This window comes from Ruegeria sp. BG9 (genome assembly GCF_056538305.1).
Map to the genome: position 1 here is coordinate 170,802 of NZ_JBQFSY010000010.1, position 81,587 is coordinate 252,388.

Genomic DNA, 81,587 nt, shown 5'->3' on the forward strand with positions numbered 1-81,587 from the left:
GCAACATGCCCGTTGGCGTGCGTGCGGGTATCGCATCCATGTCGCAACTGGACAGGTCGCTTGATGAATCGTCGCTGACGCTGGGTGCAAACTCGTGGCAGACGTTCCGACGCGTGATTCTGCCCCTGCTCAAGCCCGCCATCCTAGCGGCACTCGTCTACAGTTTTGTCCGCGCGATGACCGCGATCTCTGCAGTCATTTTTCTGGTATCGGCCGAATACGACATGGCGACCAGCTACATCATCGGGCGCGTCGAGAACAATGATTACGGCCTTGCCATCGCCTATTCCACCACGCTGATCTTCGTGATGCTGGCATCTGTAGGGCTTTTGCAATTCCTCGTGGGCCGCGTGCAGATCGGACGGCGCACCCAGATCGGAGCGGAAAGAACGACATGACGGATACCAACATTGCTAGTAAAGCCGCGCCGGTTCGGTTCGAAGAAGTGTCAAAAGTATTTGGCAAAGATGTCGTGGCCGTCGACAACATCGACCTGCATGTGGAAGCAGGTAAACTGGTGACGCTCCTGGGACCATCGGGCTGCGGCAAAACAACGACGCTGCGCATGATTGCCGGTCTGGAGATGGCCAGCTCGGGCAGGATCGTGATTGGCGATCGCGACGTGACCAAGCTGCCCGCGACCGATCGCGATGTGTCTATGGTGTTTCAGTCTTACGCCCTGTTCCCACATATGAGCGTGATGGAAAACGTGATGTACGGTTTGACATTTTCCGGCTTTGATAAGAGCGAGGCCAGATCGCGCGCGCTCAAAGGGTTGGAACTGGTGGGCCTCAAAGGCTTCGACAACCGTTTGCCTAGCGAGCTGTCAGGAGGCCAGCAACAACGTGTCGCAGTCGCCCGCGCGCTGGTGCTGGAACCGCAGGTGCTGCTCTTTGACGAACCCCTGTCGAACCTCGATGCCAAACTGCGCCGACAGGTGCGCGAAGACATTCGCTCCATTCAGCGGGACCTCGGACTGACGGTTGTCTATGTAACCCACGATCAGGAAGAAGCGCTTGCCGTGTCCGACGAAATCGTCGTCATGCGTAACGCCGCCATCGCCCAGATCGGCACACCACGGCAACTCTATGACGCACCAATGGACCGCTTCGTGGCTGACTTCATCGGTGAAGCGAACCTGATCGAGTGCAAAATCGTCGAAGTCGATGGCGATCAGGCGACAATCGACATCGAAGGACACCGCCACAGCTTGCCCTCTCGCGATTTGCCCGTGGGGCCGGCAACGCTGGCGGTGCGTCCGTCCCGCATCCTAATCGGATACGAAACCGGCATCCCGGCACAAGTCTCCAAGGCTACCTATGTCGGCGTGCGCATGGAATACACGCTGACCGGCGCATTCGGACAGGTGTTTGCCGTGCAGGACGACGTGGATGACCCGTTGCAACCGGGCACTGACATCAAAATGGCTTTTGCAGACCGGGGACCGGTTTTGCTGCCAAAGGGCTGACATTGCCGAAACTCGTTATCATTTCGCACCCGGAAGTGGTCGTGAACCCAGAGATCGCAATCACCAACTGGGAACTGAGTGAGGTGGGCCGCACCCGGGCCGAAGCATTTGCAAATGCGCCGATCATGGCCTCGGTCAGCGCCATCTGGTCCAGCACCGAACGCAAGGCAGAACAGACAGCTGCGATCCTGGCCAAACCGCACGGCCTTGAGGTGAAGGTAAACCCGGCGCTGGGCGAAAACGACCGCAGTGCCACCGGTTTCCTGCCACCGCACCAGTTCGAAGCCGCCGCCGATGCATTCTTCGCTGCACCCGACGTGAGCTTTCGCGGCTGGGAAACCGCGACAGATGCTCAGGCCCGGATTGTCGGGGCAGTCACGTCAATCATGGACGCGCACGATGGTGGTGATCTTGCCATCGTAACCCATGGCGCGGTTGGGACGCTGCTTTGGTGTCATCTCTCCGGAGTGCGGATTGATCGCCAGCACGACCAGCCTGGGCAGGGGCATTTCTGGAGCGCTGACTTGGACACGCTGCGCTGTGACACCGGCTGGCGGGCTATCGCCTGAAGCAAATCAGACGTGCCATGCCTTCTCGCAAATTGCTTTGAGATCATCAAAGATCTTTGGCGTACCGGCAATGACGCGGCCACCATTGCGGATCATTTCATTGGCGTCCTGTTCTTCGACGACACCACCGGCCTCTGCGATCAACAGTTGACCGGCAAGACAGTCCCACGCGTTCATATGCTCTTCGACGTACCCCAACAGCCGGCCTGCCGCGACATAGGCAAGCGACAGCGCGCCGCTTGCATTGCGATGATACATGGCCCCGCGTTCGATGATGGCTGAAATGATTGGGATCACCTTTGCCGCTTCGATGCGGTTCGAATATCCGACCGAGACGGTCCCGCTTGACATATCGACGCCTGATGCGACCTGCATTGGCTGCCCGTTGAGCGTTGCTCCCGCCCCCCGCATGGCGACATAGGTCTCAGCCACGTTCGGCTCGTGAATGACACCGATTTGTGTTTGTCCCTCTGCAACAACCGCCAGGACGATCGTCCACGCCGGAATGCCGTTTACGAAGTTCGTGGTGCCGTCAATTGGGTCGATCACCCAGTCAAACCCGCTGGACCCTGATTTCGCATCATGCTCCTCTCCGAAGATTCCGTCATCGGGATAGGCCTCGGTTATTTTTTCTCGAACATACGTCTCGACATTCCGGTCGGCTTCGCTGACCCAATCCTGAGCACCCTTTGCGTCCACCACCAGAGTGTCTCTATTTCCAAAATATCTAATAGCCAACGCGCCTGCTTCTTCAGCCACTTTGGTGGCGAACATACTTCGATCAGAGATGCTATGCACTCGACCCTCCTGCCGTTAAATTCTGTTTCTGATTATGAACAATAGGCGCTGCCGGGGGTCAGCACTACCAAGCAACATCGAAACCCTTTCGTCGATTTCTTCGGATACATATTACGACAACGAAATGAAGCCCCAAACTAATAGTGGACAACGGACCTATGCAATTGATGTCTCTTACGTGAAGGCCCGCTTTGAGCCCAGAAATACCGAATGCTACGCAATGCACGAATGGCTGCTTTTTCTCATCTGCCGCTAACCATACCAGCAATCATTGCGCCTAGCGCGACAAGGTGGACAAGCATGAGCGCCTTGTCATGCCACAGTGCGCCAACGGCGAACCAACCAACTACACCGACAAGAAACATGTATAGGTTCCAAGGTGCCCAACCAAACCCCGTTGCAGTATATCCCATGATCTGAACGGCGGATGCGCCCCACTTGACAGCGAAGACAAGGCGCTCGCGAGGCGATCCAAGGACCAAAGCATCAGACTGCACGGGTCAAGCCTCCGTCGATACGCAGGTTTTGTCCCGTCATATAGCCACCATCTTCCGAGGCGAGCCACGAAATAAGAGAAGACACCTCCGACGCCAACCCGTAACGCCCCATGGGAATACGCGCTTTGCGGTCTTCGGTTTCGGGCAGGCTGTCGATAAAGCCTGGAAGGACGTTGTTCATACGAATGTTGCCTGACGCATATTTGTCCGAGTAAAGCTTCGTGAATGCGGCAAGCCCGGCCCGGAATACCCCCGACGTTGGAAAAAGAGGGTCGGGTTCGAATGCCGCAAAGGTTGAGATGTTGATGATTGCTCCGCCGCCCTGCGCCTGCATAGTGGGTGTGACAAGCCTTGTCGGGCGGATCACGTTCATCAGGTAGACTTCCATCCCTTTATGCCAGTCGTCGTCGCTGATTTCGAGAACCGGACCTTTCGGACCGTGGCCAGCAGAGTTCACCATGACATCGATACGGCCCCAACGATCCTTAGCACCATTGACCAAAGCGTTCAGTGCCTCATCGTCAAGGTTAGAGCCCGTCACGCCAAAGCCGCCAAGTTCCAGCCCAAGCGCCTCACCTTTACCGGACGAGGACAGGATACCAACCTTGAACCCATCTTCCGCCAATTTGCGGGCTGCATCCGCTCCCATGCCGCTGCCGCCCGCTGTGACCAGAGCTACTTTTTCTACTGACATAGCGAGTGTCCTTTCATGATTGGACTATATATGGCTCTCTCAATGAGAAAGTACGATTGAGAATTGATGTTACATGACAGTAGAAATACTATTGAAAAATGACTGACCTTCCCCCGCTCAATAGTTTGCGTGCTTTCGATGCAGCCGGCCGCCGCCTTAGTTTCCGAGCCGCCGCAGATGAATTAGGCGTCACGCAAGGGGCCGTGGCGCAACAAGTGCGTCAGCTCGAAGCGCATCTTGATGTGGCCTTGTTTGAACGGGTGCCGAAGGGCCTGCGGTTTACATCGGTCGGGCGCAGCTTTCACAACCGGATCGCTGACGTGTTCGCAGACCTTCGATCCGCAACGGCCGAGTTGAAGCCAGAGCCGAACAAAGTCCTTATCAGCGTCACCCCGACTTTCGCTGCAAAATGGTTGATCCCCAACCTACCGGATTTTTCGGCAGCATACCCGAATATAGATTTGCGGATCATGGCCACTGAGAAAGTCTCGAGCTTTCATAGCGACGGGATAGACCTTGCAGTGCGCCAAGGGTCGCCACACTTCGGCGCTTCACTGGACGTAACGCTTTTGTTCAAGCAATCGCTCATCGCGGTAGCCGCGCCAGAATTCGCGGCCAAGGACGGAAGTCTCCTTGAGCCAGAAACCCTCACTAAACTGCCGAAGATCCATGACACCCATGATCTATGGCCCAGCTACCTTGCGCAATTGGGCGTCGAGGACCAGTCTCCCCGTGACCTCCGCTTGAGCCAAACGTCGCTTGCGGTCGACGCAGCCATCGCTGGACAAGGCGTGGCCTTGGTAAGCCGGTTTCTAGTAGCTCATGACATTGAAGCCGGATGCTTGGTCGAGGTTGGTGCAGCCTGGGAAGTGGGCAGAAATGACTTCTATGTCCTCATGTCGCGAGCTACTAAAAACCATGATTCGGTGGCCAGCGTTGTGGCATGGCTCAAGTTGCGCTCCGCCGAAGATACCTAATTGCCTTGAATGGAAAGCCGTCATTCGCATCATTCGGGCGAATGGTAGCTTTGTCCGCACAGCAGACATAGTCGTTTTACGACACAAAGTCTGGTTCCGTTCTTTAGCGGACATCCAGGAAAACTGCTCAAGACAGAGAGTATCTGGTCCCCATCGAGCCACCCCGCTGAAACATGGTCAGCTTTTGTTCTTCAAAACTTTCAATTTCTTATCATCTTTCTGTGACCGGATAGCTTACCCTGAACTGGTCGCGGAGCATGCGAAAGATGAACTTGGCCTTGTGACTTATAGTCAAAGGTTCATTCGAAATTCTAAGACTGTTCCACTTGCTGGAGCAAGTTGATCGCCAGGTGTTCAGCGTAGCTGCGCCAACACATCTTCCGCGGCCCTTAATCCTTCTAGGTGGGCTCCGCTGACCGAGCATTGTTGGTTAGGATGTGTAGCTTCACCGGCGAAGTGCACCCGCTCAGCATGAGACTGGCGTAAGACAGCGCGTTTGTTGTGGCCTCCCGGCTTGGCTCCAGCGTAAGAACCACGCACATAGGGTTCATTTCGCCAAGCGGTAGCGTGGCCTTTGATGAAGGCTTTTCTGACTGTTGTGCCGAAAAAGCCAACCAATGTTTCGAGCGCGTGCTCTATGGCGCTTTCAGGCCCCGCGTCCTGCAAAAGTCTGGAAAAGCTTCCAGAACTTTCAAAGCTGGTAAGGCCGGTGTTTGCGATGTTGCAAAGAAAACCGCCTCCGCGGGCTACCCCGTTGGCGTCGGGTTCTAAGTGGTACGTCAACCAAGTATCGGGTTGCACTGGCAAAGCTCCGGAGCGGAAAAGGAGGCCAGCGTGATTGTAGTCTCCCATAGTGATGAGCTCGAGCGCTGAGCGTCGGTCGGATTCTAGCGGGGGATCAAAGTGGATGATGTCTTCGGCTAGGACGCCGACGGAAACTGTAACAATTACGGTTCGAGCTTTGATCTTGCCAGTGGCCGTAGTTATCTGCACCCCTTCAGTGAGAGATTTTATTTCTGTGACCGGAGTGGCCAATTTAATTGGCAGCCCCTTTGCAGTGCATGCAATTAGGTGTCCGAAGCCTTCGCGACAAAACCAATCGTCTCCGCCCTCCCAGGCACTGATGTCTCGCAGAGATGTATCCGGCAAATCTCTGGCAATCGACAAGGCAAATGTCATCGCTGCCGTGAACGACCAATGCCCTTTGTTCTGCCAAATGTCTGCCAAGGACCGGTCTGTTGGAATTCCGGTACTTGCTTCAATTTCTGCATCGATGCGCGCCGCTTCAGTGATCGCGCTATGAAGCTCGTCGACTTCGTCCCACAGAACAGCGTCATCCTCCAAGCCATATGTCACCGCGTTGTCTGGGGCTGCATAGAGATCAAGGCCGAGTGCGAGACCTGGAGCTTTCAGAGCGTTTGCATGTTCGGTATGCATCCAGTGCGCACCCATGTCGAACGGGACGCCAAAGATTTCCGTGTCCGTGTGTGTGCGCCCCCCGACGCGGTTGGATGCCTCGATGCAGACTACTGAGAGTCCCGCGGATTTGAGAGCGTGAGTAGCTGCAATTCCTGCTGCTCCGGCGCCAACGACAACGACGTCAAAGTCGTGAACTTTCAATGCTTTCGCTCCAGAAATGAGATTGGCATGAGAGATGGTTTTCGGAGTGGGTTTGCGCTTTCCTTACATTTTGAGAATTTACAAGGATTTGAGTTATCCAAGGATTTTGTCGTTTGCGCGGAAGCAGTCATTGATTGGTTCTTGAGTTTAGATTGCAAACGAATTCTGGAATTGAAACGCCCTCGTATCTAGCCAGATCGAGCGGATCTTCCGTGTCAAGCTTGCTGCATCTTCGGTAGATTTCCAGCATCTCGGCAGAAAGCTCGCCGCTCTTAAAAAAATACATCGCGGCAGCATATCTTGTGGCGCCAGAGCCAGGTTTTCCGATGGCTGTTACCAGGAACTGCGTTTGAGCTTCTGCTTCCTCCACTTTGAATATACCTTTAGTCACGATTTCGGCTCAGCGGACATCGCATCATTCAACGCGGCAACTTCATCTTCTCCAGGCGCTGATTCAGAGTTGTAGATTGGCAGAATGTTCCTGAGATGGTCATGATGAGAGCGCACGCCGTACTCGAGATCAGAAAGATAGAAGCCTTCAAACGCCTCCGAAGCCATGGCTTCGTTGGACCATATCGTGAGCTGAATATCTTCTTCCACTGTCTCTCGATCAATCCGGGCGGCAAGGTAGCGTGCCGCTCTTTGTTGGCGGTCTTCGTTCGGGTTTCGGTATGTCGCGCTCCGTAGAATGGATTTATCCGTCGTGATCGGAAACTCTTGATAAAAGAGGGTCGTCTCAGGTGTGACGGCTATGACCGCATTTGGAAAAATGCCGTAGTAAAGCCAAGTTTTGTGCAAGTGTTCTGGCAGGTGAGGCTGTGGTTTAGTGAATTTCTTGTAGTTGCGAACGGCCCACCTCCGGCCCTTTGTCGGAGTGAATTTTCCGTCAGAACGTGAGATACCATCGACATATGGTTCGTCTGAATAGGTCGAGCCATACAGATCCTGAAGGGCAGGGTGCGCGAGCGGGACATGATACCCTTCGTTGTCGACATCTCTGATCGATTTCCAGTTTACAGGAGTCTCCTCGGTCCAGATTCCGTCCGTCGGGACATGTTCGGCCATTTTGTAGGCAGAGACTTCCTGTTCAATCGGGGCTAGCAGTTCGGCTACTGATGGCTGGGGTCCAGGTTTGAATCGGACGAAGACAAAACCCTGCCAGATTTCCATTTCAATCTCTTTCAGGCCAAACTCGTGCTTGTCTAGATCGGGGAACGACTCTGGACGGGCGGCGCCGCGTAGCGTTCCATCAAGATTGTAAACCCAGCCGTGAAATGGGCAGACTAGAGCGTTTGCACATTTTCCTTGCTCTTTCGAGACCAGCCGAGAACCGCGGTGACGACAAACGTTTAGAAACGCGCGGATGTCCGAGTTGCTGTCCTTCAAGATCAGGGCGCGCTCACCGCACATGTCAAAACATAGAAAATTACCGGGTTCCGGAACATCCGAAACATGGCACGCGATTTGCCAATGCGTTTTGAAAAGTTCGCTCTTCTCAAGTTCAAGAAGGGCATTGCTGTGATAGCACCAACCGGGCAACCCGCGACGGTCCCAATTGGTAGGAATTTCTGTGTTTCTTACTTCGTCGCGCATCGGAACAACCCGCATAGTTTTGGTTTGGTCAGTTTGGGTCTCAGATGGGGACAGTATCCAGGAGTGAAAATTTGGCCTTGCTGGATCCGCCACTCTTCGACTGAGTGTAGGTGTCGCTTAAATTGACTTGCTCGTCAACTTTTTCTGACTGAATGATCATTCAGAAATGTGCTGCTAGTCACGCCTGTGAGGTTTCATTGGTCGATGGTTTTCGATTTACCTGCTCAAATCAGGTGCAAAACCAGTGATACGTAGAGATATGATCAAAATTCATTCAACCAAGCTTGACAGTGCAGATTTCAGCGGACTACCGTTTTGAATGACCAGTCAGATAAAAACATAGCGACTTGGGGGAATGGGGTGCTTGGTGATCGCGCCGGCAACGCAGGCGCGATCATTCGAGAAGACAGACTAGCAAACAAGGCAAGACAAATTCAGCCACCACTCAGGGAGAGGAAGCGAAGTTATGAACTCAATCAGGAAAATCGCCGGAATTACAGTTATAGCAGCAACTACTACTGCAGTTTCGGGATCGGCTTACGCGCAAGAGCGTGTGTTGAAGGTTACGAATTGGGGAGAATACATCGCTGAAGACACAATCGAGAACTTCGAAAAAGAATACGGTATCAAGGTGATCTATGATCCGTATGACTCTGCCGAAGCAATTGATGCCAAGCTACTCGCGGGAAACAGCGGATATGATGTGGTTAGTCATGCCGGCAGTGATACGGCTCGTCTGATTAAGGCGGGAATTGTTGCACCGTTGGATATGTCGAAGCTGGACAATATCAAGCACATCGACCCGGCAATCATGGAGCAGTTGTCAAGTGAATGGGATCCAGGCAACCAACACTTCATTCCTTATATGTGGGGAACGCACGGCGTCACATACAACGAAGAATTGGTGAAAGAGACGTATCCAGATGCCCCCATAGGCTCGATGGATATGGTTTTCGACCCTGTTCACATGAAAGAGCTGTCCAAGTGTGGAGTTTCATTCCTGGATTCCCCGGGCGACATCATTCCGATGGCTTTAGCGCATATGGGCCTGGATGCGAACTCCACAAACAAGGAAGACTATGAGAAGGTTGGGGAGATGTTGGCGGAAATCAGGCCATACATCAAAACCTTCGATAACTATGCTTATCAACGGATGCCTCAGAAAGAGTTCTGTGTCTCAACCACATGGGGCCCTGACGGTCTCCTTGCCATGTCTGGCGCAGCGGAAGCCGACACTGGTGTAGTGCTAGACTTCTTCCTGCCCGAAGGTGATCGTACAGCGCAGCTGTGGATTGATGGTTGGCTAATCCCGAAAGACGCCGCGAACAAAGAAGACGCTCATCTTTTCCTGAACTATATGATGCGCCCCGAGGTTGCGGCCAATGATAGTAACTTCACCTGGTATGCGACCGCCAACCTGACGGCCAAGCCCATGGTTGATGAGGCTGTAACCTCCAGCCCAGCCGCGTTCCCAACATCGGATCAGGTTGCCAAGATGTACACGACTGCCGTTCTTCCTCCCAAGGTCGAGCGCTTGCAGACACGTACCTGGACTGACTTTAAGGCCGGAAACTAAATCCACTCACACCGGCAAATGAAGTAGCGGACCAGACCGGTTCGCTACTGCATCCCCAGATCCCGACTGGCAGACTAAGAGGCCCAAATTGACTGTTTCCACGGCTGTCAGCCCAGAACCATGGCTCGATCAAAAAGAACAGGAACCTCTGGTCAAAATCAGAGGCGTAACCAAAAAATACGGTGCAGTGACTGCTGTCGATAACGTTGATCTGGATATCTACAAAGGAGAGTTATTCTGCCTTTTAGGCGGATCTGGATGTGGAAAGTCGACACTACTTCGAATGCTTGCTGGGTTTGAGGATTTGAACAGTGGTACAATCACTATCGACGGAGTCGATATGGCCGATGTGCCAGCTTACGAACGTCCGACCAATATGATGTTCCAAAGCTATGCGCTGTTTCCGCATATGACCGTCGAAAAAAACGTGGCTTTCGGGTTGGAGCAAGACCATGTCCCCAAGCTAGACATTGCGGACAGAGTTCACGACATCCTCAAGCTTGTTGAGTTGGAAGATTTCAAAAAGAGAAAACCTAAACAATTGTCCGGTGGGCAACGCCAGCGTGTTGCATTGGCGCGGGCCTTGGTCAAACGTCCCAAGTTGCTGCTCCTGGATGAACCTTTGGCTGCTCTGGACAAAAAACTGCGTAAGCAAACGCAGTTTGAGCTTGCCAACATTCAGGACAAGGTCGGCGTCACGTTCATCGTCGTGACTCACGATCAGGAAGAAGCAATGACCCTGTCTTCGCGAATGGCCGTTATGGACGCGGGTCGCTTCAAACAGATTGGAACTCCGACAGAGATCTACGAGTTTCCAGAATCCCGCTTTGTGGCTGACTTTATCGGATCAGCAAATATTTTTGAGGGCAGGGTGACCGAGGATGGGGTCGACCATGTTCGGGTCGAAACCGAGTTCTGCGAAGTTTATATTGATCACGGTCATTCTGTTAAGGCTGGCAGCAAGATTTGGGTTGCGCTGAGGCCCGAGAAAATTCGACTTGAGAAATCTGATACAATTGCTGAGGGCGCGAACCAGACAGCGGCCGTTATCGACGATGTTGGGTATTTGGGAGAGACATCGATCTACAAGGTAAGGCTTCCCAATGGCGAAATCTTCGACGTCACTCAGCCCAACCAGTCACGTCCGACGCATGCTGCGCAGCGATTAACCTGGGAAGACAAGGTAAATATCAGCTGGGATCCGTCTAGCGCCATGTTGCTCCACTCATGACGGATTTCACCGAGGATATGTTCGAACCGCCGCAGGTTGAACGACAACCCATGATCCGTTTAGTGATGCGGCGTATCCATAGCAGATGGCGTCAGATCGTCACCGTCATACCGTTCTTCTGGTTGCTTGTATTCTTTCTGGCACCGTTCTTCATTGTCGCCAAGATAAGCTTAGCTGAACTGGCGATTGCGAGCCCGCCATTCACAAGTTTAATTGAGTGGACAGGTGACGGGATCATGACAATCCGCCTGGTCTTCGACAATTTTGTCTACATCTGGGAAGACAGCCTGTACTTTGACACTTACGTAAATTCACTCAAGATTTCAGTAACGTGTACGTTCTTGTGCCTCTTGTTTGGCTACCCTATTGCCTATGCAATTGTACGATCGGGGCCGGTTGCGAAGCCGCTCTTGTTGTTTGCAATCATTCTTCCGTTTTGGACGTCTTTCTTGTTGCGGGTCTATTCGTGGATGGGCCTGCTTGCGGATCAAGGCACGATCAACAACCTTCTGATAGCGCTGGGGGTGATCGATGAGCCGATCCGCATGCTTTACACGGAATTCGCCGTCTATATCGGGATCGTCTACACCTATATGCCGTTCATGATCCTGCCGCTGTACGCGAATATGGAGAAGCTGGACAACAGCCTGAACGAGGCGGCCGCCGACCTTGGTTCCAAACCAACGAACACTTTCTTCAAAATCACATTGCCTCTGACGATGCCTGGAATTGTCGCTGGTTCACTGCTGGTCTTTATCCCTGCGACCGGCGAGTACGTTATCCCCGATCTGTTAGGTGGCGGCAACGTGCAGATGATTGGGCGGGTTCTCTACAATGAGTTCTCTAGAAACAGCGATTGGCCAGTGGCCGCCGCAGTTGCGATTGTTCTGCTGTTCATACTGGTGCTGCCAATCATGGTTTTCCAGCACTACCAAGGCAAAGCAGCGGAGGAGCAATAGATGTACGCCAAACGCTCCCGTTTCTTAACCATCATGCTGACCTTGGGACTGGCATTCTTTTACATCCCAATGATCCTGTTGGTTATTTACTCATTCAACTACTCCAAGCTGGTACCGGTTTGGGGTGGATGGTCGTTGCGCTGGTACAAAGAGCTTTTTCAATCTGCGGAAGTCTGGAGCGCTGTTTCACTCAGTCTTCAGATTGCCGTTGTCAACGCTACTTTTGCCACGGCGCTTGGCACCTTGGCAGGTCTGGCTATGGTGCGCTTTGGACGGTTCAAGGGGCGGACCTTGTTCGGTGGCATGTTGGTCGCGCCCTTGGTGATGCCCGAGGTGATAACCGGATTGTCCTTGCTGGTTTTCTTCATCTCGCTGAACCAGCTGATCGGATGGCCTGCTGAGCGCGGTTTTGCGACGATTACGATCGCGCATATTACCTTTTCCATGGCCTATGTGGCGGTAACAATTCAGGCACGCTTAACCGGTGTGGGGCAAACACTGGAAGAAGCCGCCGCCGATCTTGGCGCAAAACCGTTCAAAGTTCTGACGGCCATAACGATCCCACAGCTGACGCCGGCACTAATTTCGGGATGGTTGCTGGCCTTCACGCTGTCTCTCGATGACTTGGTCATAGCAAGTTTTGTTACCGGCCCAGGCGCAAATACCTTGCCAATTTTGATCTTTTCGCGCATTCGACTGGGCCTCAGGCCGGACATCAACGCGCTAGCAACCATCATGATTCTTGTGATCGCTATCTGTGTCGCTATCGCAGCAATAATTATGTTCCGGCAACAGAGAGCGGATTTGTTGGACAGGCAAATGGCTGAACGAGAGGAGAGTTAAATTGGAGACGCATGAGCTTCAGAAAAAACGACGCACCGAACCTCCCGAAGTTCGTCGCTTACAGTTGATCATGGCCGCCATAGACTCGATCTCGAAACGCGGGTTTTCTGACACGACGCTTAAACACGTGACAGAAACAGCCAATCTGTCCCATGGCGTGGTGAATTATCACTTCGACAGTAAGGAAGCTTTGTATGACGCCGCGCTGGGTTTCCTTGCACAAGAACACTATGAAAATTGGCTCAAATACTATGAGGCTGCGGAACCTACAGCCGCACATCGGCTGGCTGCGATTATTCGAGCGGACTTTGACAAGAGCATTTGTACCCACAAGCGGTTGGCCGTCTGGTTTGCCTTCTGGGGGCAAGCGAAGTATCGGCCTAATTACCTGAAGATTCATAATAAATATGACAACGAAAGATATGATAGAATTTTGCACCTATGTGGTGAATTGATTGCCGACGGTGGCTACGACGATCTTGATCCAGAAAAAACAGCTCGGGCCGTAGAGGCGATGTCAGACGGGGCCTGGCTAAGTTTGATGTTGTATCCAAAAGTGGCTGATCGTCGGGAATTCAGGGATGTTTGCATGCTTTCGCTGTCGCGGTTCTTCCCAAAACACTTTCCAGTCTGAGCGAAAGCATCGAACAATATGGCTTCAGCGCTTTATTTTGTGCATGCCGGGGTCATAGAGCGGCTTTAACGAGGCTGCCGCGTCGTATTTCTCGTCTGCGATTTCGATCTGCCAATGCCCAGTTGCGACTATGTCCGCGGTCAACGGTTCGTCAATCTCGGCGAAACCAATGCCGACGGCAGCGCCGAGCGTGTGCCCATATCCGCCAACTTGAATATATCCGACTTCATTGCCGTTTAGATAAATCATCTCATTGCCGTACATGAGAGGCTCTGGGTCTTTTAGCAGGAACTGCAACATCCGGTTGTTGGGCGTGCCTTTCGCCTTGATCGTGGCGAGTGCTTCCCTGCCGATGAAGCCACCGGGTTTGTCCAATTTGATGGCAAAACCAAGCCCGGCCTCAATTGGGTTGTCCGTGTTGTCCACGTCAATTCCGAAATCACGATAAGCCTTCTCTAGCCGTAGGGAGTTGAGAGTTTGCATTCCAGCATTGCGAACACCCAGATCTCGACCTGCTTCCATAATCAGATCGTAGGTCTGAATGGCCTGAGTGGCCGGTACGTGAAGTTCCCAGCCGAGTTCGCCAACAAACGTCACGCGATAGGCCATAACTACGGCGTACCCGATGTCGATTTCACGCGCCGTCATGAAGGGAAAACCTTCGTCCGACAAATCAGCTCCGGATATTCTGCTCAATAGTTCACGCGACTTTGGGCCGTGAACGTTGATTTGGCAGCGCCCTGCGGTGATGTCTGTTATAACAACGTTCTCGTTGTCCAGGACGTGCCGTCGCATGCGCATCTCGGTATGACCCGCCGAGTTTTCTCCCACGATGACCCAGTATTTCCGATCGGATAGCCGGGTAACCGTAAGGTCTGCCTCAAACCCACCCCGTTCATTTACCCAGGCCGTGTAGACGACGCGACCGGGTTCAACATCAACGTCATTGCAGGAAAGGCGAGAGAGGAGGGCGCAGGCATCCGGTCCTTCGACGCTGAAACACGCCATTGATGTCATGTCCATTACGATGACATCCTCGCGTGCTGCCCGGTGTTCTTCAGCGTGCCATTCAAACCAATTTTGGCGATGCCAACTGTATTTCTCGACTTTGGCCTCTTCGGGCGTCGGAGCAAACCAATCAGGTTGTTCCCAACCATTTCCTTCGCCGAAAAAGGCTCCGGCCGCTTTGAGACGGTCATAGAGCATTGAACGCTTAACGTTCCTGGCCGTTTTGTAGTTCTCATTGTGGTAGTGCTGACCAAAGAGCTTTCCCAGCAACTCAGGTGTTCTGTCGCGTCGAAAGGCCGGTGTCGCCATTTCACGGGAAAAGCGATTGACGTTGATGCCGGTAACATCGATGGGCGGCAAGCCGTCCACCATCCAATGGGCCAAAACCATTCCCGTACCCGCGCCATTCAGGATGCCAAGTGAGTTCATCCCACATGCAACCCAGAGATTGCGCAGTTCAGGCGTCGAGCCAACAAGCGGCGCAAGATCAGGCGTAAAGCTCTCAGGGCCGCAGAATAGTTTTTTGACACCGTAGTTCATGGTGTCAGGCACGCGCGAATAGGCTTTCTCCAGGTCGGGCCCAACACGTTCCCAATCTGGTTCAATCTCTCCGAATTGCCATTCATCCGGGATACCATCGAGCTTCCAAGCCGCAGCGCCGGGCTCAAAAAGCCCTAACATCATCCCGCCGACTTCTTCACGGTAATAAGTGTAGGTGGAAGGGTCTTCGAGAACGGGTAGATCGCGAGGTAGGCCCGGGATACTTTCCGTTATCAGGTAGTAGTGTTCAGCCGCCTGGAGCGGTAGATTTACACCGTGTTTTGCACCAAGTTGGCGAGACCACATGCCTCCGCAGATCACAACGTTTTCGGCTGTTATAGTATGACCGTTCGCAGTGCGGACCCCGGTCGCAGTGCCGTTCCTGGCTAAAATCTCTTCAACCCGCACGCCTTCAAAGAAACGTGCGCCTCTGTTTTTGGCTCCCTTGGTCAGAGACATTGTCACGTCCACCGGGTTGGCCCGACCGTCCTCCGGAATGAGGAACGCTCCAACGATGTCTGAGAGGTCCCCTATAGGGAACATATCCTGCGCTTCTTTTACTGAGACTTCGTGGTTGTTTATCCCAAAACGCCGCATGAAGGCTGCGACGCGACGCATCTCATGCAGGCGTTCTTCATTGGTTGCAATCTGCAGATATCCAACGTCGCGGAAACCTGTGGATATACCGGTTTCCTTCTCTAGTTTCGCATAAAGGTCTCGACCGTGCGTGTAGATAGCGCACTCAGCTTCGGATTTGAGAAGGCCGGCTACTATCAGGCCGGCGGCATGCCAAGTGGTCCCTGATGTCAGTTGTCCCTGTTCCAGAACGACAACATCGGTATGGCCAAGCTTAGTCAAGTGATAGGCCGTGTTCGCGCCGATCGACCCCCCACCAATAATCACGGTTTGGGCATGCGTCGGTAGGGTGTCAGCCATTGCGAGAAAATCCTTTTAGGCGTTCTTTTCTCCGAATACCAGCCAAATCACTTGCTGTCTACTGACTGAATGATCATTCAATTATAGCTGAATCTATGACCTGCGATTTCGCGATAAAGCTTGTCTGAGATGAGATAAAAGGTTTCACTGCAGTGACTGACTGACAATCAGATGCGGGGGAATCCTATGTCAGACGAGATCCTATATGACCAACAGGCAATCAGCTTTCTGGAAGAGCTCTGGGGAGAGGGGTTTCTTTCACCGGGAGGCCCTGAAGAAGTTGCGCGTGTTGTTAAAGGGATTGATCTGAAAGATAAGCATATCCTTGATATCGGATGCGGATCTGGGGCCATTGCAGTGTTGATGGCACGGGAGTTCGGCGCCGCTAGAGTTACGGGGATTGATGTAGAGGCCCCAGTTTGCGCGGCTGCGAGAGAGCGAGCTAAGCAGGCAGGCTTGGAGGAGAAGGTCGAAATCATACGGGTCACTCCAGGTCCAATGCCATTCGAAGATGGTGCTTTTGACGTAGTGTTTTCGAAAGACTCGATAATCCATATCCCCGACAAAGTAACGATGGCTGCGGAAGCTTTTCGTGTGCTCAAACCAGGCGGTCATTTCGCTGCTTCTGACTGGCTGACCAATCATGATGGTGAGATGTCACCAGAAATGGCGCACTACGTAAAGATGGAAGCCTTAGAGTTTCAGATGGCGTCGCCCTCTAAGTACCGCGCTGCGATGGAGCTGGCTGGCTTTGAGGACGTAGAGTTAGTCAACCGCAACCCTTGGTATGCTCAGGTATCAGCTGCTGAGCTTGAGGAATTGACCGGGCCAAACCGAGCCGACTGGGAAGCTCGGCATGGTGCGGAGTTTATCGAACATCAGATCGAGATCTGGGACGCTATGCAGCCAGTGTTGAAAACCGGAGAGCATTGCCCGCATCACATCCGTGGTCGGAAACCTGCCTGATCTGACTGGAACTTTGAATGGGCGCGATGACCGTTATGCGTCGTAGTCCTTGCTGACCTGCGCCATACCAGCTTCCATGATGTCGAACATTTCATCTATCTGCGACGGAGTTATGATCAGAGGGGGCGAGAACACGGCCATGTTTCCAAATGGTCGCAACAGGAGTCCCATCTCCTCGCACGCATCGTCCAGTTTCTGTCCAAACTTCACATGCGCTTCATAACTCTCGACGTTCAATTCAGGGCGACATTCTATGCACCCGAGGAGCCCGTCACCGCGCACATCCCCAACTATCGGAAACTTTTCCTTTATTTGATTTAGGCGGTCCTGGAAATGCGGTGTGACGCGTTGAACGTGTCCTAGGATGTCCTCGCGCTCCATGATTTCAATATTTTTAATGGCAGCCGCGCAGCTCACAGGGTGCCCGGAGTATGTGTAGCCGTTGTAGAAAACATCCTCTCCCGGTGCGTCTGAAATGCGTTTCACTACTGCGTCCGAGATTACGCAGGCACCTAGCGGCAGATAGCCCGAGGTTAAACCTTTTGCGCAGGTGATAATGTCAGGGACGATGCCAAAGACCTCTTCTGAGGCGAACCAATGGCCCAGCCTGCCAAAGCCGGTTACGACTTCATCCGAAATGTACAGAATGTCGTTTGCCCGGCAAATTTCGAGCGTGCGCTTGTGATAACCCGGAGGTGGAACGATCACGCCACCGGAACATAGGATCGGTTCCGCGATAAAGGCGGCAATACGGTTGGCGCCGACGTCAGCAATCAGGTTCTCAAGGTCCGCAACTTTGGCGTCGCACCAGGCATCAACACTCATGCCCTCTGGCCGGTGGTAGGGATTCACGTCGGGCAGAAAACGCACCAGATCCTGAGCTTTCTCAAAGCTCGTTTCGAAACGTTCTTTTCCAGTGACAGTCGCGGCGAGAAAGGTTGAGCCGTGGTAGCCTTTTTCCCGGCCGATCACGATCCTCTTCTCCGGTCGGCCAAGCCGTTTGTTCATGAAAAGTGCGGTCCGCAGTGCGGTGTCAACGGCCGTAGACCCACCGGTCGTGAAGTGCACCGTGTTCAGATCGCCTGGTGTACGTTCGGCGATCATTCGCGCCAAAACTGCCGCGGGTTCGGTCGTAAACGACCACGGCGACGCGTAGGGCATCTTCACAACCTGTTGGGAAATGGTATCAGCCATCTCTTGACGCCCATATCCGATCTGTGTGCACCACATTCCGCCAGGGCCATCGATATATCGCTTCCCGGCAGCATCCCAAAGGTAGATACCATCCGCTGTATTTACCCGCATGTACTCGTCAGACCCTAAGCCGTTGGTTCCGGCCCAAGGATGTAGGTGATGGTCGCGATCCCAAGCGACAAGGTCGCCGTCGGTTGGTGTATTACCCAGGGTGTTCACGTCTGCTTCTCCTTTAGGTGCGGGCCGGTGGCGTAGCTCGTGCGCGGGGCGGTGCGAAAAAGGCTTTGGTGACAGGAGTGAGGCGCGCCATCCTGGTGCGCCATTTGCCTTCTTGCAGAGTGTAAATCTCGGCCTTTAAGCCAGATGACCGGCCAGCATCCGGCATACGGACATGGGCCAACGCAATGCTGCGCTTGGCGGTCGGCGACCATATCCCGGATGTTATGTGCCCAACTTCTTTTTTGCGTCGATTGTAGATCAACGACCCTTCCGAGGGTTTGAATCCTTCGACATCGAAACGTAGGAGGAGGCTTCTTGGATTCTCTCGCTTGGACAGCAGCTCTCGCCGGCCATTGAAATGTCCTTTGTTGAAATCGACTAGCCGACCCAGACCAAGTTCGAAGGGTGTTTGGCCTCGGTGCAACCGTTCGGTCGCATGAACCGGTTGAAAATCCACACCTGCGGTCAGAAAACCGGCTTCGATGCGGGCCAAGTTTACAGCTTCGTATCCAATGGCGCGCAGTCCCTGATGTGTGCCGCCTTTCCAAATTCTGTCCCAAAGCGCTTCTGCCTTGTCCCAGTCGCACCAGAGCTCGTAACCTAAGTCACCAGTAAAACCCGTCCGCGAGATCATGAGACTGTGTTCAATTTGAGCGAGATCGAATGGCTTCAGCTTGCTGACATCTAAACCAGCGGCTTCCAAAACTGCATAAGAGGTCGGCCCTTGCAGCGAAAGTCCAGCAACACTGTGAGTTTCGTCGACGACTGAAACGTCAAAACCCCATGCAGCGTCGAGTAGCCATGTCAGCATTTGTTCCTGACAACAAAGGCGCCAATCGTTGTCGCCAAGATGGAAAAGAGTCCCGTCATCGATGATCATACCCTCTTCATCACACCAGACCGCGTACCCCACGCGACCAACGCTGATTTTTCGGACGTCCCGTGTCACGAGGCGATTGAGCATCGCGGTCGTGTCCGGCCCGGTCAATCGGTACTTGTGCATTGGTGAGATATCAAACAAAGAGGCCTGATTTCGCAGCGCGAAGTACTCGAACTCGACACTGTCCAGCACACCCGGGCCAGCATAACCGGCCCAATCGTACCAATTTTGTGCGCGATTTTGCTCTTCGAGTTTTTTGTGAAATGGCCCGGGTATCAAACCGAGTTTTGGATCGGTAAAGATGCTCATGGCAGAGCCTCCAGCGCCGCCAGGGCCGCATTGCGACCAGCGAGGCCCATGACGTCGCCACCGGGATGCGTTGCTGCACCGCATTGGAACAGCCCTTTCGGCCCCATGGAGTATCTGGACATCCCGTTCGTGGGCCGAAGTGTCAGGAGCTGGTCCAAAGACATTTCTGCATGGTGCCAGTGCCCGCCGGGCGCTCCGGTTGCGCTTTCGATTTTATCCGGTGTTATGACCTGCTTACCTGCAATTTGATCACCCAAGCCGGGCAGGGCGCGGCTAAGAGTTTCGACTGCAATTTCCGCAAGCTGTTCCTTTGCAGTCTCAGTCCAGCCGCCTTCAAGGTCAGATGGCGCATATTGCACTATGGTTGACAGCCAGCTTGCCCCGTCGGCTGTCTGCATTTTGAAAGCTTCAATCACAGGTGCTTTGGACATTTGACCATACTTAGCCGGATTGAACGCAGCTTCGACGTATTCCACAGAAGGAGCATAGATCAGACGTTCGTGTGCCAATTCGTCACTCAGGCTGGGCAGGGCGGAGCTATCCTTGAGCCGTAGATTGACCTTAGCCGTTGTTCCACGCGCCCGTATATTTCGCACTCGCCGCATCGTTTCGATGTCAAAGGCAGAGGGACCGGTCATTCGGCTTGTTAGTTTCGGGGCAAGGCTGCTGAGCACATTAGGCGCGGCAATGGTTCGTCCATCGGTGGTTTCCACTCCGGAGACTGCATCGTTGTCCAACAGAATGCGGGATACTTCAGTGTCCGGCATCAGCAGGCAACCTGCCTTTTGCGCAGCTTCCACCATCAAATCGGTTAACGCGCACATCCCGCCTGCTGGTTGAGTGATGGTCCCTCCGTGACCCAAACGATAGATCAGATTGAACACAGTGCCCGGAGATCTTGGACCAGTGGCTGTCCCCCAGATTGCATCAGCAGCAAGCATTCCAGCCACCGGTCCTTCCGACAGGTCATCTAGGATAATGTCGTGGACATTAGATAAGACGACCTGCAGGAAACGCCGCATTTCAGATTTGCCCAGCTTTTTCAGGTCTATGCCCAGTTTCGCCAGGCGCAAGAACTCGTTGAGCGCACCCCGGGAAAGGATGGCCTTTTGCCCCCCGGGAGGTGGAGCCTCGGCGAGTTGGCGCAAAAGGTCTCCATATGTAATCAGCTGGCGTGTCAGATCAGACCAGGCATCTGATTCCCGGTGTTTTGTCCCGTCGCTCCAATACACGCCGTCGTTCTTGAAGACGATGTGCCGCCCATCCTCAGACAGAGAGACCGTGGAGACGGGTTTGCTGGACAGGACAGGGTGTTGAATACCTATGCCGATGTCACCCAATGCCCGCGGGCTCAGGTTGTATAGCGAATGTGCAAGGGTCGGACCGCCGTCCACAGAATAAGACGCCATGCCGCCGAACCTGTCGGATTTCTCAATGATACAGACATTCTTGCCGCGTCGACCAAGGAGTGTTCCGGCAATCAGGCCGTTTACACCGCCGCCAACGACAATCGCATCAAATTGGCTCATGCGGCATACCCCTTCATTCGGCCATGCCGTGTTTCTTTTCTGAGAATAGCGCGGGCAGCGTTTGCACCTGGGGCCCCCATAACCCCTCCGCCGGGATGGGCGGACGACCCGCACAAATAAAGCCCCTTGATAGGTAAATTGTACTGCGACCAACCCGGGACGGGCCGATTGAAGAAAAGCTGATCAAAAGTCAGTTCGCCTTGGAAAATGTTGCCCTCTGTCAGACCGACCTCGCGCTCAATTTCCAATGGTGAGCGAACTTCCATATGAACAACGCGCTCGCGAATGTCGGGACACGCCACAGACATCTGGTCGAGTACACTTTCTGCCATCGCGTTGCGCTGCTTTTCGTCCCAATTCTCGGCCGATTTAACGCCGTCGACTTCTAGGTCATAAGGCGCATATTGGACGAAAACCGTCATCATGTGGGCACCTGTCGGCGCCATAGTCGGATCAATCTGGCTAGGGATGAGCATGTCAATATAAGGCTTTTCCGACCAGCGCCCGACTTTCCAATCATCGTAAGCCTTTTCAAGTTCAAGGAGGCTCTGCGACACATGCAAATCACCCCTGAGGAAGCTGGTGTGCTCGGGTGCTGCAGGGAAATTTGGAAAGCGATCAAGTGCGATGTTGAGTTTCGCCGAAGATCCGCGAATTTTGAAGTTCCGCACCGCCTTGGTGAAGTCATCCGGCAACTCGGCCGCGTCAATATGGTGCAGAACAGTGCGTTTGATATCCATATTGGAGGCAACGACAGGGGCATAAAAAACCTTGCCGTCCTCGAGAGCTACACCTTCAACGCGTCCATCTTTGCTGAGGATTTTCTCAACCCCTGAACCTGTGTGAATCGTACCCCCGTGCTCTTTGAATGAGGCAGCAATCGCATTCGAAATCGCGCCCATCCCACCGCGCGCGAAACCCCAGGCACCGATGCCGCCATCAATGTCACCCATGTAGTGGTGCAGCAGAACGTAGGCTGTTCCGGGCGAATACACCCCGAGGCCGGTTCCGATAATACCTGAGCCTGCCAAATGGGCCTTAATCAGGTCGTTTTCGAAATGTTCATCCAAGAAGTCACCAATGGACATTGTCCAGAACTTCAGCGTTTCACCAAGCTCCCGACTGCCCAGACCATGTGCTTTTTTTACGAGGTATGCCAGTTCGCCGAGATCGCGCGGATGGAGAGAAGCGGGGTCCGGTGCGTCCCGAAGTAGAAAGGGACGGATAAAACGGCATTGCCGCATAATGGCTTGCGAATAGCGGCGATAGGCGTCGGCATCTTTTTCAGAATGACGTGCCATCTCACGCTTCAGTGCGTTGTGATCGGAATAGTAGGCGAAGTAATCCCCATCGCGTGTGAAGCTCGCGCCGCCTTCATACGGAATAACCTGAAGTCCGTATTTCGGAAGCTCGAGGTCCCTGGCAATCTCGCGCCGCAGAAGAGAGCAAACGTACGAGCAGTTGGAGTATGTCCAACCCTCGTGTAGCGACCGGCTGACTGCCGCGCCACCAATCCAGTCGTTCTTTTCGACCACCAAAACACGCATGCCAGCGCGCGCCAAATAGGCTGCGGCGGTTAATCCGTTGTGACCAGCGCCAGCCACAATCACATCGTATCTGTTATCAACTGTCAAATTGCTCCATCCCTTTCTCTTCCGTTTACAGATCGGGTGCGCGTTCGTAAAGTTTATTTGAGCGCTCAAATAAACTTCAAGCTATTGACGCATCTTTTTTGCGCGCTGTAGATGGCTGCATTCGTAGGAGGAGCGGCAATTGGTCGAAGTTGAGCGGAAACGTCCTCGCAAAGAGCGGAAGGAGAACGCAGATCGTCGTCGCCGGCAGCTGCTGGACGCGGCTTGCCGCTCTATATTGACGCACGGGTTGGCAAAAACGACGCTTGCAACGGTGGCGTCTGAGGCTGAGCTTTCTCAGGGTGTCGCGGCGTTTTACTTCAAGTCAAAACTAGGTCTTCTGACAGAAACATTGCGCGACCTTTACCAGCGTTACGAAAAGCACTGGACAGCTTCTTTAGAGCGAGCAGGGGACAAGCCCGCCGAAAAGATAAGGGCTTTGATAAAAGCTGACTTCCACCCGGATGCCTGTGGTCCCGATGTCTTGCCCCTTTGGTATGCATTTTGGGGCGAGCTTCGATTTCAGCTGCAGTATGACGAAGTTGCCGAGCATTTTGAGACACGTCGAAGAGAGACTTTGAGATTGATCTGGAATGAACTGCTCTCAGCAGACGACGCTATATCAGCAGATCAAATGGCTGAATGGATGGAGACATTAACGGATGGCTATTGGCAACGATTGCATCTAGCTCCGGAAGGCCTGAGCCGAAAGCAGGCGGAGCAAGCTGCCTGGGGATGCCTTGTTCGTTTGGTTCCAGAATTACTTGGAGATACGGCTTAGTCAATTTCGACTGAAAGGCCCCACAATATGACGCGAGTTCGGATATCGCAGCGGCCTCGGCCATCCTGGGGCGCCATCTTAAAAGAGGCGCGTTACCTTGCGCGGCTTGCCTTTCCGATAGTCATTTCTCTTGCTGCTGCTGCTTTGATTGGCGTCGTTGACACAGTGATGGTGGCCCCGTTGGGCACACTTCCTCTGGCGGCGGTCTCAATTACGGCCTCGGTGCTGATCATTTTCTATTCAGCGCTCTACGGCTTTGTGTCCGCAATTGGTGTGCGTATGGCCGAAGCTTTTGGGAAAACAAGTGACCAAGGGTTGGCAGCAGCAACAAACGCCGGGGTTTTTGTTTCCCTAGTCGTGGGGTCAGTTGGCGCTGTTGCAATGATCTGCCTTAAGCCTGCTCTTTCTTGGATTGGGCAGCCGCCTGAAGTGGTCAGTCTAATTGGCGGGTATTGGATTGCGATGAGCCTTCTTTTGGTGCCCTTCACGGTTTTCTACACGCTTAAGGCTCTCTTTGACGCCATGAACCGTCCGTGGATTGGGGTTGGTCTTGCGTTTCTTGCGGTCGGTTTCAACATCCCTTCAAACTATGTTTTGATCCACGGAGTTGGTGGCTGGCCAGGTCTGGGTCTTGTTGGCGCCGGGATTGCAAGTCTGTTGTCTCAGATAGTGCCGTTGATCATGGCGCTCGTGATCATACGAGTATGGAAAAGAAAGAGAGGCCTTCTGAGGGCCGCGAGTTTCGACAGATCCGAGGTCAAAGCGCAGCTCAAAGAAGGATTCATTATCTCCGTTGGTTATCTGGGGGAGGGGGCCGCTTACGCAGTTGCCGGCCTTATGCTTGGTTGGTTCAGCGCCGCTGCGCTCGCCGCGCATCAAATCGTTTCTGCGGTCAGCGACGTAGTTTACATGGTGCCCTTGGGCGTTTCGATTGCAATTTCGATACGTGTAGCTCAGGCCATTGGCGCCAATGAAAAAGAAAGGCTGAAGCCGATAGTATTGGCATCGCTGTTGGTCATCGTTAGTTGGATGGCCGTTGTCGTTACTGGTATTTTGATTGGCCGCGCTCCTTTGGCCAATAGCCTCTCAGATGATCCAAAAGTTGTTTCTCTCGCGATATCGATGTTCCTTGTGATTGCTGCAATGCAGATCGCAGATGGCGTGCAGGGGACAATGCTGGGCGCTTTTCGGGGCATGATGGACAATCACGTTCCTGTTGCGATTACCCTGATTGCATATTGGCTCTTTGCATTGCCGCTTGGATATGCGCTGGGCTTTTGGCTTGGGTTCGGTCCCAACGGAGTTTGGATCGGATACGGCTCAGGTCTCTCTTTGGCGGCTATCGCGTTGACCTATCGCTTCTTCTCCCAAAACCGCTAAGCGGCGCTGTTTGCTGGCCTTCTAAAGGCCCAACTTGTCTAAGAGTTTCAGGCGCAGGATTTCCGCTTCGACCAGAGTCTCTTTCGCAAAGGAGAAAGGCAGTGGTCTGAGGGGGGTGACCGGAAATTCCAACTCGTCTGATTTGGTTCCACTCGCCCATTTAGCGAGGACGCGCCCCATTGTAGTAGCTATAGCAACGCCGCGCCCATTATATCCCAAACCTGTCATAATCCCCGGTGTGAGCTCATGCAGATGTGGATAGTGATCTCTCGTCAATGCAACAAAGCCGCCCCACTCGTATTCCCACTGAACTCCAGATAACTGGGGGAAAAGTTCAACAGAAATGCGTTTCAACCGCTCAATTTGTTCGAGAGTGGAATTGTCGTTGTATGTGCCGCGTCCTCCCATCAGAAAGCGACCTTCCGCGTCTTGCCTGAAGTACAGAAGCAGGCGTCGTGCGTCCGACAAAGCGTTGCCTTCTGGCAGAATTGACTGGCGGACATTGTCGGACAGGGGCGCCGTAGCGACTTGGACCGAGCGAACGGGCAAAACGGATTTAGCCAAGCGCGGATGCAGATCTCCAGAATAGGCGTTCGTACAGATCAGCACTTTTTCTGAGATAACCGCTCCTTTGGGAGTTTCAATCCGAAAGCGACCGGCCTCTGACAAAATCTGCTTGGCAGGCGTTCCACCGAAAATTTGCACGCCATTGCGGCGACCTGCTTCGGCCAGCCCAAGTGCATAGTTTAACGGGTGCAAAACACCGCCGCGGCGATCCAGAACGCCGCCAAGGTAAGCTTCGGTCCCGGTCAGTCGCTGCATTTCGCTTTGATCAAGCGATACCATACCCCCGCCGTGGTTGTCCCAATCCTCGGCTAGTTTGTGTAGTTCACTGAGTGTTTTTTTACTATGCGCCGCGCGCAGCCAGCCAGGACGATTTGCGTCGCACTCAATCCCGTGCCGAGTTATTAAGTCAAACACAAGATCGGCGGCGTCACCGGCCATTCGGATCATTCTGGTTCCCCAGATGTCACCAAATTTGGTTTTGATGCCCGTCGGCCCGTCCTTTAGGCCTACATTGATTTGACCGCCATTACGTCCAGAAGCTCCCCAGCCCGGATGATGCGCATCGATGACAACAGCTTTGACGCCTTTCTCGGCCAGGTGAAGTGCTGCCGAAAGCCCGGTAAACCCGGCGCCAATCACGGTCACGTCAGAGTGCTGTTCGCCAACCAATTGTGGACATTCTGACGAATAGCCTGCTGTTGCTGACCACAGGCTATTTGCAATGACTGGGTTTTCGTTTCGGATCATCTAGTGGCCTCGCGCTTGCCTTGTGGGGGGAACTACGTAGGTTTGGCTCGTGATACTTGCCGGATAGTATGTGACGAATGCCCAGACTTTTGAACCAATTCGAATTGAAACCAACCGTCGAGCTCGATGCATTCGAGCAGGCGTGGAACGCGTTTGTCGAACACTTGATCAAGACGGACCTTGCCGCCGAGGGTGCGCCTTTGTGCAGGCGCATCCCCGCAAGTGGTTACGATACCGACGAGCTGCGCAACCATACGCTTATGGCTGTTGTAGAGTTCAGGGATCAATCGCAGGCAGACGCGGCTTGGGCCGCCATTGAAGGCCGCGTTGAGCCTTTGGGGGCTTTGCATCGTAGAGTTATTTCTTTGGTGCACGATCCGGTTTTCACTTTTTGGTCGGAACTCTAGATCTGCGATTGCGTACGTCCGGATGTTTTCACATCATTTTCTCTTTTCCATTGAATGATCGTTCAATCAATGGCATCTATCGCTTAGATGTCAATAGTCCACACGCTGAGTGAGAACGGCTGTTGGGGGCAGGCAAGACAAAAGAAGTGCTTAGTAGATGGGATGCATTTTGGTGAGACAATCGCCAATCGAAAAAACAAACCCTGAGGGACGGCGTCGTACCGAGTCCAAGGAGGTAAGGAGACAACAACTCATCGATGCGACAATCGACTCGATTGCCGAAAACGGGATTGGTGGAACGACCATGTCCACAGTGACCGAGATTGCAGGTTTGTCATTGGGCATCGTCAACTTCCACTTCAAAAGTAAGCAGAACTTGCTGGAAGAAACGTTGCTGTTTCTAGCAAAGGAACACCACGAACAGTGGTTGGAAGCCTTTGACAATGCAGGATTGTCAGCGCCTGAAAAATTGTTGGCGATCGTCGATGCGCACTTTTACCCTCAGATTTGCACGCCAAAAAAGCTAGCTGTTTGGTTTGCGTTTTTTGGAGAGGCAGGACGGCGCGAAGTCTATCGCAGTCTGATCAATGACATCGATCAGGAGCGGTACGACGTAGCACTGAGACTGTGTTCAGAGATTGCTGAAGACGGTGGATACAAGGACATACCGCCAAGGCAAGTCGTTAATATTCTGGAATCTCTGTACGACGGAATCTGGTTGGAGCTTTTGACCTATCCCGAGAACTTTCAACGTTCGGTTGCCCGGGATCACATTGCCGCCTTTCTTGCCAAGGTCTACCCAGATCACTTTCGAATGCCCGCGTTCAAAAACGGTGGTTGAAACAGAGCGGCTTTCAAACCGGACACTCCAGACAAGATCAGCCAGCGCATGGCGCAGCCAACCAAGGATCAAAAAATGGATAGGGACCCTCGCTACGATATCCTTTTCGAACCGGTTCAAATCGGGCCAGTTACTGCGCCAAATCGGTTCTATCAGGTGCCGCACTGTACAGGTATGGGTTGGCAATATCCGCGTACTCTTGCTGCAATGCGAAAAGTGAAGGCGCAAGGGGGGTGGGGCGTCATATGCACAGAGTATAACTCGATCCACCCGTCGTCTGATGACCTACCGCATCCTTATGCTTCGCTTTGGGATGAAAGTGATGTTCGGGCGCACACCCTTATGACCGATGCCGTACACGAATACGGTAGCCTGGCAGGTGCTGAGCTTTGGTACGGAGGCGCCAACTCGAACAACTTGTTTTCCCGGTTGCCGAGCATGGACGTCGACAGCCGTCCCAATACGAAAGGGCACCCTTTTCAGACCCGTGCAATGGACAAGCAGGACATCCGGGATCTACGCCGCTGGCATCGAAAGGCCGCATTGAGGGCACGGGACGCTGGATTTGACGTTGTCTATGTCTATGCAACGCACGGATACCTGATCTCGAATTTTTTGCATCCGCGCGTGAATACGCGCGGTGACGAATATGGTGGCAACTTAGAAAATAGGGTGCGTCTCACCCGAGAATTGATTCAGGAAACCAAGGACGCCGTTGGCGACCGGTGCGCCGTGGCCGTTCGGTTCTCGGCTGACGAAGAGATCGGCGAGGATGGCCAGCCAATCTATGGTGAGCGACGAGAGATGTTTGAGATGCTCTCCGATCTTCCGGATTTGTGGGATATCAACATCGCAGATTACTCGGTTGAGATGGGTGTCTCCCGTTTTACTAAAGAAGCTGCTCTTGAACCCTATATGCATTGGGTCAAGTCCGTGACGGATAAGCCCGTCGTGACCGTTGGTCGCTTCACGTCACCTGATACCATGGTCTCGCAAGTCAGGCGGGGGATTACGGATTTCATTGGGGCTGCACGCCCCTCAATCGCTGATCCTTACCTTCCAAAGAAGATCGAAGAAGGACGCTTGTCCGCGATCCGCGAGTGTATCGGATGCAATGTTTGTTACGCCAGTGACTCGATAGGGGTACCTATTCGATGCACTCAGAACCCAACAATGGGAGAGGAGTGGCGCAAAGGCTGGCACCCTGAAATCATTCGTAAGAAATCCTCAGATGCGCGCGTCTTGATTGTCGGGGCAGGCGCTGCCGGACTGGAAGCGGCACGGGCACTTGGCGTGCGTGGGTATGATGTCCAATTGGCGGAAGCTACTCGTGAGTTGGGTGGCAGGGTCTCGCGCGAAGCGGCTCTGCCTGGAATGAGCGAGTACATTCGCGTCAAAGATTATCGCGAGCAGCAATTGATGGAGATGCCCAACGTTGAAATCTACCGTGAAAGCCCGCTGACAGTTGACGATATCTTGGCCGTCGATGCTGACCACGTTGCGATCGCAACCGGCGCGACTTGGCGAAAAGAGCATTTTGACGAAGAACGTTTCGCCCCGGTCGCAAAAGGGTCAGCCTTAGGTCGGGTCTTTACTCCCGATGACATCATGGATGGGAATCTTCCCATTGGACCAACGCTCGTTTTTGATGGTGATGGCTACTACATGGCCAGTGTTGTTGCTGAAAAAATCAGAACGCAGGGACATGCCGTCACGCTGGTCACACCGTTTGACAGTGTTTCTGACTGGGCAAGAAATACGTCCGAACGTTGGCGCATCAGAAGGCATTTGCTTCGCTTAGGGGTCGAGGTCCTGCCGTCAAAGTCGCTTAAGCAATTTGATGGCGAAATCGCAGAGTTGGAGTGCGCCTATGGCGGTCCAAATGTGAATGTTCCGGTTGCCAACATAGTGATGGTTACTGCTCGGAAGCCAAATGATGGTCTCTACAGGGGATTACTGGGGCGGGCGAGTTCCGAGGATTTGCCGTTCAGCCTTCGTCGCATAGGAGATTGCGACGCTCCGGCGATAATTGCGGCGGCGGTTTATTCAGGCCATCGATACGCGCAGGAATTGGACGAAGCAGTGGATGAGGACATTCCACTTAGACATGATCGTCTGGATGTCCGGCAGCAGCCGATTTGACTGCGCTGGACGATCTCGGTTGTACGCACTCAAGGGAACGCAGGAGAAATCACCCATGCCGGAAGGCTTAATCATCCGTCCGCTTGAATTGAAAGACAACGAAGAGTGGCGGCGCTTATGGACGGCATACTTGGATTTCTACGAGACCTCTGTCTCAGAAGAAGTCTACGAGGTTTCGTTCAACAGATTGTTGTCAACAGATGCAGGTGAATACAATTGCCTCATCGCTGAGTTAGAAGGGAAACCGGTTGGACTAGCGCACTACCTTTACCATAGGTTCATGTGGTCGGTGGAGGATACCTGTTATTTGATGGATCTCTTCGCTGATCAGCAGGTTAGAGGAAAAGGTGTTGGTCGAGCTCTAATCGAAACTGTCTTCCAGATCGCCAAGCAGGACGGTGTTCCGACCACCTACTGGACAACTCAAGAATTTAATTATCCCGGTCGAGTTCTGTACGACAAAGTCGCTAAGAGAACGCCATTTATAGTTTATGAAAAAGATGAATAATTGGTAGCGACTTGCCAGAAAAACTCGTCTTAGCGCTGGTCTTGTCAGAAGAACTTGTCTTGAGGCAGGCAGGACGGTTGCGTAGCTTTTGCCCATGACCAAACCTGCCTCTTTCAAGTACTTCAAAACCAGTCCCGAGGTCATCCGCCTTGCGGTGATGCTGTACATCCGTTTCCCGCTCTCGCTTCGAAATGTCGAAGATCTGTTGCACGAGCGAGGCATCGACGTGAGCCACGAAACCGTCCGATATTGGTGGAACAGGTTTGGTCCAATGTTTGCAGCTGAGATCAGACGGAAGCGTGTTCAGCAGTTGCGCGCGTTCTCCAAATGGAAGTGGCACGTGGACGAGGTTTTCGTGAAGGTGAATGGCAAGAGACACTACCTCTGGCGGGCCGTCGATCACGAAGGCGAGGTACTGGAAGCCGTCGTCACTAAACACCGAAACAAAGCTGCAGCACTGAAATTTCTCAAGAAATTGATGAAACGGCACGGTTGCGCCAAGGAGGTCGTCACAGATCGCTTCGCTTCCTACAAGGCTGCGCTCAGAGAAATAGGCGCGTTCGAAAAACAACAGACGGGCAGGTGGCTCAACAACCGCGCCGAGAATTCACACCTGCCGTTTCGACGACGCGAACGCGCGATGCAGCGTTTCAGGCGCATGCGAAGTCTACAGAAATTCGCCTCCGTCCATTCCTCCGTCTACAATCACTTCAACCAGGAAAGATCGCTAGCCAGTCGAGACACCTTCAAGCTGACCCGCGCCGCCGCTCTTAGCGAGTGGCGTCAGCTTTGTTCCGGATAGGTTCGCGGTTTCCGCGGCAAACTGAGACTGGTTCGAATTCGTCTGACAGCACCCGTGATAGGTTGTCTTCATCCCCGGTAAGCATGCTGATGTTCTCCAACTTCCCGGCGCTCGGCGAGCGCTTGGCGCACGATCTGGAAAGCAGAAGAAAGAAACAGCGTTGCCATGATCGCTGCGACAATCAGATCTGGCCAACCGCTTGCCGTTCCCCAGACGCCCAAGGCCGCAAACATAACGGCCACATTGCCGATGGCATCGTTCCGCGAACAGAGCCAGACAGAGCGGACATTGGCATCGCCGTCTTTGTAGCTGACAAGCAACAACACACTGGCAAGGTTTGTAGCCAGTGCAAGAGCTCCGATTATGCCCATGATCTCAGCTTCAGGGACGCCGACATAGAAGACGCGGTATACGGTCGATCCGAATACCCAAAGGCCCATCAAAAGCAAGCTCACCCCTTTGGCCAAAGCTGCATTGGTGCGGGCGCGAACTGAGGCACCGATCACAGCGAGCGAGATACCATAGGTCAGTGCGTCGCCGAGGAAGTCGAGAGCATCAGCCTGAAGCGCCTGTGACTTTGCGTAGTGACCAGCGGTCATCTCGACTACGAACATCGTCGCGTTCAACGCAATGACGATCCATAGCCGCCTTTTGTAATCATCTGACACGCCATCGAACTTGGCGTCATGCCCACAACATCCTGACATTGGAAAGCCTTTTTGAATCTGTCTTGATCATAGTGTAGTGCCTCTAGTGACTAGAGGTTCAAGAGGTATTTTCATGTTTTCCATCGGAGAGCTTTCAAAGCGCACGAAAGTCAAAGTTCCGACCATCCGCTACTACGAAGAAATGGGGCTGCTGGCAGAGCCGGAACGTACAGCTGGCAACCAGAGGCGTTACACAAATGAGGGTCTGGAACGCCTGAGCTTCATCCGTCATGCGCGTGATCTTGGCTTCTCCATAGAAGCGATTTCTTCGCTGATCGAGTTGCAAAATCATCCGGACCGGTCATGCGAAGCCGCCACCAAGATTGCCGAAGGTCAGTTGTCCGAAGTGCGAGCGAAGATCAAAAGGCTAAAGGCGCTGGAGAATGAACTGAAGCGTATTGCTCAAGGATGCGACGGTCGTGGCGTAGTAGAAGACTGTTATGTCTTGGCTTCGCTTGCAGACCACGACCTGTGTGATCAAGATCACTGATCCCAAAAGCGGACATCAATTAAGTGATCATAATCGGCAGCTTCGTCCGCAGAGCGGTCATTCAGACGGAACGCAGCGAACGACCGCTCTGAGCGCGTTGTAGCCCAAAGCCGATTAATTTCCGACGGTACAGCTTAAGCCCAAAAAACCCTTGACCGACCATAAATGTAGCGACTGCTTTGTCCGCAGTGGGTAAGTTCGAGCAGGTCAGTTAACTCGCGGGCGCAGCGAATGTCTGGAAAGCGGGCTGCGACCACAGCATCGCGACACTGTACTGAACGTCAGGATTGGGCCGTTCACGAGGGTCTGAGATCGTGCTGCGCTTGCGAAGTGCGGTGCTCGACCAACGACCGCAATGCGCAGATAGCGGCCGTATAGGGGCGCAAGGCGAACGGCGGGAAAGTCCGCAATGCAGTCATTGAGCGTAGGTGAGCGAACGTCTGCCTCGAGCCCCTACCGGTCATTGCCCACCAGATGATCTGCTGCAGGCGCATCCGGCAGGTTGCAGCCCGAAGCGGACCTTCGCAACCAAGCTTTGCTAACTCCGAAATACACAACGAAACGGCCAGTTGCAGAGGTTGTATCGGCGGTGGCAACCAACCATTCATGTCGTCGACTAACCTGTTCAACGTCGCACTACAACTTCTCCGAACTGATCCCACGAGGACCTAATCTTCGAAGCGTTCATTTGGCTCGACCACATTTACTTGCTTCGGAACTTGGTCGGTGTCATTCCGGTCTGACCTCGGAAAAAGCGAGTGAAATGGGACTTGTCAGAATAGCCGAGCATCAGTCCGATCTCTGCAATTGTCATCTGGTTTTGTTTGAGGTGCTCCTTGGCGACATCGATACGCAGCCGTTTGATTTCGCGCGGTAGCGTTGTGCCTTGTTTTTGAAGCGCTTTCAGAAACCGTTCCGGTTGTATTCCCAGCATTCCAGCCACCATCTCTGGTCCCAAATCGGTTTCATCCAGTTTGTCGCGTAAGACAGATCGCAAAGCTGCCACCACGGTTACTTCTTCATCTTGTCGAAGTGATGCTATGGGCTTGGCAGAACCCTCAGAGACGTGGTGCAAAAACAACCATTCCACAGGAAAACTAATTTGCATTCCGGGATCAGTCCCAAGGCCAACCTCGATCCCTTTGTAGTCGATAGGCAGCCCATTGATGTATCTGCTTTCCCATCGCACACGGGAAGAGTCCCAGGAATCTCCGACGACGGTCTGCAATAGGCGTACATAGATTGCGGCACCAAAACCGGTCACCTGAATGGGTGGGACGGTTGGTTCCTGTTGCCTCTCGATACGATAAGTCGCTTTGTCTGCTTCAATGACAAGGCTGTGCCGCACAGAATTGGACTCCTGCGGCACGAGCTCAACAAAGCGGGTAAAAAACTCGAACAGCGTTTTTGTAGATTGCAAGGCTTGAGCGAAGGGCGGCCATCCTTGTAGGTCAAACGCTTCCCCTACATTCAGTCCTAGGTATCGATCCCCTGATACTTCTGAGAAAGCATTTACCAAGCCGTAAACCAACTCGGAGTGAACGTACACGGATAGGTTAGTCATCAGTTCAGCTTTCAAGCCGACCTGATCCAATGCTGGTTGCGGATTGATCTTACGTTCGGTGAGATATTGCAGAAAGGGAGCGGCTAAAGAGAGGCGAACAAAGCCCTCGCTATGCTCTCGGGAGGTGGAGTTGAAAGGCAAGCTCATAACCCTTGTTGGATTAGCTTTAAGAAGTGGCCATTTTTGCAGTCACATTCGTACATCCTAATTCAAAAGGGGCAACCGAGCCAATGAATTCCAGACTATAGTTGGCAAAACATGAATATGAAGGGAGTACTTATGTCCGGCTTACGAATGTCTCTTTGCTCGACGGCAATTGTCGCGGCAGTTCTTTCTTTTTCGGCGACCGCGCAGGCTCAGGATCAAGAAGAACCCCAAACGCTGTTTACCAACGTGCATGTCTTCGACGGTGTGAATGAGCAACGCATTGAAAATGCCAGTGTTCTGGTCGAGGGCAATCTGATCAAGTCCGTCTCAACCGATGCCATTGATGCGCCGAGCGCGACGGTTATCGACGGCGGTGGGCGCACTCTGACACCGGGCTTTATAGAGAATCACGCGCACCTGATGCTCATGGGGCCATCGATTGCCGAGATGGAAACCAACTCGACCTGGGAGGATTTCGCCATCCACGGGACCCGGATGGCCGAAATGTACCTGATGCAGGGCTTCACGACCGTTCGCGATGCCGGGGGCGCTGGCGGCGGGCTGCGGCGCGCAATTGACGCCGGCCAGATCGTCGGCCCCCGCTTTTATCCTTCCGGGGCATTTCTCGGAACACGTGGTGGTCACGCCGATTTCGCATCCTTCACATCTCCGCCGGGTGGGGTGACCAACTTTGGGACTCTGAATATGGCCCAACAGGTCAACGGTGTTGACGAAATTTACATGTATGGCCGCAACAACCTGCGCATGGGTGCCACGCAATTGAAGTTCATGCAATCAGGTGGGGTGATTTCGGCATTCGATCCATGGCAGTTGCTCGCCGGTTCGAAAGAAGAGATCGAGGCCGCTGTTCAGGTTGCCAACGAGTACGGCACCTATGTCATGGCACATTCCTACCGCAAAGAAGCGATCATCAATGCCCTGAATGCAGGGGTCAGAACCATTGAACACGGATTTCACTTTGACTGCGAGATTTCTGCTTTGATGAAAGAAAAAGGAGCGTACATCACGACGAACATCACAGCATTTGATCCAGGCCTACTTGATGTTCCTTCCGTGAAAAACAACCCCAACAGTTTGAGGAAGGCCAAATCGGCCTCGGCGACCTTCGAAGCCTACATTCCAAGTATGAAGGAATGCCCGGCGCCGCGCGGTTTCCAAACCGATTGCGTCGGCTCGGTCGAAGCGTGCAACATCCAGATCGCCTACGAGAAACATCTGAATAACCATTTCTTCGGCCCCTATGCGTCGATGGTAACCCTAACTTCGGTAGGTGGCGAGATCGCGGCACTTAGCGGTGATTTCATGAACCCCTATCCGGAAGGCAAACTGGGTGTGATCGAAGAAGGCGCCTATGCCGACATCCTGCTGATAGACGGCAACCCCCTCGAAGACTTCTCTGTCGTTGGAACAGGCGATCAGTGGTTCGGTGCGGACCCGAGGCCGGACAGCCCGGAAACAATCCGCCTGATCATGAAGGACGGTGTGATCTACAAAAACACACTGGATTGACCAGATAAAGCAGCCGGAGAGCATTCATGCGAAATTGGTTTTGCTCCGCAGTATTCGCAGGGTTGGTTTTGTGCGGTTATGATGCTGCGGCGACGCCTGGAACCGCGTTGGACTGGGCAGATCTGCCAGATCCGTCTGCGCAGGTCTTTGATGACCCCTATCGTGAACTCAGCCCCGAACAGTTCGACGATGTTCTTTTCGTTGTGCGTATACGCGGCAGGTTGCAGCAGGAGGTTGGCAGCGCCGAAGAACGGCAGAAATGGCAATTGCTTTTAGCAGAGACCGAAGACGCCTTGGTGTCAGACGGAATTGACGTCGACTGGTTACTCGATCAGCGCGAGGTTGTGACTGAACGTCGAAGAAAGGCTGGAACGAGCGGAAACCCGCAATTCGACGGCAGAACAATCACACTCGCGGGCTTTGCCATTCCTGCTCCAAGCGATCCGGACGGCCGGCCTGTGGCGTATTTGGTGCCAGAAAGAGGGATGTGCAGCCACATGCCTCCACCTCCGCCTAACCAGATGATCCGTGTGCGGTTGAACGGGGACTGGGCGCCTAGCTATTTCCACGAACCCGTTCGGCTGACAGGCACGCTGACTATCGATCCTTCCGTTCATAATATGATGGTTGTGGATGGCCTCATGCCTATGAATGCGACTTTCCAGCTAGAGGCGGAACGTGTCGAAACTCTGGAAACCGAGGCAGACAGGTTGGAATGGAAGCAGCGTGCTGCTGATCTCATCCGCGCGGCAGGAAATCGCAAGACCGGTGGGGCACAGGCGTCAAAATGATAAGACTTCTGGTTGCCGCATTGAGCATTGCATTTGCTGGCGCAGCGTCGGCTCAGGGACTATCCGGGCCATCTTCAGTCGAAGCCGATCTTGCGCCCGGAGACGGGCTCACCGATCCGCAATATCGTTCCGATTTTCCACGCAACATCGCACCGGGTTGGTTTCAGTGGAAAGACCGACTGGCTGAGGGTGGTTTTCGGTTCAACATTGACTACCTGGCATTGGGCCAAACCACGGATGCTGATCTGGGAACCGGCGAAGCAGCCAGCGGAATTGCGCGGTTCTACGGCAGTTGGCAGGCAACTGAACGGGGGTCTCTGACATTCAAGATCGAAGACAGGCACAGTTATACTGACGTTGCTCCGCAATTTCTCGGGCTGGATGGCGGAGCCCTTTCAATCACGGGAACAGCCTTCAATGACAACGGTTTGCTTCTGACCAATTTGTTCTGGACCCAAAGGGCTGAGAATGGGTCGTGGGCGCTGCAAGTCGGCCAGATTGATGTAACGGACTTTGTGGATATCTACGGGTTGGTAAGCCCCTACAGTGGTTTTCAAAACCTGTCTTTCAATACCAACCCGACAATCAACACGCCCAACCAAGGCCTTGGTATTGCCGGTGGGGTAAAGCTGAGCGAGAACCTCTACGCCGTTGCCAGCGTATCAGACGCAAACGCCGACCCGTCCGATCCAAACTTTGATGTGTTTAGCGACGGCAATCTCTTCAAGTCGCTCGAACTTGGGTACACGTCCGGCTTTGATCGCATCTACTTCGACAATATCCATCTGACCCTCTGGCATGCGGATGCGGCTGACGATGGCAGTCGAGCAGAAGATTACGGCGCAGCGTTTTCCGCCGCATGGTTTGTTGACAATAAATGGATGCCGTTCTTCCGTGCAGGGGCCTCGAAGGGAACCGCAGCGCTTTATGAACGGTCGATTTCTGCCGGTCTCGGTTACTATGGTCGCAACACCGATTTGGCCGGTCTGGGCCTAAACTGGGCCGAAGCAAGAGGCATAGATGGCGATCAGTTCACGCTTGAAGCTTTCTACCGCTTTTCAATCTCACCCGGACTGCAGATCACGCCATCGGTACAATTCATTTCCGACCCGCTTCTAAATCCCGATCAGGACCGGATTACCCTGTTCGGTCTAAGAACCCGGATCGTTTTCTAATGCGGGGTGAAGGCAGTCACTAAGGGGTGTGCCAAAGGGCAACTAAGAGAGATCAAGCGCGTGCCGGAATTTTCAACGCCGGTCGAATGAAGTTGGGAAGCAAAGGAACAATCTATGAAGATTGCATACGGAATTCTTGCAGCCTTAGCAGTTGTGTTTTTCATCCTTGGAGGCAGCGATGCCCATGCCAAAGACAACAAGGGTAAAAAGCCGAACAAGGGGGGCAAGAACGGTGATGTCAGCATTCAGATAGAAGACAAACCCGGCAAAGGCCCAAAAGCTGTACCACCTGGACAGATCAAGCGCTACACGCGCGGTGCCAAGCTCCCATCTGACCTGGAGTTCGAGGATATTGGGGACCTTTCCAAATGGAAGCTGGGGGAGCCCGGCAAAGGAAACCGCTACATTCAGGTCGATGGCGAAGTCCTCGAAGTTACGAATGATCTGTCTACTGTTGTCGATGCCGTCGGCATCGTCGGTGATCTTCTCAACTAGACGAAAGTACGATGTTTCAGGGCAAGAACTACCTCGTTTGCCCTGACGCTGGCCGGGGCGATCATTTGTGAACCCCGGCCCAAGTTCAAAACCCGGATCCGAGGTGCTACGATGATAAAGGCCCTTCTTGTTCTTTTTGCGCTTGCTACCTTTTCGTCAGCACGCGCCCTACTCGCTCAGGAAAACGGTGCAACTGAAGTCCCGCAAACAATACGCTTTGAGGGCTATGTATAGCCCAGTCGCGAAGCAGAACTGTCGCCTTTGGTGGACAATGTGGTCAACCGGACTTTGCAAAGTCTGCTTTCTGCGCCTTCCCGAAATTCGGATCTGACCAGGTTGCAGGTGCGGCGAAGGGCAGTTTCGTCCGCAGAGCGGTCATTCAGACGGAACGCAGCGAACGACCGCTCTGAGCCCAAATCAGACATTTCAAAATTCGAATTTGTTTGTCATGGATCAAGGCGCCGAAATTAAGTGCACCGTAGTCTTCTCGGTCTTGTCAGAAGAACTTTGCTTGAGCGGGGCAGGGTGGTTGCGTAGCTTTTTTCCATGATCAGACCTGCCTCATTCAAATACTTTAAAACCAGTCCCGAGATCATCCGCTTGGCGGTGATGCTGTACATTCGTTTCCCGCTCTCGCTTCGGAATGTCGAAGATCTGCTGCATGAGCGAGGCATCGACGTGAGCCACGAAACTGTCCGATATTGGTGGAACAGGTTTGGCCCGATGTTTGCTGCTGAGATCAGGCGGAAGCGTGTTCAGAAACTGCGCGCATTTTCGAAATGGAAGTGGCACGTGGACGAGGTTTTCGTGAAGGTGAATGGCAAGCGGCATTATCTTTGGCGGGCCGTTGATCACGAAGGTGAGGTGCTGGAAGCCGTAGTCACCAAACGCCGAAACAAGCGGGCGGCATTGAAATTCCTCAAGAAATTGATGAGCCGGCACGGTTGCGCCGATGAGATCGTCACAGATCGCTTCGCTTCCTACAAGGCTGCGCTCAGAGAAATGGGCGCGCTCGAAAAACAGCAGACGGGCAGGTGGCTCAACAACCGCGTTGAGAATTCGCACCTGCCGTTCCGAAGACGCGAACGCGCGATGCAGCGTTTCAGGCGCATGCGAAGTTTACAGAAATTCGCCTCCGTCCATTCCTCCGTCTACAACCACTTCAACCAGGAAAGATCTCTCACCAGTCGAGACACCTTCAAGCTGACCCGCACCGCCGCTCTTAGCGAGTGGCGTCAACTTTGTTCCGGATAGGTTCGCGGTTTCCACGGCAAACTGAGACTGGTTCGAATTCGTCTGACAGCACCGCACCGATGTCGAAGTCAGAGAAGCAGGCAGTGTCAGACGCCCAGTCTAATTCACAGGCTTGTTTCTAAAAGCAGCCGCCTCCGCGCGCCGGGGTTGTCCGGAAGTACCAACGCCGAATTTGCTGCGAAACGGCCCGTATAGGGACCACTGAACAAAACCCGCTGGTCTTGAAACGGCGCAAGGTTCAGGTTTCTTGCAAAACTGTGCCCCAATCCGGCGATCCGAAAACCGGGAGCCGCACTGGTTGGTTCCAACCAGCCTTCGACGGATAGTGATTTGAGCGGCCCCGCAGCGCCGGTAAAGCGGTCAAATTCAATTTTCTGCGCGTCCATCGTGCCCTTCGCCGGATTAAAGTGCCCGAGAACCGTCGCAAATCGCCCGCTTTGCCCCAAGGTCGTTGCTCCGCTGGAAAGCTGCACACCCGAGACATAGCCGCGACCAACCGTTCCTGCCACCAAATCCAAAAGGCCCGGAGCCTTGGAAATGCGACTGGCAACAACTGTATCCCCGCGCCACAAACCAGAAACAGCCACTCGGTCTCCAATGCCAAACCCCGTGATCCGCGTTTCTACGAAAACAGCGACACCATTGACTGCTAGCGTGCCCTCGCTGGGGTCAAACGCGGTCACCGCCCCGACAAGCGGGTAAGTCAGCTCGACTCGCCGCGCGATCACCTTGCCCGAGGCAAAACGCTCGGCCTCAACTGTCAGGCTGTCCCCCGCACGTAACTGATCAACGGGCAAAGGTCCAAATCGCGTCTCGACGCGGGTCTGTTCGTCTGTTTGAACGGTCTGACCGGCTAGGATCAAACTGCCAAAATCTACCAGAACACCAACAATCCCAGTGCCCCCAAGACCACCTTCGACATCGCGTTTTGTCGACTGCGCCCACCCCGCGCCCGGCAATAGAGTTGCGCACAACCCGGAAGACATGAATGTTCTGCGATTGGGGCGACAACTGGTCATCGTAGTAAACTCACTCTTCTTCGTCTTCTCGATAAAAATAGATACCAAATCGAAAACGGTGTGTGGCCGACTTTCTTTCGTGGTCGACCTGTTGATATGAGGCGGCCTCTTGCGCCACTTTGCGCAGCGCCTCTGCACCGGTCTTGCGGGCCTCAGCCTCGAGCGCGTCCAATGATGTTTCTGCAAGGCAGTTGAAGAATGCGGCCCTTTCGAAATGAGGCGGGGTCTCAGCCAAAAGGTTATCGACCGCGGCCTCCATATGATCACCAAGGTTACGGGCAAAAAAATCGAGCTTCTGATCCAGATCTTCGGGGCCGAAAACGGCCTTGGGATTAAGCGTAAGGAAAGCGTCGTCATCGGTTACAAGACCCTGACGCTGAAGTTCGTCTAGGATAGTTCTGGGGCGAATGTCGCGGTTGGTTTGGGCGGCCAGCTGATCAAACTCGGCCCGAGTCATCGGCCTTGGAAGGCCCGATTCATCCGTGAGTTTCGGATCAGTCATCCAGCGTCCAACAACAGTCGCCAGTGTAGAAACGCGCCGCTGAACCGGTTTGATGTCGGACGTATCATGGGCCCGCATCGCCTTGACGTCGCGACGATGAACACCTGTCATCACGCTGACCCGACTGTCCGTTGCCTCAAGGCCCAGCTCTTCTAAGGCAGTGTCCACATAGCTTTGTTTTACAAAGCGGTAGAGCTGTGGCGCGGTCATCCCCTGCGCAATCAGCGCACGCGTCAAAGGGCGCAATAGCGCCTTGATCGCATGTTCGAACAGAACCGACTTGGTAAGAGAATGCTTGCCGCTCATGATGAAACACTATGGCTTCGTGTGAAAAAATTCCACGCCTCCCCTTGTCATTTTTCAGCATCGCGACATTTCGTCCGTCAACTGTGTGAAAATTACACACGCAATTTGGACACACCCGGAGGAACACGTGATGGCGACTTACAAATTTACCGCTTTTGAGAATGCAGACCTTTTTGGGTCAGGACGCATCGAACTGAACGCGGAATTCACGTTGCCACTCAGCCCGACGGTGGAAGTTTCGGTCTCGGACAATGACGAGAACCTTTCAGGCGATGCGAGGTTCAATGAATTCGGGGATGACTTGTCTGGGCAAACCGCAACGCTGACCAGGGCCGATAGCGACGAGACCGTCGGCTACAACGGCCGGATCTACGCCGAGAACGTGTGGGAGCTTTCGGGCGACGATGGTCAGATTTACAAGCTGGTGGAAGTCGAACAACCCGGTTTTTTGCCTGACAATTTCACCTTTCTTGGCAACGTTCCTCCTGCAGGCACGTCTTTGACAGTTGTCAGCGCGTCGAACGTCAAAGGGGCCGGTTTGGCGTATGACGATCTTGGCGCAGGCGATATTCCGCCCAACATTGTTGACATCGCGGCCGGGTCGGATGACTTCAACATCCTGGTGATGGCGCTGCAGACGGCCGGTCTGGATGGCCTCGTGCGGGATGCCGACGACATCACCGTCTTTGCTCCGACCGATGCGGCCTTCACGCAGCTGGCGGTCGATCTGGGCTTTGACGGAGACACAGCCGACGAAGGCGCTGTCTTCGGCTTCATCGCCGGCGCGCTGACCGATCTTGCCCCAGACGGAGACCCGATCCCGCTGTTGCAGAACATCCTGTCCTACCACGTCTCTCCCGGTGCCAAAACGGCGGCCGAGGTCGATGCTGCGGATCAGGTCACGACCCTGCTGGATGGTGCGACTTTCGGCTCGGAGGGCACTGAGCTGGTCGATAACGAGCCCGATATCGACAACCCCAACATCGTTGGACCGGACATCTCCGCCTCCAACGGCACGATTCAGGTCATCGACCGCGTCCTGCTGCCCATCGACATCCCGGGCAATGAGCCCAACATCGTGGACATTGCGGCCGGGTCGGATGACTTCAACATCCTTGTGATGGCCCTGCAAACGGCCGGTTTGGACGACCTCGTGCGGGACGCCGACGACATCACCGTCTTTGCTCCGACCGATGCGGCCTTCACGCAGCTGGCGGTCGATCTGGGCTTTGACGGAGACGCAACCGACGAAGGCGCTGTCTTCGGCTTCATCGCCGGCGCGCTGACCGATCTTGCCCCGGACGGAGACCCGATCCCGCTGTTGCAGAACATCCTGTCCTACCACGTCTCTCCCGGTGCTAAAACGGCGGCCGAGGTCGATGCGGCGGATCAGGTCACGACCCTGCTGGACGGTGCGACCTTCGGCTCGGAGGGCACTGAGCTGGTCGATAACGAGCCCGATATCGACAACCCCAACATCGTTGGACCGGACATCGCGGCCTCCAACGGCACCATTCAGGTCATCGACCGCGTCCTGCTGCCCATCGACATCCCGGGCAATGAGCCCAACATCGTGGACATCGCGGCCGGTTCGGATGACTTCAACATTCTTGTGATGGCGCTGCAGACGGCCGGTCTGGACGGCCTCGTGCGGGATGCCGACGACATCACCGTCTTTGCTCCGACCGATGCGGCCTTCACGCAGCTGGCGGTCGATCTGGGCTTTGACGGAGACACAGCCGACGAAGGCGCTGTCTTCGGCTTCATCGCCGGCGCGCTGACCGATCTTGCCCCGGACGGAGACCCGATCCCGCTGTTGCAGAACATCCTGTCCTACCACGTCTCTCCCGGTGCCAAAACGGCGGCCGAGGTCGATGCTGCGGATCAGGTCACGACCCTGCTGGATGGTGCGACTTTCGGCTCGGAGGGCACTGAGCTGGTCGACAATGAACCCGATATCGACAACCCCAACATCGTTGCACCGGACATCGCGGCCTCCAACGGCACGATTCAGGTCATCGACCACGTCCTGCTGCCCATCGACATTCCCGGCAATGAGCCTGTCGAGCCCACCGATCCGACCCTTGCGGGAATCGTCGCGGCAAGCGGGGGGGTCTTCGACGACGATGCGACAGATTTTGACATCCTGTTCAATGCGGTTCAGGCTGCAGGCCTGGTCGAAGCCCTTGACGATCCTGATGCCAGCCTCACCGTTTTCGCTCCGAACGATGCCGCCTTCGTCGCGCTAAGTCAGGCCTTGGGCTTTGAGGGAGGGGATGAAGCAGGCGCGTTCGACTACCTGGTAGAAGCTCTTGCACTTCTGAATGGAGGCGATCCAATCGGACTCTTGCAGAGTGTTCTGCAATACCACGTAGCCCCCGGCGAATTGGGCTCAGATGAGGTGCTGAACGCAACCTCGATCCAGACCTTGCTGGATGGCGCCACGCTTGGCGTCGATGGCACGACGCTGGTGGATGCGGATCCCGACATCGCGGATCCGAATCTGATCGCAACGGACGTACCGGCCAGCAATGGCGTTGCACATGTGCTGGACGGCGTTCTTCTACCGGCAGATTTGCTGCAATCCGACGGTTCAAATGACGTTGATTTCGTGATCAAAGGCGATCAGTCAGACTTCGTTCGGACCGGACGTGACAATGATTTCGTCGACGGAAATGGCGGAAATGACAAGATCCTGCTGGGCCGCGGTGACGATGTCGGTTTTGGGGGTCTTGGGAAAGACAAGGTATTTGGTGGGCGCGGCGATGACAGCCTCTACGGCGACGAAGGGGCCGACTACCTAAGCGGTGGCAGGGGCGATGACATGATCACCGGCGGGGCCGACGATGACCTGTTGGCTGGCGGTCTTGGTGCAGACACGTTCATCTTCAACGCAGGCGATGGGCATGACAAAATTCTAAGGTTCCAGCAAGGACAGGACACAATCGATCTGTCCGGTGCCGGGATCTCGGGCTTCGACGAGCTATCCGATATGATCGAAACATCCCTGTTCGGTGCTACAATTCACCTTGGAGAAGAACAGAGCATCTACGTGCAGGCCTTCAACCTGGATCTGGATGAAACCGACTTCATTTTCGCCCCAAGCGCGTACGACACAATCGCATAAGGGCCCAAACGAACTGAAAATGTGCCCGTTTGGATCCAACGGGCATTTTTTCTGATCAATAACTTTCGGGTGGCGTGTGGACCACGCGTGCCAGCCAAAAGGTAAGGGCGCGGGTGGTTTTCTAGCCGCTTTGCGTGCCGTCATCATCGTACTGCGGCATGTTCGTTTCTAGGATGTCGTCTAGCGGATCAGGCTGGGGCTGATCATCAGGCAGAGTATGCGGATCGTCAGGCCGCGGACTTTCGAGAATATCCGGCGCAACATAAGGAAGCGCGACCAAATCAAGGCTTACGACACACATCCCGACCGGGTCCAAATACAGGTTGATCTCGTGAGCTCTAGATGAGATGGTATCTCGGCCTCGTCACTTAACCCGATGGAGGCAATTTAGGGGTTTACCAGCGCGCCTGCCGCATCTTCTGGGGTCTTGTCAGAAGGACTTGCCTTGCGGCGGTTAGGGGTTTTGCGTAGCTTTTGCCCAAGACTAATCATGCCTCCTTCAAGTACTTCAAAACCAGTCCCGAGGTCATCCGCCTTGCGGTAATGCTGTACATCAGATTTCCACTTTCGTTGTGGAATGTCGAAGATCTTCTGCATGAGCGCGGGATCGATGTCAGCCATGAAACCGTCCGCTATTGGTGGAAAATGTTTGGTCCGTTTTTTGCTGCTGAGATCAGTCGGAAGCGAGTTCAGCAATTGAGAGCATATTGCAAATGGAAGTGGCACGTGGACGAGGTTTTCGTGAAGGCGAATGGCTAGAGACACAACCTCTGGCGAGCCGTTGATCACGAAGGCGAGGTGCTGGAAGCCGTTGTCACCAAACGCCGAAACAAAGCTGCAGCACTGAAATTCCTCAAGAAATTAATGAAGCGGCACGGTAAGGCGGAAGCCGTCGTCACGGATCGCTTCGCATCGTATCGGGCCGCTCTCAGAGAGCTTGGCGCTACCGAAAAACAAAGGACGCGTAGGTGGCTCGACAACCGCGTCGAGAACTCGCACCTACCTTTCCGACGACGCGAACGCGCGATGCAGCGTTTCAGGCGCATGCGAAGTTTGTAGATATTCACCGCCGTCCACTAGTCCGTCTACAACCACTTCAACCAGGAAAGATCGCTAGCCAGTCGAGACACCTTCAAGCTGACCTGCGCCGCTTCTCTTGGCGAGTGGCTCAACTTTGTTCCGGATAGGTTCGCGGTTTCCGCGGCAAACAAAGACTGGCTCGAATTCGTCTGACAGCACCATCCAAAACCTATGAGCTGTTGGTGGCATGGGCCTCTGCTTTGAATGTCTGCTCCGTCCGCAGAGTGCTTGTTCGGATCTACTGCAACGAAGGTCCGCTTCGAGCATAGAATGGGCACTTGGTTTGGTCGGCGACTTTTCCCACCGCGAAGGCTGTGCCTTGGCCGGCAATCGAATGTCCCTCATCAACGGAAATTAGCTGGTTTGGCCCATTTGTGGTATTCTTCTGGTATCATAAAGGGGGGGGAAGACATGACTGCTAAATCACCAAGTGAGCTTCGCGATCTTGTTCATGGCGCCGTCTTCACGCCGGAAGACGATGGCTATGAAGACGCCCGCAGCGTTCATAATGGCATGATCGACAAGCGTCCTGCAGTGATTGTTCGTGTGGCGAATGCTGGCGACGTTATGATGGCGGTAAGATATGCGAGCGACAACGATCTAAAGCTAGCCATCAGAGGTGGCGGGCATAGCGGGCCGGGTTTCGGTACCGTAGATGATGGTGTGGTCATCGATTTCTCTGGGATGCGTGGAGTAAGGGTGGACCCTGTGAAACGCACGGCACGGGCTGAGGCGGGCGTGACCTGGGGCGACATCAATGCCGCTACACACGCGTTCGGACTTGCCACTCCCGGTGGGATTATCTCGACAACGGGTATAGCCGGTCTGACCCTTGGTGGCGGTGTGGGCTATCTAACCCGCGGCTTCGGTCTTTCGGCCGACAATCTGATTTCGGTGGATGTCGTGACGGCCGATGGCAAATTGGTGATCGCGAGCGACGAAGAAAATGCCGATCTGTTCTGGGCGATCCGAGGCGGCGGCGGGAATTTCGGCGTATGCACCTCGTTTGAATATCGGCTGCACCCGGTCGACACGGTCTATTGGGGGCCAATGTTCTATGAAGTGTCCGAGACCGAAAACATCCTGAAGTTCTTCCGCGAGTACATCAAAGACGCGCCGGAACAGATGGGTGGATTTCCGGCGTTCCAAGTTGCTCCCCCGCTCCCGTTTATTCCTGAGGACCGACACGGAGATATGTTTGTCGCACTTGTAGCTTGTTGGGCGGGTGACCCTGCAGAGGGTGAAAAGATGTTCAAGCCCTTCCACGACGTTGCAGAAGTCAAGGCAGAACATGTTGGCCCGGTACCGTTCCCGGCAATTAATGCGGCATTTGACGGTCTCTTCCCAAAAGGGATCCGCCAATATTGGAAGGGCAACTACGTCAAAGAATTGACCGACGCGGCTATTGCTGAGCATGTAAGACACGGACCGAACGCCCCGGGTGTCAGCGCCTCGATGCACCTTTATCCGATTGATGGCGCGTGCAAGCGAGTCGCACCCGATGCGACCGCTTTCGGGCATCGCGATGCAAACTTCTCGATGGTGATGTTGGCTGCTTCGAATGATCCTGCGGATGACGAAAAGAACATCAAATGGGTACGTGATTATTCTGATGCCTTGGCGCCGCATTCCGAACAGGGAGGCTACATCAACTTCATGGACGATGATGACGGAGATCGGGTGAAGGCTAACTATGGTACGAACTACGACCGGCTTCTCTCGATCAAGCGGCAATATGATCCTGGCAACCTGTTTAGCGTGAACCAGAACATCGTGCCGTAGCTGGCATTTAGCAGGATTCGACGCACCTAAAACGCCAAGTGGAGTCTCGTCAGATTAACTGTGCTTAAGCAGGGCAGCGCGGTTGCGCAACGTTTGGGAATGACCAGACCTGCCTCTTTCAAGTACTTAAAAACCAGCCCTGAGATAATCCGCCTTGCGGTGATGCTGTACATCCGATTTCCGCTCTCGCTTGGGAATGTCGAGGATCAGGTGCATGCGCGAGGCATCGACGTGAGCCACGAAACTGTTCGATATTGGTGGAACAGGTTTGGCCCTATGTTTGCTGCTGAGATCAGACCAAAGCGTGTTCAGCAACTGCGCGCGTTCTCCAAATGGGAGTGGCATGTGGACGAGGTTTTCGTGAAGGTGAATGGCGATCGGTATTATCTTTGGTGGGCTGTCGATCAAGAAGGCAATGTGCTTGAAACCGTTGTCGCCAAAGGCCGAAACGAGGCTACAGCAGTGAAATTCCTTGGGAAATTGATGAAGCGGCACGCTAACCTGGAAACCTTCGTTACGGATCGCTTCGCCTCACACAGAGCCGTGCTCAGAGAAATGGGTGCACTGGAAAAACAACAGACGGGCAAGTGGCTCAACAACCCTGCTGAGAACTCTCACCTGCCGTTCCGAGGAAGAGAACGAGCCATGCAACGTTTCTGGAGTATGCGAAGTCTACAGAAATTCGCCTCCGTCCATTCCTTCGTCTACAATCACTTCAACCAGGGAAGATCGCTAGCCAGTCGAGACACCTTCAAGCTGACCCGCGCCGCCGCTCTCGCCGAGTGGCATGAACTTGCTGCGTTAAAAAAGGCAGCTATACTGGCCTAGCTGAGACTGCTTCGAGTTTGTTTGATAGCAACTCCCGACACGACCGAGATCAACAGCCTTCTGGTGATGGAGTTTGCGCTGGTCTACGCCAACGACTGGTTCATGTTGCCTCTGGCTATGCTTGCGGGATCTGTTGCAAAGCTGCTTGGACTAAACGTGACAAACGTCTTTGGCGAACGGCTCTGGATCGAGGCAGCAGGCAAGGGCGGTGATCAGGATTGGCAGCGCTGGTCGATGTACGACCTTGCCACACGCGGCCCCAACGACATTCCCGCCGATAACAGCCTCCTTTTGATCCCCTCGGCCCCGAAAATCCACGAAGGGCGCCCGCTGGAGGCGGCAGAGCTGATCCGCGATGAGATGACAACATGGTTTGGGGGATCGAGACCTGTGTGCCGTTTCCTGAGCCAACCGATCCTTTGGAAAACGACGCCGCTTGGCGCTACCACGTCATGACTCGCGTGCCCGAGAACTGGATCCCGTTTATCCCGGTGCATGTGCCGGGCAGCATCCGCGAAATCCAGCTGCGCCGCGCTGCGATACCCCGCCTGATCGACGATGACCCGATCCCGCCGGAGCCCATCAGGTCGCGCAGCGACCTGCTGCGTCACAATCTTGGCAGTGGCGATCCCTACGATATCCACGAAGAGGAAGTCCCGCGCGCTGGGATCGAGGTCAGTCAAAGCTTCTAGCGGACCCGCTTGTATGGTGGTGCGGTTTTCACAAGGTTTGGTGTGCGCAAGCAAACAGGGCGCGGCGAAAAATCAAGTGGCCTTCGCTTTGATCAACTTCGCCGCAAGCGCCGATCGACCTGACCGCCGCTTGCCCGCTCGTGTCAGCCCTTTGGCTTGTCGATCCTTAGGAGCGTTGCTGCTGATCCACTGACCGAACCATCCTCCTGACGCTGGATCATGACAATCTCATATTCGCCAGGCTCTGCTTCTCCGGTCTGAATGCCCCCGATGATCATCGGCACCAGTCGCCCCGGGCCCGCGCAGATCGGTACCCTGATGCGATGCAGCGGCGACAACAGGATGACCTCGCGCCCGTCATGCACACCGCGTCGCCACGGCGGACGCATAGGCGGGCGAACGGCGGTCAAAGTGTCGTTGATCACTGACGGAAGACGACCGGTGATGCGATCGCGCAGCACTTTGTTTTCAAACAGTTCAGACATCCTCAGGAGTCGGCCCAGCCGGTCAATTTCAATCCGGAATGGTGTGTCGGGGCCCTGATCCTCGCCCCGCAACACCTGGCGGGTCAGCGCCGGATCCATGAGATCAAGGAACAGCTGGACCTGTCGGGGCAGACGGCCCCGGTTGATCTCGACATGGACGCACTTGGCCCGGTTCTCGATATTGCCGACAATAGCAATCGCGCGGAAATCAGCGCCCGGCGCGGTATCTGCATCGACGATCGAGATGTTTTTCTGCGCCAGGTTGTTGTCGTCCCAGACGTGATTGCCAGTTGGTGTCGGCCCATCATGGGGCGAAATTTCCGCCAGAAGGCACGGGTGCCAGTTGACATCGCCGCCCGCCGTCGGGACCGTGGCCGGCGGAACAAGCCCCGCAGGCCAGGGCACAACGACGGTTTGGTCCGCCCCGGGGGAAACTCCCGTCACCTTGGCCTCTCCAATGAAATAGGTGCCGGGCACCATAGGCGAGGGCAGGGGATCACCTGGCCCGTTGGTCGGTTGCCAACTGGTCGGATAGGTGAACTCCAATCCCGGGAAATGCGCGATTGAAATGCGGACCCATGCATCAAGCGAGGCTGTGGTGCCATTGTTGGCGACGCGCAGACAGATCCAGTTCTGTTGCCCGCGGATCGGCGCCTGATGCGGCCCGGCGACGGCATAGCTGGCCGGGAAGGCCGCCGGATCAGTGTCTGGGTCAGAGGTCCGGCACCAGATATCAGGACTGTTCCAGAACTGGCCGATCGTTGCGACCGATCCGCTGTCGGACAGGTTGTCGCGGATGACAAGGTCTCGGTTGGCCATGTTGTCGATAGCGCCCTGCACAGCCGCCGCAGCATCAAGCCGTCCATAGCCGTACCAGCCGCTTCTGACCGGCGCCAGACCAGAGGTTACCGACGGGTCGCCATTGATATCAAGCCATTGCCCGGTGGGATCGGTATTTGTGGGATCAAGCTTGATCGCGGTGTCACGCATGATTTCTCGCGCTTCGATATGGGTCAGTCTCGGATCTGCAGACAAAACAAGGGCGCCGATCCCGGCTGCCAGCGGCGTCGCCGAAGAGGTGCCGCCAAAGTTGTTCTTGTGATTGGCCGGGCCAGTCACAACAACGTCACCTGAGGCGTGATCATTCATCAGGCCGCCTCCCCACCCAGAGAAGCCACCGACCCAGCCCTGAATAGTCAGGGTGTTGGTCCCTGCGTTGACCGCCGTGACCTGGGCCGGTTCGCTTCCCACCGCGCCAAACGGTCCAAGATGAATAACCGCATTGACGGCAAAACCTGCGGTACTGGCAACGGTAATTGTCGTGGCGCCAGCACTAGCCGCTGCCGTCAGCGTGGTGGTTGCCGTAATCCGACTTGGTAGGTTCCCCGCGCCCAGATGCGCCGAGGACCAGGGCATGAACCCGGTATTGGGGTTGTGAATCGTTCCCAGCGCATCCTGCGAGGGGGTACAAAAATCAATTGGACCCCAGCCGGAATAGGGCCCCCGGATCTCGGTAGTGCCGTCATCATCCAGCGACGATGCCGCAATCGCGATGCACTTTTCATACGCCCCATAGGGCCGCCAGGTAGTGATGTTCATGTTTTGGTTGCCGGTCGAGAAGAAACAAAGCGTCCCCTTCCCGCCGCGCCCAAAGGTTGTGACATAATCCAGCGCGGCCTGCGCGGTGCCCGAAAGCACTGACCCGGCCCCTGGTGTCAGGCTGCAGGTGATGACATCCGCGCCCTTCGCCGGAGGTGCGGCCGGAAACCCCGCCAGCGGACTTTGCGGATCGAAACCGGCCATCCAGATATACTGGTCAGCCACCTCGATATCGACGTAAGGCAACCGACCCGCAACCAGCATGGTCTGCACATTCGGAGCTGACCCAACCACGCCCCTGGCCCCGAAGGGAGTCGGATTGTTGGCCATCGCGACTGACACGCCCGCAACACCTGAGCCGTGATCGTCCCAAGGCGCATCATTGTTGGCCACCATCAGTTCAAAATCGAAACTGGCCAGGACTTTGGGCTGGCCGTTCGACAAGGTCCCGTCATAGTCCGAGTTGGTGGGCACTCCACCTGCTGTTTGCGTGCCGGAATCCCACACAGCCAACAGAATATCGGGGTCGCCAAAGGTATCCAGCCCTGCGTCCTGAAGGTTCTGCCATGCGTCCTCCAACCCGATCAGTTGGCGGTCCCAAAGCCCTGGCCAAAGGGTGTCGCCGGGGGTGATCGCATCAAGCTCGGGCGAGACCACGACGCTGGGCTCGGCCCATTCCACATCCTCGCGCGCGGCAAGCTTTTCGATCACATCCAGCAGCTCATCGGGGCTGCCGTCCCACTCAAGTACAAAGGCACCATCGGCATAAACAAGCCCGCGCTGGACGCGCAAGCCAAACTCGCGGGCGATCTTGCGAACCTCTTCAATCCGTGGGCCGGTGAACTTGACCACAACTTCACGGGTCAGAAAGCTGAACCCGCCTTCCCGGGTTTGCACCACGATACCGACATGTTCGACAGTCTCGGCGCGGGTCAGTTGGGCAAGGGCCTCACCACGGTTTGCTGACCCGACCCGAAACAGCCGCATCCCTGCCCGACGGGCCAGGTCAGGGATCTTCTCAACGGCCATTCCAAGGTCAGCGGCGATATCGTCGGCTTCGCCACCCTGATCGCGAAACTTGCGATCAAGTACCACACCGATCAGGTCCGGATCTGCGGTGATCGGTACCCGGACTTTGCCACGAAAATAAGTCCGCGCACCTTCCTCCCCCAGAATAAAGATCTCGTTGTTTTCGCCGTCGCCGACAAGGGCGCCACGTACCTGTTTTTCCATACCTGATTGCGTAACGGTCAGCGTCACCGGCCCCGGTTTCAGCTTGCGGGCGATATAGTGACCTGTGGGCTTGTCAAAAGGGACACTAACCTCTTCACCATCCTGACCACCGGTTCGCACCACAACCTTGGAATTCGGCTGAACCTCGTCTTTGGCGTTTACCACTAGAATACGCAAATAGGCGGGAACACGCTTGTCTTCTGACATCGGGAAAACTCCTTGCAAGAATTGGCCGTTTTGGCCATAATAATTTGAAAAATATACATAAAATTATGTTCATTAGACCGGCTAAAATGCGCCGATCTGTTCCAATAGCTTATCACAAGTCACGACGATTCTCAATCTTGTCGCCTGCCACCCGTCACGGTCAGGGGCCGGTTCGGCGCTGCTTCAGCGCCCGGGCAAAAAACGCCTTTGTCGCGGGCGCGCGATACGGCGTTTTAGGCGCATGCGAACTTTGTAGAAATTCGCCTCCGTCCATTCCTCCTTATTCAACCACTTCAACTAGAAAAGATCGATAGCCCGCCTAGAGACCTTCAAGATGACCCGCGCCCTCGCTCTTAGCGAATAGCGTCAACTTTGGTCCGGATAGGTTTGCGGTTCCCGAGGCAAACTGAGACTTGTTCGCATCCCTGTCTCCCCGCCACTCATACTTGTCTCACTTCAGTTGTATTTACTGATCCGGAATTGTGCCGCAATTCTCGCGAGTTGGCGCATGCGTTTTCAATCTCAGACGGAGCAAACCGTACACTCGGAGCACGATTCAAGCCTCAGTCTCAGTGCCGCATATTGGCGGGGTCGATTTTGGGCCAGATTTCACTATTACCTGACAGTTTAAAGGGAATTTTTTTGTGGGAACGGGGAATTGTGCGACGGAACAAGAAGGGAGAATCCCGTATCAGGGAGCGGAATCTGGGGGTTTCAGAAGCCGAATATGCGTTCCTGCGCGATCCAATCTAGTGGATGGGTCACGCTGACCAGACGTTTGAGTGTGAGTTCGGGCGGCTAGGAGTCGTCGAGAATCGCGGCGTGCGTCTCCTTGATAGAAAGGCGAGCTGAGCCCGGTTGCGGATGAGGGCGCCGGGGAGATTTTCCGGCCGCGCAGTATCCTTCATTTGAACCCTGACATTTACATCACGGGCCAAGCCAGGGGCGCGGAGTAGCTTGGACCGGAGATGGGGATCGGGTTGGGGCGCCTTGTCTACAGCGATGACCTTGGCTTCGACGCCGCTCCGGCGCAGATCGAGGGACGCGGTGATGTGTGTGAGATCCGGGTGCAGGTGGTCCTTAGCGAAGCCAATCGCGCTTGCCAGAGAAATGGGGGCTTATTTAGGTCGATCTGTTCTCGTGCAATTCTGCCGTTGGCCAGAAGATCGGCAACGACCTGAACGCGTTGGTGTAGAAGCCGGCATCCAATTGTCGCATCAATCGATTTGGCAGTCGTCTTGAATGAGGCCTCACCGTGGAAACCAATGATAAACTTTTCAACGAAAAAGTGTGCTTCCCGCCTAAAGCTTTCGAATGCCGTGGACCGTCAGTGTGCTGACCAGATCAGCGTAGTCTTCACGCGCCTTGGTTCCGGCTCCTGTATTCCACATGTAATACCAGTTCAGCATGCCGAAGACTGACATTGTGGCTCCGCGCAACTTGGCCTTGTCATCACCCAATGTCTCTGGAGACAACTCCTTTAGGATATTGTTAATGAAGTTGACCATATCACGCTGGTACTCGCGCAGTTTCCTTTGCTGGTCGTCGGCGAGGGCGTTCATACCGCTGATCTGAACCCGGTGCTCGTCATCAGCACCTTGATAGGCGAACAAGATTTCGCGGACTGCCTTTCGAAGTTTCTCTTCAGGCTCAAGCCCTTCGAAATCAACGTTGCAAATGCGGTCACGTAAATCACGTAGATAGGTCTCAAGGATGTCATACAAGATGGCATCCTTACTGTCGTAATAATGGTATATGTTCGCCTTGGAGATCCCGCACTCTTTTGCCAACAAGGTCATCGAGGCGCGGTCGAACCCCTGGTCTGCAAAGATTTTCGCAGCTCTTTTGAGAATCTGTTCCCGCTTCTGGTCGTGGTCTTTGGCAATTGTCCGGGCCACGGCTTATTCCTTATCGCGGTTGTCGATGACGCGCTTCGCCTTGCCCTGAGAGCGTTCGACGTCGCCTGGATCACCTACAACAATTTCCGTTGAAACGCCAACAACGTCCTTGATGCGCTTAGTCAGCATTCGGGCTGCGGCAGTCTTTGACATCTCGTCGGGCGAGTCTGCTGATGCTTCGACAAACACCCGCATCGCGTCCATGCGGCCGGATTTGTAAAGTTCAATCTGATAGTAGGGGGCCAGACCTCCCGTCGCCATGACCTGCTCTTCGATCTGGCTGGGGAAAACATTCACGCCCCTCAGGATCATCATGTCGTCGCTGCGGCCAGTAATCTTTGCCATCCGGCGCATCGAGCGCGCCGTTCCAGGCAACAGACAGGTCAGATCGCGCGTTCGGTAGCGGATCATTGGCAAACCTTCTTTGGTCAAAGTGGTGAACACCAACTCGCCGGTTTCGCCGTCGGGCAGTACTTCGCCTGTGGCCGGGTCAATGATCTCTGGTAGGAAGTGATCCTCCCAGATTACGGGACCATCTTTTGTTTCGACGCACTCGCTCGCGACGCCGGGGCCCATGATTTCAGAAAGGCCGTAGATATCGACCGCGTGCATGTCGAATGCGGATTCAACCTCCGTTCGCATTGCGTCTGTCCAGGGCTCTGCTCCGAAAATGCCGACCTTGAGAGAGCTTTTTCTGGGGTCGAGCCCGGACTTGTGGAACTGTTCAAGGATGTTGAGCATGTATGACGGCGTCACCATGATCCCGTCGGGCTGAAAATCATTTATCAAGCCGACCTGTTTCTCGGTCTGCCCGCCGCTCATGGGGACAACGGTCGCGCCTAAGCGCTCGATCCCGTAGTGGGCGCCCAGACCACCAGTAAACAGGCCATAGCCATAGGCGTTGTGGACCAAATCGCCCTTGCGCAAACCTGCCGCCCGCAACGAACGCGCACCCAAATCTGCCCAGTTATCGATATCAGCTTTGGTATAGCCCACCACAGTTGGTTTGCCGGTTGTCCCGGAAGACGCGTGCAGTCGGATAATCTCACTGCGCGGGACGGCGAAAAGGCCGAAAGGGTAGTTGTCGCGCAGATCGTTTTTATATGTGAATGGGAACTTCGAAATATCCGAAAGCTGTTGCAAATCATCCGGATGGACACCCGCCTCATCAAAGCGCTGCTTGTACATCGCCACGTTTTCGTAGGCATGTCGGACCGACCATTTGAGGCGTTCAAGCTGAGTCGCACGGATTTCGTCGATCGATGCGATTTCGATCGGGTCCAATTCAGCTTTGTTGGGGGACAGGGCGTCCATTGCGTTGCTCCTCCAGCGTATTTCTATTCGTCAAAATTCTGACCACCAACCGCGCGGGACATACCCCTGAATTCGGCGATAGTCATGCCATCTTGATTTGTGATGCGCACGTCATAGACACCGCTCCGACCTGCGACAGCGGTTTCTGTTGCGGTTGCGGTCAGGCGGTCTCCCAGGCGGCCCGGTGCGAGATAGCTCATCATTGTATGTTGGCCGACGGTCGCCACATTGCGACTGTTGCAGGCAAAGGCGAAGGCGCTGTCTGCCAGGGCATGGGTGACGCCGCCGTGGCATATGCCATGGCCGTTGCAGTGATGAGTTGCGACGGTCAGTGCCAGAACAGCGCGGCCTTCGTCGACGTTAACGAGTTCCATGCCGAACCATTTGCTGGCCTCATCATTGGCCCACATAGCGGCGGCAGATTTAGCGGCGCGTTCTTGCGGGGTCATCGTCATTTGCCCTGAAAACTTGGTACGCGTTTTTCGAGGAAGCTGGACACGCCTTCGGCATAGTCCGCGCTTTCCCCGCAGATTTTCATAGCGTCCGCTTCGATTTCAAGATGATCAGAAAGGGTGGTGGTTGCCGCGGCCTGAATGCACTGCTTGGTTTTGCCCAGCCCAACGGTCGGACCGTTGGCAAATTGGTTTGCCAATGCGCGGGCTTCGGTCATCAACTGCTCATCGGGCAGGGCTTTCCAGATCAGGCCCCAGTCTTCTGCTTGTTTTGCTGGCAAAGGTTGTGCCGTAAGCGCCAGTCCTTTGGCTCTGGCCTCTCCCAATAGGCGGGGCAGGTGCCAACTGCCGCCAGTATCAGGGATCAGACCGACCTTGGCAAAACTCTGAATGAACTTGGCGCTTTCACCGGCCAAAACCATGTCACAGGCCAGTGCCAGATTTGCCCCGGCTCCGGCAGCAACACCGTTCACAGCACAAATAACCGGGAAGTTCAGCGACCGGATCAATCGCACTAAAGGCGCATAAAAGGTCCGCACGGTTTTACTCAAATCAGGCGGGCCGTCCATTTTCGATGGATCACGGTCACCAAGATCCTGTCCGGCGCAAAATCCGCGCCCGGCACCGGTCAAAAGGATGGCGCGCGCGCCGTTGTCTCGGGCGGATTTCAGCGCGTCTTGCAGCGCGTAATGCATCTCATCATTGAATGAGTTCAGTTTGTCGGGACGATTCAGTGTAATCTCAACCCAGGTCCCGTGATCTTCTACAAGAATCGTATCGCTCATGACTGCTCTGCCAGATGTCGTTTCATTTTTATCATTGCATTAACCGAACGGTTGGTCAATATATAAACAAGACTCGAATCCGGAGCGCTTGAAGGGCACACCCATGTCTCAGACGTCACTTGTGAATGTTGAACTCAAAGGCGATGTCGCCTGGGTTACCATTGACAACCCGCCGGTCAATGCGACCTCGCAAGCGGTCCGGCAGGGGCTTGCAGATGCTGTGGATGCGGTCAAAGGCGCGCGGGTGGCTGTGCTGCGTTGCGCTGGCCGGACGTTCGTCGCGGGCGGCGACATGTCCGAATTCAACAAGCCGCCGGTCGAGCCGCATTTGCCCGATGTCGTCCAAATGGTCGAAGACAGCGATGTCCCTTTCGTCGCCTGTATGCACGGGAATGTTCTGGGTGGGGGACTCGAAATTGCAATGGCCTGCGCATGGCGGATTGCAGCGCCCGAAACGGGATTTGGTCTGCCAGAGGTCAATGTTGGATTGATCCCCGGCGCGGGCGGCACGCAGCGTCTGCCACGCCTTGTGGGGATGGAAGCGGCAATTGATCTGGCCTGCACAGGCAAAGTGCTGAAGGCCGAGGAGATGCTGCAGCTTGGTGCCGTCGATTTGGTGGCCGACGATCTTGAAAAGGCGGTCGAGAGATTTGTGGCCGATCTGCCGGACCGTCCTGTGCCGGTCAGCCAACGTATTGTCGCTGATTTTGCGCCGGATCTGATCGAGACCTCTCGGGCATCGCTGAAAAAGCGTGCCAAGGGGCAGCAGTCGCCGTTGGGGAACCTGACCGCGCTAACCTGGTCGCAGGAACCGTTTTCCGAAGGGCAGCCGATGGAGCGGGCGCGCCATCTGGCGCTTCGCCAAACCGCGGAAAGCCGTGCGCTGCGTTATGCGTTCTTTGCGGAACGCAGCGTATCAAAGCCCGCGCTGATCAAGGATGTCCAGCCGCGCGATATCAGCCGTATTGCTGTGGTGGGTGGCGGCTTGATGGGGGCCGGAATTGCAACCGCCGCTCTGACGGCTGGCCTGTCTGTCACGTTGATCGAGCGCGACTCCGAGGCCGCATTGGCAGCCCATGATAGGGTTGAAGGCCTGTTGAAGGGCGCGATCAAACGCGGAAAGATGACCGAGGCGCAATGCAAGGCTTGCCTGTCCCGATTTCGCGCCGTTGACAGCTATGCGGAAGCAGCTGACGCGGAATTGGCGATAGAAGCCGTGTTCGAGGACTTGTCGGTCAAACAGCAGGTCTTTGCCGAATTGGCCAAGAACATGAACGCCAGTGCAATTCTTGCCACCAATACATCTTATCTGGACCCTGCAGAAATCTTTGCGGGCATCGAAAACCAGACACGGTGCATAGGGTTGCATTTCTTCAGCCCGGCTCATGTCATGAAATTGCTCGAGATCGTGCACACCCCCCAAACCGCCCCCGAAGTGGTGGCCACGGGGTTTGCTCTGGGCAAGAAGCTGTGCAAGGTTTCGGTTCTGTCAGGCGTTTGCGACGGGTTCATTGGCAACCGCATACTGGCCGCTTATCGGCGCGTAGCGGATTACCTGCTGGCAGACGGGGCGTTGCCCCATGAAATTGATCAGGCAATGCGGGATTTCGGGATGCCGATGGGGCCGTACGAGTTGCAGGACTTGACCGGGCTGCAGATCGCCTGGGCAAATCGAAAGCGCAACGCCGCTACGCGCGACCCGAACGAACGCTATGTTACCATTGCCGACCAGCTATGTGAGTTGGAGCGGTTTGGTCAGCGATCCGGCAAAGGCTGGTACCGGTACGAAGGCGGAAATCGCAAACCGATCCGCGACCCCGAGGTTGAGACTTTGATCGAAGGGTATTCCGCAGCGCAGGGCATTGCCCGCCGTTCCTTTACGGCCGAGGATATATCGTCTCGCCTTCTGGCGGTCATGGCGAATGAGGGCGCGTTGATCATCCAAGAAGGGATCGCTGAAAACGCAGAAGCCGTCGATATGGTTCAGATCCACGGCTATGGTTTCCCGCGTTGGCGCGGGGGGCCAATGAACTATCGCAAGGAAATTGGGAGTGACGTGTCTCAGTCGGTTATGCTGACCGTGGCCGAGGAAAGTCCGGCGTCTTGGGCCATCGCGGCCCAAACTAAAGCGCTTTAAAAGTGTTGATGGTTACAAAAGCAACCATTAACGCATTCAAAATACATGTTTCACAGGGAGGAGACAGAACATGAAACTCAGCAACTTGAGCACCTTGCTGGCTTCGGCGGCGCTTGCCATTTCGGGGACAGTTTCGATGGCAGCTGACTATACGCTGACCATTTCTAGCTGGGCACCGCCAACCCATGGCATCAATGCCAAGATGTGGCCGAAATTCGTCGAAATGGTTGAAGAAGCCACCGATGGCCAAGTCACTGCCGAACTGAAACTTGGCATCGCACCGCCGCCGGCCCAAATGGACCTGATCATGGATGGGGCGGCGGATGCCTCGATCATTTTCCACGGCTACCAGCCCGGCCGCTTTGTCACCACCAAGATGATCGAACTGCCCGGATATGAAGGCTCGGCCGAGGCCGCATCGGTGGCCTATTGGCGGGCCTATGACACGCACCTGAAGGCGGCCGACGAACATCGCGGCGTCAAGGTGATCGCGTTGCATACGCATGGACCGGCCCAACTACATTCCAGCAGCCCTGTTACAACGCTGGACGAGGTGTCAGGCCTCAAGGTTCGCATCCCCGGCGGTGTTGGTGGCGATGTTGGTACAGCACTGGGCGCAACCGGTATCCAGGTGCCCGCTCCGAAAGTGTACGAAACGCTGGCTTCGAAAGCAGCCGATGGAGTCGTGATGCCATTTGAATCCCGCAAGGGCTTCAAGCTGACCGAAGTGGCGCAGAACGTGTACGAAGTTCCGGGCGGTTTGTATCGCGGTTCTTTCGCCTTCATCATGAACGAAGACACATTTGCCGATCTGCCTGCCGAGCTGCAGCAAGCGCTGGAAGAGCAAGTCTTTGGCGAGCCGCTGAGCCGTGAAATCGGTAAAATCTGGGACGAAATTGATGCCATCGGGCGCGAAGCCACCGAAGGCACAGACGGCAACGCGATCAACACCGCATCTGCCGAAGACCTGGAGAAGTTCAACGCAATTGCTGTCGATGTCCGCGCCAAGGTCATTGACGAAGTCAACGGTGCCGGGGTCGATGCTCAGGCCGCCTATGACATGATCGTCAGTGAAATGGCCGCGCAATAACGTGAGCTGGTTGGCGGTCTCGCACCGCCAACCGTTTCGAACGGGCGGGAATTCCTCATGCAATCTCTGGTATCCTTCGCGCGCCGCATCAGTGTTTTTCCGACAGTGATGGCCTGTGTGGCGCTGTTTATCCTTATGGTTATGACGTTTTGCGACGTCATTCTTCGGTCCATGTTCAACGCGCCGATCGAAGCGGCGACCGAGTTGACACGTATTCTGATGGCGATCCTTGTATTCTCGGTTCTTCCGATGATCTCGGCTGGAAAAGGTCAGATTGCAGTGGACCTGACGGACGGTTTGTTTGCGCGACTGCGCCTAAGCCGCGCCAGGGATGCGATTGTCTATCTGGTCTCGGGCATCATGCTCTTCTGGCCGATACAGCGGGTCTGGATCTTGGCTGAACGGGCGCGGGACTATGGTGATGTGACCGAGTACCTGTCGATCCCCGTGTTCTATATCGGCTGGTTCATTGCCGCGTCCGCAGCGATCACCGCCGTCGCGATGATCACGACCGGCCTTCTGTACATCTTCGCCCCCCATACTTTGTCGGAGCACCCTCAATGACTGCCGCACTGATCGGCTTTGGCCTTGTTCTTGTTCTTGTGCTTCTGCGCCTGCCGATTGTCTTTGCAATGGGCCTCGTCGGAACGCTGGGTTTTGCATACGAACGCGGAGGCAGTATTCTGTCCGAACGCGGCTTGAAAGCAGCGATGTCGATGGTGGGTCGTCAGATCACCGACACGGCTCAGGACTACGGCCTTTCGGTTATACCACTGTTTATCCTGATGGGTTTGTTCGTGAACAAAGGCGGGCTGGCGCGCGAGCTTTACGCCGTATCAAACGCGTTTCTGGGCCATTTCAAAGGCGGGATCGCAATGGCTACGGTGGCGGCCTGTGGCGGGTTTTCGGCCATCTGTGGCTCGTCCCTGGCAACGGCGGCAACGATGTCCAAGGTCGCCATGCCGGAAATGCGCCGCTATCGCTATTCAGATGAGCTGTCGACCGCCTCCATTGCGGCAGGCGGCACGCTCGGCATTCTAATCCCGCCCTCCGTGATCCTTGTAATCTATGGTCTGCTGACCGAGACATCCATCGGCAAGCTGTTTGTTGCCGGTATCATTCCCGGCGTGCTTGGCATCCTTCTGTACCTGTTTGCCGTTCGCTGGACCGTCTGGCGCAAACCCGACTCCGGACCCGCAGGAGAAAAACACGGCTGGGGCGAAAAACTGACAGCGTTACGGTCGGTTTGGGCGGTGTTGCTGTTGTTCTTTCTTGTCATTGGCGGGCTTTACGGCGCGTTTGATTTCCACCCACTGAACCTGACCTTCAGCCCGACCGAAGCCGCCGGCATGGGCGCCATGGGGGCGTTTCTGATCGCCTTGTCCCGCGGTGGGTTGACTCTGAGTTCGACCTTCGAGGTGTTGAAAGAAACAACTTACACCGCTGCCGCCCTGTTCTCGGTCCTGATCGGGGCCCAGATCTTTTCGAACTTCATCAACCTCGCTGGCCTGCCAGAGGCGTTGATCGGCCTGGTCACGGCCTATGACGTGGAACCGTTCGTGGTGATCCTGATGATCCTGGGAATCTACATCATCTTGGGCTGCGTGTTTGAATCGCTGTCGATGCTTTTGTTAACCGTGCCGATCTTTTTCCCACTGGTGACGTCGTTGGGCTATGACCCGATCTGGTTCGGGATCGTGGTTGTTGTCGTGACCGAGATCAGCCTGATCACCCCGCCGGTCGGATTGAACGTGTTCATCCTGAAAGGGGTGGTCGGGGACGTCTCAACAGCAACGATCTTCAAAGGTGTCACGCCCTTCTGGATCGCCGACATTTTCCGACTGGCCCTGATCGTTCTGGTGCCCTGGCTGGTACTGGTGCTGCCCGAACATATGGGGGCGATGGGTCACTGATGTTTTCCCTGACGGCGCTTCCCGAAGGGTTTCACGAGGACCCTTATCCAGCCTATGCCGCGCTGCGCGAGGATATGCCGGTTTGCTCCCAGCCCGACGGTTCGGTGATCCTGTCGCGATACGAGGATCTGGATCTGGTCTATCGGGATACGACGCGGTTCATCTCGGACAAAAAGGCGGTGTTTGGGCCCAAATACGGGGTCGACAGCCCGTTATACGAACACCACACCACAAGTCTGGTGTTCAACGATCCGCCCCTGCACACCCGCGTCCGCAAGGTGATGGTAGGCGCGATGAACCCGCGTGCCTTGGCGCAGATGGAGCCGGGATTGATCCAGCTCGTCGACAGTTTGCTGGATCAGATGCAAGCCAAAGGCACAGTCGAGTTGATCGAGGATTTTGCCGGGGCGATCCCCATCGAAGTGATCGGCAACCTGTTGGGCATTCCCAGGTCCGAACGCGAACCACTACGGGACTGGTCTCTGGCTATTCTTGGGGCTTTGGAACCACAATTGACGCCTGAGCAGGAAGAGTGGGGCAATCGTGCCGCCTCCGAATTCAAAGAATTTCTGCGCCATATCATTGAGGATCGAAAAGCCAACCCGGGCAATCCGGAAACGGATGTTCTGACACGGCTGATGCAAGACGATGCGGATGGCGGCCTGACCGACGTTGAGCTGTATCAGAACTGTATCTTTATCCTGAATGCCGGGCACGAGACCACGACAAACCTGATAGGCAACGCGCTGGATTTGCTGGATCGGCACCGGGATAAACGCGCGGAATTGCTGAACAATCCCGACCTGATTTCCACAGCAGTGGACGAATTCTTACGTCTGGAAAGCCCAAACCAGTTCGGCAATCGCCTGACCACCGACGATGTGACATTCCACGGCCATACCATCCCGGCGGGCACGGATGTTCACCTGTGTATCGGCGCCGCCAACCGCGACCCAAGGCAGTTTGACCGGCCTGACGACATGCTGCTGGACCGCCGCCCGAACAAACACCACGCCTTTGCCGGTGGCCCGCACACCTGCGTCGGTCTGACTCTTGCTCGGATGGAGGGCAAGATTGCGGTCAGTCGGTTTTTGAACCGCTTTCCCAACTATCAGTTCACAGAGGGCGTAAAGCGTGGTGGGCGAATTCGTTTTCGCGGGTTCGCCCAGCTTCCTGCAAAGGTTTGACGTGACCGAACAAGAAAATGAATCGGCCTTTTTATTGACCGACCGTACGGTAAATATTATAGCTACCATAACCGCGCGCTTAGGGCCGCGTAGATCATCTCAGGACTGAGGAGAGGCACATGACGATCCAACAGATTTCAAGTTTCGCGGCCGGTGAGTGGGTCGCGCCGGGCGAGGGTGCCCGCAACATTGCCAGTGCTGTGACCGGTGAAGTGATCGCGACCGCTGGCAACACTGGCTTGGATGTACAGGGCATGTTGGACTATGCGCGCAACGTTGGTGGTCCGGCGTTGCGTCAGATGACCTTTCACGAGCGCGCAAAGATGCTCAAGGCATTGTCGGTGCATTTGGGACAGCACAAGCAGGCCCTGTATGAGCTGTCATTCAACACGGGCGCGACCCAGTCAGATCATTTGATAGACATCGACGGTGGGATCGGCACGATGTTCGTGTTTGCCTCGAAAGGCCGCCGCGAAATGCCCGATGGGCACGTCTATCTGGATGGTGACGTCGAACAGCTGTCGCGGAATGGGACCTTTGTCGGTCAACACATCTGCACACCGCTGCAGGGTGTGGCGGTTCATATCAATGCGTTCAACTTTCCTGTTTGGGGCATGTTGGAGAAGCTGGCGCCAACCTTGCTGGCCGGTGTTCCGGCTATCGTCAAACCGGCTACGAATTCCTGCTACGTAACCGAATTGTGCGTGCGGTTGATGCTGGAGTCTGGCATTCTGCCTGCCGGAGCGCTCCAGCTTGTGTCGGGTGGTCTGGGTGACATATTGGATCGCTTAACCATGCAGGACGTGGTCAGCTTTACCGGATCGGCTGATACTGCGTTGAAACTACGGTCTAACCCCGTCATTCTGCAAAACTCCGTCCGTTTCGTGGCGGAACAGGACAGTCTGAACTGTTCGGTACTGGGCGCTGACGCCCAACCGGGGACACCGGAATTTGACCTGTTCATCAAGGAAGTTCAGCGCGAGATGACCACAAAAGCGGGTCAGAAATGTACCGCGATCCGCCGGATCATCGCACCCGAGCCGCATGTGCAGGCGGTGATCGAGGCACTTTCCGCGCGGCTGGCAAAAACGGTTATCGGCGACCCTAGGCTTGAGACAACGCGCATGGGCGCGCTGGTATCGAATGATCAAAAACTGGATGTACTGGAAAAGGCTGCGATCATTTGCCAAGAGGCCGAACGTGTGTTCGGCAACCCGGATGACTTTGCCGTTGACGGCGCAGATGCCCAAAAAGGGGCTTTCCTGCCGCCAATGCTGTTCCATTGCGCCAACCCGGATGCGGCACAGCGCGTTCATGACACCGAAGCCTTTGGTCCAGTCAGCACGATCATGGGGTATCGCGACACCGACCACGCGATTGAGCTCGCGAACCGGGGGCAGGGGTCTTTGGTCGCGTCTGTCATTACCCATGATTTGGATGTGGCGCGCAAATTCGCCAGGGGGGCCGGGGCGTATCACGGGCGGCTCTATTTCAACAACAGAGACTCGATGAAAGAGGCCACGGGCCACGGCTCACCCTTGCCGCATATGGTCCATGGCGGCCCTGGTCGCGCGGGTGGCGGCGAGGAGATGGGCGGTGTGCGGGGCGTAAAACACTACATGCAGCGTACAGCCATTCAGGGCTCGCCTGACCTGTTGACGGCGATTGGCTCGAAATGGGTCTCGGGCGCAACCGAGATCGAAGGCCCGGCGCATCCTTTCACGCGGCGCTACCACGATCTGGCAATCGGTGAGACAATTCACACGGCGCTGCGCACCGTCACGCTCGAAGATATCGAGCACTTTGCGGAATTCACCGGCGACACCTTCTATGCGCACATGGATGAGGCCGCCGCGGAACGAAATCCGTTCTTCCCGGGTCGTGTCGCGCACGGATACCTGCTGTTGTCGTTCGCCGCCGGTTTGTTTGTCGAGCCTAACGAAGGTCCTGTTCTGGCCAATACAGGCTTGGATGGGTTGCGTTTCATGAAGCCAGTTGTGGCCGGGGACAGCATCAAAGTGCGCCTAACCGTTAAGTCAAAGACCAAACGCAACGATCAGTATGGTGAAGTTCGCTGGCACGTTACGATGACTCAACAGGATGATGACCTTGTTGCAGAATACGAGCTGCTAACAATGGTGGCTTACTGACGGTGATGGGCCGGATGGTAATTCGATCCGGCCCGCTTATACTGCGGCCATGAAAGACGCTTCCACAGATTGGTTCGATCGTTGTGTTGGTCATTTGACCTCCCAAGGGTCTCTGCGGGTTTGGTCGGTGCTTGTAACGATCTTTGGCGATCTGGCGCAAAACAAATCGGATCAAGTAAGTGGGTCATTGATCAGTGCGCTGACGAGCCTTGTCGGTATCAAGGCCGAAGCGACCCGAGTGGCGTTGCATCGATTGCGCAAAGAAGGCTGGATCGAAAGTACGCGAGTTGGTCGTGCGAGTGTCCATCGGCTTACGGACTATGGCCGCACTCAAAGTGCAGCCGCTGCGCCACGTATTTACGCCCGCGAAACGGCCAATCCAGACATCTGGCATGTGCTGATGTCGAGCAGCTCGGAAACATCCCGAAAGGAACTGTCCGATCTGTTGCTGACTGGGGAATATATCTCATTAAACCCTTCCACAGCGATGGCAGCGGGAACCATGCCGCGCGATCTGGAAGACCTGCTAGGTTTTGAGACCACCGCGATTTCAGTACCAGATTGGCTAACAGAGCTATGCGGGCCAGAGCCGCTGAGAACCGCGTATGACGAGTTTTGGACATCAATCCAGGTGATCGACGATCTGCTACCGGAGACCGGCGTGGATGATCCGATGAAAACGGCAGCGCTGCGTGTCCTCCTTGTGCACAATTGGCGCCGCATAATCTTGCGACACCCAGCTTTGCCCTCGGATTTTCTACCAAGTGACTGGAAGGAGCCCGCTTGCCGCGAGGCGGTCTCTAGGATTTTGGACAGGCTGCCCCGACCGCAACTCAAAAATTTGGAAGCAGAGTTGAGGACTTAGGTTTTTGGGACAAAGTCCCTCCTGATATCTCAAAGGATGATGGCTTGCTTTAACAGCAAACTGATTTCTTTTTATGTTACGAGAATATGTGGAGGCAAAAAAATCTGTAACATAATGCTTGCTTCGAATCGATGATGAAAATATAAACCGACCATACGGTCTATAATTGAGCGTGAACGCCCAGGAGAATTGACAGATGGATGCATTCATTTGCGACGCGACGCGCACTCCGATAGGGCGCTACGGCGGGGCTTTGTCGTCGATCCGCACGGATGATCTGGCGGCCATTCCGCTGGCTGCGCTGAAAGAGCGGAACCCGCAAGTCGACTGGTCCAGCGTGGATGACGTCATCTATGGTGATGCCAATCAGGCCGGTGAAAGCAACCGGAACGTGGCGCGTATGGCGGCCTTGTTGGCTGGATTGCCGATTGATGTTCCGGGGACCACCATAAATCGCCTGTGCGCCAGCGGCATGGATGCTGTTGGAATGGCCGCCCGCGGCATCAAGGCGGGTGACTATGATCTGGCGATAGCGGGCGGGGTCGAAAGCATGTCCCGTGCACCCTTTGTGATGCCCAAGGCGACATCTGCATTCACGCGCAGTAACGCGGTTTACGACACGACCATCGGCTGGCGCTTTGTGAACCCGAAGATGAAGCAGGCCTACGGCATCGATTCAATGCCCCAAACCGCTGACAACGTTGCCGACGACTATGGCATCAGCCGCGCAGATCAGGACAGTTTCGCAGAGCGTAGTCAGGCCCGATGGGCCGCCGCGCATGAAGCGGGGCTGTTCGCGGATGAGATCACTCCGGTCTCGGTTCCACAACGTAAGGGTGACCCGATATTGGTCGATACCGATGAGCATCCTCGCCCGGGTACAACGGCCGACAAGCTGTCGGGCCTCAAAGGAGTGAACGGGCCAGACAAAACTGTTACGGCGGGCAATGCGTCTGGCGTTAACGACGGAGCCGCAGCCATTTTGATGGCGAATGAGGCGGCGGCTGCAAAGAACGGCCTTACTCCGATTGCGCGGGTTGTTGGAATGTCGGTGGCTGGCGTCGCGCCGCGCATCATGGGGATTGGGCCCGTACCGGCCAGCCAAAAGGTTTTGGCACGGGCCGGGCTAACCATTGAGCAGATGGATGTGATAGAGTTGAACGAAGCTTTTGCGTCGCAAGGGCTGGCAACACTTCGCGAACTGGGCCTTGCTGACGACGCACCGCATGTGAACCCGAATGGCGGTGCCATTGCCATGGGGCACCCTCTGGGCATGTCCGGAGCGCGGCTGGTTTTAACCGCCGCCTATCAGCTTCGGCGGACAGGTGGGCGGTATGCTCTCTGCACGATGTGCGTGGGCGTCGGGCAGGGCGCAGCCTTGATCCTTGAACGGGTTTGATGGGGAGAGCACTGTTTTGACTGAGGCGATCCAGATAATCGACCACAGCGAACGCGTCGAGCGCCTGTTCGAGCCGTATCAAGATGTTCTCGGCGACGACTACAAGGCCTATCGAGGCCATGTTTATCGTGTGATTACCTATGCCATGCACTTCCTTGGCGGCGATGACACGCATCGTGCATTGGTCGAGACGGCATTCGTCTACCACGATATCGGACTGTGGACGAAACACGATCTGGCATATCTGGAGTCATCCGAAGAACTGGCTCTGAGGGACAACGCTGAAAAGGGTTGGGGACTGGATCCAGAGCTGCTGCGCAATGCCATTCACTGGCACCACAAGGTTACACCCTATCGCGGGCCTCATGCCGATGTAGTCAACGCCTGCCGAAAAGGTGACTGGATCGATGCGACGGGGGGAAAGGTGCGCAAAGGACTGTCGCGCGATCAAGTCGCCCAGGTCGAAGCCGCCATTCCCAGCTACGGATTTGCGGATGTTTTGCAGCGCTTGGCAAAAGACCTTGGTGGCTCCGCATTTAAAGGAAACATGCGGGTTCTAAGCCACGTATTCAAAATCTGATCCCATCCGAGAGGAGGAAACACGATGTACGCACAAATGGTTAAGTCTGAGGCCACAAACGATGACCCTGAAAAGCTTGCCGAGTTTCAGGCAAAGATTGACGCGGACATAAAGATCGAGCCCAAAGATTGGATGCCGCAAGGCTACCGCAAAACGCTGATCCGTCAGATTGGTCAGCACGCCCATTCCGAAATCGTAGGACAACTGCCCGAAGGTAACTGGATCACCCGCGCACCCACACTGGAACGCAAGGCGATCCTGCTGGCTAAGGTGCAGGATGAAGCCGGACACGGGCTTTACCTTTATTGCGCGGCGGAGACACTGGGCGTCAGCCGGGACGAACTTACCGAGATGCTGCTGGACGGTCGGATGAAGTATTCGTCGATCTTCAACTATCCCACCCTGAACTGGGCCGATATCGGCGCAGTTGGCTGGCTGGTCGATGGGGCCGCGATCATGAACCAGGTGCCGCTGCAGCGGACGTCCTACGGGCCGTATTCGCGTGCCATGATCCGGATCTGCAAGGAAGAAAGCTTTCACCAGCGTCAGGGATACGATGCCATTCGCAAGATGGCCGAAGGCACGCCCCAACAGAAGAAGATGGCGCAAGATGCCCTGAACCGCTTTTGGTACCCGTCGCTGATGATGTTCGGACCTTCGGACAAGGACTCGATCCATTCGACCCAATCCATGGCTTGGAAGATCAAGATGAACACCAACGACGAGCTGCGTCAGAAATTCGTCGATCAGACCGTGCCGCAGGCCGAGTTCCTTGGGCTGACCGTCCCAGACCCGGACCTGAAATGGAACGAAGAACGCGGCCACTACGATTTCTCGGAACCCGATTGGTCCGAGTTCTTTGACGTCATCAAAGGCAACGGGCCTTGCAACACCGACCGCCTGGCCGCGCGCAACAAGGCCTGGGACGACGGACAATGGGTGCGGGACGGCCTGCTGGCCCACGCCAAAAAGAAACGCGCCGGTCAAGTGGCCGCTGAATAAGCCTGACCTGAGGAGGAAACCCGATGAAAAACGAATGGCCCCTTTGGGAAGTCTTTATCCGCGGTCAGCACGGTATGAGCCACCGTCATGTCGGCTCACTGCACGCACCGGACGCGGAAATGGCGATCAAGAACGCGCGCGATGTCTACACGCGCCGCAACGAAGGCGTGTCGATTTGGGTGGTCGAAGCGAACAACATCTCGGCCTCATCCCCCAGTGACAAAGGCCCACTATATGAGCCTAGCGAAAGCAAGGTCTACCGTCACCCGACATTCTTCGACATCCCCGATGAAGTGGGGGCGATGTGATGACCCGTGACGAAGCCTTCCTGCAGTTTCTGCTGAGAATGGGTGACAACACGCTCATCCTTGGTCATCGCGTCAGCGAATGGTGCGGTCATGCGCCTGTGCTGGAAGAAGATATCGCGCTGGCCAATACCGCGCTGGACCTGATCGGCCAAACCCAGATGTGGCTGGGCCTTGCAGGCGAAATCGACGGCGGCAAAAGCGCGGATGATCTGGCTTTCTTGCGCGATGCCTGGGATTTTCGCAATGTTTTGATGGTCGAGGTGCCGAACGAGGACTTCGGCCGGACCCTGATGCGCCAATTCCTATTCGACGCGTGGCATTCGATCGTGTTGGGGCGTCTGATCAAATCGTCAGACGACCGTGTCGCGGCCATTGCGGCCAAAGCCAGCAAAGAGGTCGCTTATCACCTGGAACGCTCTGGCGACACGGTGGTTGGGTTGGGCGACGGAACGGCGGAAAGCCACGACCGGATGCAAGCGGCGCTGGACTATCTGTGGCCCTATGTGGGTGAGATGTTTGCCAGCGACGACGTGGATACCCAGATGGCAGCCGCTGGCATCGCCCCCAATCCCGCCGATCTGCGCGATGAATATGACGCTTTGATTCAGCGGCTCTTGGCGGATGCGACGCTAACGATCCCAGACAGCAATTTCGCGCATAAGGGCGGGCGCACCGGGCAGATGCATACCGAACATCTGGGACACTTGCTAGCTCAGATGCAGTGGCTGCAACGCGCCTATCCCGGCGCAAGCTGGTAAGCCGATATGGAACGGGTGCCGACAGATCAGATATGGGACTGGCTGGATGCCGTGCCCGACCCTGAAATACCAGTCATTTCCGTGGTTGATCTGGGGATTGTACGCGATGTGTGCTGGGATGCCGGAACCTTGAAGGTGACGGTGACACCGACCTATTCCGGCTGTCCAGCAACGTCGGTCATCAGCATGGACATTGAAACCGCGCTACGGCATCACGGGATCGAAGACATCCGGATCGAAACCACAATTTCACCCGCCTGGACCACCGATTGGCTCAGCGAAAAGGGCCGTGCGCGGCTGGAAGAATACGGCATCGCCCCGCCGCAACCGGCAGGCGGCCCGGAGCGGTGCCCGCATTGTGGCAGCAAGGCGGTTGAGAAGGTCAGCCAGTTCGGCTCGACCCCGTGCAAGGCGCACTGGCGCTGCAACGACTGCCTGGAACCTTTTGACTATTTCAAGTGCATCTGAGGAGGAGCACCGGATGGCACGTTTCCACGACCTGAAGGTCACCGATATCCACAAAACGATCCGCGACGCGGTGGTTTTGACGCTGGAGCCCATGAATGGTGCAGCGCAGGAGTTTGACTTCACCGCAGGCCAATACCTGACGTTCCGCCGCGAGTTCGACGGCGAAGAACTGCGGCGGTCCTATTCGATCTGCGCAGGTAAGGACGACGGCGTCCTGCAGGTTGGGATCAAGCGCGTTGATGGCGGCGCGTTCTCGGGTTGGGCGAATTCGGAACTGAATGTCGGGGACATCGTGCAGGCCATGCCGCCGATGGGCAGCTTCCACGCTCCGATCGATGCAGATGCCGAAAAGCAATATCTCGGTTTTGCCGGTGGGTCCGGGGTGACGCCTGTTCTGTCGATCCTCAAAACCACGCTCGCCCGTGAAACCCAGTCGCGGTTTACGCTCATCTATGCCAACAAAGGCATCAACACGATCATGTTCCGCGAAGAACTAGAGGACCTCAAGAACCTGTATATGGGTCGCCTCAACGTGATCCATATTCTTGAGACGGATTCCCAGGAAATCGACCTGTTCACCGGGCTGGTCACGCGGGAAAAATGCGCCGAGTTGTTCAAGCACTGGGTCGATATCGAAAACGTCGATACGGCGTTCATTTGTGGTCCTGAACCCATGATGCTGGGTATTGCCGCCGCCCTTCGCGAACACGGGCTAGACGACAGCCGGATTAAATTCGAACTTTTTGCCAGCGCCCAGCCGGGTCGCGCAAAGCGCAAAGCAAGTTCGGCAGATGCCGGTCGGACAGAAAATCAGACCAACGCATCCATTACGCTGGATGGCTCGACCCAGACCCTGACCATCCCCAAGGACCTGTCCATTCTGGATGCCGCTTTGGAAAACGCGTTGGACGCCCCCTATGCCTGCAAGGCCGGAGTCTGTTCGACCTGCCGCTGCAAGGTGCTGGAAGGTGAGGTCGAGATGGTCGCAAACCACGCGCTAGAGGATTACGAGGTCGAGAAAGGCTATGTGCTCAGCTGTCAGGCCTATCCGATAACGGACCGTGTGGTCGTGGATTACGATCAGTAGAGGAGAGGTAGACATGACCGATACGATGACTCTCGACAGCTATCTTGCCGCGGGCGGCGTGCTGACCAACCCTTCAAATGTTCCACCGCGCTATCGCGCTGAGTTGCTGAAGCTGATGGCAACCTTTGTTGACAGTGAATTAGCAGGCGCTGCCGGTTTTGCTGACGTAATTAACCTCGGGCCGGGAATAAAAGAACGCATCGCTGCCGCGAAGATCGTACTTGAGAAAACGGATCATGCAAATCGTATTCTGAACATTATGGGAGAGTTTGGAGCCGACACAGAACGCTACGCCAATCATCACCCGTGGACGGCACGGCTAAACCGGGCTGCGGACATCGGAGCAACGCGTTCCGAACATGATATGCGCTTGGCTGTGTTCAACTATCCGTTCTCGGGTTGGACGGATGCCGTGATCATGAATCTGCTCATGAGCCGCGCCGTCGCCGAACAACTGGCTGAGTATTCTACGATTTCCTACCAACCCCTGGCCGAAGTCTTCCGCTCAATCGCTCCGATTGAAGCACACCATGGCGAATTGGCGATGGAAGGCGCAAATAAGTTGATCGAACGAGGCGAAGCTGAGCAAATGCAAGTCTCGGTCGACTACTGGTGGCCTCGCGTTGCGGTGTCTTTCGGGGGCGACGATCCGAAACGGTTCGAGTTGTTGAAATCTCTTGGTCTGCGGCGGAATAAAAACAGTTCCCTAAAAGAGCGCTGGAGCCAGACGATGGATGACGCGCTGAAGACTTTGGGACTTAAAACGCCTTTGTGAATCGCTTGACTGGACCGATTTAGGGCCCGTCCTCTAGTCTGATGCGAGGCCCAAGTTTCTGGGATGACAAGAAAAATAGTAGTGTAGGGCTGGGGTTTGTCGGACGTGGCCTGACGACTGATCGCAATAGGCCATTCGGTAACACTTCAGATTCTCGACTATCCGGGGATTCAGAAATTCGCTCAATGGGGAATGACAGAACTATTGGATTACGCGAATAAAAAGGCTGAAAATCTTGGTTCCTTGCTGTTCACAAGTGAGATCGCTCTGCAACCAATTGGCCAGCCCGTCGGTTATCGTCTCACCGCCATCAGTTTGGGCCAATTCCTAAAACGAAACACCTTGGAGTGAGTTACATATAGCCCGACAAGTACACGCCAAATCCACCGGTATTAAACCTTACAAAACGTTTTGCTGAAAACTCACATCACGGGTACTCTTTACGCTGATCCAGTCACAGCAAGCCCAACACCCATGAAGCCACAACCAGATAGCGCATATTTTAAACCGCTTGTGCGGACGAATTTGCGTTCACGATCTGTAGAGGGGTTTTCTCAGGATCTGGAAAAGATCTGCGGGCAGTTTGCTGTCGAGTCCAGTGTTGCCACGCGCGGACGCATTGACGGGGACATCTCCACCTTGCCGGTCTCACGCTTTGAGACGGCAATCGTATCGCTCGACGCACAAAGGGTTTTTCGGGACGAGCGTATGATCCGAAAAGACCCGGGAGAGCACTTGTTTCTTCTCATCCAAGACAAGGGAAATTGTCGTATCCACCAGAATGATACCTCGGTTTTGCTGGGACCGGGCGACATGTATCTGGTCGACAGCGCGAAACGCTCCGAGTTTGTTTATGACGGGATGAACTCGCGTCAGGTCTCGATCCATTTGCCACGCGACGAGATGGTCCACAGATTCGGTGAGATCTGCACAGGCGGTATCGTGGTGGACCGAAACGACCCCCTGTTTTTCGCCATGCGTGCCGTTCTGGCCAAGATATTTACCGAGGAAGCCGCTGTGGCCCCACATTTGGGCGAAGCCTTTCTGAGCTTGTTAGGCGCGTATTTCCGCTGTGTCAGCCATCAGGAAGACCAACGCGGGCGAGAAGCAAACGCCGTCCTCTCACGCGCTCTTCAACTGATTGAACAGAACGCGATGGATCCGGCATTTGGACCGCAGGCATTGGCTGAAGCATTGCAGGTTTCGCCTCGGACACTTCAGCGTCATTTTGGAACCATTGGGGAAACCGCAAGCAAACGCCTTATGTCTGTGCGGCTTGAAACAGCGAAAGCCCGGCTAAAAGAGGTGAACTCTGACGTAGGGCGCGACACGATCGCTGCGGTTGCGTATGATTCCGGTTTCAACGACCTGTCGCATTTCTACAAGGTCTTTCGGGAACGATTTGGTGTCTCACCGGGGGCGGTGCGGAAGAATATGTCGTCCTAAGCCATAATATTTGGCGCAAAACCCCAAGACTCGACCGACCGGTCGGATAATAGTGCTCCCCAGCCTTGCTGCGTTCGCGCACAGGCATCGCGATTTAGGGAGGACAAGCCGTGATCGAATACGATCTGACTATCGGGGGTCAACCGGTATCTACCGCCGCCAGCTTTGACGTATTGAACCCGTCAACCGGTGAAGTCGCAGGGCGTGCGCCCAATGCGACACGCGCTGATCTGGATACTGCTGTTAGAGCTGCGAAAGCTGCTTTCGAAAGCTGGTCGGCCAAGTCGGACGAAGAACTGCAGGCCACGTGCGAGGCCGTTGCGCAGAAGATCGGAGAACACTCCGAGGAGCTTGCACAGATCATCACGACTGAGCAGGGAAAGCCGCTGAATGGCCTTGGGTCGCGCTGGGAAATGGGCGGGGCAGGGGCCTGGGCAGGGTATACTGCTGGGCTGTCCCTACCAATGAAAGTGCTACAAGATAACAACGAAGGCCGCGTTGAACTGCACCGCAAACCGCTGGGCGTTGTGGGTTCTATCACGCCTTGGAATTTCCCGGTGATGATTGCGATCTGGCATATCATGCCAGCGCTGCGTACCGGTAATACTGTGGTTATCAAACCCTCGCCTCTGACCCCACTGTCGACCCTGCGCCTTGTTCAGATCATGAACGAAGTACTGCCTGTGGGCGTCATGAACGTGATCACAAGCGACGACAAGGGCGACAATATCGGAGGGGCCATGTCTGCCCATCCCGACATCCGTAAGATCGTATTTACCGGGTCCTGTGCGACAGGGCAGAAGGTCATGGCCTCGGCCGCGGAAACCATGAAACGCCTGACCCTAGAACTGGGGGGCAATGATGCCGGTATCGTTCTACCCGATGCAGACCCGCAATCGATTGCCGAAGGTTTGTTCTGGGGTGGTTTCATCAATAACGGCCAGACCTGCGCTGCTATGAAACGTCTCTATGTCCACGAAAGCATACATGACGAGGTTTGCGACGCGCTGGTGGCTTTCGCCCGTAATATCCCGGTGGGAGATGGCATGGACGACAACGCGATCCTCGGTCCGGTCCAGAACAAGATGCAGTTTGACAAGGTCAGCCGCCTGGTGGCCGATGCAAAAGAACGTGGTCAGGTCTTGCTGGGCGGTGCGCCGGGCGACGGGTTGTTCTTCCCTCCTACGATCATTGCTGGCCTGAATAACGGCGATCCGCTGGTCGATGAAGAACAGTTCGGCCCGGCGTTGCCAATCATCAAGTATTCAGAAGTGGAAGACGCAATTGCGGCCGCCAATGACAGCCCGAACGGGTTGGGTGGCTCGGTCTGGTCGTCCGATATCGACGCCGCCAAGGCCGTTGCCAGCCGCATGGAATGTGGCTCGGTCTGGATCAACAAACATGGTGCCATTCAACCCAACGCTCCGTTCGGCGGGGTCAAATCATCTGGCGTTGGTGTCGAATTCGCGGACGAAGGTTTGGCCGAATACACCGATATCCAAGTCGTATTCAGCTAAGAACAAGACAGGAGAGGAAAAGATGAAGATCAGAAATATCCTTGCCACAACTGCACTGGGCGCGGTTTTCGCCGGCAGCGCTTTGGCACATCCCCTAGACGGGTTAACGCCGGACGAACTCCAGCAAATCAACACGATCCTGAAAGAAAGCGGCACCGTCACCGACGAGACACTGTACCCTTTGATCGATCTGCACGAGCCCTCGAAAGCCGAAGTTCTGGATTGGAAAGAAGGCGACGTACTGGATCGCAAGGCGATGGTGCAATACACCACCGACGAAGGATTCAGCGAAGCAATCGTGAACATCACGCAAGGCACCGTTGAAGAAAACTTTGCCATCGAAGGCTCGGGTCAGCCGATGGTATTGTTTGCGGAATTCATCGGTGCACTGGAAGGGGCTTTGGGCCACCCGGATATGATCGCGGGGCTCGAAGCGCGCGGCCTGACAAATGAAGACGCGTTCTGTCTGCCATTGACTGCCGGCAACTTCTTTACCCCCGAATTCGACGGCACCCGCCTGATGAAAGTGCCCTGCTATCAGAACCCGACGGGCTCGAACTTCTACGCAAAGCCGATCGAAGGATTGTTCGCAATCTACGACATCGGCAAGCAAGAGGTCGTTGAGGTCATCGATACCGGTGCGATCCCGTTGCCGCAAGATGCCTGGGGTTATACGGCCGAAGAGGTGGCCGAACGGGTCGAGCTGCGACCGGAAACCAACAAGGTTCTGCTGACGCAGGAAGGTGGCCCGAACTACACTCTGGATGGCAATCATTTGGAATGGGACATCTGGCGCATGAATCTGCGCGCGGAAAAGCGTGCCGGCCTCGTTGTCTCGAACATTGATGTCAACGATCAGGGCAATTGGCGTTCGGTCATCTATCAGACGCATCTGTCCGAAGTGTTTGTCCCCTATATGGATCCGACCGAGGGGTGGTACTGGCGGACCTATATGGACAGTGGCGAATACGGGTTCGGTCTGTTCCTGACGCCGTTGCGTGCGGGTGTGGATTGCCCTGAATATGCAACCTTCCTGCCTGCCGTAATCGCGGATGACGCGGGTATGCCGCTGGAAATTCCGGATGCGATCTGCATCTTCGAGCGCAACATTGGTGACCCTGCTTGGCGCCACTTTGAGATCTTTGCACAGACGCCCGACAACTTTGTACCTGCAGAAGGCCGTTCGGAAACCGAATTGGTTGTGCGTACTGCGTCAGAGGTCGGTAACTATGACTATCTGATCGACTACCGCTTCAAGCAGGACGGTCAGATGTTCATCAAGATCGGCGCAACCGGTCTGGACGCGGTCAAAGGCGTGGTTTCCACCTCGATGAATGATGCGACCGCTGCGGAAGACACCAAGTATGGCACGCTGATTGCACCGCATCTGGTTGCGGCCAACCACGACCACTACTTCAACTTCCGGATCGACTTTGACATCGACCAGCCGGTCAACCACATGGGTCTGATGGAAATCGTTCCGGCCGAAGTGCCTGCGGACAGCCCGCGCAAATCGATGTGGACCTGGCAGCATGTGATGCCGGACAGTGAGTTGGACGCGCGCTATCGCTTCAGCGCCTCCAAACCGCGTCACGTCCATATCTCGAACCCGCAATCGGAAGGGTATCTGGGCCACACTCCGGGTTGGATGATCCACCACGGCTCGATCGCATACGGTCCGTTCGACTTTGAAAGCGACCCGCCGTTCAAGCGCAACGCCTATATCGAGTATTCCTCGTGGACGACTGTATATGACCAAGAGCAGCGCTATGCGGGTGGCAAATACGCGATGCAAAGCGACGGTTCGGACACGCTGGCGGAATGGGTCAAAGAAGACAAGCCGCTGATGGGTCAGGATATTGTGTCCTGGTTCACCGCAGGGTTCCACCACATCCCGCGGATGGAAGACTGGCCGGTCATGTCGACCGAGTGGAAGACGGTTCACATCATGCCGTTCAATTTCTTCGCGCATAACCCGGCGTTGACGATTCGCGAATGATTGATGGCAAATGAAATTAAAAGGGCGGTCTGCAATAGGCTGCCCGTTCTTTTTGTGTCTTCTTGTTTTTTCTTAGTTCTGCAGCATCGAATACAGACCATCCAGGATCTGATCAGCCTGCTTGATCGGTATATGATTAGGGGCGGGGAAAGGATGATGTTGTTGGCGTCGATCCGTACCAAAACACCATCATCCTATAGCTCCTTATAGATGCGGCGCATTTCGGGCACGAGTTCGGGGTCTTTCGGGGCGAAGTGGTTTCCTTGGTCCCAGTACAGCCGAAAAGTTGTCGGGCCGACAACCAAGAGGTCAACTTTCCTTCGCAGCCTCCAGTGCCTGTTTCAGTGTTTCTCGATCCCCGATGTGGTTGGAAAGGATGAGAATGAGGCGTGCGTTCAGGGCTTCGCTTTCCTCATCCGACAGCCCTTCATGCACTGCAATGAGGTCAGCGTAAAAATCATCGGAGGAATACAGATTTGGTTCGTTATTCAGGGGCATCAGCTTATTCCTTTCCGCAGGCTTTAAGGACTGCTGAACGCAGAGCAGCCTCGTCGTAATCGCGCCAGCGCGCCGCGACATGCTGATCGGGGCGGACGAGGTAGACCGCCTGGCTTTCCGATCCAAGGTAACGTTCCGCTAATGTGTCCGAAGCCGTAAGGGACAGGCTTCTGACCGTGATACCGTCGATATCGAGGCTGTTCGGAACTTCGGTGTTGAGTGCCAAAATCACGAAGTCGTTTCCAAGCTGATCCAGAAGGAAGCCGTCGCCAACCGGGGCATCCTTGCATGGAGATCCCACTCTGGACGTGTCAGGACCTCCTGCGAGGTCATCTGCTCCGTTCAGGGACGAGTGATCATAGGTACAGGGCACTGACAGCCGCCCCGAGTTCACCAGAGGCCGCGCAAATGTATGGCGTTCCGCCAGGCTAAGCACAGCGTCCCGGAAATTCTTGCTTACCTTCGATTTTGGCGTGATGAAATCTGTTGAGCGGGTCGAATTCAGTATGTTTTCGTCCGCTCCGAAAATCCGTTCGTCATCATAGGTGTCCAGAAGGCTTTCCGGTGCCTTGCCCGAGATCACGAGGCCAAGTTTCCAGCCAAGGTTGTCGACGTCCTGAAAGCCGGAATTCGCGCCACGTGCCCCGAAGGGCGACACTTGATGCGCCGCGTCGCCAGCGAAAACAACGCGCCCGTGGCGGAATTTGTTCATACGTCGGCACTGGAAGGTGTAGATGGACGACCAGACCATTTCATACTCGACGTCATCGCCCAACATCGCATCCAGCCGCTTGCGGATGTTTTCCTCTTTCAACTCTTCCTTGCGATCGACATCCCAGCCGATCTGGAAGTCCACGCGCCACACGTCATCAGGCTGTTTGTGCAGCAAAGTCGAGGCGCCGGACTTAAAGTAGGGCTCGAACCAGAACCAGCGCTCTGTCGGGAATGTGTTGTTCTTCATCCGGATATCAGCGATCAGAAAGCTGTCCTGAAAAACCCGGCCTTCAAATCCCAGATCCAACATGTCGCGCGTTGGCGAACTTGCGCCATCGCAGGCGATCATCCAATCCGCCTCAAGCTGGTAAGGCCCGTCCGGAGTTGTGACGGACAGAACAACATGGTCGTCCTTGACGTCTACAGCTTCGACCCGGTTCTTGCCTCGGATTTCAATCGGCGCGCCGCGTTCTTGTTCCGCGCAAATCGCTTCGAAAATGAACTTTTCGAAATAAGGTTGCTGCAAGTTGATGAAGGCCGGGTTGCGATGGCCGGATTCAGGTAGAAGGTTGAACTCAAAGACCTTTCGGTCGTCCTGAAACACCTTCCCGACATTCCAGACGATCCCTTTGTCTAGCATCGGCGCGCCGCATCCGTAACGGTCGGCGATTTCCAGCGTTCGCTTGGCAAAGCAGATGGCACGGCTGCCCATGCCGATCCCTTCGTGATCGTCCAGAACCAACGCCGGAATACCTTGTCGACCAAGGTCCAGCGCGGCGGCCATACCGATAGGGCCGCCTCCAACTATGACAACCGGGTGGCGCACCGCAACGGGCGCGTCTTGATCTTTTGATTTCTCATAAGGGTAAAGCTTGAAGGCGAGGGAATATCGGTCCTGAAGCATCGAAACACCTAGCTTGTTGAGTTCGGAGGAGATGAGTGGGTTCAGCCTTGCAACTGTTCCCACATTTCCAGATCACGTTTGTCAGTCCAGATGCGAGGGTGGGCGATCCCCCGAGCTTCATCATAGGCACGGCTGACGTTGAATGGCAGGCAGTGCTCGTAAATCGCGTAGTCTTTGAACTTAGGGTCACAGGCGTCGCGAACGGCATCCCATGCGTCTTTCAGGCTGCCGCCTTTCATCGCGACCTTCTTGGCGGGCTCGTAGGTTGAGTTGACAAAATCGCGGGTGCTTTCAATGGCCCGTTCGACCGCTTCTTTGCCGATCAGCGCGCCGCCGCGCCCCGGTGCGATGGCGTCGACGTCATAGGCTTTGATATTGTCCAGCGTCTGGCCCCAATCGGCAAAGTGACCATCTCCGCAATAGCAGGCCGAGTGGTCCTCGACGATGTCGCCGGTGAACATAACGTTCTGATCAGGCACATGGATCACCGCATCGCCCGCCGTATGGGCGCGGCCGATCTGTTTGATATCTACGCGGCGGTTGCCCAGATAGACCGTCATGCTGTCGCTGAAAGTGGTGGTGGGCCAGGTCAGGCCGGGGATGCTTTCATGACCTTCAAAAAGGCGCGGAAAACGCTGGAACTCGCTGTCCCAGTCTTCTTGACCGCGTTCCACGACCATCGAGCGCGCTACATCCGACATGATCACCTGCGGCGCGTTGAAGGCCGAGGCGCCCAGAACGCGCACCGCGTGATAGTGCGTGAGTACAACATGGCTGATCGGCTTTTCGGTGACTTCACGCACCTTCTCGATCACTTTGTTCGCCAGGCGCGGGGTGGCCTGTGCCTCGACAATCATGACGCTGTCGTCGCCGATGATAACACCCGAATTGGGGTCACCTTCGGCAGTAAAAGCCCACAGGCCCTCGCCGATCTCATCAAAGGTGATTTTCTTTTCTGTCATATCGCCTTGCGATGCGAATGCTTTAGCCATGGGTTTCCTCCGGTGCCCGAGCGGGCGATTTTACGTGTCAGTTGCGTTTGTAAGGATCGTCAAGTGCTGCGAGGACTTGCCCCGTGCAATCGCCGAAACCGATCCGATAGCCGTCACCTATAGCCGCGCCCGTCAAGGTTAGGGTGTCGCCGTCTTCAACAAAGCTGCGGGTCTCACCGGTGTCGAGCTTAAATGGCTCCTTGGCACCCCAGCTGAGTTCCAAAAGGGAACCGCGATTGTGCTTTTCCGGGCCGGAAATTGTGCCCGAGCCCAGCAGATCGCCGGTATTCATCGGGCACCCGGACGTGGTGTGATGGGCCAATTGCTGAGCTGCCGAATAGTACATCTCATTGTAATTGGTGCGGGCAATGGTTGTAGCCGCCTTGCCCTTGGGAGCCAACGTGACCGACAGGTCGATGTCGTACAGCATCGGGCCACAATCCTTCAGGTGGTCCAGCAATTCGAACTCTCGCGCTGGGGTGTTGCAGCGGAATGGCTCAAGCGCAGCTTTGGTCACGATCCAGGGACTGATCGAGGTTGCCGTGGCCTTGGCCTGGAAGGGCCCCAGCGGCTGGTATTCCCAAGCCTGAATGTCGCGTGCAGACCAGTCGTTTAGTAGTACGTAGCCAAAAATGTTGTTGTCCGCCTCTTGCACCGAGATCGGACCATCCGAAGGGGTTCCAACGATGGCGCCCATTTCAAGCTCGATATCGAACCGTTGCGACGGGGCAAACCGGGGCAGGGTGTCGTTTGGACCTTTCAGTTGCCCCCAAGGGCGTCGAATGTCCGTGCCCGAAACGACCACTGATGAGGCACGACCGTTGTAACCGATTGGGATGTGCAGCCAGTTCGGGGGCAGCGCGTTTTCTGGCCCGCGGAACATGGTGCCAACATTGAAAGCATGGTGTCGGCCCGCGTAGAAATCTGTGTATTCGCTAACGGCGAAAGGCATATGCATCTCGGCATCGTCTTGCGCGACGAGCAGAGGCTCAACTTTATGCTGTTCTTCGGCGCCTTCGGCCAACAGGGTTATCAGCCGGTCCCGCAATGCCACCCAAACAGCCGGGCCCTCTTCCATCAATGGATTCCAGAAAGGCAGATCGAAAAGGGGTTCGTCGCTCAGCGTAATCATGCCTTCGGCCTCGGCGGTGGAGACGTCGAGGATCATATCGCCGATGGCCACGCCACAACGGGGTTCGCCGCCTTCGGTCGAAAAAACTCCATAGGGCAGGTTGTTCAAGGGAAAGGGATGGGCTTCATCATTGGCCGATGTCACCCAGGAGTTCATCAAAGGCATTTCATATCCAGACTTTTGTCACGAGCGGATTTGTTGTTTCATTTCCTTCCCGGTGTTCCATCGAACTTTTTCTCAAGCGAGGACCAGCAGTCGATGTAATCATCCTGCAAGGGGGCCTCGGTTGCGGCGAAGGCGGTCAGATGCTGTGGGAAGCGGGTTTCGAACATGAAGGACATGGTGTGATCCAGCTTGT

At 55.3% G+C, this 81,587-nt stretch carries 73 protein-coding genes and 1 pseudogene (1 of these 74 only partly in view); 47 read left to right on the forward strand and 27 right to left on the reverse strand.

Going from position 1 to position 81,587, the window contains the following annotated elements; translation table 11 throughout:
• The 3 genes in view from ACR0I8_RS17910 to ACR0I8_RS17920 are tightly spaced (at most 2 nt apart) and all read left to right on the forward strand, a layout consistent with a single transcriptional unit that may run on beyond the window.
• Positions 1-398: the 3' portion of an ABC transporter permease gene (locus ACR0I8_RS17910; protein ID WP_170692003.1), read on the forward strand. 1,819 nt of this gene lie to the left of the window's left edge; only the last 398 of its 2,217 coding nucleotides appear in the window; its start codon lies off the left edge, out of view; its stop codon occupies positions 396-398.
• Complete coding sequence (locus tag ACR0I8_RS17915) at positions 395-1,468, forward strand: ABC transporter ATP-binding protein (protein WP_170692005.1); 1,074 nt, start codon at positions 395-397, stop codon at positions 1,466-1,468. The genes ACR0I8_RS17910 and ACR0I8_RS17915 overlap by 4 nt, the downstream gene beginning before the upstream one ends.
• Before the next feature lie 2 nt (positions 1,469-1,470).
• Positions 1,471-2,037, forward strand: coding sequence for a histidine phosphatase family protein (locus tag ACR0I8_RS17920; protein WP_170692008.1), 567 nt, complete (start codon positions 1,471-1,473; stop codon positions 2,035-2,037).
• A 6-nt stretch (positions 2,038-2,043) separates the two neighbouring features.
• Here the strand turns inward: ACR0I8_RS17920 and ACR0I8_RS17925 are convergent, their stop codons facing one another.
• The 3 genes from ACR0I8_RS17925 to ACR0I8_RS17935 all read right to left on the reverse strand — a co-directional run bounded on the left by ACR0I8_RS17925 (position 2,044) and on the right by ACR0I8_RS17935 (position 4,026).
• Entirely contained in the window at positions 2,044-2,835 is a 792-nt protein-coding gene (locus tag ACR0I8_RS17925) for an inositol monophosphatase family protein (protein ID WP_348540226.1), read from the reverse strand.
• 242 nt (positions 2,836-3,077) lie between these two features.
• Complete coding sequence (locus ACR0I8_RS17930) at positions 3,078-3,332, reverse strand: DUF6552 family protein (protein WP_480703455.1); 255 nt, start codon at positions 3,330-3,332, stop codon at positions 3,078-3,080.
• On the reverse strand, positions 3,322-4,026 hold the full coding sequence (locus ACR0I8_RS17935) for an SDR family oxidoreductase (protein ID WP_170468195.1): 705 nt from the start codon (positions 4,024-4,026) through the stop codon (positions 3,322-3,324). Before ACR0I8_RS17935 ends, ACR0I8_RS17930 begins: the two co-directional genes overlap by 11 nt.
• 98 nt (positions 4,027-4,124) lie before the next feature.
• On the opposite strand from ACR0I8_RS17935, the gene ACR0I8_RS17940 reads away from it, so the two are divergent.
• Positions 4,125-5,003, forward strand: coding sequence for a LysR substrate-binding domain-containing protein (locus tag ACR0I8_RS17940; protein WP_170692010.1), 879 nt, complete (start codon positions 4,125-4,127; stop codon positions 5,001-5,003).
• Between the two features lie 354 nt (positions 5,004-5,357).
• Here the strand turns inward: ACR0I8_RS17940 and ACR0I8_RS17945 are convergent, their stop codons facing one another.
• The 3 genes from ACR0I8_RS17945 to ACR0I8_RS17955 form a co-directional block, all read right to left on the reverse strand.
• Complete coding sequence (locus ACR0I8_RS17945; protein WP_170352660.1) at positions 5,358-6,623, reverse strand: flavin monoamine oxidase family protein; 1,266 nt, start codon at positions 6,621-6,623, stop codon at positions 5,358-5,360.
• A 127-nt stretch (positions 6,624-6,750) separates the two neighbouring features.
• Complete coding sequence (locus ACR0I8_RS17950; RefSeq protein WP_348540225.1) at positions 6,751-7,014, reverse strand: hypothetical protein; 264 nt, start codon at positions 7,012-7,014, stop codon at positions 6,751-6,753.
• Positions 7,011-8,216 carry an aromatic ring-hydroxylating oxygenase subunit alpha gene (locus tag ACR0I8_RS17955; RefSeq protein ID WP_170352661.1) on the reverse strand — a complete coding sequence of 402 codons (1,206 nt, stop codon included), beginning with the start codon at positions 8,214-8,216 and terminating at the stop codon, positions 7,011-7,013. The genes ACR0I8_RS17950 and ACR0I8_RS17955 overlap by 4 nt, the downstream gene beginning before the upstream one ends.
• A gap of 466 nt (positions 8,217-8,682) precedes the next feature.
• On the opposite strand from ACR0I8_RS17955, the gene ACR0I8_RS17960 reads away from it, so the two are divergent.
• The 5 genes from ACR0I8_RS17960 (at position 8,683) to ACR0I8_RS17980 (ending at position 13,459) form a co-directional block, all read left to right on the forward strand.
• A complete protein-coding gene (locus ACR0I8_RS17960; RefSeq protein ID WP_170692012.1) occupies positions 8,683-9,792 on the forward strand; it encodes an extracellular solute-binding protein in 1,110 nt (369 codons plus the stop codon).
• Positions 9,793-9,880: 88 nt separating this feature from the next.
• Entirely contained in the window at positions 9,881-11,023 is a 1,143-nt protein-coding gene (locus ACR0I8_RS17965; RefSeq protein ID WP_170352663.1) for an ABC transporter ATP-binding protein, read from the forward strand.
• 65 nt (positions 11,024-11,088) lie between these two features.
• On the forward strand, positions 11,089-11,982 hold the full coding sequence (locus tag ACR0I8_RS17970) for an ABC transporter permease subunit (RefSeq protein WP_216599185.1): 894 nt from the start codon (positions 11,089-11,091) through the stop codon (positions 11,980-11,982).
• Positions 11,983-12,825 carry an ABC transporter permease subunit gene (locus tag ACR0I8_RS17975; RefSeq protein WP_170352665.1) on the forward strand — a complete coding sequence of 281 codons (843 nt, stop codon included), beginning with the start codon at positions 11,983-11,985 and terminating at the stop codon, positions 12,823-12,825. It begins immediately after the preceding gene.
• Position 12,826: 1 nt separating this feature from the next.
• On the forward strand, positions 12,827-13,459 hold the full coding sequence (locus ACR0I8_RS17980; protein ID WP_170352666.1) for a TetR/AcrR family transcriptional regulator: 633 nt from the start codon (positions 12,827-12,829) through the stop codon (positions 13,457-13,459).
• A gap of 24 nt (positions 13,460-13,483) precedes the next feature.
• On the opposite strand, the gene ACR0I8_RS17985 is transcribed toward ACR0I8_RS17980, so the two are convergent.
• A complete protein-coding gene (locus ACR0I8_RS17985; RefSeq protein WP_170692014.1) occupies positions 13,484-15,943 on the reverse strand; it encodes a GcvT family protein in 2,460 nt (819 codons plus the stop codon).
• Positions 15,944-16,129: 186 nt separating this feature from the next.
• Between ACR0I8_RS17985 and ACR0I8_RS17990 the strand changes: the two genes are divergently transcribed.
• Entirely contained in the window at positions 16,130-16,909 is a 780-nt protein-coding gene (locus tag ACR0I8_RS17990; RefSeq protein WP_170485041.1) for a class I SAM-dependent methyltransferase, read from the forward strand.
• A gap of 33 nt (positions 16,910-16,942) precedes the next feature.
• On the opposite strand, the gene ACR0I8_RS17995 is transcribed toward ACR0I8_RS17990, so the two are convergent.
• From ACR0I8_RS17995 to ACR0I8_RS18010, 4 genes are read right to left on the reverse strand one after another with little or no spacing between them, the layout of a single operon-like run.
• A complete protein-coding gene (locus tag ACR0I8_RS17995; RefSeq protein ID WP_170692016.1) occupies positions 16,943-18,322 on the reverse strand; it encodes an aminotransferase in 1,380 nt (459 codons plus the stop codon).
• Between the two features lie 13 nt (positions 18,323-18,335).
• Positions 18,336-19,511, reverse strand: a complete 1,176-nt coding sequence (locus tag ACR0I8_RS18000) for an aminomethyl transferase family protein (protein WP_170352670.1) — start codon at positions 19,509-19,511, stop codon at positions 18,336-18,338.
• A complete protein-coding gene (locus ACR0I8_RS18005) occupies positions 19,508-21,040 on the reverse strand; it encodes a phytoene desaturase family protein (RefSeq protein ID WP_170352671.1) in 1,533 nt (510 codons plus the stop codon). The genes ACR0I8_RS18000 and ACR0I8_RS18005 overlap by 4 nt, the downstream gene beginning before the upstream one ends.
• On the reverse strand, positions 21,037-22,674 hold the full coding sequence (locus tag ACR0I8_RS18010; RefSeq protein WP_170692018.1) for a phytoene desaturase family protein: 1,638 nt from the start codon (positions 22,672-22,674) through the stop codon (positions 21,037-21,039). The genes ACR0I8_RS18005 and ACR0I8_RS18010 overlap by 4 nt, the downstream gene beginning before the upstream one ends.
• Before the next feature lie 139 nt (positions 22,675-22,813).
• Here ACR0I8_RS18010 and ACR0I8_RS18015 point away from each other — a divergent pair, with 139 nt between their 5' ends.
• Together ACR0I8_RS18015 and ACR0I8_RS18020 are read left to right on the forward strand one after the other, a co-directional pair.
• Entirely contained in the window at positions 22,814-23,452 is a 639-nt protein-coding gene (locus tag ACR0I8_RS18015; protein WP_170352673.1) for a TetR family transcriptional regulator C-terminal domain-containing protein, read from the forward strand.
• Positions 23,453-23,479: 27 nt separating this feature from the next.
• Positions 23,480-24,832, forward strand: a complete 1,353-nt coding sequence (locus ACR0I8_RS18020; RefSeq protein WP_170352674.1) for an MATE family efflux transporter — start codon at positions 23,480-23,482, stop codon at positions 24,830-24,832.
• 21 nt (positions 24,833-24,853) lie between these two features.
• Here ACR0I8_RS18020 and ACR0I8_RS18025 read toward each other — a convergent pair whose 3' ends face one another.
• Positions 24,854-26,146: an NAD(P)/FAD-dependent oxidoreductase gene (locus ACR0I8_RS18025; RefSeq protein WP_170352675.1), complete on the reverse strand. Its 1,293-nt coding sequence runs from the start codon at positions 26,144-26,146 to the stop codon at positions 24,854-24,856.
• 77 nt (positions 26,147-26,223) lie between these two features.
• Here ACR0I8_RS18025 and ACR0I8_RS18030 point away from each other — a divergent pair, with 77 nt between their 5' ends.
• From ACR0I8_RS18030 to ACR0I8_RS18050, 5 genes are all read left to right on the forward strand, one after another.
• Entirely contained in the window at positions 26,224-26,553 is a 330-nt protein-coding gene (locus tag ACR0I8_RS18030; protein WP_170352676.1) for a DUF6614 family protein, read from the forward strand.
• Between the two features lie 172 nt (positions 26,554-26,725).
• On the forward strand, positions 26,726-27,394 hold the full coding sequence (locus ACR0I8_RS18035; RefSeq protein WP_371809131.1) for a TetR/AcrR family transcriptional regulator: 669 nt from the start codon (positions 26,726-26,728) through the stop codon (positions 27,392-27,394).
• 75 nt (positions 27,395-27,469) lie between these two features.
• Complete coding sequence (locus ACR0I8_RS18040) at positions 27,470-29,536, forward strand: oxidoreductase (RefSeq protein WP_170352678.1); 2,067 nt, start codon at positions 27,470-27,472, stop codon at positions 29,534-29,536.
• A 55-nt stretch (positions 29,537-29,591) separates the two neighbouring features.
• On the forward strand, positions 29,592-30,044 hold the full coding sequence (locus ACR0I8_RS18045) for a GNAT family N-acetyltransferase (RefSeq protein ID WP_170353132.1): 453 nt from the start codon (positions 29,592-29,594) through the stop codon (positions 30,042-30,044).
• Positions 30,045-30,138: 94 nt separating this feature from the next.
• Positions 30,139-30,846 (forward strand): IS6 family transposase, encoded by a 708-nt coding sequence (locus tag ACR0I8_RS18050; protein ID WP_170692020.1) that lies wholly within the window; start codon positions 30,139-30,141, stop codon positions 30,844-30,846.
• Between the two features lie 68 nt (positions 30,847-30,914).
• On the opposite strand, the gene ACR0I8_RS18055 is transcribed toward ACR0I8_RS18050, so the two are convergent.
• Complete coding sequence (locus ACR0I8_RS18055) at positions 30,915-31,553, reverse strand: cation efflux transmembrane domain-containing protein (RefSeq protein ID WP_170343051.1); 639 nt, start codon at positions 31,551-31,553, stop codon at positions 30,915-30,917.
• Between the two features lie 73 nt (positions 31,554-31,626).
• Here ACR0I8_RS18055 and ACR0I8_RS18060 point away from each other — a divergent pair, with 73 nt between their 5' ends.
• Positions 31,627-32,043, forward strand: a complete 417-nt coding sequence (locus tag ACR0I8_RS18060) for a MerR family transcriptional regulator (protein WP_170343053.1) — start codon at positions 31,627-31,629, stop codon at positions 32,041-32,043.
• A gap of 703 nt (positions 32,044-32,746) precedes the next feature.
• Here ACR0I8_RS18060 and ACR0I8_RS18065 read toward each other — a convergent pair.
• Entirely contained in the window at positions 32,747-33,754 is a 1,008-nt protein-coding gene (locus tag ACR0I8_RS18065) for an AraC family transcriptional regulator (protein WP_170689385.1), read from the reverse strand.
• Positions 33,755-33,886: 132 nt separating this feature from the next.
• On the opposite strand from ACR0I8_RS18065, the gene ACR0I8_RS18070 reads away from it, so the two are divergent.
• From ACR0I8_RS18070 to ACR0I8_RS18090, 5 genes are all read left to right on the forward strand, one after another.
• Positions 33,887-35,284 (forward strand): amidohydrolase family protein, encoded by a 1,398-nt coding sequence (locus ACR0I8_RS18070; protein ID WP_170337131.1) that lies wholly within the window; start codon positions 33,887-33,889, stop codon positions 35,282-35,284.
• Positions 35,285-35,310: 26 nt separating this feature from the next.
• Positions 35,311-36,075 carry a DUF3299 domain-containing protein gene (locus ACR0I8_RS18075; RefSeq protein ID WP_170412886.1) on the forward strand — a complete coding sequence of 255 codons (765 nt, stop codon included), beginning with the start codon at positions 35,311-35,313 and terminating at the stop codon, positions 36,073-36,075.
• Entirely contained in the window at positions 36,072-37,250 is a 1,179-nt protein-coding gene (locus ACR0I8_RS18080) for a carbohydrate porin (protein ID WP_170337128.1), read from the forward strand. Before ACR0I8_RS18075 ends, ACR0I8_RS18080 begins: the two co-directional genes overlap by 4 nt.
• A gap of 114 nt (positions 37,251-37,364) precedes the next feature.
• Positions 37,365-37,745 (forward strand): hypothetical protein, encoded by a 381-nt coding sequence (locus ACR0I8_RS18085; protein WP_170412890.1) that lies wholly within the window; start codon positions 37,365-37,367, stop codon positions 37,743-37,745.
• A 546-nt stretch (positions 37,746-38,291) separates the two neighbouring features.
• Positions 38,292-38,999, forward strand: a complete 708-nt coding sequence (locus ACR0I8_RS18090) for an IS6 family transposase (protein ID WP_170692024.1) — start codon at positions 38,292-38,294, stop codon at positions 38,997-38,999.
• A gap of 104 nt (positions 39,000-39,103) precedes the next feature.
• On the opposite strand, the gene ACR0I8_RS18095 is transcribed toward ACR0I8_RS18090, so the two are convergent.
• On the reverse strand, positions 39,104-39,985 hold the full coding sequence (locus tag ACR0I8_RS18095; RefSeq protein WP_170692026.1) for a DUF5666 domain-containing protein: 882 nt from the start codon (positions 39,983-39,985) through the stop codon (positions 39,104-39,106).
• Between the two features lie 43 nt (positions 39,986-40,028).
• Positions 40,029-40,826 (reverse strand): DUF6502 family protein, encoded by a 798-nt coding sequence (locus tag ACR0I8_RS18100; RefSeq protein WP_170692028.1) that lies wholly within the window; start codon positions 40,824-40,826, stop codon positions 40,029-40,031.
• Between the two features lie 130 nt (positions 40,827-40,956).
• Between ACR0I8_RS18100 and ACR0I8_RS18105 the strand changes: the two genes are divergently transcribed.
• On the forward strand, positions 40,957-43,953 hold the full coding sequence (locus tag ACR0I8_RS18105) for a fasciclin domain-containing protein (protein WP_480703460.1): 2,997 nt from the start codon (positions 40,957-40,959) through the stop codon (positions 43,951-43,953).
• 387 nt (positions 43,954-44,340) lie between these two features.
• Here ACR0I8_RS18105 and ACR0I8_RS18110 read toward each other — a convergent pair whose 3' ends face one another.
• Positions 44,341-44,574: a hypothetical protein gene (locus ACR0I8_RS18110; RefSeq protein ID WP_480526683.1), complete on the reverse strand. Its 234-nt coding sequence runs from the start codon at positions 44,572-44,574 to the stop codon at positions 44,341-44,343.
• Here ACR0I8_RS18110 and ACR0I8_RS18115 point away from each other — a divergent pair.
• From ACR0I8_RS18115 to ACR0I8_RS18135, 5 genes and pseudogenes are all read left to right on the forward strand, one after another.
• Positions 44,482-45,140: pseudogene (locus ACR0I8_RS18115) on the forward strand (IS6 family transposase). The gene ACR0I8_RS18110 and the pseudogene ACR0I8_RS18115 overlap by 93 nt on opposite strands.
• Positions 45,141-45,444: 304 nt before the next feature.
• Positions 45,445-46,815, forward strand: a complete 1,371-nt coding sequence (locus ACR0I8_RS18120) for an FAD-binding oxidoreductase (RefSeq protein ID WP_170693238.1) — start codon at positions 45,445-45,447, stop codon at positions 46,813-46,815.
• Positions 46,816-46,914: 99 nt separating this feature from the next.
• Entirely contained in the window at positions 46,915-47,643 is a 729-nt protein-coding gene (locus tag ACR0I8_RS18125) for an IS6 family transposase (protein ID WP_170693240.1), read from the forward strand.
• A gap of 21 nt (positions 47,644-47,664) precedes the next feature.
• Positions 47,665-48,099, forward strand: a complete 435-nt coding sequence (locus tag ACR0I8_RS18130; protein WP_480703462.1) for a hypothetical protein — start codon at positions 47,665-47,667, stop codon at positions 48,097-48,099.
• Positions 48,096-48,335: a hypothetical protein gene (locus ACR0I8_RS18135; RefSeq protein ID WP_170693244.1), complete on the forward strand. Its 240-nt coding sequence runs from the start codon at positions 48,096-48,098 to the stop codon at positions 48,333-48,335. The genes ACR0I8_RS18130 and ACR0I8_RS18135 overlap by 4 nt, the downstream gene beginning before the upstream one ends.
• Before the next feature lie 143 nt (positions 48,336-48,478).
• On the opposite strand, the gene ACR0I8_RS18140 is transcribed toward ACR0I8_RS18135, so the two are convergent.
• The 5 genes from ACR0I8_RS18140 to paaG form a co-directional block, all read right to left on the reverse strand.
• Entirely contained in the window at positions 48,479-51,859 is a 3,381-nt protein-coding gene (locus tag ACR0I8_RS18140) for a S8 family serine peptidase (protein ID WP_170693246.1), read from the reverse strand.
• Between the two features lie 1,301 nt (positions 51,860-53,160).
• Complete coding sequence (locus ACR0I8_RS18145; RefSeq protein ID WP_170693248.1) at positions 53,161-53,757, reverse strand: TetR/AcrR family transcriptional regulator; 597 nt, start codon at positions 53,755-53,757, stop codon at positions 53,161-53,163.
• 3 nt (positions 53,758-53,760) lie between these two features.
• Positions 53,761-55,071, reverse strand: coding sequence for a phenylacetate--CoA ligase PaaK (gene paaK, locus ACR0I8_RS18150; protein ID WP_170693249.1), 1,311 nt, complete (start codon positions 55,069-55,071; stop codon positions 53,761-53,763).
• Between the two features lie 23 nt (positions 55,072-55,094).
• A complete protein-coding gene (gene paaI / locus ACR0I8_RS18155; protein ID WP_170693251.1) occupies positions 55,095-55,520 on the reverse strand; it encodes a hydroxyphenylacetyl-CoA thioesterase PaaI in 426 nt (141 codons plus the stop codon).
• A 2-nt stretch (positions 55,521-55,522) separates the two neighbouring features.
• On the reverse strand, positions 55,523-56,308 hold the full coding sequence (gene paaG, locus ACR0I8_RS18160) for a 2-(1,2-epoxy-1,2-dihydrophenyl)acetyl-CoA isomerase PaaG (protein ID WP_170693253.1): 786 nt from the start codon (positions 56,306-56,308) through the stop codon (positions 55,523-55,525).
• Positions 56,309-56,411: 103 nt separating this feature from the next.
• Between paaG and ACR0I8_RS18165 the strand changes: the two genes are divergently transcribed.
• From ACR0I8_RS18165 to ACR0I8_RS18250, 18 genes are all read left to right on the forward strand, one after another.
• Positions 56,412-58,445 (forward strand): FAD-dependent oxidoreductase, encoded by a 2,034-nt coding sequence (locus tag ACR0I8_RS18165; protein WP_170693255.1) that lies wholly within the window; start codon positions 56,412-56,414, stop codon positions 58,443-58,445.
• Positions 58,446-58,515: 70 nt separating this feature from the next.
• Positions 58,516-59,535 (forward strand): TRAP transporter substrate-binding protein, encoded by a 1,020-nt coding sequence (locus ACR0I8_RS18170; RefSeq protein ID WP_170375286.1) that lies wholly within the window; start codon positions 58,516-58,518, stop codon positions 59,533-59,535.
• Positions 59,536-59,592: 57 nt separating this feature from the next.
• The gene (locus tag ACR0I8_RS18175) at positions 59,593-60,099 is read left to right on the forward strand and encodes a TRAP transporter small permease subunit (protein ID WP_170693257.1); all 507 of its coding nucleotides are present in this window, start codon (positions 59,593-59,595) and stop codon (positions 60,097-60,099) included.
• Complete coding sequence (locus ACR0I8_RS18180; protein WP_170662413.1) at positions 60,096-61,448, forward strand: TRAP transporter large permease; 1,353 nt, start codon at positions 60,096-60,098, stop codon at positions 61,446-61,448. Before ACR0I8_RS18175 ends, ACR0I8_RS18180 begins: the two co-directional genes overlap by 4 nt.
• A complete protein-coding gene (locus ACR0I8_RS18185) occupies positions 61,448-62,635 on the forward strand; it encodes a cytochrome P450 (RefSeq protein WP_170693259.1) in 1,188 nt (395 codons plus the stop codon). The genes ACR0I8_RS18180 and ACR0I8_RS18185 overlap by 1 nt, the downstream gene beginning before the upstream one ends.
• Before the next feature lie 119 nt (positions 62,636-62,754).
• Positions 62,755-64,785 carry a phenylacetic acid degradation bifunctional protein PaaZ gene (gene paaZ / locus ACR0I8_RS18190; protein WP_170693261.1) on the forward strand — a complete coding sequence of 677 codons (2,031 nt, stop codon included), beginning with the start codon at positions 62,755-62,757 and terminating at the stop codon, positions 64,783-64,785.
• Positions 64,786-64,834: 49 nt separating this feature from the next.
• Positions 64,835-65,650: a PaaX family transcriptional regulator C-terminal domain-containing protein gene (locus ACR0I8_RS18195; protein ID WP_480703467.1), complete on the forward strand. Its 816-nt coding sequence runs from the start codon at positions 64,835-64,837 to the stop codon at positions 65,648-65,650.
• 196 nt (positions 65,651-65,846) lie between these two features.
• On the forward strand, positions 65,847-67,049 hold the full coding sequence (pcaF, locus tag ACR0I8_RS18200) for a 3-oxoadipyl-CoA thiolase (protein WP_170693264.1): 1,203 nt from the start codon (positions 65,847-65,849) through the stop codon (positions 67,047-67,049).
• Between the two features lie 16 nt (positions 67,050-67,065).
• Complete coding sequence (locus tag ACR0I8_RS18205; RefSeq protein WP_170693266.1) at positions 67,066-67,629, forward strand: phosphohydrolase; 564 nt, start codon at positions 67,066-67,068, stop codon at positions 67,627-67,629.
• 24 nt (positions 67,630-67,653) lie between these two features.
• Positions 67,654-68,631 (forward strand): 1,2-phenylacetyl-CoA epoxidase subunit PaaA, encoded by a 978-nt coding sequence (paaA, locus tag ACR0I8_RS18210; RefSeq protein WP_170693269.1) that lies wholly within the window; start codon positions 67,654-67,656, stop codon positions 68,629-68,631.
• 23 nt (positions 68,632-68,654) lie between these two features.
• Positions 68,655-68,939: a 1,2-phenylacetyl-CoA epoxidase subunit PaaB gene (paaB, locus tag ACR0I8_RS18215; protein ID WP_142639870.1), complete on the forward strand. Its 285-nt coding sequence runs from the start codon at positions 68,655-68,657 to the stop codon at positions 68,937-68,939.
• Positions 68,939-69,697, forward strand: a complete 759-nt coding sequence (gene paaC, locus ACR0I8_RS18220) for a 1,2-phenylacetyl-CoA epoxidase subunit PaaC (RefSeq protein WP_170693271.1) — start codon at positions 68,939-68,941, stop codon at positions 69,695-69,697. The genes paaB and paaC overlap by 1 nt, the downstream gene beginning before the upstream one ends.
• 6 nt (positions 69,698-69,703) lie before the next feature.
• Positions 69,704-70,165, forward strand: coding sequence for a 1,2-phenylacetyl-CoA epoxidase subunit PaaD (gene paaD, locus ACR0I8_RS18225; protein WP_170693273.1), 462 nt, complete (start codon positions 69,704-69,706; stop codon positions 70,163-70,165).
• Between the two features lie 13 nt (positions 70,166-70,178).
• Positions 70,179-71,252, forward strand: coding sequence for a 2Fe-2S iron-sulfur cluster-binding protein (locus ACR0I8_RS18230; protein WP_170693275.1), 1,074 nt, complete (start codon positions 70,179-70,181; stop codon positions 71,250-71,252).
• A 13-nt stretch (positions 71,253-71,265) separates the two neighbouring features.
• Positions 71,266-72,027: a Phenylacetic acid catabolic protein gene (locus ACR0I8_RS18235; protein WP_170693277.1), complete on the forward strand. Its 762-nt coding sequence runs from the start codon at positions 71,266-71,268 to the stop codon at positions 72,025-72,027.
• 474 nt (positions 72,028-72,501) lie between these two features.
• Complete coding sequence (locus tag ACR0I8_RS18240; protein ID WP_170693279.1) at positions 72,502-73,473, forward strand: helix-turn-helix domain-containing protein; 972 nt, start codon at positions 72,502-72,504, stop codon at positions 73,471-73,473.
• 110 nt (positions 73,474-73,583) lie between these two features.
• On the forward strand, positions 73,584-74,990 hold the full coding sequence (locus ACR0I8_RS18245; protein ID WP_480703471.1) for an aldehyde dehydrogenase family protein: 1,407 nt from the start codon (positions 73,584-73,586) through the stop codon (positions 74,988-74,990).
• A 22-nt stretch (positions 74,991-75,012) separates the two neighbouring features.
• Entirely contained in the window at positions 75,013-76,989 is a 1,977-nt protein-coding gene (locus tag ACR0I8_RS18250) for a copper amine oxidase (protein WP_170693281.1), read from the forward strand.
• Positions 76,990-77,298: 309 nt separating this feature from the next.
• Here the strand turns inward: ACR0I8_RS18250 and ACR0I8_RS18255 are convergent, their stop codons facing one another.
• The 5 genes from ACR0I8_RS18255 to ACR0I8_RS18275 form a co-directional block, all read right to left on the reverse strand.
• Entirely contained in the window at positions 77,299-77,487 is a 189-nt protein-coding gene (locus tag ACR0I8_RS18255) for a DUF2783 domain-containing protein (protein ID WP_170693283.1), read from the reverse strand.
• A 4-nt stretch (positions 77,488-77,491) separates the two neighbouring features.
• Positions 77,492-79,105 (reverse strand): FAD-dependent oxidoreductase, encoded by a 1,614-nt coding sequence (locus ACR0I8_RS18260; protein WP_170693285.1) that lies wholly within the window; start codon positions 79,103-79,105, stop codon positions 77,492-77,494.
• 41 nt (positions 79,106-79,146) lie between these two features.
• Positions 79,147-80,097 carry an MBL fold metallo-hydrolase gene (locus ACR0I8_RS18265; protein WP_170693287.1) on the reverse strand — a complete coding sequence of 317 codons (951 nt, stop codon included), beginning with the start codon at positions 80,095-80,097 and terminating at the stop codon, positions 79,147-79,149.
• Between the two features lie 37 nt (positions 80,098-80,134).
• Positions 80,135-81,394, reverse strand: coding sequence for a fumarylacetoacetase (gene fahA / locus ACR0I8_RS18270; RefSeq protein WP_170693289.1), 1,260 nt, complete (start codon positions 81,392-81,394; stop codon positions 80,135-80,137).
• A 38-nt stretch (positions 81,395-81,432) separates the two neighbouring features.
• The coding region (locus ACR0I8_RS18275; RefSeq protein WP_480703474.1) for a homogentisate 1,2-dioxygenase domain-containing protein at positions 81,433-81,587 on the reverse strand (155 nt) is incomplete at its 5' end.

Excerpts from the sequence above, each read along its gene's own strand:
- ACR0I8_RS18120 (WP_170693238.1), top strand. The coding sequence starts at position 45,445 with ATGACTGCTAAATCACCAAGTGAGCTTCGCGATCTTGTTCATGGCGCC.
- ACR0I8_RS18000 (WP_170352670.1), bottom strand. The coding sequence starts at position 19,511 with ATGAGCATCTTTACCGATCCAAAACTCGGTTTGATACCCGGGCCATTT.
- ACR0I8_RS17915 (WP_170692005.1), top strand. The coding sequence starts at position 395 with ATGACGGATACCAACATTGCTAGTAAAGCCGCGCCGGTTCGGTTCGAA.
- ACR0I8_RS18250 (WP_170693281.1), top strand. The coding sequence starts at position 75,013 with ATGAAGATCAGAAATATCCTTGCCACAACTGCACTGGGCGCGGTTTTC.
- paaI (WP_170693251.1), bottom strand. The coding sequence starts at position 55,520 with ATGACCCCGCAAGAACGCGCCGCTAAATCTGCCGCCGCTATGTGGGCC.
- ACR0I8_RS18025 (WP_170352675.1), bottom strand. The coding sequence starts at position 26,146 with ATGATCCGAAACGAAAACCCAGTCATTGCAAATAGCCTGTGGTCAGCA.
- pcaF (WP_170693264.1), top strand. The coding sequence starts at position 65,847 with ATGGATGCATTCATTTGCGACGCGACGCGCACTCCGATAGGGCGCTAC.
- ACR0I8_RS18110 (WP_480526683.1), bottom strand. The coding sequence starts at position 44,574 with ATGGCTGACATCGATCCCGCGCTCATGCAGAAGATCTTCGACATTCCA.
- ACR0I8_RS18195 (WP_480703467.1), top strand. The coding sequence starts at position 64,835 with ATGAAAGACGCTTCCACAGATTGGTTCGATCGTTGTGTTGGTCATTTG.
- paaK (WP_170693249.1), bottom strand. The coding sequence starts at position 55,071 with ATGGACGCCCTGTCCCCCAACAAAGCTGAATTGGACCCGATCGAAATC.
- ACR0I8_RS18260 (WP_170693285.1), bottom strand. The coding sequence starts at position 79,105 with ATGCTTCAGGACCGATATTCCCTCGCCTTCAAGCTTTACCCTTATGAG.
- ACR0I8_RS18030 (WP_170352676.1), top strand. The coding sequence starts at position 26,224 with ATGCCCAGACTTTTGAACCAATTCGAATTGAAACCAACCGTCGAGCTC.
- ACR0I8_RS17960 (WP_170692012.1), top strand. The coding sequence starts at position 8,683 with ATGAACTCAATCAGGAAAATCGCCGGAATTACAGTTATAGCAGCAACT.
- ACR0I8_RS18040 (WP_170352678.1), top strand. The coding sequence starts at position 27,470 with ATGGATAGGGACCCTCGCTACGATATCCTTTTCGAACCGGTTCAAATC.
- ACR0I8_RS17970 (WP_216599185.1), top strand. The coding sequence starts at position 11,089 with ATGCGGCGTATCCATAGCAGATGGCGTCAGATCGTCACCGTCATACCG.
- ACR0I8_RS18165 (WP_170693255.1), top strand. The coding sequence starts at position 56,412 with ATGTCTCAGACGTCACTTGTGAATGTTGAACTCAAAGGCGATGTCGCC.
- ACR0I8_RS18140 (WP_170693246.1), bottom strand. The coding sequence starts at position 51,859 with ATGTCAGAAGACAAGCGTGTTCCCGCCTATTTGCGTATTCTAGTGGTA.
- ACR0I8_RS18050 (WP_170692020.1), top strand. The coding sequence starts at position 30,139 with ATGACCAAACCTGCCTCTTTCAAGTACTTCAAAACCAGTCCCGAGGTC.
- ACR0I8_RS18085 (WP_170412890.1), top strand. The coding sequence starts at position 37,365 with ATGAAGATTGCATACGGAATTCTTGCAGCCTTAGCAGTTGTGTTTTTC.
- ACR0I8_RS18065 (WP_170689385.1), bottom strand. The coding sequence starts at position 33,754 with ATGAGCTTGCCTTTCAACTCCACCTCCCGAGAGCATAGCGAGGGCTTT.
- ACR0I8_RS18135 (WP_170693244.1), top strand. The coding sequence starts at position 48,096 with ATGACTCGCGTGCCCGAGAACTGGATCCCGTTTATCCCGGTGCATGTG.
- ACR0I8_RS18070 (WP_170337131.1), top strand. The coding sequence starts at position 33,887 with ATGTCCGGCTTACGAATGTCTCTTTGCTCGACGGCAATTGTCGCGGCA.
- paaD (WP_170693273.1), top strand. The coding sequence starts at position 69,704 with ATGGAACGGGTGCCGACAGATCAGATATGGGACTGGCTGGATGCCGTG.
- ACR0I8_RS18170 (WP_170375286.1), top strand. The coding sequence starts at position 58,516 with ATGAAACTCAGCAACTTGAGCACCTTGCTGGCTTCGGCGGCGCTTGCC.
- ACR0I8_RS18045 (WP_170353132.1), top strand. The coding sequence starts at position 29,592 with ATGCCGGAAGGCTTAATCATCCGTCCGCTTGAATTGAAAGACAACGAA.
- ACR0I8_RS18060 (WP_170343053.1), top strand. The coding sequence starts at position 31,627 with ATGTTTTCCATCGGAGAGCTTTCAAAGCGCACGAAAGTCAAAGTTCCG.
- ACR0I8_RS18255 (WP_170693283.1), bottom strand. The coding sequence starts at position 77,487 with ATGCCCCTGAATAACGAACCAAATCTGTATTCCTCCGATGATTTTTAC.
- ACR0I8_RS18080 (WP_170337128.1), top strand. The coding sequence starts at position 36,072 with ATGATAAGACTTCTGGTTGCCGCATTGAGCATTGCATTTGCTGGCGCA.
- ACR0I8_RS17975 (WP_170352665.1), top strand. The coding sequence starts at position 11,983 with ATGTACGCCAAACGCTCCCGTTTCTTAACCATCATGCTGACCTTGGGA.
- fahA (WP_170693289.1), bottom strand. The coding sequence starts at position 81,394 with ATGCCTTTGATGAACTCCTGGGTGACATCGGCCAATGATGAAGCCCAT.
- ACR0I8_RS18075 (WP_170412886.1), top strand. The coding sequence starts at position 35,311 with ATGCGAAATTGGTTTTGCTCCGCAGTATTCGCAGGGTTGGTTTTGTGC.
- ACR0I8_RS18105 (WP_480703460.1), top strand. The coding sequence starts at position 40,957 with ATGGCGACTTACAAATTTACCGCTTTTGAGAATGCAGACCTTTTTGGG.
- ACR0I8_RS18230 (WP_170693275.1), top strand. The coding sequence starts at position 70,179 with ATGGCACGTTTCCACGACCTGAAGGTCACCGATATCCACAAAACGATC.
- paaB (WP_142639870.1), top strand. The coding sequence starts at position 68,655 with ATGAAAAACGAATGGCCCCTTTGGGAAGTCTTTATCCGCGGTCAGCAC.
- ACR0I8_RS18235 (WP_170693277.1), top strand. The coding sequence starts at position 71,266 with ATGACCGATACGATGACTCTCGACAGCTATCTTGCCGCGGGCGGCGTG.
- ACR0I8_RS18240 (WP_170693279.1), top strand. The coding sequence starts at position 72,502 with ATGAAGCCACAACCAGATAGCGCATATTTTAAACCGCTTGTGCGGACG.
- ACR0I8_RS18180 (WP_170662413.1), top strand. The coding sequence starts at position 60,096 with ATGACTGCCGCACTGATCGGCTTTGGCCTTGTTCTTGTTCTTGTGCTT.
- paaA (WP_170693269.1), top strand. The coding sequence starts at position 67,654 with ATGTACGCACAAATGGTTAAGTCTGAGGCCACAAACGATGACCCTGAA.
- ACR0I8_RS18175 (WP_170693257.1), top strand. The coding sequence starts at position 59,593 with ATGCAATCTCTGGTATCCTTCGCGCGCCGCATCAGTGTTTTTCCGACA.
- ACR0I8_RS18090 (WP_170692024.1), top strand. The coding sequence starts at position 38,292 with ATGATCAGACCTGCCTCATTCAAATACTTTAAAACCAGTCCCGAGATC.
- ACR0I8_RS18095 (WP_170692026.1), bottom strand. The coding sequence starts at position 39,985 with ATGTCTTCCGGGTTGTGCGCAACTCTATTGCCGGGCGCGGGGTGGGCG.
- paaC (WP_170693271.1), top strand. The coding sequence starts at position 68,939 with ATGACCCGTGACGAAGCCTTCCTGCAGTTTCTGCTGAGAATGGGTGAC.
- ACR0I8_RS17955 (WP_170352661.1), bottom strand. The coding sequence starts at position 8,216 with ATGCGCGACGAAGTAAGAAACACAGAAATTCCTACCAATTGGGACCGT.
- paaG (WP_170693253.1), bottom strand. The coding sequence starts at position 56,308 with ATGAGCGATACGATTCTTGTAGAAGATCACGGGACCTGGGTTGAGATT.
- ACR0I8_RS17985 (WP_170692014.1), bottom strand. The coding sequence starts at position 15,943 with ATGGCTGACACCCTACCGACGCATGCCCAAACCGTGATTATTGGTGGG.
- ACR0I8_RS18100 (WP_170692028.1), bottom strand. The coding sequence starts at position 40,826 with ATGAGCGGCAAGCATTCTCTTACCAAGTCGGTTCTGTTCGAACATGCG.
- ACR0I8_RS18005 (WP_170352671.1), bottom strand. The coding sequence starts at position 21,040 with ATGAGCCAATTTGATGCGATTGTCGTTGGCGGCGGTGTAAACGGCCTG.
- ACR0I8_RS17935 (WP_170468195.1), bottom strand. The coding sequence starts at position 4,026 with ATGTCAGTAGAAAAAGTAGCTCTGGTCACAGCGGGCGGCAGCGGCATG.
- ACR0I8_RS17990 (WP_170485041.1), top strand. The coding sequence starts at position 16,130 with ATGTCAGACGAGATCCTATATGACCAACAGGCAATCAGCTTTCTGGAA.
- ACR0I8_RS18265 (WP_170693287.1), bottom strand. The coding sequence starts at position 80,097 with ATGGCTAAAGCATTCGCATCGCAAGGCGATATGACAGAAAAGAAAATC.
- ACR0I8_RS18125 (WP_170693240.1), top strand. The coding sequence starts at position 46,915 with ATGACCAGACCTGCCTCTTTCAAGTACTTAAAAACCAGCCCTGAGATA.
- ACR0I8_RS18020 (WP_170352674.1), top strand. The coding sequence starts at position 23,480 with ATGACGCGAGTTCGGATATCGCAGCGGCCTCGGCCATCCTGGGGCGCC.
- ACR0I8_RS17940 (WP_170692010.1), top strand. The coding sequence starts at position 4,125 with ATGACTGACCTTCCCCCGCTCAATAGTTTGCGTGCTTTCGATGCAGCC.
- paaZ (WP_170693261.1), top strand. The coding sequence starts at position 62,755 with ATGACGATCCAACAGATTTCAAGTTTCGCGGCCGGTGAGTGGGTCGCG.
- ACR0I8_RS18185 (WP_170693259.1), top strand. The coding sequence starts at position 61,448 with ATGTTTTCCCTGACGGCGCTTCCCGAAGGGTTTCACGAGGACCCTTAT.
- ACR0I8_RS18055 (WP_170343051.1), bottom strand. The coding sequence starts at position 31,553 with ATGTCAGGATGTTGTGGGCATGACGCCAAGTTCGATGGCGTGTCAGAT.